The organism is Citrobacter sp. Cu231 (assembly GCF_030332265.1).
GTDB classification, from domain to species: Bacteria; Pseudomonadota; Gammaproteobacteria; order Enterobacterales; family Enterobacteriaceae; genus Citrobacter; species Citrobacter meridianamericanus.
On record NZ_JAOWIE010000053.1, the window covers coordinates 153596 to 268938 of the forward strand.

The 115343-nt window shown below is 51.7% G+C and carries 109 protein-coding genes and 1 pseudogene (1 of these 110 cut by a window edge); 53 read left to right on the forward strand and 57 right to left on the reverse strand.

Annotation, left to right across the window (positions count from 1 at the left end; all coding sequences use genetic code 11):
- Positions 1-148: 148 nt before the first annotated feature.
- Together mobB and mobA are read right to left on the reverse strand one after the other, a co-directional pair.
- Complete coding sequence (gene mobB / locus OGY15_RS23565; protein ID WP_187260245.1) at positions 149-652, reverse strand: molybdopterin-guanine dinucleotide biosynthesis protein MobB; 504 nt, start codon at positions 650-652, stop codon at positions 149-151.
- Positions 649-1233 carry a molybdenum cofactor guanylyltransferase MobA gene (gene mobA, locus OGY15_RS23570; protein ID WP_151218401.1) on the reverse strand — a complete coding sequence of 195 codons (585 nt, stop codon included), beginning with the start codon at positions 1231-1233 and terminating at the stop codon, positions 649-651. Before mobA ends, mobB begins: the two co-directional genes overlap by 4 nt.
- Positions 1234-1302: 69 nt before the next feature.
- On the opposite strand from mobA, the gene OGY15_RS23575 reads away from it, so the two are divergent.
- The 3 genes from OGY15_RS23575 to dsbA all read left to right on the forward strand — a co-directional run bounded on the left by OGY15_RS23575 (position 1303) and on the right by dsbA (position 3274).
- Positions 1303-1572, forward strand: a complete 270-nt coding sequence (locus OGY15_RS23575) for a YihD family protein (RefSeq protein WP_003028616.1) — start codon at positions 1303-1305, stop codon at positions 1570-1572.
- 75 nt (positions 1573-1647) lie between these two features.
- Complete coding sequence (locus OGY15_RS23580; RefSeq protein WP_151218402.1) at positions 1648-2634, forward strand: serine/threonine protein kinase; 987 nt, start codon at positions 1648-1650, stop codon at positions 2632-2634.
- 16 nt (positions 2635-2650) lie between these two features.
- On the forward strand, positions 2651-3274 hold the full coding sequence (gene dsbA / locus OGY15_RS23585) for a thiol:disulfide interchange protein DsbA (protein ID WP_003028621.1): 624 nt from the start codon (positions 2651-2653) through the stop codon (positions 3272-3274).
- Between the two features lie 12 nt (positions 3275-3286).
- Here the strand turns inward: dsbA and yihG are convergent, their stop codons facing one another.
- A complete protein-coding gene (gene yihG, locus OGY15_RS23590) occupies positions 3287-4150 on the reverse strand; it encodes a 1-acylglycerol-3-phosphate O-acyltransferase, YihG family (protein ID WP_410743684.1) in 864 nt (287 codons plus the stop codon).
- On the opposite strand from yihG, the gene OGY15_RS24895 reads away from it, so the two are divergent.
- The 3 genes from OGY15_RS24895 to spfP all read left to right on the forward strand — a co-directional run bounded on the left by OGY15_RS24895 (position 4035) and on the right by spfP (position 7586).
- Positions 4035-4370, forward strand: a complete 336-nt coding sequence (locus OGY15_RS24895) for a hypothetical protein (RefSeq protein ID WP_502872346.1) — start codon at positions 4035-4037, stop codon at positions 4368-4370. The two genes, yihG and OGY15_RS24895, sit on opposite strands and share 116 nt — an antisense overlap.
- A gap of 215 nt (positions 4371-4585) precedes the next feature.
- Positions 4586-7372, forward strand: a complete 2787-nt coding sequence (polA, locus tag OGY15_RS23595) for a DNA polymerase I (RefSeq protein WP_210905519.1) — start codon at positions 4586-4588, stop codon at positions 7370-7372.
- A gap of 166 nt (positions 7373-7538) precedes the next feature.
- Positions 7539-7586, forward strand: coding sequence for a small protein SpfP (gene spfP / locus OGY15_RS24900; RefSeq protein WP_071892919.1), 48 nt, complete (start codon positions 7539-7541; stop codon positions 7584-7586).
- A gap of 118 nt (positions 7587-7704) precedes the next feature.
- On the opposite strand, the gene yihA is transcribed toward spfP, so the two are convergent.
- Complete coding sequence (gene yihA, locus OGY15_RS23600; protein WP_003840416.1) at positions 7705-8337, reverse strand: ribosome biogenesis GTP-binding protein YihA/YsxC; 633 nt, start codon at positions 8335-8337, stop codon at positions 7705-7707.
- A 260-nt stretch (positions 8338-8597) separates the two neighbouring features.
- On the opposite strand from yihA, the pseudogene OGY15_RS23605 reads away from it, so the two are divergent.
- From OGY15_RS23605 to hemN, 3 genes and pseudogenes are all read left to right on the forward strand, one after another.
- Positions 8598-8795 (forward strand): annotated as a pseudogene (locus OGY15_RS23605) (hypothetical protein).
- 106 nt (positions 8796-8901) lie between these two features.
- Positions 8902-9411 carry a Der GTPase-activating protein YihI gene (yihI, locus tag OGY15_RS23610; RefSeq protein ID WP_247605078.1) on the forward strand — a complete coding sequence of 170 codons (510 nt, stop codon included), beginning with the start codon at positions 8902-8904 and terminating at the stop codon, positions 9409-9411.
- 188 nt (positions 9412-9599) lie between these two features.
- A complete protein-coding gene (gene hemN / locus OGY15_RS23615; RefSeq protein WP_278238602.1) occupies positions 9600-10973 on the forward strand; it encodes an oxygen-independent coproporphyrinogen III oxidase in 1374 nt (457 codons plus the stop codon).
- A gap of 39 nt (positions 10974-11012) precedes the next feature.
- On the opposite strand, the gene OGY15_RS23620 is transcribed toward hemN, so the two are convergent.
- From OGY15_RS23620 to glnA, 4 genes are all read right to left on the reverse strand, one after another.
- Positions 11013-11123: a YshB family small membrane protein gene (locus OGY15_RS23620; RefSeq protein ID WP_003028631.1), complete on the reverse strand. Its 111-nt coding sequence runs from the start codon at positions 11121-11123 to the stop codon at positions 11013-11015.
- Between the two features lie 111 nt (positions 11124-11234).
- Entirely contained in the window at positions 11235-12644 is a 1410-nt protein-coding gene (gene glnG, locus OGY15_RS23625; RefSeq protein WP_151224146.1) for a nitrogen regulation protein NR(I), read from the reverse strand.
- 11 nt (positions 12645-12655) lie between these two features.
- Complete coding sequence (glnL, locus tag OGY15_RS23630; protein WP_005121842.1) at positions 12656-13705, reverse strand: nitrogen regulation protein NR(II); 1050 nt, start codon at positions 13703-13705, stop codon at positions 12656-12658.
- 194 nt (positions 13706-13899) lie between these two features.
- A complete protein-coding gene (glnA, locus tag OGY15_RS23635) occupies positions 13900-15309 on the reverse strand; it encodes a glutamate--ammonia ligase (RefSeq protein ID WP_003028638.1) in 1410 nt (469 codons plus the stop codon).
- 380 nt (positions 15310-15689) lie between these two features.
- Between glnA and typA the strand changes: the two genes are divergently transcribed.
- The gene (gene typA / locus OGY15_RS23640; RefSeq protein WP_003028641.1) at positions 15690-17513 is read left to right on the forward strand and encodes a ribosome-dependent GTPase TypA; all 1824 of its coding nucleotides are present in this window, start codon (positions 15690-15692) and stop codon (positions 17511-17513) included.
- A 70-nt stretch (positions 17514-17583) separates the two neighbouring features.
- Here typA and ompL read toward each other — a convergent pair whose 3' ends face one another.
- From ompL to yihU, 8 genes are all read right to left on the reverse strand, one after another.
- Positions 17584-18276: a porin OmpL gene (gene ompL, locus OGY15_RS23645; RefSeq protein ID WP_151218407.1), complete on the reverse strand. Its 693-nt coding sequence runs from the start codon at positions 18274-18276 to the stop codon at positions 17584-17586.
- 66 nt (positions 18277-18342) lie between these two features.
- The gene (locus tag OGY15_RS23650) at positions 18343-19764 is read right to left on the reverse strand and encodes an MFS transporter (RefSeq protein ID WP_286541349.1); all 1422 of its coding nucleotides are present in this window, start codon (positions 19762-19764) and stop codon (positions 18343-18345) included.
- Positions 19765-19810: 46 nt separating this feature from the next.
- Positions 19811-21193, reverse strand: a complete 1383-nt coding sequence (locus OGY15_RS23655) for an MFS transporter (protein ID WP_003028647.1) — start codon at positions 21191-21193, stop codon at positions 19811-19813.
- A gap of 45 nt (positions 21194-21238) precedes the next feature.
- Positions 21239-23275 (reverse strand): alpha-glucosidase, encoded by a 2037-nt coding sequence (locus tag OGY15_RS23660; RefSeq protein WP_286541352.1) that lies wholly within the window; start codon positions 23273-23275, stop codon positions 21239-21241.
- Between the two features lie 48 nt (positions 23276-23323).
- Positions 23324-24166 carry an aldose-1-epimerase gene (locus OGY15_RS23665; protein ID WP_187260238.1) on the reverse strand — a complete coding sequence of 281 codons (843 nt, stop codon included), beginning with the start codon at positions 24164-24166 and terminating at the stop codon, positions 23324-23326.
- An 18-nt stretch (positions 24167-24184) separates the two neighbouring features.
- Positions 24185-25426: a sulfoquinovose isomerase gene (yihS, locus tag OGY15_RS23670; protein WP_151224149.1), complete on the reverse strand. Its 1242-nt coding sequence runs from the start codon at positions 25424-25426 to the stop codon at positions 24185-24187.
- A gap of 14 nt (positions 25427-25440) precedes the next feature.
- Positions 25441-26316: a sulfofructosephosphate aldolase gene (gene yihT / locus OGY15_RS23675; protein WP_003028656.1), complete on the reverse strand. Its 876-nt coding sequence runs from the start codon at positions 26314-26316 to the stop codon at positions 25441-25443.
- A gap of 10 nt (positions 26317-26326) precedes the next feature.
- Positions 26327-27223, reverse strand: a complete 897-nt coding sequence (gene yihU, locus OGY15_RS23680; RefSeq protein WP_151218410.1) for a sulfolactaldehyde 3-reductase — start codon at positions 27221-27223, stop codon at positions 26327-26329.
- A gap of 166 nt (positions 27224-27389) precedes the next feature.
- Between yihU and OGY15_RS23685 the strand changes: the two genes are divergently transcribed.
- The 6 genes from OGY15_RS23685 (at position 27390) to fabY (ending at position 32111) form a co-directional block, all read left to right on the forward strand.
- A complete protein-coding gene (locus OGY15_RS23685) occupies positions 27390-28286 on the forward strand; it encodes a sugar kinase (RefSeq protein WP_151218411.1) in 897 nt (298 codons plus the stop codon).
- Between the two features lie 33 nt (positions 28287-28319).
- Positions 28320-29123, forward strand: coding sequence for a DeoR/GlpR family DNA-binding transcription regulator (locus tag OGY15_RS23690; RefSeq protein ID WP_003847907.1), 804 nt, complete (start codon positions 28320-28322; stop codon positions 29121-29123).
- A gap of 105 nt (positions 29124-29228) precedes the next feature.
- Positions 29229-29828 carry a glucose-1-phosphatase gene (gene yihX / locus OGY15_RS23695; protein ID WP_003028663.1) on the forward strand — a complete coding sequence of 200 codons (600 nt, stop codon included), beginning with the start codon at positions 29229-29231 and terminating at the stop codon, positions 29826-29828.
- A complete protein-coding gene (locus OGY15_RS23700; protein ID WP_136397728.1) occupies positions 29822-30691 on the forward strand; it encodes a virulence factor BrkB family protein in 870 nt (289 codons plus the stop codon). Before yihX ends, OGY15_RS23700 begins: the two co-directional genes overlap by 7 nt.
- Entirely contained in the window at positions 30688-31125 is a 438-nt protein-coding gene (dtd, locus tag OGY15_RS23705) for a D-aminoacyl-tRNA deacylase (RefSeq protein ID WP_003028671.1), read from the forward strand. Before OGY15_RS23700 ends, dtd begins: the two co-directional genes overlap by 4 nt.
- A gap of 44 nt (positions 31126-31169) precedes the next feature.
- Positions 31170-32111, forward strand: coding sequence for a fatty acid biosynthesis protein FabY (fabY, locus tag OGY15_RS23710; protein WP_003825286.1), 942 nt, complete (start codon positions 31170-31172; stop codon positions 32109-32111).
- A 150-nt stretch (positions 32112-32261) separates the two neighbouring features.
- Here fabY and OGY15_RS23715 read toward each other — a convergent pair whose 3' ends face one another.
- Entirely contained in the window at positions 32262-33170 is a 909-nt protein-coding gene (locus OGY15_RS23715; RefSeq protein ID WP_210905512.1) for an alpha/beta hydrolase, read from the reverse strand.
- A 196-nt stretch (positions 33171-33366) separates the two neighbouring features.
- Between OGY15_RS23715 and OGY15_RS23720 the strand changes: the two genes are divergently transcribed.
- Both OGY15_RS23720 and OGY15_RS23725 read left to right on the forward strand, forming a co-directional pair.
- A complete protein-coding gene (locus OGY15_RS23720) occupies positions 33367-33609 on the forward strand; it encodes a ribbon-helix-helix domain-containing protein (protein WP_187254043.1) in 243 nt (80 codons plus the stop codon).
- Positions 33609-33983 carry a type II toxin-antitoxin system VapC family toxin gene (locus OGY15_RS23725; protein ID WP_187260235.1) on the forward strand — a complete coding sequence of 125 codons (375 nt, stop codon included), beginning with the start codon at positions 33609-33611 and terminating at the stop codon, positions 33981-33983. The genes OGY15_RS23720 and OGY15_RS23725 overlap by 1 nt, the downstream gene beginning before the upstream one ends.
- Before the next feature lie 36 nt (positions 33984-34019).
- Here the strand turns inward: OGY15_RS23725 and fdhE are convergent, their stop codons facing one another.
- From fdhE to fdnG, 4 genes are read right to left on the reverse strand one after another with little or no spacing between them, the layout of a single operon-like run.
- Complete coding sequence (fdhE, locus tag OGY15_RS23730; RefSeq protein ID WP_187254014.1) at positions 34020-34949, reverse strand: formate dehydrogenase accessory protein FdhE; 930 nt, start codon at positions 34947-34949, stop codon at positions 34020-34022.
- Positions 34946-35581 carry a formate dehydrogenase cytochrome b556 subunit gene (gene fdoI, locus OGY15_RS23735; RefSeq protein ID WP_003028686.1) on the reverse strand — a complete coding sequence of 212 codons (636 nt, stop codon included), beginning with the start codon at positions 35579-35581 and terminating at the stop codon, positions 34946-34948. The genes fdhE and fdoI overlap by 4 nt, the downstream gene beginning before the upstream one ends.
- A complete protein-coding gene (gene fdoH / locus OGY15_RS23740) occupies positions 35578-36480 on the reverse strand; it encodes a formate dehydrogenase O subunit beta (RefSeq protein ID WP_106107909.1) in 903 nt (300 codons plus the stop codon). The genes fdoI and fdoH overlap by 4 nt, the downstream gene beginning before the upstream one ends.
- Positions 36481-36492: 12 nt before the next feature.
- On the reverse strand, positions 36493-39543 hold the full coding sequence (gene fdnG, locus OGY15_RS23745; RefSeq protein ID WP_286541357.1) for a formate dehydrogenase-N subunit alpha: 3051 nt from the start codon (positions 39541-39543) through the stop codon (positions 36493-36495).
- A gap of 230 nt (positions 39544-39773) precedes the next feature.
- Here fdnG and fdhD point away from each other — a divergent pair, with 230 nt between their 5' ends.
- A complete protein-coding gene (gene fdhD, locus OGY15_RS23750) occupies positions 39774-40574 on the forward strand; it encodes a formate dehydrogenase accessory sulfurtransferase FdhD (RefSeq protein WP_222841103.1) in 801 nt (266 codons plus the stop codon).
- Between the two features lie 128 nt (positions 40575-40702).
- A complete protein-coding gene (locus OGY15_RS23755) occupies positions 40703-40915 on the forward strand; it encodes a YdgH/BhsA/McbA family protein (RefSeq protein WP_003825262.1) in 213 nt (70 codons plus the stop codon).
- 42 nt (positions 40916-40957) lie between these two features.
- Here OGY15_RS23755 and OGY15_RS23760 read toward each other — a convergent pair whose 3' ends face one another.
- Complete coding sequence (locus OGY15_RS23760; protein ID WP_151218477.1) at positions 40958-41281, reverse strand: AzlD domain-containing protein; 324 nt, start codon at positions 41279-41281, stop codon at positions 40958-40960.
- Positions 41281-41940 carry an AzlC family ABC transporter permease gene (locus OGY15_RS23765; protein ID WP_151218416.1) on the reverse strand — a complete coding sequence of 220 codons (660 nt, stop codon included), beginning with the start codon at positions 41938-41940 and terminating at the stop codon, positions 41281-41283. The genes OGY15_RS23760 and OGY15_RS23765 overlap by 1 nt, the downstream gene beginning before the upstream one ends.
- A 101-nt stretch (positions 41941-42041) precedes the next feature.
- Between OGY15_RS23765 and OGY15_RS23770 the strand changes: the two genes are divergently transcribed.
- Complete coding sequence (locus OGY15_RS23770) at positions 42042-42590, forward strand: helix-turn-helix domain-containing protein (RefSeq protein ID WP_151218417.1); 549 nt, start codon at positions 42042-42044, stop codon at positions 42588-42590.
- A 57-nt stretch (positions 42591-42647) separates the two neighbouring features.
- Here OGY15_RS23770 and rhaM read toward each other — a convergent pair whose 3' ends face one another.
- Genes rhaM through rhaB form a run of 5 tightly spaced genes read right to left on the reverse strand, consistent with a single transcriptional unit; the run spans position 42648 to position 47728 of the window.
- Positions 42648-42962 (reverse strand): L-rhamnose mutarotase, encoded by a 315-nt coding sequence (gene rhaM, locus OGY15_RS23775; RefSeq protein ID WP_187260233.1) that lies wholly within the window; start codon positions 42960-42962, stop codon positions 42648-42650.
- Positions 42959-44107 (reverse strand): lactaldehyde reductase, encoded by a 1149-nt coding sequence (gene fucO, locus OGY15_RS23780; RefSeq protein ID WP_286541363.1) that lies wholly within the window; start codon positions 44105-44107, stop codon positions 42959-42961. Before fucO ends, rhaM begins: the two co-directional genes overlap by 4 nt.
- An 11-nt stretch (positions 44108-44118) precedes the next feature.
- On the reverse strand, positions 44119-44943 hold the full coding sequence (gene rhaD, locus OGY15_RS23785) for a rhamnulose-1-phosphate aldolase (RefSeq protein WP_286541365.1): 825 nt from the start codon (positions 44941-44943) through the stop codon (positions 44119-44121).
- Positions 44944-45002: 59 nt separating this feature from the next.
- Positions 45003-46262 (reverse strand): L-rhamnose isomerase, encoded by a 1260-nt coding sequence (gene rhaA, locus OGY15_RS23790; protein WP_151218420.1) that lies wholly within the window; start codon positions 46260-46262, stop codon positions 45003-45005.
- Positions 46259-47728, reverse strand: a complete 1470-nt coding sequence (gene rhaB, locus OGY15_RS23795) for a rhamnulokinase (RefSeq protein WP_151218421.1) — start codon at positions 47726-47728, stop codon at positions 46259-46261. Before rhaB ends, rhaA begins: the two co-directional genes overlap by 4 nt.
- 300 nt (positions 47729-48028) lie before the next feature.
- Between rhaB and rhaS the strand changes: the two genes are divergently transcribed.
- Both rhaS and rhaR read left to right on the forward strand, forming a co-directional pair.
- Entirely contained in the window at positions 48029-48877 is an 849-nt protein-coding gene (gene rhaS, locus OGY15_RS23800) for an HTH-type transcriptional activator RhaS (protein ID WP_151218422.1), read from the forward strand.
- A gap of 92 nt (positions 48878-48969) precedes the next feature.
- The gene (gene rhaR / locus OGY15_RS23805; RefSeq protein WP_151218423.1) at positions 48970-49818 is read left to right on the forward strand and encodes an HTH-type transcriptional activator RhaR; all 849 of its coding nucleotides are present in this window, start codon (positions 48970-48972) and stop codon (positions 49816-49818) included.
- Here rhaR and rhaT read toward each other — a convergent pair.
- Together rhaT and OGY15_RS23815 are read right to left on the reverse strand one after the other, a co-directional pair.
- Entirely contained in the window at positions 49815-50849 is a 1035-nt protein-coding gene (rhaT, locus tag OGY15_RS23810) for an L-rhamnose/proton symporter RhaT (protein ID WP_151218424.1), read from the reverse strand. The genes rhaR and rhaT overlap by 4 nt on opposite strands.
- A 201-nt stretch (positions 50850-51050) precedes the next feature.
- On the reverse strand, positions 51051-52472 hold the full coding sequence (locus OGY15_RS23815) for an L-fucose/L-arabinose isomerase family protein (RefSeq protein ID WP_286541369.1): 1422 nt from the start codon (positions 52470-52472) through the stop codon (positions 51051-51053).
- Positions 52473-52726: 254 nt separating this feature from the next.
- Here OGY15_RS23815 and sodA point away from each other — a divergent pair, with 254 nt between their 5' ends.
- Both sodA and kdgT read left to right on the forward strand, forming a co-directional pair.
- Positions 52727-53347 (forward strand): superoxide dismutase [Mn], encoded by a 621-nt coding sequence (gene sodA / locus OGY15_RS23820; protein ID WP_003840480.1) that lies wholly within the window; start codon positions 52727-52729, stop codon positions 53345-53347.
- Between the two features lie 235 nt (positions 53348-53582).
- Positions 53583-54566 carry a 2-keto-3-deoxygluconate transporter gene (gene kdgT / locus OGY15_RS23825; protein ID WP_151218426.1) on the forward strand — a complete coding sequence of 328 codons (984 nt, stop codon included), beginning with the start codon at positions 53583-53585 and terminating at the stop codon, positions 54564-54566.
- Positions 54567-54608: 42 nt separating this feature from the next.
- Here the strand turns inward: kdgT and OGY15_RS23830 are convergent, their stop codons facing one another.
- On the reverse strand, positions 54609-55505 hold the full coding sequence (locus tag OGY15_RS23830) for a dihydrodipicolinate synthase family protein (RefSeq protein WP_151218427.1): 897 nt from the start codon (positions 55503-55505) through the stop codon (positions 54609-54611).
- Between the two features lie 152 nt (positions 55506-55657).
- Between OGY15_RS23830 and yiiM the strand changes: the two genes are divergently transcribed.
- The 4 genes from yiiM (at position 55658) to OGY15_RS23850 (ending at position 59599) form a co-directional block, all read left to right on the forward strand.
- Entirely contained in the window at positions 55658-56332 is a 675-nt protein-coding gene (gene yiiM / locus OGY15_RS23835; RefSeq protein WP_151218428.1) for a 6-hydroxyaminopurine reductase, read from the forward strand.
- A 228-nt stretch (positions 56333-56560) separates the two neighbouring features.
- Entirely contained in the window at positions 56561-57265 is a 705-nt protein-coding gene (locus OGY15_RS23840) for a GntR family transcriptional regulator (RefSeq protein WP_187254020.1), read from the forward strand.
- 8 nt (positions 57266-57273) lie between these two features.
- Positions 57274-58230 carry a sugar phosphate isomerase/epimerase family protein gene (locus OGY15_RS23845; protein ID WP_286541375.1) on the forward strand — a complete coding sequence of 319 codons (957 nt, stop codon included), beginning with the start codon at positions 57274-57276 and terminating at the stop codon, positions 58228-58230.
- Positions 58231-58348: 118 nt separating this feature from the next.
- Entirely contained in the window at positions 58349-59599 is a 1251-nt protein-coding gene (locus OGY15_RS23850; RefSeq protein WP_286541442.1) for an MFS transporter, read from the forward strand.
- A gap of 41 nt (positions 59600-59640) precedes the next feature.
- Here the strand turns inward: OGY15_RS23850 and cpxA are convergent, their stop codons facing one another.
- A complete protein-coding gene (gene cpxA, locus OGY15_RS23855) occupies positions 59641-61014 on the reverse strand; it encodes an envelope stress sensor histidine kinase CpxA (protein WP_003840485.1) in 1374 nt (457 codons plus the stop codon).
- Entirely contained in the window at positions 61011-61709 is a 699-nt protein-coding gene (gene cpxR / locus OGY15_RS23860; protein WP_003028763.1) for an envelope stress response regulator transcription factor CpxR, read from the reverse strand. The genes cpxA and cpxR overlap by 4 nt, the downstream gene beginning before the upstream one ends.
- Before the next feature lie 150 nt (positions 61710-61859).
- Here cpxR and cpxP point away from each other — a divergent pair, with 150 nt between their 5' ends.
- The gene (gene cpxP / locus OGY15_RS23865) at positions 61860-62360 is read left to right on the forward strand and encodes a cell-envelope stress modulator CpxP (protein ID WP_151224158.1); all 501 of its coding nucleotides are present in this window, start codon (positions 61860-61862) and stop codon (positions 62358-62360) included.
- Positions 62361-62566: 206 nt separating this feature from the next.
- Here cpxP and OGY15_RS23870 read toward each other — a convergent pair whose 3' ends face one another.
- On the reverse strand, positions 62567-62926 hold the full coding sequence (locus OGY15_RS23870) for a putative T6SS immunity periplasmic lipoprotein (RefSeq protein ID WP_151218431.1): 360 nt from the start codon (positions 62924-62926) through the stop codon (positions 62567-62569).
- Positions 62923-63486: a type IV secretion protein Rhs gene (locus tag OGY15_RS23875; protein ID WP_286541378.1), complete on the reverse strand. Its 564-nt coding sequence runs from the start codon at positions 63484-63486 to the stop codon at positions 62923-62925. The genes OGY15_RS23870 and OGY15_RS23875 overlap by 4 nt, the downstream gene beginning before the upstream one ends.
- Before the next feature lie 330 nt (positions 63487-63816).
- On the opposite strand from OGY15_RS23875, the gene fieF reads away from it, so the two are divergent.
- The 4 genes from fieF to OGY15_RS23895 all read left to right on the forward strand — a co-directional run bounded on the left by fieF (position 63817) and on the right by OGY15_RS23895 (position 67923).
- On the forward strand, positions 63817-64719 hold the full coding sequence (fieF, locus tag OGY15_RS23880; RefSeq protein ID WP_151218432.1) for a CDF family cation-efflux transporter FieF: 903 nt from the start codon (positions 63817-63819) through the stop codon (positions 64717-64719).
- A 184-nt stretch (positions 64720-64903) separates the two neighbouring features.
- Positions 64904-65866, forward strand: coding sequence for a 6-phosphofructokinase (pfkA, locus tag OGY15_RS23885; RefSeq protein ID WP_151218433.1), 963 nt, complete (start codon positions 64904-64906; stop codon positions 65864-65866).
- 201 nt (positions 65867-66067) lie between these two features.
- Complete coding sequence (sbp, locus tag OGY15_RS23890) at positions 66068-67057, forward strand: sulfate/thiosulfate ABC transporter substrate-binding protein Sbp (protein WP_151218434.1); 990 nt, start codon at positions 66068-66070, stop codon at positions 67055-67057.
- A gap of 104 nt (positions 67058-67161) precedes the next feature.
- A complete protein-coding gene (locus OGY15_RS23895; protein ID WP_286541383.1) occupies positions 67162-67923 on the forward strand; it encodes a CDP-diacylglycerol diphosphatase in 762 nt (253 codons plus the stop codon).
- A gap of 217 nt (positions 67924-68140) precedes the next feature.
- Here OGY15_RS23895 and OGY15_RS23900 read toward each other — a convergent pair whose 3' ends face one another.
- From OGY15_RS23900 to cscK, 3 genes are all read right to left on the reverse strand, one after another.
- Positions 68141-69145, reverse strand: coding sequence for a substrate-binding domain-containing protein (locus OGY15_RS23900; protein ID WP_286541444.1), 1005 nt, complete (start codon positions 69143-69145; stop codon positions 68141-68143).
- A 29-nt stretch (positions 69146-69174) separates the two neighbouring features.
- Positions 69175-70575, reverse strand: coding sequence for a sucrose-6-phosphate hydrolase (locus OGY15_RS23905; protein ID WP_151218436.1), 1401 nt, complete (start codon positions 70573-70575; stop codon positions 69175-69177).
- A 209-nt stretch (positions 70576-70784) separates the two neighbouring features.
- A complete protein-coding gene (gene cscK, locus OGY15_RS23910) occupies positions 70785-71699 on the reverse strand; it encodes a fructokinase (RefSeq protein WP_151218480.1) in 915 nt (304 codons plus the stop codon).
- Positions 71700-71917: 218 nt separating this feature from the next.
- Between cscK and OGY15_RS23915 the strand changes: the two genes are divergently transcribed.
- The 5 genes from OGY15_RS23915 to OGY15_RS23935 all read left to right on the forward strand — a co-directional run bounded on the left by OGY15_RS23915 (position 71918) and on the right by OGY15_RS23935 (position 79251).
- Positions 71918-72916 carry a LacI family DNA-binding transcriptional regulator gene (locus OGY15_RS23915; RefSeq protein WP_151218437.1) on the forward strand — a complete coding sequence of 333 codons (999 nt, stop codon included), beginning with the start codon at positions 71918-71920 and terminating at the stop codon, positions 72914-72916.
- Positions 72917-72964: 48 nt separating this feature from the next.
- On the forward strand, positions 72965-74656 hold the full coding sequence (locus tag OGY15_RS23920; RefSeq protein WP_247605075.1) for an alpha-glucosidase: 1692 nt from the start codon (positions 72965-72967) through the stop codon (positions 74654-74656).
- Positions 74643-76055: a PTS transporter subunit EIIC gene (locus OGY15_RS23925; RefSeq protein ID WP_187254025.1), complete on the forward strand. Its 1413-nt coding sequence runs from the start codon at positions 74643-74645 to the stop codon at positions 76053-76055. Before OGY15_RS23920 ends, OGY15_RS23925 begins: the two co-directional genes overlap by 14 nt.
- A gap of 161 nt (positions 76056-76216) precedes the next feature.
- Positions 76217-77800 carry a carbohydrate porin gene (locus OGY15_RS23930; RefSeq protein ID WP_151218438.1) on the forward strand — a complete coding sequence of 528 codons (1584 nt, stop codon included), beginning with the start codon at positions 76217-76219 and terminating at the stop codon, positions 77798-77800.
- A gap of 146 nt (positions 77801-77946) precedes the next feature.
- The gene (locus tag OGY15_RS23935; RefSeq protein ID WP_151218439.1) at positions 77947-79251 is read left to right on the forward strand and encodes an SLC13 family permease; all 1305 of its coding nucleotides are present in this window, start codon (positions 77947-77949) and stop codon (positions 79249-79251) included.
- Positions 79252-79337: 86 nt separating this feature from the next.
- On the opposite strand, the gene tpiA is transcribed toward OGY15_RS23935, so the two are convergent.
- Both tpiA and OGY15_RS23945 read right to left on the reverse strand, forming a co-directional pair.
- Positions 79338-80105, reverse strand: coding sequence for a triose-phosphate isomerase (gene tpiA, locus OGY15_RS23940; RefSeq protein ID WP_003028783.1), 768 nt, complete (start codon positions 80103-80105; stop codon positions 79338-79340).
- Positions 80106-80216: 111 nt separating this feature from the next.
- Complete coding sequence (locus tag OGY15_RS23945; RefSeq protein ID WP_151218440.1) at positions 80217-80813, reverse strand: DUF1454 family protein; 597 nt, start codon at positions 80811-80813, stop codon at positions 80217-80219.
- A gap of 100 nt (positions 80814-80913) precedes the next feature.
- Between OGY15_RS23945 and OGY15_RS23950 the strand changes: the two genes are divergently transcribed.
- Complete coding sequence (locus OGY15_RS23950) at positions 80914-81342, forward strand: DUF805 domain-containing protein (protein WP_151224162.1); 429 nt, start codon at positions 80914-80916, stop codon at positions 81340-81342.
- A gap of 33 nt (positions 81343-81375) precedes the next feature.
- Here the strand turns inward: OGY15_RS23950 and fpr are convergent, their stop codons facing one another.
- From fpr to OGY15_RS23970, 4 genes are all read right to left on the reverse strand, one after another.
- Positions 81376-82122 (reverse strand): ferredoxin--NADP(+) reductase, encoded by a 747-nt coding sequence (gene fpr / locus OGY15_RS23955; protein ID WP_151218442.1) that lies wholly within the window; start codon positions 82120-82122, stop codon positions 81376-81378.
- A gap of 95 nt (positions 82123-82217) precedes the next feature.
- Entirely contained in the window at positions 82218-83228 is a 1011-nt protein-coding gene (gene glpX / locus OGY15_RS23960) for a class II fructose-bisphosphatase (protein WP_286541389.1), read from the reverse strand.
- 135 nt (positions 83229-83363) lie between these two features.
- Positions 83364-84872 carry a glycerol kinase GlpK gene (gene glpK / locus OGY15_RS23965; RefSeq protein WP_151218444.1) on the reverse strand — a complete coding sequence of 503 codons (1509 nt, stop codon included), beginning with the start codon at positions 84870-84872 and terminating at the stop codon, positions 83364-83366.
- A 21-nt stretch (positions 84873-84893) separates the two neighbouring features.
- Complete coding sequence (locus OGY15_RS23970) at positions 84894-85739, reverse strand: MIP/aquaporin family protein (protein WP_151218445.1); 846 nt, start codon at positions 85737-85739, stop codon at positions 84894-84896.
- Positions 85740-86164: 425 nt separating this feature from the next.
- Here OGY15_RS23970 and zapB point away from each other — a divergent pair, with 425 nt between their 5' ends.
- From zapB to OGY15_RS23985, 3 genes are all read left to right on the forward strand, one after another.
- Positions 86165-86410 (forward strand): septal ring assembly protein ZapB, encoded by a 246-nt coding sequence (zapB, locus tag OGY15_RS23975; protein ID WP_088732415.1) that lies wholly within the window; start codon positions 86165-86167, stop codon positions 86408-86410.
- A 92-nt stretch (positions 86411-86502) separates the two neighbouring features.
- The gene (locus OGY15_RS23980) at positions 86503-87171 is read left to right on the forward strand and encodes a hypothetical protein (RefSeq protein ID WP_151218446.1); all 669 of its coding nucleotides are present in this window, start codon (positions 86503-86505) and stop codon (positions 87169-87171) included.
- On the forward strand, positions 87168-87557 hold the full coding sequence (locus tag OGY15_RS23985) for a hypothetical protein (RefSeq protein WP_151218447.1): 390 nt from the start codon (positions 87168-87170) through the stop codon (positions 87555-87557). Before OGY15_RS23980 ends, OGY15_RS23985 begins: the two co-directional genes overlap by 4 nt.
- A 37-nt stretch (positions 87558-87594) precedes the next feature.
- Here OGY15_RS23985 and rraA read toward each other — a convergent pair whose 3' ends face one another.
- The 7 genes from rraA to priA form a co-directional block, all read right to left on the reverse strand.
- Positions 87595-88080, reverse strand: coding sequence for a ribonuclease E activity regulator RraA (gene rraA, locus OGY15_RS23990; protein ID WP_003028798.1), 486 nt, complete (start codon positions 88078-88080; stop codon positions 87595-87597).
- 92 nt (positions 88081-88172) lie between these two features.
- Complete coding sequence (gene menA / locus OGY15_RS23995; protein ID WP_286541394.1) at positions 88173-89102, reverse strand: 1,4-dihydroxy-2-naphthoate polyprenyltransferase; 930 nt, start codon at positions 89100-89102, stop codon at positions 88173-88175.
- Positions 89103-89169: 67 nt separating this feature from the next.
- Positions 89170-90501, reverse strand: a complete 1332-nt coding sequence (hslU, locus tag OGY15_RS24000) for an ATP-dependent protease ATPase subunit HslU (protein ID WP_003028803.1) — start codon at positions 90499-90501, stop codon at positions 89170-89172.
- A 9-nt stretch (positions 90502-90510) separates the two neighbouring features.
- Positions 90511-91041, reverse strand: coding sequence for an ATP-dependent protease subunit HslV (gene hslV / locus OGY15_RS24005; protein WP_003028805.1), 531 nt, complete (start codon positions 91039-91041; stop codon positions 90511-90513).
- A 91-nt stretch (positions 91042-91132) separates the two neighbouring features.
- Entirely contained in the window at positions 91133-92116 is a 984-nt protein-coding gene (ftsN, locus tag OGY15_RS24010) for a cell division protein FtsN (protein WP_210905501.1), read from the reverse strand.
- Between the two features lie 93 nt (positions 92117-92209).
- Positions 92210-93235, reverse strand: a complete 1026-nt coding sequence (gene cytR / locus OGY15_RS24015) for a DNA-binding transcriptional regulator CytR (RefSeq protein ID WP_286541397.1) — start codon at positions 93233-93235, stop codon at positions 92210-92212.
- 156 nt (positions 93236-93391) lie between these two features.
- Positions 93392-95590 (reverse strand): primosomal protein N', encoded by a 2199-nt coding sequence (priA, locus tag OGY15_RS24020; RefSeq protein ID WP_151218450.1) that lies wholly within the window; start codon positions 95588-95590, stop codon positions 93392-93394.
- 204 nt (positions 95591-95794) lie between these two features.
- On the opposite strand from priA, the gene rpmE reads away from it, so the two are divergent.
- From rpmE to OGY15_RS24035, 3 genes are all read left to right on the forward strand, one after another.
- Positions 95795-96007: a 50S ribosomal protein L31 gene (gene rpmE / locus OGY15_RS24025; RefSeq protein WP_151218451.1), complete on the forward strand. Its 213-nt coding sequence runs from the start codon at positions 95795-95797 to the stop codon at positions 96005-96007.
- 339 nt (positions 96008-96346) lie between these two features.
- Positions 96347-97027: an oligogalacturonate-specific porin KdgM family protein gene (locus OGY15_RS24030; protein WP_151218452.1), complete on the forward strand. Its 681-nt coding sequence runs from the start codon at positions 96347-96349 to the stop codon at positions 97025-97027.
- Between the two features lie 89 nt (positions 97028-97116).
- Complete coding sequence (locus OGY15_RS24035; RefSeq protein WP_151218453.1) at positions 97117-98541, forward strand: MFS transporter; 1425 nt, start codon at positions 97117-97119, stop codon at positions 98539-98541.
- Between the two features lie 52 nt (positions 98542-98593).
- Here the strand turns inward: OGY15_RS24035 and metJ are convergent, their stop codons facing one another.
- The gene (metJ, locus tag OGY15_RS24040; RefSeq protein ID WP_003028816.1) at positions 98594-98911 is read right to left on the reverse strand and encodes a met regulon transcriptional regulator MetJ; all 318 of its coding nucleotides are present in this window, start codon (positions 98909-98911) and stop codon (positions 98594-98596) included.
- A gap of 270 nt (positions 98912-99181) precedes the next feature.
- On the opposite strand from metJ, the gene metB reads away from it, so the two are divergent.
- Both metB and metL read left to right on the forward strand, forming a co-directional pair.
- Positions 99182-100342 (forward strand): cystathionine gamma-synthase, encoded by a 1161-nt coding sequence (metB, locus tag OGY15_RS24045; RefSeq protein ID WP_003028818.1) that lies wholly within the window; start codon positions 99182-99184, stop codon positions 100340-100342.
- 2 nt (positions 100343-100344) lie between these two features.
- Entirely contained in the window at positions 100345-102777 is a 2433-nt protein-coding gene (gene metL, locus OGY15_RS24050; RefSeq protein WP_286541402.1) for a bifunctional aspartate kinase/homoserine dehydrogenase II, read from the forward strand.
- Positions 102778-102822: 45 nt separating this feature from the next.
- On the opposite strand, the gene OGY15_RS24055 is transcribed toward metL, so the two are convergent.
- Positions 102823-103947: a cytoplasmic protein gene (locus OGY15_RS24055; RefSeq protein WP_151224165.1), complete on the reverse strand. Its 1125-nt coding sequence runs from the start codon at positions 103945-103947 to the stop codon at positions 102823-102825.
- Between the two features lie 133 nt (positions 103948-104080).
- On the opposite strand from OGY15_RS24055, the gene OGY15_RS24060 reads away from it, so the two are divergent.
- Positions 104081-105637 (forward strand): bifunctional metallophosphatase/5'-nucleotidase, encoded by a 1557-nt coding sequence (locus OGY15_RS24060; RefSeq protein ID WP_286541405.1) that lies wholly within the window; start codon positions 104081-104083, stop codon positions 105635-105637.
- 38 nt (positions 105638-105675) lie between these two features.
- Here OGY15_RS24060 and OGY15_RS24065 read toward each other — a convergent pair whose 3' ends face one another.
- Positions 105676-106053, reverse strand: a complete 378-nt coding sequence (locus OGY15_RS24065; RefSeq protein WP_151218457.1) for a carboxymuconolactone decarboxylase family protein — start codon at positions 106051-106053, stop codon at positions 105676-105678.
- 89 nt (positions 106054-106142) lie between these two features.
- Here OGY15_RS24065 and OGY15_RS24070 point away from each other — a divergent pair, with 89 nt between their 5' ends.
- From OGY15_RS24070 to katG, 3 genes are all read left to right on the forward strand, one after another.
- A complete protein-coding gene (locus OGY15_RS24070) occupies positions 106143-107051 on the forward strand; it encodes a LysR family transcriptional regulator (RefSeq protein ID WP_286541409.1) in 909 nt (302 codons plus the stop codon).
- A 157-nt stretch (positions 107052-107208) separates the two neighbouring features.
- Positions 107209-108096, forward strand: a complete 888-nt coding sequence (metF, locus tag OGY15_RS24075) for a methylenetetrahydrofolate reductase (protein WP_003028830.1) — start codon at positions 107209-107211, stop codon at positions 108094-108096.
- A gap of 166 nt (positions 108097-108262) precedes the next feature.
- Positions 108263-110443: a catalase/peroxidase HPI gene (gene katG / locus OGY15_RS24080; RefSeq protein WP_286541413.1), complete on the forward strand. Its 2181-nt coding sequence runs from the start codon at positions 108263-108265 to the stop codon at positions 110441-110443.
- A gap of 84 nt (positions 110444-110527) precedes the next feature.
- Here the strand turns inward: katG and gldA are convergent, their stop codons facing one another.
- From gldA to ptsP, 3 genes are read right to left on the reverse strand one after another with little or no spacing between them, the layout of a single operon-like run.
- Positions 110528-111631: a bifunctional L-1,2-propanediol dehydrogenase/glycerol dehydrogenase gene (gene gldA, locus OGY15_RS24085; protein WP_286541416.1), complete on the reverse strand. Its 1104-nt coding sequence runs from the start codon at positions 111629-111631 to the stop codon at positions 110528-110530.
- A 12-nt stretch (positions 111632-111643) separates the two neighbouring features.
- Positions 111644-112306, reverse strand: a complete 663-nt coding sequence (gene fsa, locus OGY15_RS24090; protein ID WP_151218460.1) for a fructose-6-phosphate aldolase — start codon at positions 112304-112306, stop codon at positions 111644-111646.
- Between the two features lie 15 nt (positions 112307-112321).
- Entirely contained in the window at positions 112322-114823 is a 2502-nt protein-coding gene (gene ptsP / locus OGY15_RS24095) for a phosphoenolpyruvate--protein phosphotransferase (RefSeq protein WP_286541421.1), read from the reverse strand.
- A 307-nt stretch (positions 114824-115130) separates the two neighbouring features.
- Between ptsP and OGY15_RS24100 the strand changes: the two genes are divergently transcribed.
- A protein-coding gene (locus OGY15_RS24100; protein ID WP_151218462.1) for a PTS fructose transporter subunit EIIC crosses the window boundary here: on the forward strand, positions 115131-115343 show its beginning. Its footprint extends 867 nt past the window's final position; the window shows 213 of its 1080 coding nt (coding positions 1-213); it begins with the start codon at positions 115131-115133; its stop codon lies beyond the right edge, outside the window.

Sequence of the window (115343 nt, forward strand, 5' to 3'; positions counted from 1 at the left end):
CCATGCGAGAGTAGGGAACTGCCAGGCATCAAATAAAGTGAAAAAGCCCATCCTGCCGGATGGGCTTTTTTGCGTCTGTGTGCCGTGAAATCCGCCGGCTGCGGCGCAGCGCGTGCCATCGGGTGAAAAGCGAATCACGACACCGCTGCTATCGTCTTATCCACTGCATAACAAAGTCAGCAACTTGTTGTATATCATTGATATCTAACAGTGGAACATCCACAGCAAGCGGAACATCACTGGCAACTGCGATAACATATTCATCCAGTGCCAATTCTTCAGCACTATGACCGCAACCGTCGCGAAAAAGCAGGATTTTGGCGACAGGTTCATGCTTAAAGCCCTCAACCAGCACCATATCTAACGTTGAAACGTCCATCCGGCTTACCAGATACGCTAAATCCAGTTCGGGTTCTTCCGGTGTTTCTACCATTAACGCCCAACGTTGTTGGCTGGCGACTAGCGTTTGTGCTGCCCCGGCTTTACGTAGCTCATAGCTATCTTTGCCGGGCTTGTCGACATCCATATTGTGATGCGTATGTTTAATCAATCCGGGACGAATACCTCTGGCACGTAGCTCCGGAATCAATTTTTTGAGCAGAGTAGTTTTTCCCGTGCCGCTCCATGCTGCAATGGCGAGTAAAGGGATCATGATTTGTCCTGCCATTTTGCGAGTTCTTCGGGGGTGTTCACGTTCACGAACGCATCTTTGTGGTCGCTGAAGTCGACGGAGTGGCCGCCAGCCTGGCGCATAAAGACCATAACGCGTCTTTCACCGGACTGAAGATAATCCTGCAGCAAGGGCTGCATGGAGCGGTGCATCAGCGCAATGGCCGGATGATCTCTTTCTCCATCATGTACCCAGACAACCGGCGCAGCTTTACGCTGCTCCTTCAAACGTGTAACCAGATCATGAGGAATATAGGGCATATCGCACGGACAGAATAGAAACCAGTCTCCCGCTTGCTGCAGGAATACTGACAGCATCCCGGCCAGTGGGCCAGGGAAATCGGCCAATGAGTCGGGGATCACTTTCAGGCCGCTTCGCTGGTAAATCTCCCGGTGGCGATTGGCATTAACCACCACGGTTTCGACCTGCAAAGCGAGGGTATCTGCCACATGTCGCCAAAGAGGTTTACCGTCAAGCTCAAGCAGACCTTTATCGGTTCCACCCATCCGTCTGGCCTTACCACCTGCCAGCACAACCCCTGTTATTGCACTATCCAGAATCACTGATATCGCCTCTTTTAATGTGGGATTGACCCTGCTAACGTATCCGTATTGAGCCTAAGGAGCACAACCATGAAATGTAAACGTCTGAATGAAGTTATTGAACTCCTCCAGCCAGCCTGGCAGAAAGAACCCGATCTTAACCTGATGCAATTTTTACAGAAACTGGCGCAAGAGTCAGGTTTTGACGGCGAACTGGCGGATTTAACTGATGACATTCTGATCTATCATCTGAAAATGCGTGACTCAGCGAAAGACGCTGTCATCCCAGGTATTCAGAAAGATTATGAAGAAGATTTCAAAACCGCACTACTCCGCGCACGTGGCGTAATTAAAGAGTAAAAGCTTGTAATCGCCGCCACCGAAAGCCCTGCGAAATGATATCCTGAATTATTCGTAGTATTTTCGGATGATGGGATGAACGACAACGCTTTTAATTTCCAGACGCTACACCCGGATACCATCATGGATGCACTGTTTGAGCAGGGGATCCGGGTGGATTCCGGGCTTACCCCGCTTAACAGCTATGAAAACCGTGTCTATCAATTCCAGGATGAAGATCGTCGACGCTTTGTCGTTAAATTTTATCGCCCTGAACGCTGGTCTGTCGATCAGATCCAGGAAGAACACCAGTTTGCTCTGGAACTGGTGAGCGATGAAGTCCCGGTAGCTGCGCCGCTGGTACTAAACGGCCAAACGCTGCTAAGTCATCAAGGTTTTCATTATGCGATCTTCCCCAGCGTTGGTGGACGCCAGTTTGAGGCCGACAACATCGATCAGATGGAGGCTGTGGGTCGCTATCTGGGGCGTATGCATCAGACCGGCTGCAAGCGTACCTTTGCCTTTCGCCCAACGATTGGCCTTGAAGAGTATCTGACTGAGCCGCGTAACGTTTTTGAACACGCACCGCTGATTCCATCAGGGCAAAAAGCAGCCTTCCTGAAGGCAACGGATGCGCTGATCGCGCTCGTTACCGATCGCTGGCATACGCGTTTTAACACATTACGCCTGCACGGTGATTGCCATGCCGGTAATATTTTGTGGCGCGATGGCCCGATGTTTGTCGATTTAGATGATGCCCGTAATGGCCCGGCAGTTCAGGATTTATGGATGCTTCTCAATGGCGATAAAGCTGAACAACGCATGCAGCTTGAAACCATTATTGAAGCTTATGAAGAGTTTAGTGAGTTCGACACCTCTGAAATCGGACTGATAGAACCTTTACGCGCTATGCGTTTAGTTTATTATCTTGCCTGGCTAATTCGACGTTGGGCTGACCCTGCGTTTCCAAAAAACTTCCCGTGGTTAACCGGGGAAGATTACTGGCATCGTCAGACCGCGACCTTTATTGAGCAGGCAAAAATTCTGCACGAGCCCCCCTTACAATTAACGCCAATGTATTAATCGGAGAAACGTGAACATGAAAAAAATATGGCTGGCGCTGGCTGGTATGGTTTTAGCTTTTAGCGCATCTGCAGCGCAATTCCAGGATGGCAAACAATACATCACCCTGGAGAAGCCTGTTGCGGGTGAACCGCAAGTGTTGGAGTTTTTCTCCTTCTACTGCCCGCACTGCTACCAGTTTGAAGAAGTGCTTCACGTGTCTGATAACGTGAAGAAAAAGCTGCCGGAAGGCACCAAGATGACCAAATACCACGTCGAATTCCTGGGACCTTTGGGTAAAGATCTGACGCAGGCATGGGCGGTTGCTATGGCGCTGGGTGTTGAAGATCAGGTTACTGTTCCGCTGTTTGAAGGGGTTCAGAAAACTCAGACCGTTCAGTCTGTTGCTGATATCCGCAAAGTGTTTGTCGACGCAGGTATTAAAGGCGAAGACTATGATGCGGCATGGAACAGCTTCGTGGTGAAATCACTCGTGGCGCAGCAGGAAAAAGCGGCGGCTGATTTGCAGCTGCAGGGTGTTCCGGCGATGTTTGTGAATGGCAAATATCAGGTTAACCCGCAGGGTATGGATACCAGCAGCATGGATATCTTTGTACAACAGTATGCGGATACCGTGAAGTATCTGGTAGGCCAGAAGTAAAAGAAAAGCCGGTCACTGACCGGCTTTTTTATTTGAGGCTTTAATTGCGTCGAGCTGCGCGTCTTTCTCACTCCACAGCGTATTCAGCCATAGCTGAAACTGACGCTTGAAGCCCTTATCGTTCACGTAATCACCGTGCAACTCTTCATGGACTGGCTCCAGATCCACCCTCACGACGATACGCGTTAACTTACCGCTCAGCATATCGTAGAACGGTCTGCTGTTGTTTTCCGGATAGCACAACGTGACGTTTAACATTTTATCGAACTGTGACCCCAGGACGTTCAATGCCATCGCAATACCGGCCGCCTTGGGGGGAAGCAGGTTTTGATAGGGGGAACGGGTTTGCTCGCGTTTTTCTTTGGTAAACCGTGAACCCTCAACAAAATTCACAATGGTTGTCGGATGCGCACGAAATTTCTCGCAGGAACGACGCGTTGTTTCGACATCTTTACCGCGCCGTTCCGGATGGCGGAGCAGGTAGCCACGCGAATAGCGTTTCATAAACGGCATATCCAGCGCCCAGCAGGCCAGGCCAATAAAGGGTACCCAGGCCAGCTGTTGCTTGAGGAAATATTTATTCATCGGGATGTGTTTACGGAACAGAACGCAAAGCACAACGATATCGGCCCAACTGTAATGGTTACAAATGAGCAGATACCAGTTTTTCTTACTAAGACCTTCCAGCCCTTCGACATCCCACTTCAAACGTGGATTGAGGTGCAGCAGTAGCGCCAGACCCTCACACCAGCAGTACATCATGAAATTACAGAACACGGAAACCTTGCGCCAGACGACAGGAACGGGCAAAAGGAGTTTCACAACTCCGGCAAGGATGATCGGCACAGAACAAAAAATCGTGACCAATATGGTCAATACGATACTCAGTAACAGCGTTATCGCAGCGAGTATTCTCGTCATAATTAAATTATTCAAAAGGTTAGCCATAGACATTGCGCTAAAGAGGCGCAAGGGGCTGATTTTATCAGAAAACGGACCAAATGATGGTTCTTCCCTGAATAGAAAAAACAGGAATATCTATCCACATCAGGATATGAGCTGTGAAAATGGAATAAAATGCTGTGCATTTATTTAATTCATTGAAATACATATAAAAATAATATGAGGCAATAATTGCCTTGTTATATTTAAAGAGCTGAAAATTATTTATTCACAAAGTTATCCACAGTCGTGTTTGCGAGCAAAGCAGAAGATCTGCAAAAGATTTTCGACAAATGCGGCGAAAAACTCATGTTTTCATCCTGTCTGTGGCATCCTTTACCCATAATCTGATAAACAGGCACGGACATTATGGTTCAGATCCCAGAAAACCCACTTATCCTTGTAGATGGCTCATCTTACCTGTATCGCGCATACCACGCATTTCCGCCGCTGACTAACAGCGCAGGAGAACCTACTGGTGCGATGTACGGTGTCCTTAACATGCTGCGTAGCTTGATTTTGCAATATCAGCCAACTCACGCAGCGGTGGTATTCGACGCCAAGGGTAAAACCTTCCGTGATGAGTTATTCGAACACTACAAGTCGCACCGCCCCCCCATGCCGGACGATCTGCGTGCGCAGATTGAACCTCTGCATGCGATGGTGAAAGCGATGGGGCTGCCACTGCTGGCCGTTTCTGGCGTGGAGGCGGACGATGTCATCGGTACGCTGGCGCGGGAAGCGGAGAAGCTGGGTCGTCCGGTGCTGATTAGCACTGGTGATAAAGATATGGCTCAACTGGTGACACCGAATATCACCCTGATCAACACCATGACCAATACGATCCTCGGTCCGGATGAAGTGGTGAATAAATACGGCGTCCCACCAGAACTGATCATCGATTTCCTGGCGCTGATGGGGGACTCCTCAGATAACATTCCGGGTGTTCCTGGCGTGGGTGAAAAAACTGCGCAGGCGCTACTGCAGGGGCTGGGTGGGCTGGATACTCTCTATGCTGAATCAGACAAAATTGCGGGGCTGACATTCCGTGGTGCAAAAACCATGGCGGGCAAGCTTGAGCAGAATAAAGAGGTGGCGTACCTCTCATATCAATTGGCTACCATTAAAACGGATGTTGAGCTTGAGTTGACCTGCGAGCAGTTGGAAGTCCGTCAGCCGGTAGCAGAAGAACTGCTTGGTCTGTTTAAACAGTATGAATTCAAACGTTGGGTTAGCGACGTTGAAGCGGGTAAATGGCTACAGGCGAAGGGAACAAAACCGGCGGCAAAATCACAGGAAACCATCGTTGTCGATGAAAAAACTGAGCAACCTGCCACGGTGCTTTCCTACGACAACTATGTGACAATTCTGGACGAAACAACGCTGGAAGCGTGGATTGCAAAGCTGAAGAAAGCGCCCGTCTTCGCCTTTGATACTGAAACTGACAGCCTGGACAACATCTCCGCTAATCTGGTTGGCTTGTCTTTTGCCATTGAACCGGGTGTGGCTGCATATGTTCCTGTTGCCCATGATTATCTGGATGCCCCCGATCAGATCTCTCGCGACCGCGCGCTGGCGCGCCTGAAGCCGCTGCTGGAAGATGAGAACGCGCATAAAGTTGGACAAAACCTGAAGTACGATCGTGGTATCTTGGCCAATTATGGCATCGAGCTTCGCGGCATCACCTTTGACACCATGCTCGAATCCTACATTCTTAACAGCGTCGCTGGCCGACACGATATGGACAGCCTGTCGGACCGTTGGCTGAAACATAAAACCATCACCTTTGAAGAGATCGCCGGAAAGGGCAAAAACCAGCTGACCTTTAACCAGATAGCGCTGGAAGAAGCCGGTCGTTATGCTGCGGAAGATGCCGACGTTACACTACAGTTGCATCTGAAGATGTGGCCAGAATTGCAGCAGCATAAAGGGCCGCTGAACGTCTTTGAAAATATCGATATGCCGCTGGTTCCGGTTTTGTCTCGCGTTGAGCGCAACGGTGTGAAAATCGATCCGGCTGTTCTGCACAAGCATTCAGAAGAGCTGACGCTGCGTTTGAATGAGCTGGAGCAAAAAGCACATGAGATCGCTGGAGAAGTCTTTAACCTTTCCTCCACCAAGCAACTGCAAACTATCTTGTTTGAAAAGCAAGGTATTAAGCCGCTGAAGAAAACGCCGGGCGGCGCGCCATCAACGTCGGAAGAAGTACTGGAAGAGCTCGCGCTGGATTACCCGTTGCCCAAAGTGATCCTGGAATATCGTGGTTTAGCAAAACTGAAGTCGACCTATACGGACAAGCTTCCGTTGATGATAAACAAGAAAACCGGGCGTGTGCACACTTCCTATCATCAGGCGGTTACCGCAACGGGTCGCCTGTCTTCAACGGATCCGAACCTGCAAAATATCCCGGTACGTAATGAGGAAGGTCGTCGTATTCGTCAGGCGTTCATTGCGCCAGAAGACTATGTGATTGTCTCTGCGGACTACTCACAGATTGAACTGCGCATCATGGCGCATCTCTCGCGTGATAAAGGTCTGCTTACCGCGTTTGCCGAAGGGAAAGATATTCACCGTGCAACGGCGGCGGAAGTCTTTGGCTTACCGCTGGATTCTGTGACCGGTGAACAACGCCGCAGCGCGAAAGCCATCAACTTCGGTCTGATCTACGGAATGAGCGCCTTTGGTCTGGCGCGCCAGTTGAATATTCCACGTAAAGAAGCGCAGAAGTATATGGACCTCTACTTCGAGCGCTACCCTGGTGTGCTGGAATATATGGAACGTACGCGGGCGCAGGCGAAAGAACAAGGTTATGTCGAAACCCTGGAAGGGCGTCGCCTCTATTTACCGGATATTAAATCCAGTAATGGTGCTCGTCGCGCGGGTGCAGAACGCGCGGCAATTAACGCCCCGATGCAGGGTACTGCCGCAGACATTATAAAACGAGCCATGATTGCGGTAGACGGATGGCTGCAAACCGAGCAACCGCGTGTGCGTATGATCATGCAGGTACACGATGAACTGGTGTTTGAAGTGCATAAAGATGACCTTGAAAGCGTCTCTAAAAAGATCCACCAACTGATGGAAAACGAGACCCAGATTGACGTGCCGTTGCTGGTGGAAGTCGGCAGTGGCGAAAACTGGGATCAGGCGCACTAAGGGTTTACTGAATAACGGCTCTTTTTCGTAACTAAGCAACATAAGATAGAACTTTTTGTGATGTCCATTAGAATTCCCTATGTAAGGAATGAAAAAAAATTACAAAAAGTGCTTTCTGCGCTGCTCAAAAAAGAGTAAAGTTATTCACGTAGGGTACAGAGGTAAGATGTTCTATCTTTCAGACCTTTTACTTCACGTAATCGGATTTGGCTGAATATTTTAGCCGCCCCAGTCAGTAATGACTGGGGCGTTTTTTATTGTGCGAAAGAAGGTTTCGTACATACTGTAGGCCGGATAAGACGCGTAGTGGCGCCATCCGGCAATACGGTGGGTTATTCCCCGTCCTGCATCTCTTCAATCGGTGCCAGTTCACTAAACCAGCTATCCAGCTTCTGCCGCAGTTTGTCCACCCCCAGCTTTTTCAGTGATGAAAATGCTTCTACCTGCACATCACCGTTAAATGCCAGTACGGCTTCACGTACCATATTCAACTGCGCTTTGCGTGCGCCGCTGGCCAGTTTGTCTGCTTTAGTCAGCAGCACCAAAACCTGAACGTTACTCTCAACCGCCCACAGGATCATCTGCTGATCGAGATCTTTTAGCGGGTGGCGAATATCCATCAGTACCACCAGACCTTGCAGGCTCTGACGTTTTTCCAGATATTCAGCCAGCGCGCGCTGCCATTTGCGTTTCATCTCTTCCGGCACTTCGGCATAGCCGTAACCTGGCAAATCGACCAGGCGTTTGCCGTCAACAACTTCAAACAGGTTGATAAGCTGGGTACGACCCGGCGTTTTAGATGTACGCGCCAGACCTTTTTGATTCGTCAGGGTATTTAGCGCACTGGATTTGCCTGCGTTGGAACGGCCAGCAAAAGCCACTTCTATTCCGGTGTCGGAAGGTAAGTGGCGAATATCAGGCGCACTCATCACAAAATGCGTCTGTTGATAATTCAAGTTAGTCAAAGCAGTCCTCTCCATCAATCAGGGCTTTGCAGCGATTATACCTGAACCCCAGCAAAAGGCTGGTTTTTCGACGTGCGGGCTGTGTAAGTAAAAACCTCGCACTTTGTGAGACATTGCAGATAGTTTCTATACGAGATGGCACGTCGTACATTGGACTCATTCAAATAAATCATGCAATTACGAACGGGTTAAATTCTGAAAAGTTGAAATTGTTACCCAGGTTACTTGTACGATTAAGCTAAAAAGGTAAAGTAGTATCCATAGCGAGGAAGCTGACAGGATAGACGACTCAGGATGAGGGTCAGGAGCGCCAGGAGGCGAAGACACAGGATTGTCAGGAAGACAAACGTCCGGAGACGTTGATAAAAGGAAATGGAAACAACACGGAATGTTTCAGGCTAAGGGAAAAACAGGGTGTGTTGATAGCCAACAGGGATAGTAGAGCCCGTAAGGGTTGAGAGTCAGGATAAAAGGCGACAGATTACTCTGTCGCCTTTTTTCTTTATTTCTGCTAGATTCCGGCGCAATTATATACTGAATAAAAACAGCCAAAGACGAATCATGATGAAACCAACTTCTACACCACGCGGTAAAGGTCCTGCAAAAGCGCGTCGTAAAACACGCGAAGAAATTAATCAGGAAGCTCGCGACCGTAAGCGTCAGAAAAAACACCGTGGTCATGCGGCAGGTAGCCGTGCGTCCGGTAGTGAAGGCGCATCTGGTGGCGGAAACCAAAATAAGCAAAAAGATCCTCGTACTGGCAGCAAAAAACCCATTCCATTGGGCGTGACCGAAAAAGTCACCAAACAGCACAAACCGAAGAGTGAGAAACCTATGCTTTCACCACAGGCTGAGTTGGATTTACTGGAAACGGATGAGCGCCTTGATGCGCTGCTGGAGCGTCTTGAAGCAGGAGAAACCCTGAGCGCGGAAGATCAAACCTGGGTTGATGCCAAGCTGGACCGCATCGATGAGCTGATGCAAAAGCTGGGGCTTTCTTACGATGACGAGGAAGAAGAGGAAGAGGAAGAAAAGCAGGAAGACATGATGCGCCTGTTGAAAGGCGGCAACTAACGGTTTTACACCGTGGGTCTTCCCGTCCTGCTTATAACCCTTCCGGTTATATGTTATCTGGTGTGGTTATTCGTTAAACTACAGCGGTTGTCGCGGCGACAGAAGTGGCTGCGCAACCGGCTCATCACCCGCACAGGGGTTAAGCCGGTACGCCGTACCCGCCAGAGACGCCATCGGAAGGAGTGAGCATGTCAGAGCAGCTAATAGACTGGGACCTGGCCCTGATCCAGAAATATAACTATTCCGGGCCACGATATACCTCGTACCCGACCGCGCTGGAGTTTTCTGAAGACTACGGCACAGAAGCATTTCTAAAGGCCGTGGCGCGTTATCCTGAGCGTCCGCTCTCGCTGTACGTTCACATCCCGTTCTGCCACAAACTGTGCTACTTCTGTGGCTGCAACAAGATTGTGACTCGCCAGCAGCATAAAGCCGATCAATACCTCGATGCCCTGGAACAAGAAATCATTCATCGCGCTCCGCTGTTCGCCGGACGCCATGTCAGCCAGTTGCATTGGGGCGGCGGTACGCCAACGTACCTGAACAAAGCACAAATCAGCCGTTTGATGTCGTTACTGCGTGGTAACTTCAACTTTAACAATGACGCTGAAATCTCGATCGAAGTTGATCCGCGCGAAATTGAGTTGGATGTCCTTGATCATTTACGTGCTGAAGGTTTTAACCGTCTGAGCATGGGGGTACAGGATTTCAACAAAGAAGTTCAGCGCCTGGTGAACCGTGAGCAGGATGAGGAGTTTATCTTTGCGCTGCTGAATCATGCGCGGGAGATTGGCTTTACCTCAACAAATATTGATCTGATTTATGGCCTGCCAAAACAGACGCCGGAAAGCTTTGCCTTCACCCTGAAACGCGTGTCTGAGCTGAATCCAGACCGTCTGAGCGTCTTTAACTACGCGCACCTGCCAACGCTGTTTGCTGCTCAACGCAAGATTAAAGATGCTGACCTGCCCAGCGCGCAGCAGAAGCTGGATATTCTGCAGGAGACCATCTCTTCACTGACCGAAGCCGGCTATCAGTTCATTGGCATGGATCACTTTGCCCGCCCGGACGATGAACTGGCCATTGCTCAACGCAAAGGCGTGTTGCATCGTAATTTCCAGGGTTATACCACCCAGGGCGATACTGATTTACTGGGGATGGGTGTATCGGCTATCAGCATGATTGGCGACAACTACGCGCAGAACCAGAAAGAGCTGAAGCACTATTACCAGCAGGTCGACGAGCAGGGGAACGCGCTGTGGCGTGGAATTACGCTGACCCGCGACGACTGCATTCGTCGGGATGTGATTAAGCTTTTGATCTGCAACTTCCGCCTCGACTATGCCGCTGTGGAACAGCAATGGGATCTGAACTTCGCTGACTATTTTGCCGAAGACCTGAAACTGCTGGCACCACTGGCGAAAGATGGGCTGGTGGATGTGGATGAGAAGGGGATTCAGGTTACGTCGAAGGGGCGCCTGTTGATCCGTAATATTTGCATGTGCTTTGATGCTTATCTGCGTCAGAAAGCGCGGATGCAGCAGTTCTCACGGGTGATTTAACGTTTTGCCCGGTAGCGCCAGCGCCACCGGGCAAACTGCTTAGCTGAACAGCCCTACCAGCGCCGCACACAGCACTGCGGCAACCGCAGTTTGTGGCGTATGGCTTTCGACCGCACCGCTCGACAGCAGATTAATCATTGATTCCAGCATGATGACTTCCCCCGTTTGCCGGGCACGATCATACTTAACTCATCGGAACAGTAAAGCGCAAAATAGCAGCAATTTGCGCTCAATTATCAATCTTTACACAGTGACAAATCGTCACTCCATTCCGAGTTCTTTTAACTTACGTGTCAAGGTATTGCGGCCCCAGCCAAGCAGGCGTGCGGCTTCCTGTTTGTGCCCTTGGGTATGACGTAGCGCGGTGGTCAACAGCGTGCGCTCCATTTCCGGTTGAGCCTCAGAAAGCAGGTTTTGATGACCGGAACGCAAGGCCCGGTCTGCCCACTGTGCCAACAGGGTTGCCCAGCTGTCTGGCTGCATATGGGACGGTGCGTCAGGCACGGTGGTTTCAAACAGCTCGGCCGGTAAGTCCTGAATCAGCACCTCCTGTCCGGCGGCCATGACGGTTAACCAGCGGCAGGTGTTCTCAAGCTGACGCACGTTACCCGGCCAGGCCAGACGGGTCAGCGCCGCCTCGGTCTCCGGGTGTAATTGTTTGGCTTCAACGCCCAGTTCGCGCGCGGCCTCCTGCAGGAAATGACGCGCCAGACGTGGGATATCTTCCCGACGTTCACGCAGCGGCGGCAAATGTACGCGGATGACGTTCAGACGATGGAATAAGTCTTCGCGAAATTTGCCTTCCTGTACGCGCAGTTCCAGATTCTGGTGTGTGGCGGCGATAATACGTACGTCCACCTTCACGGGCGCATAGCCGCCAACGCGATAAAATTGGCCGTCGGCTAATACGCGCAGTAAACGCGTTTGCACGTCCAGCGGCATATCACCTATTTCATCGAGAAATAGCGTACCGCCGTCAGCCTGTTCAAAGCGTCCCTGGCGAATCGTATTCGCCCCGGTAAACGCCCCTTTTTCATGGCCAAACAGCTCAGACTCGATCAAATCTTTCGGAATAGCCGCCATGTTCAGCGCGATAAATGGCGCTTTGACGCGCGGGCTATGACGATGCAACGCATGGGCGACCAGCTCTTTACCGGTCCCGGACTCTCCGTTAATCAATACGCTGATTGACGACCGGGACAGTCGGCCAATTATGCGAAAGACATCCTGCATTGCCGGGGCTTCGCCGATGATGTCAGTTGTTGGGCCGTTGATCTGAACATTGCGCGGCTGCTGCTGTTCCTGATAATGGCTGATGGCACGTTCGACAAGCGCTACGGCTTCATCGATATCAAAAGGTTTGGGCAGATAATCAAACGCCCCTTGTTGGTAGGCGCTGACTGCAGCATCCAGATCGGAGTGTGCGGTCATTATGATGACCGGAAGCATCGGATGCCGCGCTTTGATCTGTTTTAACAGCGTCAGACCGTCCATGCCCGGCATGCGAATATCCGACAACAGTACGTCAGGCGTTTTGCTGGCCAGCGCGTCCAGCACCTCTTTACCGCTTTCAAATGTTGTGCAGCTTAGTCCTGCCCCTGCGAGCGCACGTTCAAGCACCCAACGGATGGAACTATCGTCATCAACTACCCAGACTATTCCTCGTTGCATAAACGTCACCTTTATTTCCTGATAGGCAGGTAAACCGAGAATTCGGTATGACCCGGCCAGCTGGTAAATTCAATTTTGCCGGAATGTTGATCAATCAAATTACGGGCAATGGATAATCCAAGGCCGGTACCGCCTTCGCGACCGCTGACCATTGGGTAGAACAGCGTGTCCTGCAAATGCGAGGGAATACCCGGACCGTTATCCTCAACATCAATCCGTGCTGCCAGGCGATAACGTACGCCGTGCAGCGTGAGCTGAAACGCGGTGCGGGTACGCAGAATGATCTCACCGCCTTCCGGTCCCAGCGCCTGCAAAGCATTGCGCACGATGTTTAACAGAACCTGCTCGATCTGATCCGGGTCGTGCAGTAATTCGGGCAGACTCGGGTCGTAATCACGAATCAGCGTGACGTTTTCCGGGAGCTCCATTGAGACCAGCGCCACTACGCGCTCCGCCACCTTGTGAATACTTTCCGTGACGTGCATACCCGGCTGTTGTGGTCCCAGCAGACGGTCGACCAGATTACGCAGGCGGTCGGCCTGCTCAATAATGACTTTGGTATATTCGGTCAGCGCCGGGTCCGGAAGCGCTTTGCTGAGCAGCTGCGCCGCGCCGCGTAATCCACCCAACGGGTTCTTGATTTCGTGCGCCAAACCGCGCACCAGATCGCGGGCGGCAATCTGCTGGGCGTGCTGGAGCTGCTCCTGGCTCAGACGACGCTGGTTATCCATTGGCGCCATCTCCAGCAGGATAAGGCCATCAGGCAGCCTCTGAGCAGTCACTGAGAGGATATGGGAGTGGCTGTCTATCACCAGCGTCACTTCGTTATCCGTAAAGCCCTGGCCCGCTTCCAGGCTCTCTCGCATCAGTCCGATGTTTAAGGAGAAATAACTCAACAGATCGGGAAGCGGGGTACCAAACAGTTTGCGGGAGCTTTGGGCGAGCAGCTGTTGTGCCGCAGGGTTGGCGTAATGTACCGCCAGCTCATCGTCGACGAGTAAAATGCTGTTGATTAAAGAATTGAGGATCTGCCCAGCATCGGGCAGCGTGCCGGTTGCCATTCAGCAGTCTCCTGAAAAGTGTTGCACCAATTTAGTGCATTATAGCTTTTTACGCATAAAAAGCGCGAGAAAGCAGGTTGTTAGTGGAGAAAAAAGCCCATCGTGTGATGGGCTAAAAGTTCCACGGCAACTCAATTCCAGGTTATCGCGCCAGCGCGTGACGCGACCTTATCTGGAAAGTACAACTCAAACGATTAAACGCTGTAGTACAGCTCAAACTCTACCGGGTGCGGAGTCATACGCACACGGTCATCTTCTTCGCGACGCAGCGTAATGTATGCATCGATCGCTTCATTGGTGAACACGCCGCCTGCAGTCAGGAACTCACGGTCCAGATCCAGTTCTTTCAGTGCTTCTTCCAGAGAACCAGCAACCTGTGGGATCTCTTTCGCTTCTTCCGGCGGCAGGTCATACAGGTTTTTGTCCATGGCTTCGCCCGGGTGGATCTTGTTCTTGATACCGTCAAGACCGGCCATCAGCAGTGCTGCGAAGCACAGGTACGGGTTAGCAGCCGGGTCCGGGAAACGCACTTCAATACGACGCGCTTTCGGAGAAGCAACAACCGGAATACGGATAGAAGCAGAACGGTTACGGGCAGAGTAAGCCAGCATTACCGGCGCTTCGTAGCCAGGGACCAGACGCTTATAGGAGTTCGTGGTCGGGTTAGCCAGGGCGTTGATCGCTTTAGCGTGTTTGATTACGCCGCCGATGTAGAACAGCGCCTGCTCAGACAGACCCGCATATTTGTCGCCAGAGAACAGGTTTACGCCGTTCTTTGACAGGGACATGTGGCAGTGCATACCGGAACCGTTATCACCGAACATCGGTTTTGGCATAAAGGTCGCGGTTTTACCGAAACGGTGCGCAACGTTGTGCACAACGTATTTGTAGATCTGAATTTCGTCCGCTTTTTTGGTCATGGTGTTAAAGCGGGTCGCGATTTCGTTCTGGCCAGCAGTCGCCACTTCGTGGTGATGTGCTTCAACAACCAGGCCCATCTCTTCCATGATCAGACACATGGTAGAACGGATGTCCTGAGAAGAATCTACCGGAGGAACCGGGAAGTAACCGCCTTTCACGCCAGGGCGGTGACCTTTGTTACCACCTTCGTATTTGGTGGAAGAGTTCCATGCGCCTTCGATGTCATCGATAGCCACGTGAGAACCGGAGATAGATGCGCCGAAGCGGATGTCGTCAAACAGGAAGAACTCTGGCTCTGGCCCGAACAGAACGGTGTCTGCGATGCCGGTAGAACGCAGATACTCTTCAGCGCGTTTTGCGATGGAGCGCGGGTCGCGGTCATAGCCCTGCAGCGTACCGGGTTCCAGGATATCGCAACGGATGATCAGAGTAGACTCTTCATAGAACGGGTCGATGAGTGCAGTAGATGCATCTGGCATCAGAACCATGTCTGATTCGTTAATGCCTTTCCAGCCACCGATTGAGGAGCCGTCAAACATTTTGCCTTCTTCAAAGAATTCGGCATTTACCTGATGAGCAGGAATAGTGACGTGCTGTTCTTTACCTTTAGTATCAGTGAAGCGCAAATCAACAAACTTCACTTCGTGTTCGTTCAGCATCGTCAAAACGTGTTCAGCGGACATACTTACTCTCCCGGATTGGTCATGGTCGTCGTGGTAACGAAGTCTTCAATTCTGCAAAAAATTGGCCGTGTCGCCGTAAAAAATATAAAGCGAAATCTGTGCCAACTTTTAAATTGCCCCTAAAAGGCGTTATCATGCGCACTATCGTGTAAAGGGGCTGCACCATGAAGGTTGTATTGCACCATTATAGTGCTTTAATGTGAACATTAAGCACCATATTGGTGCAAAGCATGTCAGATTACCCCTTTTAACGCTCCGTGAATGTGATCACAAAGAAACTCTGCAATACTTGTTTGCGGAGGATGTTTGTGATCCTGTTTTGTACTGCGATTAATCCGTGTACAATAACGCGCTATTTCTAAAATGCCTGAGGCAAAGTTGTGATCGAAAATTTGCGTAACATCGCCATCATCGCGCACGTAGACCATGGTAAAACGACCCTGGTAGACAAGCTGCTCCAACAATCCGGTACGTTCGATGCACGTGCTGAAACCCAAGAGCGCGTGATGGACTCCAACGATTTGGAGAAAGAGCGTGGGATTACCATCCTCGCTAAAAACACCGCTATCAAATGGAATGACTACCGTATCAACATCGTTGATACCCCGGGGCACGCCGACTTCGGTGGTGAAGTTGAACGTGTAATGTCCATGGTCGACTCCGTGCTGCTGGTGGTGGATGCAATGGATGGTCCGATGCCGCAGACGCGCTTCGTGACCAAAAAAGCCTTTGCCCATGGCCTGAAGCCAATTGTTGTTATCAACAAAGTTGACCGTCCTGGCGCGCGTCCTGACTGGGTTGTTGACCAGGTATTCGACCTGTTCGTTAACCTCGACGCTACCGACGAGCAGCTGGACTTCCCGATCGTTTACGCTTCCGCGCTGAACGGTATCGCAGGTCTGGATCACGAAGATATGGCTGAAGACATGACTCCGCTGTATCAGACCATCGTTGATCGTGTACCGGCTCCGAACGTAGACCTTGATGGCCCGCTGCAGATGCAAATCTCTCAGCTGGACTACAACAACTACGTTGGCGTAATCGGCATTGGCCGCATTAAACGCGGTAAAGTTAAACCGAACCAGCAGATCACTATCATTGATAGCGAAGGCAAAACCCGTAACGGTAAAGTCGGTAAAGTCCTGACTCATCTGGGTCTGGAACGTATCGAGAGTGATATTGCCGAAGCCGGTGATATCATCGCGATCACCGGTCTGGGCGAACTGAATATCTCCGACACCATCTGCGATCCGCAGAACGTCGAAGCGCTGCCGGCTCTGTCCGTTGATGAACCGACCGTAACCATGTTCTTCTGCGTAAACACCTCTCCGTTCTGTGGTAAAGAAGGTAAATATGTTACCTCTCGTCAGATCCTTGACCGCCTGAACAAAGAGCTGGTGCACAACGTTGCGCTGCGCGTTGAAGAAACCGAAGATGCGGATGCGTTCCGCGTATCCGGTCGTGGTGAGCTGCACCTGTCTGTTCTGATTGAAAACATGCGTCGTGAAGGTTTCGAAATGGCGGTTTCCCGTCCGAAAGTAATCTTCCGCGAAATCGATGGCCGTAAACAAGAGCCGTTCGAAAACGTAACGCTGGACGTCGAAGAGCAGCATCAGGGTTCTGTGATGCAGGCTCTGGGTGAGCGTAAAGGCGACCTGAAAAACATGAATCCAGATGGCAAAGGCCGCGTACGTCTTGACTACGTGATCCCAAGCCGTGGTCTGATCGGTTTCCGTTCAGAATTCATGACCATGACTTCCGGTACCGGTCTGCTGTACTCTACCTTCAGCCACTACGACGATGTTCGTGCGGGTGATGTGGGTCAGCGTCAGAACGGCGTACTGATCTCCAATGGCCAGGGTAAAGCAGTTGCGTTCGCACTGTTCAGCCTACAGGACCGCGGTAAGCTGTTCCTGGGTCACGGTGCTGAAGTTTACGAAGGCCAGATCATCGGTATTCACAGCCGCTCTAACGACCTGACTGTAAACTGCCTGACCGGTAAGAAACTGACCAACATGCGCGCGTCCGGTACTGACGAAGCAACGGTTCTGGTTCCGCCGGTTAAGATGACTCTGGAGCAGGCTCTGGAATTCATCGATGACGACGAACTGGTAGAAGTTACCCCAACCTCTATCCGTATCCGTAAGCGTCACCTGACTGAAAACGATCGTCGCCGTGCAATGCGTGGCGCGAAAGAAGAGTAATTAACGCTCTTTCTCAGGTAAGCATAAAAAAGCCGCTGATTATCAGCGGCTTTTTTTATCATCAGCAGTATCAGAAGAAATACTTTGCCCCAACACGAATCTGGTTTTGTTCGCGATGATAGGGTTCAACATTGCGATCTAACCAGCGTAATTCCAGGTAGGGCAACCAGTGTTCATTGATCCGATACTTAAAGGTATTGGTAATTTCCCAATGATGATCTTTTCCGTTGCTGCTATTGAAGTCATTGACTCGCATAAAGTAGTGAGGTTCAAAGGTATAGGAGAATTTATCGGTAATGGTAAAGTTCCAGTAGTTACCTATTTCATAGGTATCATTATTATCCAGGTCACCGTTCAGGTCGGTTGAACTGTAGTTATTATGGTTATATCGATTACGCACGGTAAGATTAAACCATGGTGTAAATTTATAGTTAACATCCAGATAAACAGCACCGCCAGAACCAATACTCTTATCGTTTATTAATCCGCCAGGTTGGATTGTCAATTTATCTGTCGGTTTAAATAACGGATACCAGCCCTCTATTTCGTTATAGCCGTGTTTTAACTCATCCTTGCGTTGCATGGTGTAGGTGTTGGTGAGCATGATACCCGCGCCCATATCGGAGTTATAGCCGACGCGCATCATGACCTCTATTTGATCGGACGCCAGGTTATATGCTTCGCGGTTTTCTACATAGGCGCCAGCAAAAGCAGAGGTTGATACCACAGAGGATAAGAGAATTATTGTCGTTAATTTTTTCATGATAAATCCATTTTTTAAGCGTAGGAAGGCCGCCATCCCTTGAGATGGAATAAGCGGCTGTTATTTTTATACGTTTACAGCAGAGGTATTTTTCTTATTGGTAACAGAGTCTGGTTGGGTATTATTTTTCTTCCGTTGGCTGATTTCCTCAATAATAAAAGCAAAACGTGTTTCATTGAGCTTATAAAAGAAGCCCATTGTAAGTGCTGCAATAATCGCAAGTCCGCAGGGCCAGAGAAAAATAAGTTGACGCAAACCGAGCAGGGTAGCATCGCTCTGGGTTATGTTGGGGATATAACCGATTTGTGTCAGCATAATCCCAGGCAGGAAGCCTGCGAGCGCCGCGGAAATCTTGCGAGAAAAGGTATAACCCGTATATACCGAGCCTTCCGCACGGATCCCCGTCTTCCATTCACCATAATCGACCGTATCCGGAACCAGCGCCCAGTTCAGGCTGTTAACAAAAGCGGTTCCGAAGAAGGCCATGCAAGAAAACATCACAAATAAAAATGACGTGCTACCCCAGAAAAAGTTCAGCACATCGCCGATTGCCCATAGCGCCAGACCGCCGAGGTAAACCTGTTTTTTACCGAAGCGTTTTACAGCAGTGGGAACCAGCAGTACCCCAACCAGAATGCATCCCATGCTGAAGAAACCCATCCACGACAGCAGATGTATATCGTTGAGCACGTACTGGGTGTAATACACCTGAATCGCCAGCTTAATATTGAATGCCGCCAGCGTGCACAAGTTGGCAACACATAGCACCAATAGTGGAGGGTTACGGAAAATGGCGCAGAACGATTTGAGAATACTGGGTTTATGGTGATCCGGCACGATTTCGATATAACGTTCCTTCACACCGCTAAAGCACCACCACATGCTGAACAACCCACAGACGGAGAAGATCAATGCGGCAATCAGATAACCCAGCGAAGGCGAACTGACAAATAGCGCCTGAATCGGCATAAAGCCAACGGTACACAGTAACAGGCCTACGGTAGCGCCGCCCTGACGCCAGGCGGCGAGCTGAGCGCGTTCATGTGGATTTTTAGTAATTGCAGGCACCATCGCACCGTAGGAACAGTTCATCAGGCTATAGAACAGGCCGAACAGCATGAACAACACCGTTGCCAGCCCTGTTTTCACCGTTAGCGTAAAGCCTGTCGCTAAAAATTGCGCGCTGGCGACGACGGCGACAGGAAATGACGCATATAAAATAAAGGGTCTGAATTTCCCTTTTGCGCCAATATTACGCCTTGAGTCCAGCAACACGCCGGTCAGAATATCGGTGAAGGCGGTGAAGAACTTCGCCACCAAAAAGATAATCCCACCGTACCAGGCCGGCATCCCTAGTTCATCGGTATAAAATTTAAGCAGATACAGCGTGCCGATACACAGCATCAAATTTGAGCCGAAGTCACCCACACCGTAGGCGAATTTTTCACGCAGGCTCAGTTTTAGCGTTAGCGGATCATGAAAAGACATAATCGCTCCTCAATAGCGCTCCGTAGAGCGCTATTCATTATTATTATCAAACGGTTTGTTTACGCGCTTCTATCTCTTCAACGATGCGGACATACATCTTCTCGTTAAGGTTGTAGAAACAGCCCATAGCTACAATGGTGATCACCGCCAACGCACAGGGATAAATAAAGATCAGCTGACGCAACCCTTCGACCGTACTGGCAGATTGCACCACGTTGGGGACGTAGCCGATTTGCGTCAGCATCCAGCCGGGGAAGAATCCTGCCAGCGCTTGTGACACTTTACGAAAGAAGGTGAAGCCGGTGTATACCGTACCTTCCGAACGTACGCCGGTACGCCATTCGCCATATTCCACCGTGTCGGAGACCAGCGCCCAGTTCAGGCTGTTGACGAATGCCGAGCCGAAGAATGCCAGACAGGAGAAGGCGACAAAGCTGACTGAGCCGCCGCCAAAGAAGTAGTTAAGCAGATCGCCCGCGACCCAGATCAGCAAACCGCCGATGTAGACCTTTTTCTTGCCGAAACGTCTGACCATTCCCGGCATCAAGAAGACACCGATGAAGATACAGCCCATGCTGAAAAAGCCCATCCACGAAAGGAGGATCGGGTCGTTCAGTACGTACTGGGTGTAATAGACCTGAATCGCCAGCTTGACGTTAAACGCGCCAAGTGTGCAAAGGTTGGCAACGCACAGAATAAACAGCGGGCGGTTACCTGCGATGGCGCGGAAGGATTGCAGCAATCCCGGTTTTTGCGCGGCATCAACGGGTTTCACTTCCACATAGCGTTCTTTTACCCCGGCATAGCACAACCACATAAACAGCAAGCCGAACAGAGAGAACAAGGTGGCGGCGAAGATATAGCCCAACTGTGAGTTGCCTTCGATCAGGTTCATTACTGGCACAAAACCGACGGTGCACAGCAGCAGGCCAAGAGTAGCTCCGCCCTGTCGCCAGGCTGCCAGCGAGGCGCGTTCGTCAGGGTTTTTGGTAATCGCGGGGACCATCGCACCGTAAGAGCAGTTCATCATACTGAAGAACAGTCCGTACAGCATAAACAGTACCGTTGCCATCACCGTTTTACCGGTGACTTCAAATGGTGTACCGACAAAGTTCGCAATCGCCAGCAGCGTCACTGGAAATGCGGCATACAGAACGAACGGGCGGAATTTGCCTTTCGGGCCGATTTTGCGGCGCGAGTCGAGCATAATCCCAGTCCCCATATCGGTAAACGCGGTAAAAAACTTGGCGATAAGGAAAATGATACCGCCATAAGTTCCAGGTAAACCAAGAACATCGGTATAAAACTTGAGTAAATAGAGCGTACCTATGTCCAGCAGGATATTGGAACCTAAATCACCCATCCCATAGGCGAGTTTTTCTTTGAACGGCAAGCGTAGGGTTGCCGGATTAGAAGAAGTCTGACTCATTATTATTCTCCATGTGCCCGTGAGTCTCCCCACGGGCGAGCCGTATTAGATGTTGCGTAAAGTGGCAAACAGTGACGTCCATTCACTCTTCGCGCGATAAAACACCGGAGGCTTGCCAATAGGCGCATCCACGGTAATTTCACCGCCCTGGTAAGTTTCCCCGGTCCAGACATTTACCCAGCTATCCTCAGGTAGATACAGAGTCCAGTCAGTCCTGCCTTGTTCGTGAACCGGTGCAACCAGCAGATCTTGTCCCAGCAGGTACTGATATTTAAGGGTATAGGTCCGCGCATCGTCTTCGTAATGCAGGAACAGCGGGCGCATCACCGGCAGACCGGTAGCGCTGTTTTGCGCGACGGCCTGTTTCAGATACGGTTTCAGGGTGGTAAAGACAGTGGTCATTCGGGCAAAGTGGGCGATAGTTTCAGCATCACCATCAAACTGCCAGTTATCGCCAGGACGGTTACCTTCGTGGGTACGCATCATCGGCGTGAAGGCGCTGAAATCACACCAGCGCAGCAGCAGTTCTTTGCTGCGCTTCATGTCAAACAGGGTGGTGTAGCCGCCGATATCGCTGTGGTGCAGACCGTGACCGGTCATCGCCAGCGACAGCGCCGCAGGCACGACGGAAGCCAGACCGTCGTCAAGGCTCCAGTCCACGTTCTGATCGCCTGCCCACATCATGGTGGAGTACTTCTGGCTGCCGGTGTAGCCCGCACGCATAAAGAACAGGATCTCGCCGAGTTTGCCGGTCTCCTGTAGCGCTTCGTAGTTACATTTCGCCCACAGTGCGGGCCAGGCGTTGTGCATGATCTCGGCGCTGACACCGTTGTGCAGATACGTATCGGTTGGCAGGTATTCGCCAAAATCTGCCATCCAGCCGCCGCAGCCCAGTTCGATCATGTTTTTCTTGATGACCTCTTTGAACCAGTCGTAGGCTTCGGGGTTGGTCAGATCGACCACGCCGCCGTAAAACTCGCCAAACTCTACGAGGTAATCGCCGCCGGATGCATCTTTCGCCAGGTAACCGTGTTTGGCCGCTTCAGCACAGAGATCTTTATCGCTGGCAACATACGGGTTGATGTAGGAGAGAAACTGCACGCCTTCTTCTTTCCACTGCTTAATACGGCTATCCAACTGCGGATAATTGTCGCTGTTCCACTTCCAGTTCCACATCACGCGCTTGCCAAAGGAGGTCATGCGGATCCCGGACCAGTCCTGCGCCCAGATGCCGTTTACTTTCACGCCTGCGTTACGCATGGTGTCCAGTTTGTTTTGGCAAACCTCAGTACCGCCCTGAATACCGAGCGTGACGCCATCGTAAATCCAGTCGGGCAGTTCCGGCTGACGACCCAGCAGCGCGGTCAGTTTTTCCAGCAGGGAGATGTAGGTATCAGCGCACTCAAAACGCAGGGTGGTTTTGTCCTCCCACAGCGCCAGTTCGTGATACTCCGGCGCGCTGAAGTCGAAATTCATATAGCAGCTGTTATCAACGTGGCAGTAGTACTTCTGCGTGCTGACGAAGGTTGGCTGCGGGAAGAAGGTCCAGTAGTAGTCTCCGCCAGCATTTTCTTTGCAGTCAGCTTGCCAGGTGACATAGCTGTTTTTGTTACGGCCCACGCCCTGTTCGCTGGTCCACAGCGGGAATGGTTTTCCGCGCAAATCGAAGTAAGAGAACTGTTCGCCGCAGCCGTAAATATGATCGTCAGGGTTGGCGACCAGATGCAGCCAGATGCGGTTATGGTTGAGATCATCGTTGTGCAGATCCAGCTTCAGGCGGCCCTGTTCATCGGTAGAGATGTGTAGCGTGGCGTTGATGGTGTCACCGCGGCTGAAATGTACCCGCCAGCCGTCTGGCGACTCGCTTACCGTGGCGCCAGTCAGGGCAATCTTCTCATTGAGCTTGTCTTTAATGCTGAAGTTGCCGCGAAACATGTCAATATCGGCAACGCCAGCGCCGATCCACAGGCAGGGGGTTTCTGTGCTGTGACGTATAATCAGGCGCTGGTGGTACGTTAAAGCAAATCCATCAGGTAATGATGTGAGTTCTAAGGCGGTTGACCGTTGTTGTAGCGAATTCATTGTCGTCTCCGTAAAAATAGGGTAATTCGGTAATTTGTCGGAAATCTGTTATTCACTGCCGATTAAAAAATGCATCTGATGTTGTTCTCCGGGCGCGAGATGAATCAGGCTTATTCCGGAGTTAAAGGCGTCGGGCGGGCAGGTCATCGGTTCAACCGCCAGGCCGCGCCTTGCCAATTTTTCGCCGGTATACACTTGCAACCAGGGCTGGTGGCTACGTAAAAAAGTTGACATGTTTTGCGATGGGCAGGTCATCCTGACTTCCCACTCAGCGTCAGGTGGCAGAGTCCGGAACGTATGATCGATAGCGGTCTGCGCAATGCGTTGCGGCGTGGTGAAATATCGTTCATCACACGTTTCTTCACTCACCGGGAGTGTTAATTCACAGTCATCAATGGGTTGCAGATTACAGGTCAAATAGGGATGTGCTCCCGCGCCGTACGGCGCGATTTCGTCACCCACATTCTGTGTGTGGATAAAAACGTGCAATCCACAGTCTGCCTCCAGTCGGTAAATCACCTCTGAAACCAGCGCAAAGGGATAACCATAAGAAGGCGGCAGAAAAATCGTCAGCGACACTTCCGATGCCGACTGCTGGTTAATCTGCCAGTCCCGCCAGGCCAGTAATCCATGAATGGCGGTATGCATAACAGGATCGTTAACGGCAAGTTGGTAATCCTTGCCGTTATAGTGATAGCTGCCGTCTACAACGCGGTTTGGCCAGGGGATTAACACCTTCCCCAAGTGTGCCAGCGGCATTTCTTCCGGTTTGTGGGGAATAACGATATGACGCCCACGGTGCGTCAATTCCGCTAGCCCAGCGCCAACCGTGACGATTTTTGCCTGGTAGTGTCCGGCCTGAAGATGAATGGTTTTTCCACCGCTATGCATGGCAGCCCACCTTGTTACTTATTTAGCGTTGATATCCAGCAGACCGGCGGCAACAGCCGGAGCAAGGCCCGGAGCCAGCGGCAGACGTGGGATCACCAGGCAGTGCAGCAGGTGATAAATATCCTGCTTGCCGTCCCAGACTTTGGTGGTCACCTTGTTATCGGTGTCCAGCTCCTGCCACCATGAACCGGTCTCGTAATCCATCAGGTAGGTGATGCAGTAATCCCACCATTTCTGGTACCAGGCTTCGTACTGGCTGTCGCCTGTGAGGGTGTACAGGGCGTAGGCGGTACCCATCGCTTCGACTATTGGCCAACGCACTCTTTCGCGAACGATCGGTATGCCGTCCCAATCCACCGAATAGACAAAACCGTCTGCGCCGTCCGGTGCCCAGGCATCGCGGATAGTGGCGTGGAAAAGTCCTTTTGCATCTTCCAGCAGCCAGGCGGGTGGTGTTTCGAAGCGAGCTTCCAGCGCGGCATGCAGATGCAGCATCAGGCGGCCCCACTCGATCCAGTGACCCGGCGTGCCACCGTAGGCGCGGAAACGGTGAGCTGGATTATCTTTGTTGTAATCGCGGATTGGATTCCACTGTGAATCGAAGTGTTCGTTGACGCGGTACTCCCCGCTACGGGCCACGTCGTGAATAATCACCGAAGCGATGCGCAGTGCGCGATCGAGCCATTTACGGTCATGAGTCACGTCATACACGATCAGGAAAGCCTCGACTGCGTGCATGTTAGCGTTGCCGCCGCGATAATCTTCCGTCTGGCTGAAGGCCTCGTCCCAGGACTCCAGGCACATTTGCTCGTCTTCGCTCCAGAAGTATTTCTCAATCACCTCGATGGCGTCATCCAGCAATTTTCTGGCCTGCGGATGACCGGTAGTAACCGCGCTTGCTGCGCCAAGTAAGACGAAGAAATGCTGATAACCCTGCTTGGAGGCGTCCATCACGCCTTCGTCATTGACGCAGGCGTACCAACCGCCGTAGCGTGTGTCACGTAGCGCGCCGTTCAGCGCCTTAATGCCGTGGTCGACGAGTTGATATGCACCTGGGCGACCCATGGAGGCGGCAACGGAATAGACGTGCAGCATGCGGGCGGTGATCCACAGATGCGTTCCCATATCCGTTCTGACCTGACCACTATTTCCCAGCCAGCCAAATCCAGTAGGGACAGCAGCATTTTTACCAAAGTTAAAGATGCGATCGGTTTCCTGTTCCAGCCAGCGGTTGTGGCTTAGGGTGTTAAACCATTTCATGCTTTGATCCTCTATTAGCGGCGGGCCATCATTTCGTCGACGATATCGCCCAGACGCTGCAACTTCGGTGCAGAAACATCACGCAGCATCAGTTCGGTATCCGGCAGGCCAACAACCGATGACCAGACCGCCCGCCCGGCCAGGAAGCCGGATGCGCCTGCGGTCATTGCTACGCTGACCGCGCGTGGAAACAGTTTTTCATCCACACCAGAGGAGAGAATGACCCACGGCATGTTGATATTTTCATTCAGGCGCTGAGAGGCGCTAAGCAATTCCTGTTGGGTTCCTTTGCCGTACAGCGGCATTTCGACCTTGTAGAGATCGGCACCGCTATCGCCCAGCTCTTTCGCGGCATCGATGATGGCCTGTTCACGGCAGAACTTATCGCCACGACGCGGTGGGCGAACAACCGGCTCGATGATGCTCAGCAGTCCATTGGAATGGCATAGCTCATTAAATTCTTTCACCATATCAAGACGCTGTTGGGCATCTTCATCGCTACGCCACAGCACCAGCAATTTGAGGGCCTTAGCACCATCTTGCTTCACAGCCTGAGGGTTGATTTTTTTATCAATCACCACGCTATCGACCGGAATTCCGTTACCCGGAATGAACTCATCAGCGGCCACAATCATGGCGCAGCTTTTGGCGACCGCGTTTTGCTCTACAACCTGGCGGTAGCAGAACTGCTGATCGACCAGAATGGCGGAGGCATAGGGGGACAGGATCTTTGCCGCATTGACTTTGAAATCGGTCAGCACGCTGTCATTGACCGGGGATTTTGCACCCGCTGCGGCAAACATTAAGCGCATGGCTTCGCGCTGATCGACTGCCAGCATGGCAAAACCGCCGGAAGCTCGGGTGATATCTTTCAGGGTGTACTTCGTCATTGTTCAGTCCTTACTTATCTGTATGTTTATTTAGCCCGGCGGATGCGCGAACCTGTTCAAGAATGGCCGTCCAGTCTTCCCGGCCACGGCCAGCGGCGCGCGCCTGGTTATAGACTTCGCGGGAGGCGGCGCCGAGCGGCATCGGTACGTGTAATTGGTTGGCAACGTCCAGAGCGATGCCAAGATCCTTATGAGCTAAATCGATCATAAAGGCCGGGGAAAGATCGCCTTTCAGCACTTTGTTCGGCCAGGAGGTAGTGAAGTGGCCTTTCCCGGCGGGAGTGCCGCTCATGACTTGCAAGGCCACATCGAAGGAGAGGCCGAGCGCTTCGCACAACACGGCGGCTTCAGCAGACAAGGCGTTTAACGCGATGCTCATGTAGTTGTTGATGAGCTTGACGCGAATGCCCATGCCGGGCCCCCCTGCATTGATCAATTCATTGCCCATCGCCATCAGGACCGGTGTGGCGCGTTCTACCTGCTGTGCCGTTCCACCTGCCAGCAGCAACAGCGTTCCCGCGATAGCGTGATCGGAGGTACGTCCAACCGGGCAATCCATCATGTCGAAGCCTTTGGCACGCATATCTGCGATCAGTTTGTCAGTTTGCAGTGGGTGAATAGTCGACATATCAATCACTAATGTCTGTGGGGAAAGGCTTTCACAGATACCCTGCTCGCCGAACAGTACGCTGCGCACCAGATCGCCGTTTGGCAGCATAGTGATAACAAATTCTGCCCCTTTTGCTGCCTGAGCCGGGCTGCTGGCAGGTTGGGCTCCTTTTTCCACCAGGCGCTGAACGGCATCCGGGTTAACGTCAAAGACGCTGAGTTGATGACCCTGCTTCAGCAAGTTGCTCGCCATGGGTGAACCCATCTGACCTAATCCGATAAATGCTATAACTGCCATAACGTTCTCCTGAGACGTGGATGTCATTTTTTGTCATTTAAGGTCGTTTGTTTTTGTCTGTTTTTGATCGTATTTGTAATTTATGGTCAAAAAATTGACAGCCGTCACTTTTTAAACATTTTGTGAAATTAAAATGATCCCATCTTGAAACGCCTAAGGAATGACCATGATTCGTATTGCTTGTGTAGGTATTGCCGTGATGGATCGCATCTATTACGTGGAAGGTTTACCGACTGAAGGAGGTAAGTATGTGGCGAAGCGTTATACGGAAGTGGGCGGCGGGCCTGCTGCAACGGCCGCAGTGGCTGCAGCGAAGCTGGGCGCACAGGTGGACTTTATTGGCCGTGTGGGCGATGACGACACCGGAAATAGCCTGCTGGCGGAGCTGGAGTCCCTGGGGGTAAACACCCGCTACACCCGGCGCTATGCGGGGGCAAAGTCTTCGCAATCGGCGATTATGGTGGATGCGCAAGGGGAGCGTATTATCGTTAACTACCCCAGCCCGGACTTACTGCATGACGCTGGCTGGCTCAACGAGATCGATTTTTCCCAGTGGGATGTGGTTCTGGCGGATGTTCGCTGGCACGAAGGCGCCAGGGAGGCGTTCACACTGGCGCGTCAGGCGGGAGTGATGACGGTACTGGATGGTGACGTCACGCCACAAGATATCAGTGAGCTGGTGGCGTTAAGCGATCATGCTGCGTTTTCTGAACCGGGTCTGGCGCGTTTAACCGGGATAACCGATCCTGTAGCTGGACTGAAAAAATCAAAAACGCTCACAAATGGACATGTTTATGTAACGCGCGGCAGTGAGGGCTGTGACTGGATAAAAAATAATGCGTTGCAGCATCAATCTGGATTTAAAGTAGACGTTGTGGATACTACGGGGGCCGGAGACGTTTTCCACGGTGCGCTCGCGTTCAGCCTGGCTGGTGGTGATGCCCCGGAAGACGCGGTCAGGTTCGCCAGTGGGGTTGCTGCGCTAAAATGCACGCGTCCGGGAGGAAGGGCTGGAATCCCTGACTGTGATCAAACCCGATCTTTTCTGTCACTTTTTGTATAAAATGCCAGGGCAATGGTTTTTCGAGGAAATTTCATGAGTCTTACCGAACTGACCGGTAATCCGCGACACGATCAGCTGTTGATGCTGATTAGCGAGCGCGGTTATATGAATATCGACGAGCTGGCCAGTCTGCTGGACGTGTCCACGCAGACCGTGCGTCGTGATATTCGTAAACTCAGCGAGCAGGGATTAATTACGCGTCATCATGGTGGGGCTGGTAGAGCCTCCAGCGTGGTGAATACGGCGTTTGAGCAGCGTGAAGTCTCCTGGACGGAAGAGAAAAAAGCCATCGCGGAGGCGGTGGCTGACTACATTCCTGACGGCTCGACAGTGTTCATTACGATTGGCACCACCGTCGAGCAGGTGGCCCGCGCGCTGTTAAACCATAATCATTTGCGTATTATCACCAATAGCTTGCGCGTGGCGCACATTCTTTATAACAATCCGCGTTTTGAGGTCATGGTGCCGGGGGGAACATTACGCCCGCACAACAGTGGCATCATTGGTCCCTCAGCCTCGGCATTTGTCGCTGATTTTCGGGCCGATTACCTGGTAACCAGCGTTGGTGCGATCGAAAGTGACGGCGCGCTGCTGGAGTTTGATGTTAACGAGGCCAGCGTAGTGAAAACGATGATGTCGCATTCAAGACACATTCTGCTGGCAGCGGATCATACGAAATATACGGCTTCTGCCGCTGTTGAAATTGGCAACGTGTCCCAGGTGACAGCGCTATTTACTGATGAATACCCTGGTCCGGCATTGCACAATTTACTCCAGTCACAGCAGGTTGAAATTGTGCAGGTGAGTCCTTCGCAAGATGATGCTCTGGCCGTGTAGTTCTTCCCAATGATGGCCCGATAAGTTCGCAGCCTTCACTCTCGCATAGTCAAACTTCTCCTTTCCCGCTACAGTTATTCATCCACGGCGAATAAGGAGAAGGGCATGCTCTATATCTTTGATTTGGGTAATGTGATTGTCGATATCGACTTCAACCGCGTGTTGGGTACATGGAGCGATCTAAGCCGTGTACCACTGGCTTCGCTAAAGCAAAGTTTCACCATGGGAGAGGCTTTTCACCAGCACGAGCGAGGCGAAATAACGGATGAAGCTTTCGCCGAGGCGCTATGTCATGAGATGGCGCTGCCGCTAAGTTACGAGCAGTTCTCTCACGGTTGGCAGGCCGTGTTTGTCGCCTTGCGTCCTGAGGTTATCGACATCATGCAAAAGCTGCGTGAGCAGGGGCATCGGGTGGTGGTCTTGTCAAATACCAACCGCCTGCACACCACGTTTTGGCCGGATGAATACCCCGAGATCCGTCAGGCTGCTGATCATATTTACCTTTCCCAGGAACTGGGCATGCGTAAACCGGAAGCGCGAATTTACCAGCACGTCCTGCAGTCTGAAGGTTTTTCTGCGCACGATGCGGTCTTTTTTGACGATAACGCCGATAATATTGAAGGGGCTAACCGGTTAGGGATCACCAGTATCCAGGTCGTCGATAAAAAGACCATTCCTGACTATTTCGCGACGTTGTTATGCTAAAAAATGTTCAGCAGCAAGCCAGGCATCATACGCGTCCTGTACGAGACTGGCTGAAGCTACTATGGCAACGGATTGATGAGGACAACATGACGACGCTGGCAGGGAATCTTGCCTACGTTTCATTGCTCTCATTAGTGCCGCTTATTGCCGTCGTATTTGCGCTTTTCGCCGCATTTCCGATGTTTTCCGACGTCAGTGTCCAGTTACGTCATTTTATTTTCGCAAACTTTATCCCGGCGACGGGAGACGTCATTCAACGTTATATCGAACAGTTTGTCGCCAACTCGAATAAAATGACGGCAGTCGGGGCATGTGGGCTGATTGTCACAGCGTTATTGTTGATGTACGCCATTGATAATGCGCTGAATACTATCTGGCGCAGTAAACGCACTCGCCCTAAAGTTTACTCTTTCGCCGTTTACTGGATGATTTTAACGCTGGGCCCACTGCTGGCGGGAGCCAGTCTGGCGATCAGTTCTTATCTGTTGTCACTGCGCTGGGCCAGCGATCTCAACACGGTGATTGATAACGTCCTGCGTATTTTCCCGCTGGTGCTTTCCTGGCTCTCATTCTGGCTGCTTTACAGCATTGTACCGACTACGCGTGTGCCCAACCGTGACGCGGTTATTGGCGCCTTTGTGGCCGCCGTGTTGTTCGAAGCCGGAAAGAAAGGATTTGCGCTCTACATCACGATGTTCCCGTCGTATCAGCTCATTTACGGTGTTCTGGCGGTGATTCCCATTTTATTTGTCTGGGTATACTGGACGTGGTGTATCGTCTTGCTAGGCGCGGAAATAACTGTCACTCTCGGGGAATACCGCAAACTTAAACAAGCCGCAAAAGAAGAAGCAGAGCAACCATGATTGCATTAATTCAGCGCGTAACCCGTGCCAGCGTCACCGTGGAGGGCGAGGTGACGGGTGAAATTGGCCCGGGACTTTTGGTCCTGTTAGGTGTCGAAAGGGATGATGACGAACAGAAAGCGAACCGTCTGTGTGAGCGCGTACTCGGCTATCGGATTTTTAGCGATGCCGAAGGCAAAATGAACCTCAACGTGCAGCAGTCAGGCGGCAGCGTGCTGGTGGTTTCACAGTTTACGCTGGCGGCAGATACCGAGCGCGGCATGCGTCCGGGGTTTTCGAAAGGCGCAGCGCCCGAGCGGGCAGAAGCGCTGTATGAATACTTTGTTGAGCGTTGCCGCCAACAGGAAATGAATACGCAAACCGGTCGATTCGCTGCGGATATGCAGGTTTCACTGGTTAATGATGGTCCCGTGACGTTCTGGTTACAAGTATGAACCAGCTACCGGTATGGCCGCGGACAACAAGAGAGAATACGACTATGTATCACCTTCGAGTACCGCAAACAGAAGAAGAATTGGAGCGCTACTACCAGTTTCGCTGGGAGATGCTGCGTAAACCATTGCACCAGCCAAAAGGCTCAGAACGGGATGCCTGGGACGCGATGGCGCATCACCAGATGGTGGTGGACGAAGAGGGGAATTTGGTTGCGGTAGGGCGTCTGTATATCAATGCGGATAACGAAGCCTCCATACGTTTTATGGCCGTAGACCCCTCCGTGCAAGAGAAAGGGCTGGGCACGCTGATGGCGATGACCCTGGAATCTGTGGCGCGTCAGGAAGGGGTAAAGCGCGTCACTTGTAGCGCCCGTGAAGATGCTGTCGAATTTTTCGCCAAGCTCGGTTTTGTGAGCCAGGGGGAAATCACCACACCGCAAACCACGCCTGTGCGCCACTTTTTGATGATTAAGCCCATTGCGACGCTGGACGATATTCTCCATCGCGGGGACTGGTGTGGACAGCTACAGCAAGCCTGGTACGAACATATACCATTGAGCGAGAAAATGGGCGTGCGCATTCAGCAGTACACCGGGCAGAAATTTATCACCACGATGCCCGAGACAGGCAATCAGAATCCCCACCACACGTTGTTTGCCGGAAGCCTGTTTTCACTGGCGACGTTAACGGGCTGGGGGCTGATCTGGCTGATGCTGCGCGAGCGTCATCTGGGTGGAACGATCATCCTCGCCGACGCGCATATCCGATACAGCAGGCCGATCACCGGAAAACCAACTGCTATTGCCGACCTGGGGTCGCTGAGCGGTGACCTCGACCGTCTGGCAAGAGGCCGCAAGGCGCGTGTGCAGATGCAGGTCGGGGTGTTTGGCGATGACACGCCGGGTGTCGTGTTTGAAGGTACCTATATTGTGCTACCCGCGAAACCGTTTGGCGCGTATGAAGAAGGCGGGAATGAGGAAGAGTAGTTTCTGTAGCTGAAATGTAATATTGGGTACATTTGCTGATGTAAAATGCGGATTATGAAAACTCCATAATCCGCATTTTGATAAAAAACGCATGCTGGCGGTGGTTGTATTGATGAGTACCCTCCTTAATTTCAGAACTCATGAATACCCTTATTGGCTAAACCGCCAGGCCACATCCCGCATAGCGCTTCTTGCCGCCGGGCTCACCCCTGCCAACTGGAAAAACCCGTGGATAACGCCGAGATAGCGTTGGCAAGTACACTCTACACCCTGCTCCTGGATACGTTGATACAGGGCCTCGCCTTCATCTCGCAGTGGGTCGAATTCAGCGGTAATGATATGCGTGGGCGGCAAACCGTTGAAGTCTTCACGCCAGAGTGGGCTGACTTCGGGATGCAACGGGTCGATTTTCGGCATATACATCTCGTAGCCCGAAAGCAGCGTGTCGCGGGTGATAATGTAATCCTGCCCATTATGTTCATAGCTCGCAAACCTGGTGGTTGCGTCCAGCATCGGGTAGATCAGCATAAGCTGCGCAGGTTGCCATTGCCTGGCCGCTTTCAGGCGTAGTGCAGTGACCAGCGCCAGGTGTCCACCCGCACTGTCGCCAGCAAGTGTGATGCGCTCGCGATCAATACCTAGTTTTTCTGCATACTTCCAGATGATATTGGCCCCGGTTTCAGCGTCATCATGTGCTGCCGGGAAGGTATGCTCTGGCGCAAGGCGGTACTGTACTGCAATGACCCGACACCCGCTGAACCAGGCGAGCTGCCTTAGCTGGTTATCATGCGTAGCAAACCCACCGCTGACAAAACATCCGCCATGATAGTAAATGACGCAGGGTAGCGTTCCCGCAGTGTTTAGAGGCGAAACAACGCGAAATGTCATGGTATCGAGTTCAATATCTTCAACCTGTACGCGGGTTTCTGTTTCTCCGGCCAATGTCGTACTGGCAATATAGCCGGCTCTCCGGTCATCAATACTCTGCTCACGGGAAGAAGGACGTCCCGCCGCGATAAATGCCTCAACTAACTGCGCAATCCCGCTTTCCAGTGTCATTTTTAAATACTCTTATCTGTATGGATATACAGTTTTATAACCTGGATTGGCATGAATGAAAATGGGGGCGGGTATGATTCTGGAAAGTGGCTCGCAAAAGTAAAAATCGTTCACGTGAAGGCTATTTTCCCGCTTTTCTCAGGTGTATGTTGTGTGGAAATTAATCGCTGATGATATACTTGAGGTATATATTAGTATAATGACTGGGATGGATATGGGTAGAATATTACTCGATTTATCAGATGAAGTGATTAAACGTCTTGATGATCTCAAGGTGCAGCGCAACTTACCTCGTGCTGAACTCTTGCGCGAGGCCGTTGAGCAGTATCTGGAAAGGCAGGATCAGGCTGCAACCACAATTTCCAGCGCTCTCGGACTTTGGAAAGGTTGTGAGGAAGATGGCGTTGAGTACCAACGCAAACTTCGTGAGGAATGGTAATGGTCAAAGGATCCGCGCTTTTTGACACTAACATCCTCATCGACCTGTTTAGTGGAATGAGTGAAGCAAAGCAAGCGATAGAAACATGGCCGCCACAGAATGCGATCAGCCTGATCACTTGGATGGAAGTGATGGTTGCGGCAAAGAAATACCATCAGGAATCCCGCACACGCGTTGCGTTGAGCGCATTTAACGTGATCGGTGTTTCACAGGATATTGCTGAACGAAGCGTGAGTATCAGGCAGGAATATGGGATGAAATTGCCGGATGCCATTATTTTGGCAACAGCACAGATTCATCGTCTTACGCTGGTTACGCGAAATACTAAGGATTTTGCAGGCATATCTGGTGTGGTTACACCGTATACACTGTAACCCGGGCGACCTACGCCGCCCGGTAGTGTAAAGACCTTACTCCCCTTCACCCGGGAACAGGAACGGGTTGATGGAACTGCGGGCAAAGCCCTCCTGCTCCATGTGCGCGTCCAGCATCAGTGAAGCGAGATCGTCGGCCACGGCCTCGACTTTCGGGTCTTTTTCCTGATACAGAATCTTCAGGTAAGTCCCGCAGTCACCGCAGCTTTCAGCTTTGATTGCCGCCTGTTCGTTATCCAGTGACCAGTAGTTTAAATCACGGCTCTGCTCGCAGTTGCTGCACTTTACGCGCACTACGTGCCACTCGGTTTCGCACAGGTTGCAGTGCAGATAACGCAGGCCCTGAGTGGTACCGATTTGCACCATGCTGGAGACCGGCATTGAACCACACACCGGGCAGAACTGACGCTGTTCACCGTATTCCGCACGGGCTTTGCCGGGGATCAGGCTCGCCATCTGCGCCCAGTAGAGCGACAGGGCAGCCCAAATGAACGGTGCTTTGTCGCTGCTGACGGAGGCAAAATCAGAGGCAAACAGCGCGCTGGCCATCAGCTCCAGTTCCTGCTCTGAGGCTTTTTCCAGATTCTCGATCACCGCTAACGCGGGACCGCTCATCTCCGGCTTCAGCTCAGCAATCAACGACTGCAGCAGCTTTTGCCAGTGTTTGTCGCGGGGCAGGACGTGGATATCCAATGGCGGTTTGCCCTGATCGTTCGCTTCTTTGATGCGCGCGGTCAGATCCATCTGCAGCGGATGGTCGTACAGCACCACCTCCTGTGCGTGGGCGATCAGCGCAGCAAAGCGCAGGTAATCGCCCAGCGGGTTGTTTTCGGCCAGCTCGCGCAGACGTTCAGCGCGGCGGTTATACAAATTTTTGAGTCTGGGGAATAATAACGGCGGAATCATATCCGCCGTGCGTTTCTCGCTCTTCTCCAGCTCATCTTGCGGGATTATGCGAATACTCATTCAGATGACTTTTCCTGTTTCTGGCGGACTTCACGGTACCAGCGCGGGTGATGTTTCTTCGCCCATGAACTGGTAACCCATCCTTCCACCATCGCGGTAATGGTGCCTTTCACCCAAAGGGCGGCGTAAATGTGCACCATGATAACCACAATTAGCGCTACTGCGGCAAATGAATGCAGCATTAACGCGAATCGGATCACCGGGATTGAGAAAGCAGGCGCAAAATATGGACGCCAGATGACCACTCCGCTCACCAGCAACAGGACCAGGAAGATAATCGCCGCCCAGAATACGCATTTCTGGCCGAAGTTATAACGTCCCGTGTCACCTACTTCCTCGTTGACGACAATCTTACGAATATTCTTCGCCCAAAAGATATCATCCCGATTGATTAGATTGTGGTGCCAGTAACGGAAAAACATGATGATGAACGAGGCAAACATAATCACGCCGACAAATGGGTGCACAATTCGCGCCAGTTGCGGCGTGCCCATGATGTGCATCAGCCAGTTAAAAGACGGGAAGAGAAAGCCCATCCCGCTCACTGCCGCCAGAATGAAACAGAAGGCGGTGATCCAGTGGTTGATGCGTTCCGGCGCCGTGTAGCGCACGATGGTGTCACGTCGTTTCATTTGCGCACCTCGTCTTTTTCTTCATGCAGATTGTCTTCTTCCTCTTCCGCACGGTTTGGACCTACGCCGACGTAGTGGAAGATACTGGCCGCAAATGTCGCTGCAAAGCCAACGGCTGCGAGTGGTTTCCAGATGCCTTTCCAGAATTTCACGGTGGCGCTGATTTCCGGGTTCTCCGGCAGGCCGTGATACAGATTCGGCTTGTCGGCATGGTGCAATACGTACATCACGTGTGTACCGCCAACGCCTGCCGGATCGTACAGACCTGCATTTTCGTAGCCACGGGTTTTCAGCTCCGCCACTCGCTCGCCCGCCAGCGTTTTCATCGATTCTTTGGTACCGAAATGAATCGCGCCGGTTGGGCAGGTTTTCACGCAGGCCGGTTCTTGCCCGACCACGACACGGTCAACGCACAGCGTACATTTATACACGCGGTTGTCTTCCGGATTGAGGCGCGGCACGTCGAACGGACAGCCTGCGATACAGTAGCCACAGCCGATACACTGCTCGGACTGGAAGTCGACGATACCGTTGGCATACTGAATGATTGCGCCTTCAGCCGGACACGCCTTCAGGCAGCCCGGATCGGCACAGTGCATACAGCCATCCTTGCGGATAAGCCACTCCAGTTTGTCGTTTTGTTCCACTTCTGAGAAGCGCATTACCGTCCAGGATTTAGCGGTCAAATCAGCCGGGTTGTCGTACACCCCAACGTTGCTGCCCACTTCATCACGGATGTCGTTCCATTCCGAACAGGCCACCTGACACGCTTTACAGCCGATACAGGTGGTGACGTCGATAAGCTTCGCCACCTCTTCCTGGTGATCCCGCGCCTGAGGCGCGGGGGTGAAACCGTTAGTGGCGGAACGACGAATGATGTCTTGCGATTGATAAGCCATAGGTCGTCTCCGTTACACCTTTTCCACGTTCACGAGGAAGGACTTAAATTCCGGCGTCTGCGTGTTCGCATCACCGACGAATGGCGTTAACGTGTTAGCGATAAAGCCTTTTTTCGCCACACCTTCGTAACCCCAGTGAATCGGAATACCGATGGTGTCGATATCCTGACCGTTGGCCTTCAGCGTGCGAATACGTTTAGTCACCACTGCTTTGGCTTTAATGTAGCCGCGGTTAGAGGAGACTTTGACGGTATCGCCATGAGAGATGCCGAGCTTATTCGCCAGCTTCTCGCCAATTTCCACAAACTGTTCTGGCTGTGCGATGGCATTGAGCAGCGCATGCTTGGTCCAGTAATGGAAGTGCTCAGTCAGACGATAGGTCGTACCGACGTACGGGAATTTATCCGCTTTACCCAGCGCTTTAGCGTCATCTTTGAAGATACGCGCGGCAGGGTTAGAGATAACGTTCGGATGCAGCGGGTTAGTCCCCAGCGGCGTTTCAAACGGCTCGTAGTGTTCCGGGAACGGACCTTCCGCCATCTTATCGATAGCAAACAGACGTCCCATCCCTTCCGGCTGCATGATGAACGGCCCAACGTTACTGCCCGGTGCGGCGGCGCTGTAGTCTGGAATATCCATCCCGCTCCATTTCGCCCCATCCCATTTCAGGATCTGACGTTTTGGATCCCACGGATTCCCCTGCGGGTCAGCAGACGCGCGGTTATACAGAATGCGGCGGTTGAGCGGCCACGCCCATGCCCAGCCCAGCGTATTGCCAAGACCTGACGGGTCGGCGTTATCGCGACGCGCCATTTGGTTGCCTTCCGGCGTCCAGCTCCCGGCAAAAATCCAGCAGCCGCTGGAAGTGGTACCGTCGTCACGCAGTTGGGCGAACGAGCTAAGCTGTTGGCCTTTCTTAACGATGACTGCACCCGTTGCCGGGTCGGTAATATCGGCCAGCGCTTTACCATTGCTCTCCATCGCCACTTCTTCCGAAGCCGGTTCGTGCGGTGTGGAGTAGTTCCAGGTCATGCTCAGCACCTGTTCCGGGTTCGCACCACCCTGCTCGGCATACATCTTACGCAGGCGCAGGAAGATACCGGCGAGGATTTCACCATCGGTAACGGCAATCCCCGGGGCGTCCGCGCCTTTCCAGTGCCACTGCAACCAGCGACCGGAGTTGACGATAGAACCGTTCTCTTCGGCGAAGCAGGTGGACGGCAGACGGAATACTTCGGTCTGGATTTTCGACGGATCCACATCGTTCGACTCACCGTGGTTCTGCCAGAAGGTCGACGTCTCGGTGTTGAGCGGGTCGATGGTGACCAGGAACTTCAGTTTGGACAGTGAAGCCACAACTTTGTTTTTATTCGGGAACGATGCTACCGGGTTAAAGCCCTGGCAGATATAGCCATTCACTTTGCCCTGGTTCATCATCTCGAAGTACTGCAGGACATCGTACCCTTTATCCCACTTCGGTAGCCAGTCGAAGCCCCAGCTGTTTTCCGCTGTCGCTTTATCGCCAAAGAAGGCCTTCATCATGGAAACGAAGAATTTCGGGTAGTTGCCCCAGTAGTTCACCTGACCTTCCAGCAACGGTTTTGGCGTGTTGGCGGCGAGGTAGGTTTGCAGGTCAGTTTGTTTCTCGCTTGGCAGGGTCATATAGCCCGGCAGGCTTTGTGACAGCAGGCCTAAGTCGGTCAGACCCTGAATGTTGGAGTGACCGCGCAGAGCGTTAACGCCACCACCAGCCATCCCCATGTTGCCAAGCAGCAACTGAATCATCGCCATGGTACGGATGTTCTGTGCACCAACGGAGTGCTGCGTCCAGCCCAGTGCGTACAGGAACGACGCGGTTTTGTCTTTTGCACTGGTTTCTGCGATGTATTCGCACACTTTCAGGAAATCAGCCTTCGGCGTACCGCAGATGTTTTCTACGACATCCGGCGTGTAGCGGGAAACGTGCTGTTTCAGCAGGTTCCACACGCAACGCGGGTGTTGCAGCGTGACATCGCGTTTGGCGAAGCCTTTTTCATCCAGTTCGTAGTTCCAGCTGGTTTTGTCATACTTGCGTTTGTCCGCGTCGTAGCCAGTGAACAGGCCATTTTCGAAACCGTAATCCTCACGTACGATCAGGCTGGCGTTGGTATAGGCTTCCGTGTATTCGCGGTTGAATTTTTCGTTATTCAGCAGGTACAGCAAGACGCCTGACAGGAATGCAATATCAGTACCAGAACGAATCGGAGCATAGAAATCAGCCACCGCTGCGGTTCGCGTAAAGCGCGGATCGACAACAATCAGCTTCGCGCCATTGTGAATTTTGGCTTCCATCGCCCAGCGGAACCCGACCGGGTGAGCTTCAGCGGCGTTACCACCCATCACCACAACGAGGTTGGCGTTTTTAATGTCGACCCAGTGGTTGGTCATCGCACCGCGACCAAATGTTGGAGCAAGACTTGCTACCGTTGGTCCGTGTCAGACGCGTGCCTGGTTGTCGACCGCGAGCATACCGAGCGCGCGGGAGAATTTTTGCGTTAAATAGCCGGTTTCGTTACTGGAAGCGGAAGCACACAGCATCCCGGTGGAAAGCCAGCGGTTAACGGTTACGCCTTCGGCGTTTTGTGCAACGTAGTTTGCGTCGCGGTCTTCTTTCATCAGCTTAGCGATGCGATCAAATGCCTCATCCCAGCTAATCTGTTGCCACTTATCAGAGCCTGGTGCGCGGTATTCCGGGAATTTCAGGCGACTTTCGGAGTGGATGAAGTCCACAAGTCCTGCCCCTTTCGGGCACAGCGCGCCACGGTTCACCGGGTGATCCGGGTCCCCTTCGATATGGAAGATGGATGCTTTGGCGTTTTTTGCTCCGTCACCGAGACTGTACATTAACAGTCCACAGCCAACGGAACAGTAAGTGCAGGTGTTACGGGTTTCGCGGGTACGCAGCAGTTTATATTGCCGTGTTTCCGCGAGCGCTACGCCGGGTGCAAAGCCCAGTGCCGCTGCCGTGGTGCCTGCCATACCGCCAGCGCAGATCTTAAAGAACTGCCTTCTGCTGACCTGCATGGTTTGCTCCTTGTTTCGACATTGTCACGTTCCCTTCACTTTTCCGTTACTCGAGCGTGAGGGAAGTGGTTGTTATTTTTCTTTGCGGACGGGACCGCAAAGGTCCAGAATTGGGTGAATTTCCCTCCCTCCAGGAGGGGTTTGTAAAGAATACCACAATGTTGGTATGCGTGTTCCAATATGGTTAAAAGAAAGTGAATAAGATTATTCAAGAAAACATCAAAAATGTGATGAGTTTGACAGGATCGCGCCAACTGACCCTCTGGAAACGCGAGGATTTGCTACATTCTCAGCTGGATGTCGTCGCTGAAGAAGTACCGGTTGCGCTGGTTTATAACGGGATTTCGCACGTGGTGATGATGGCATCACCGAAAGATCTTGAGCACTTTGCGATGGGCTTTTCACTTTCTGAAGGCATTATTGAGCGCCCACAGGATATCTACGGGATGGAAGTGGTTCCTTCTTGTAACGGATTAGAAGTGCAGGTTGAGCTGTCCAGCCGTCGTTTTATGGGGTTGAAGGAGCGACGTCGTGCGCTGGCCGGTCGTACCGGTTGTGGCGTTTGCGGCGTTGAACAACTCAATGACATTGGCAAGCCGGTCCAGCCTCTGCCGTTTACCCAGACATTCGATCTGGCACATCTCGATAACGCTTTAAGGCATCTCCCTGATTTCCAGCCTGTTGGGCAACTGACAGGTTGCACGCACGCGGCTGCCTGGGTACAGCCGTCAGGTTATCTGGCGGGCGGACATGAAGATGTTGGGCGCCATGTTGCGCTGGATAAACTGCTGGGACGACGTGCTATCGAAGGGGAAGCCTGGCGACCGGGCGCGGTATTAGTCTCCAGCCGCGCCAGCTACGAGATGGTGCAGAAGTCGGCGATGTGCGGCGTGGAGATTCTGTTTGCTGTGTCTGCCGCGACAACGCTGGCGGTAGAGGTTGCCGAACGCTGTAACCTGACGCTGGTGGGCTTTTGTAAACCGGGCAGGGCAACGATTTATACCCATCCCGAGCGTCTGGTAACAGAATAACAGGTGTTCAATTAATTTGAATAAGACTGGCAAATCCTTCCGCTTTTAGTTGTGTGATGTGAGGGCTATTATTTATCACATCAAGGCACGGTGCCTTACTCAAACAACTAAGTTAAAGGGTTTATATCATGAAAAGCATCAAAACTTTTGTCGCAGTTATCGCTCTGGCTACTTCTTTCGGTTCTTTCGCTGCTCAGACAGTTACCGCGACCGGTTCTACGCTGGAAAGCGCTGAAGCAAAAATTGCCGCTCAGGCTGAACGCGCAGGTGCCAGCGATTACAAAATCACTCAGGCATACACCGGTAACCGTGTGCATATGACCGCAGAATTGCTGAAATAAGAGACCTTTGTATTGTCGAAAGAGCGCCCTGGAGGCGCTTTTTTAGTGTATACCTGCCATTCTTAACAACGCGGTCACCACTGCGGCGGCAACGATCACTACAATCAGCGGCAGCTTACGCCAGGCGAGAAACACCGCAAAAGCCACGCCCAGCACGCGCGCCATGCCAGCAAAGTGTTCGCCTTCGTAAAAGGTGGTCGCCAGCGCAACGGAAAACAGTAATACGGTGGCAGCGTCGGAAAGCAGCGCCTGCGAGCGTTCTGAGAGTGCTAAACGGCTCCCCAGCTTAGTTCCCCCTAAACGCATTAAATAGGTTCCCAGAGATAACACGGCGATACCGACGATAAACAGCGTCATATTGCCCATCATTTTTTCCTCGTCAGTAAGCCAAACAGCGAAAGCAGTACCGGCAAACCCACCGGTGCAAAAGGGACGGCGGCGAGAGACAGCGTGGCACCGCTGCAGGCGCGGATAAGCGTCGTACGGTTTTTAAATGCCGGGACGACTAGCGCCAGCAGAATGGCAGGGAAGACGGCATCCAGACCGATAGTTTCTGGAGCGGGCAGAAGCCTGCCGACGACCGCGCCGACCAGCGTGCCAACAGGCCAGAAAACCGCGACGCCCAGACCGCACAGCCAGTAGGCGGCTTTACGCTGCTCTGGCGTTTTTTGCGACAGGCCAAACACCACGCTTTCGTCGTTCATGATATGGCAGCCGAGGTAGCTGGCGGCACGTTTCCCTACCAGATCGCGCACCGTAACGCCGAACGGCACGTGCCGGGCGTTAACCAGTAAACCGGCAGCCGCAGCCGCCAGTGGATTACCGCCGCTGGCGACGATACCGATAAACATAAACTCGGACGCGCCCGCCAGCACCGTAACAGAGAGCACAAACGGTACCCACAGCGGGAAGCCATAAGCCATCGCCAGCGAGCCGTAAGACATGCCCACAACCCCGACGGCCAGACAGACTAAAAATATCGCTTTTATCGTGTCGCCTTTGAGACTGGAAAAATAATGTTTCATACCGTTTTAGCCGTATCGAACGAGTTTCCATTATAATGAACGCAACAAGTTTGATTTACAAGTCGAACGATTTGTTCGATATAAAGAACGCGGAGTCGTGAATGACCCAACCCATCAGTATGATCGCGAAAAGTCTTGTGCGTGAACGTCAGCGCACCGGTTTATCGCTGGCGGAGATTGCCCGTCGTGCAGGAATTGCAAAATCGACACTCTCGCAATTGGAAGCGGGCAATGGAAATCCTAGCCTGGAAACGTTGTGGTCGCTGTGTGTAGCATTGGATATTCCCTTTGCGCGCCTGCTGGAACCGCAGGAGCAAAAAACGCAGGTGATTCGCCGTGGTGAAGGGACAAAAGTCGTGGCTGAGCAGGCTCATTATCAGGCCATTTTACTGGCGGCCTGCCCACCGGGCGCGCGGCGGGATATCTATCTGCTGCTGACGCAACCGGGCGCGGATCGAATTTCAGAACCACATCCACCGGGATCGGTTGAACATATCATCGTGACGCAGGGTAAGGCGATGGTGGGATTAACGGAATCGCCGGAGGAGCTAGGCGAGGGTGACTATATTTGTTACCCCGCGGACCAGGCGCATATATTTAAAGCGCTGGAGCCCGACACCCAAGCGATTCTGGTTTCTGAGCAGAACTAACTGTTATGTTGAGTTGTGCCGGATGCGGCGCGTTAGCGCCTTATCCGGCCTACAAGACTACTGTAAATAAAATACTTCTTTTAACTCTGCGCTGATCGGGCTGTTGTCTGGGTTGGCCGGCATTACGTCGCGCATATGCTGCCACCAACGCTGGCACACGTCGGTGCTGGCGACGGCATTCCAGCGCTCTTCGGACTCAATCTCAACGGTGGCGAACAGCAGATTGCGCTCTTCGTCGAGATAAATCGCGTAGTGATGGGCGCCGTGTGCTTTCAGCACCGCTTCCAGTTCTGGCCAGATGGGATTGTGCCGACGTTGATATTCAACATGTGCGTCGGCATTCACCTGCATCACAAAGGCCTTGCGGATCATAACGCCTCCAGATACAGCTCGCGAACCTCGTCGCGGCTGGCAGTGCGCGGGTTGCACGGCGCACACGGATCGGCCAACGCTTTATCCAGCCAGCCTTCAATATCTTCTTTCGTCACGCCAAGCGAACTAAAGCCTGCCGGAATGCCAACGCGTTTGCTCAGGGCACGAATCGCATTAATGGCCTCCATGCTTGCCGCTTCATCGCTGATACCGCGCGTATCAACGCCCATCGCCTGCGCCACGCGGGCAAAGCGCGGCACGGCGTTCGGGCGGTTAAAGTTTTCGATTACCGGCAGCAGGATGGCGTTGCAGACGCCGTGCGGCAGATTATGGGTCGCGCCCGGCTGATGTGCCAGTGCATGCACCAGACCCAGGCCAGCGCTATTGAATGCCATCCCCGCCAGATACTGACCAAACGCCATTTGTTCACGGGCTTCAAGGTTATGACCCTCGTCGACCGCTTTCGGTAGCCACAGGTTGATCAGGCGAATCGCTTCCAGCGCGTTGGCGTCGGTGAGCGGATGCGCACCAACGGAAACATAGGCTTCTACCGCATGGGTCAGGGCGTCCATGCCAGTTGCGGCGGTGACGGAAGCCGGGATGTCCAGCATGACGCTGGCGTCATCCACGGCGATATCCGGGATGATATTCGGGTCGATGATCACCTCTTTAACCTTGCGAGCTGAGTCGATAATAACCGCATTACTGGTCATCTCTGCTGCTGTTCCGGCGGTGGTATTGATGGCGACCAGCGGTACGCCAGCATTTTTTACCTTGCCCACGCCGGAATAGGCGGTAGACGGACCGGGGTTGGCGGTCAGGATCTTCACCGCTTTGGCGGTATCGATCGGGCTACCGCCACCGAAAGCGATGATGTAATCACACTCTGCGCCTTGGTATGCCGCAAAGCCTTTCTGCACCAGCGCTTCCGTCGGGTTTGGAAACACCTCATCAAACAGGTGATAAGACATCTGATGTTCATCCAGCGCGGCAAACAGGCTATCCAACAGGCCCAGCTTTACCAGTTGACCATCAGTGACGACCAGCGCTTTACCCCATTGCTTATTCGCCACGAGGTTCACCATATCGGCAATTGCGCCTGCGCCATGCAGGCTAATTTTTGGCAGTGCCAACATAAAGCTCATCACTATTCTCCTTACAATGCCAGTGCGCTTGCCAGCGGCGTCACGCCGAAGCGTTTGCCAAGTGCGATTAGCTCTTCACGCGTTATGGTCTGCTTCATACCGCCCATCGAATAGATTTTGACTAAAACTTCAGCGGACTTCTCTGCGGTATCGATCAAACCGAACGCTTCGTCGAGGGTGGGTCCACTGCCGAACACGCCGTGGAATGGCCACAGCACCAGCGAATGTTTCTGCATTTCTTCAGCGGTGGCCTGACCGATTTCATCTGTACCCGGCACCATCCACGGCAGAATGCCGACGCCGTCCGGGAACACCACCAGACACTCGGTGCTGCCTTCCCACAGTTTGCGGGTCATTAGCGCGGTGTTGTTTTCCAGTACGTAGGTCAGGGCGATCAGGTTGGTGGCATGGCAGTGCATGATCACGCGGTCTTTACCATTGGTAGCTTTAATACGTTCGCAATGGGAAAGGAAGTGCGCGGGCAGTTCGGAGGTCGGCACGGCTTCGTGGGTCAGACCCCACAGAATGTGGTAACCCGCGCCATCGCTGTCGATTTTCACCACGCCCAAATTGGTGGCCGGATCGAGCTGGACGTTGCGGAAAAATTTCCCCGAACCGGTGACGATAAATGGTGTGTTCGCCAGCAGCGGCATCGGCTGACTCAGTGCGATATAACGCGGTTTTTCGTGGAAATCGGCGCTAAATGGCGCAATATCTGCCTCATCCAGGCGCAGTGTCAGGTTGCCGCCGTTGCGTTCGTCCCAGCCTTTCAGCCAGGCATCGGAAGTGGCTTTAATCATCCCCTGGACGAACCAGGAAGTGGTAATGTTTTGCATATTTTATACCTGTCTTATTCAATGCCGGATAAAGCGAAGCCGCCATCCGGCAAAAAGGGTTAGCTACGTTTACTCAAAATCTCTTTTTCATAAGCGCGAACGCTGTCCAGCCACTGGCTGCCCGCTGGTGTGTCGTGACGCTGGCAATACATCTCCCAGACGGCCTGCCACGGCAGCGACTTTTGCTCTTCCAGCAGGGCCAGACGTGCGGTGTAGTCGCCGCTGGCTTCGAGCTGACGCAATTGCTCGGTCGGTTCTAACAGCGCGCGCAGCAGGGCTTTTTTCATATTGCGGGTGCCGATCACCCACGCGGCGATGCGGTTAATGGAGGCGTCGAAGAAGTCGAGGCCGATGTGTACGCGGTCAAACAGGTTGTGGCGCACGATCTCGCTGGCAATCGCCTGCGTTTCATCATCCAGCAGCACCACGTGATCGCTGTCCCAACGCACCGGACGGCTGACGTGCAGCAGCAGGCGCGGCACGTACAGCATGGCGGCGGAGATTTTGTCGGAGATCACTTCTGTCGGGTGGAAGTGACCTGCATCCAGGCACAGCGCGGTCTGGCGGCTGGTGGCGTAACCCATGTAGAACTCGTTGGAACCGACGGTATAGCTTTCTGCGCCAATACCAAACAGTTTGCTCTCGACGGCGTCGATGTGGTGCGCCGGGTCGAGTTTCTCGCTGATCACTTCGTCCAGGGCTTCCAGCAGGCGTTGGCGTGGTGCTAAACGGTCAACGGTGATGTCTTTCATGCCGTCCGGGATCCAGATGTTCATCACCGACGGCGTACCCAACTGCTCGCCAAAATACGCCGAGACGCGGCGGCTGGCTTTGCAGTGGTCAATCCAGAACTGGCGAATGGTTTCATCGGCGTGAGCCAGCGTGAAGCCGTCTGCACTCAGCGGGTGCGAGAAGCAGGACGGGTTGAAATCAAGCCCTAACTGGTTCGTTTTCGCCCACTCAACCCAGTTTTTAAAGTGTTCAGGTTTGATTTTGTCGCGGGCGACTGGCGTTTCAGACTCCAGATAGATCGCATGCAAATTCAGACGTTTTGGACCCGGGATCAGGCTCAGCGCCTGCTCCAGATCGGCCCGCAGTTCGGTGGCGTTGCGTGCTTTGCCCGGATAGTTGCCGGTAGCCTGAATACCACCAGTGAGCGAACCTTCCGGATTTTCGAAACCGGCGACATCATCGCCCTGCCAGCAGTGCATGGAGACCGGCAGACGATCGAGTTGGCGCAAGGCCGCCTCGACATCAATGCCTACCGCGGCGAAACGCAGTTTTGCCAGTTCCCAGGCTTGTTCAAGTTGAGTGGTCATGCGCAAAGCTCCTTTGTCTGTCGTAGTGATTGAAACTGCGCCTGGTAGCGGGCAATTTCACTTTCAGGATTGGGAATGAAGGTGGTCAGGTCGTAGTTGGCGCTCACCACCTGACGGAAATCATCGACGTTGTTAAGCTCGTCCAGCGTCATCAACTGGATGCCAATATTGCCGAGCGTGGAGGCCTCAATTGGCCCGGACATCACGCGTATACCGCAGGCATCCGCGCACAGCTGGTTCAGCAAGGCGTTCTGACAGCCGCCACCCACGATGTGCAGTTGGCTAAATGCTGCGCCACGCAGCGTTGCAAGTTCTTGCAGGATGTCGGCGTACAGCAATGCCAGGCTGTCGAAGATACAGCGTGCCAGTTCGGCATTTTGTTGGGGAACGGGCTGACCTGATTCACGACAGGCCGCCTGAATTTCCGCGCTCATATCGTCGGGATTGATAAAGCGATCGTCGTTTGGGTTTATCAGGAACTGACAGGCCGGCAGCGCTTGCGTTTGGGCGATAAGTGCTGGCAGGTCTGTAATCTGACGCTCTTTTAAAACGCGCTGGAGCAACCACAGTCCCATGATATTTTTCAGTACGCGGTAGCGCCCTTCCGCGCCCCCTTCGTTGGTAATGTTCGCCGCCAACGCCGCATCGTTGGTATACGGTGTTCTGCTCTCGAAGCCCATCAGCGACCAGGTACCGGATGAGAGATACGCACTATTTTCATCGGCCAGCGGCGATGCGATGACCGCGCTGGCAGTGTCGTGACTGGCGACGGCTACGACCGGAATTTGGTTTTTCTGCGGGCAAATCCAGTGGCCAATTATGTTCCCCGGGTGTGTTGGACGCCCAAACCAGGCTTTGTCTGCCCCGGTCCATGCCAGCAGCGTGTCATCCCAGTCGTCGGTGTTGATATTGACTAACTGGGTGGTGGTGGCGTTGGTGTATTCCCAGTTCATTTTGCCGGTCAGGCGGAAGCTGAAGTAGTCGGGGATTAGCAGAGCATGTGCTATCTGCGGGAGCAGTTCCGGCTGCTGTTCGACCAGCGCACGCAGTTGATACAAGGTGTTAAAGGGCAGAAACTGAATGCCGCTGCGACGGTAGATTTCGCCTTTTCCGGGCTGCGCCATCGCCTGTGACATAATGCCGGTCGTGCGACTGTCGCGATAGGAAACTGGCAGGCCGATGCGCTGACCGTTTTTATCAATCAGAACGTAATCCACGCCCCATGTATCGATGCCGATACTGTCAATGAGAATGCCTTCATCGCAGACTTTCTTCAGCCCCAGACGAATGTCGTTTTCCAGGCTGTCGATATCCCAGGTGTCAAAACCCTCTGTTTTTTGCAGGCAGTTAACGAAGCGATGGATTTCACGCAGCGTCAGAGTGCGGTGGTCACTGTCGTAACGCGCCAGCATTACGCGTCCACTGGATGCGCCCAGATCGACAGCGACACAATGGCGAAAAGTCATAGCGAGATCCTTCTGAGTTTTATTGCACTCAGTCTAAGAACCCCTGAAAAGGCGTACCTTCTTGTTAGTGACAGCCACAATAATCGGCTGGCAGCGTGGCAAAGGTGAACGTGATGCTGTTCACAGTTTCCGCTAATAGTGTGTATTTGGGTGGATGTGACGCCTTCCGCATTTCCCGATCTTTCCCGCCATTTCTTGAAGAATTAACCCTGTTTACGCACTTTGGCGTCAAAAATTTAAGGTGAGGGTAGTAACCCTTAATTACTATTCAGCCATATTCGTTAATCAGGGGGAGCTGTCATGACCGTACTGCATTGCGTGGATTTTTTTCCGACAGGTAAAGCGACAGTGGCTATTGAACCACGGCTTCCCCAACCCGCGTTTCCCGAGCATCATCATGATTTTCATGAAATTGTGGTGGTCGAACATGGTACGGGGATCCATGTGTTTAACGGACAGCCTTACACCATTAGCGGCGGAACGGTGTGTTTCGTTCGCGATCATGACAGGCATTTATACGAACATACTGACAATCTGTGTCTGACCAATGTTCTGTATCGTTCCCCGGAGGCGTTTCAATTTCTGGCTGGGCTGAATCAGCTTTTGCCTCAGGAACAAAATGGGCAGTATCCCTCCCATTGGCGCGTAAATCAGAATGTATTGCAGCAGGTTCGTCATCTGGTGGGGCAGATGGAAGCGCTTGGCGAGGGAATGGATACGCCGACGGCGGCAAATCGCGAGATTCTGTTTATGCAGTTGCTGGTACTGCTGCGTAAAACCAGTCTGATGGAAACGGCGACTGATAACGATGCACGGCTTAACCTTCTGATGGCATGGCTGGAAGATAACTTTGCCGACGAGGTGTGTTGGGAAGCGCTGGCGGAGAAGTTTTCGCTCTCTTTACGCACTTTACACCGTCAGCTTAAACAACAAACAGGGTTGACGCCGCAACGCTACCTTAACCGTTTGCGGCTGATTAAAGCCAGGCATCTGCTACGTCACAGTGATGACAGCGTGACAGATATCGCTTATCTCTGCGGTTTCGGCGACAGTAACCACTTTTCGACGCTGTTTCGCCGTGAGTTCGAGTGGTCGCCGCGCGATATTCGTCAAGGGCGTGATCTTATCGCGGGCGACAGCCTCCAGTAACGCGAAAGCTATCAACGTTTTTTACCGTCAGTTTGCTGATAATCATAGCCTTTCATGCCAGATGGCGGGTGCGTTCAGGTTGAGGTTATGTGATGGCGAATCAGCTAATCCTTTTGAAATCAGACTTTTTTGCGCATGAGCAGCAGGCTGTCGCCGTGGCCGATCGTTATCCGCAGGATGCCTTCGCTGAGCATACTCACGAGTTTTGCGAGCTGGTGCTGGTTTGGCGCGGCAATGGTCTGCATGTCCTTAACGATCGCCCGTATCGGATAACCCGTGGCGATCTTTTTTACATTCGTGCCGAGGATAAACACTCATACACTTCCGTTAACGACCTTGTGTTGCAAAATATCATCTACTGCCCGGAGCGGCTGACACTAAATGTTGACTGGCAAGCTGCGATCCCCGGATTTAACGGTACGCCGAGGCAGCCGCACTGGCGGCTAGGCAGCGTTGGTATGACACAGGCCCGGCATGTGATCAGCCAGCTTGAGCATGAAAGTAATCAGCGTGATGCGCAGGCTTTTACCATGGCGGAGTTGCTGTTCGGACAACTGGTCACGCACCTTAAACGCCATCGTTATGCCACGGATACGCTCCCGGCGACCTCGAGTGAAACGCTGCTGGATAAACTGATAACCGCGTTAGCCGGCAGCCATGAACATGCCTTTGAACTGGGTAAATTTTGCGAGCGCGAGCAGTGCAGCGAGCGGGTTTTACGCCAGCAGTTTCGTAGCCAGACTGGGATGACCATCAATCAGTATCTGCGCCAGGTACGGGTCTGCCATGCTCAGTATCTGCTCAAACATAGCCGGTTGATGATTAGCGAGATTTCCATGCGCTGCGGTTTTGAGGACAGTAACTACTTTTCGGTGGTATTCACGCGGGAAACCGGGATGACGCCGAGTCAGTGGCGTCATCTCAGCACCCAACATGATTAGCTGGCCATTCCCAGTCCAACAATATTTGCCGCGATAATAATCACCACGCAGCCAAGGCTTAGTACGCTGACTGGGCGTCTCCCGGCATTGCTCCACTCTTTCATGATCAGGCCCACTATACCACCGCACAGGACGTAGAAGCTCATGTGCAGCATCCAGCTCATATAGTCATACTGTGCCGGAATTTTGGCGTGGCCCCAGGCGTAAAAGAAGAACTGGAGGTACCACATCAGACCAGCAAGCGCCGAGAACAGGATATTGCTGATAATCAGCGGTTTTGCTAACGAGAAGTCGGCCTTTACTGACAGGTTTTTCATTTTTGCCAGGCGAATGAAGCAGTATCCCAGATTGATCACTGCACCACCGCCCATGATGACCACATAGCTTGGCAGGGCGACATACAGCGGATCGATACCGAGCGCAGCAGCGGCTTCGTGCATTGGTTTAGCCGCATCCATGGCAAAGGACATCCCGGCGGAGAAAAAGCCGCACATCACCGCCAGTATTAGACCTTTTTTCAGATTGAACTCTTCGGCTTTGATGCCCATCTTGCGCTCTTTTAACTGTCCGGCACGGGTTACAATTGCCACGCCGATCAGGGCGACCAGCACGCCGAGCAATGTCATACGTCCTCCAGGTGTGCCGATGAGTACGCCAAATTTACCGGCTATGATTGGCGTCATTAAGGTGCCAACAATGAGCGTAATGCCGATGGCGATCCCTATCCCCATCGACATACCGAGATAGCGCATAGTCAGGCCATAGTTGATATTACCAATCCCCCACATGGCACCGAACAAAAACACCGGCAGCAGTGTGGATGCGCTGAATGAACTGTAATAGGCCCAGAAGTCCGGCAGCAGGATCGCGCTGACGAGCCAGGGAAGGATCAGCCATGATACAAAACCGCCTATGGACCACATGGTTTCCCAGGACCAGTGTTGTACCTTTTTAAAGGGGGCGTAGAAACAAGCGGCACTAGCGGCACCAATAAGATGCCATATTATCCCCATCGTAATTGCATTACCCATTCTGTTTCCTTTTGAATTATCGATTTGACAGGATGAAAATCACCGTTTTGATGTTCAAAAGTTTAAAGAGTGAGCAATAAACTAACCTTCAGCATGCTGCCGCGTGATGAGTAATGCTGGCAAAATTCACGGGATGAAAGGGATATTGATCACAAATGCAGTTCCGCCCCTCTTTTTTGAGAAGGGCGGAAATATTGAGGGTTAGCAGATTCTGACTGCCTGAATACCCATTAGCCAGGCGAGTTTTTCCAGTGCCTCGCCATGGTGTCCCAGGCCAATGCTGCAATGATGAGCTGGACCGCCCATGCACCATTGCGTGGTGAACTCGCGAGCCGATAACGGGAAGCGATAGCGGCTGTTGGTGTTGCCAATATCCAGAACTTCACCTGCCACTGCTTCACCTTCGGCATACTGTAAACGTACCCCGTTTTCGACATCTTCAATTACCGAAAGAAAGGTTACCGGGCCAGGTTTCACGGTCATCTGGATAGACACGCCTTTACCGGGTTTACCATGATAAACTGGCAGCGGAACCAGACTCACCGGACCATCCGCCATCAACGGGTGTGCCGGACCATCATGTCCCCACAAAACAACATCATCTTTAAATTCAATACCGTAAGGTTCTGAGAATGAACCGCCAGCACTCAGAAGTTGCTGAATTTTCATCGCCAGCACATTTTTGATTTCATATTCTCCCGCTACAGGAATACCACGATGAGTGAGTAGCGTGTTGCCGAGAATTATTGAGGTGATGATGTTCTCGTAAGCATTGCCGTTACGACCTTCGTAGTAATAGGCTAATGCACCGAGTTTATTCTGAGTGATCAGTTTATCCATGGCGCAGGCAGTGGTGAGTGCGCGATCAAGCTCTGCAGGTTCGCATGTCGCATCCAACTGAAGGACACGGTGCATTTCCTGTTGTTTGGCGTTGAGGTCTGCCTCGCTGACCTGCTCGCGATATTCCGCCAGCTCACACATCTCCAGTGGCTTAAAGCGTACGCCCATTTTCGCGGATAAGTTCGTCATATTGCTGTAAACGTCCACCATACCGTCATAATAGTGTCCGAGTACGCCAACCTGACAATTTGCCAGCATTTGACGAGCGTTAAGGGCCTGTAGCCACTGCGCCGTTTGTTGCCAGACGTACTCATCGCCCTGTAATGCACCCACAATAAGTTGAAAACGGATATTCGCGCGGTTAAAGACGTTCGCCAGTTCGGGAGCGCTGCAGGCCTGACAGTGCGCCAGCCATTCTCCAGTACGACCGCCCCGATCGGGAATCTGACGGATTTTTGAATAGGGCAATCCTGGTTCTGGCTGTAGGGCCAGAATAATGACCGGTTTATTGATACTTTGCACCAGGGGTAGCACCGTTGAGCTGAGCGCGTAGGTGCTGATGTAAAGGCAGACCGCATCGACCGGCTGATGCTGCAACCGTCTGGTAAGGGCATCGGCTTTATCGACGTTATCAATCAGGCCGCCATTAATCACGGTGGCTTGTTGCGCCGTCAGACGCTCATCAATTGCTTGCAGATAGCCCTGAAGACGTGACTCCAGGCCTGTAAACTGGGGCCAGTATGTGTCGAGGCCGATACCAAAAAGGGCGATGTTGACAGACATAGCAATATTTCCTTGTGAGATAATTCTCAGACTATGTCGTGCTTTATCTCCCATGTCCTTCATGTCGCTGCCTGTTTTCTAGCCAATTGGCAAAATCTGCCTGATTCTCCCGGTAATGCTCACACTTTTACCTCATAATAGCCATGTAAAAAGTACGGCATTGATAATCATTTTCAATATCATTTAATTAACTATAATGACCCAACTGCTTACGCGGCGTTAACACTGGCCGCCCGACAATACTGGAGATGATTATGAGTTATACACTGCCATCCCTGCCGTACGCTTATGATGCCCTTGAACCGCACTTCGATAAGCAGACGATGGAAATCCACCATACCAAACACCACCAGGCTTATGTTAACAACGCGAACGCCGCGCTGGAAAGCCTGCCAGAATTCGCCAGCCTGTCCGCTGAAGAACTGATCACCAAACTGGATCAACTGCCAGCAGACAAGAAAACCGTACTGCGTAACAACGCGGGTGGTCACGCTAACCACAGCCTGTTCTGGAAAGGCCTGAAAACCGGTACTACGCTGCAGGGTGACCTGAAAGCGGCTATCGAACGTGATTTCGGCTCCGTGGACAACTTCAAAGCTGAATTTGAAAAAGCTGCGGCAACCCGTTTTGGCTCCGGCTGGGCGTGGCTGGTGCTGAAAGGTGACAAACTGGCTGTTGTTTCCACTGCTAACCAGGATTCCCCGCTGATGGGTGAAGCAATCTCTGGCGCTTCCGGCTTCCCGATTGTGGGCCTGGACGTTTGGGAACACGCTTACTACCTGAAATTCCAGAACCGTCGCCCGGACTACATCAAAGAGTTCTGGAACGTGGTGAACTGGGACGAAGCTGCTGCACGTTTCGCCGCGAAAAAATAAGTCCGACGCGTTAATTAAGCCCCTGCAAGCAATGCTTGTGGGGGTTTTTTTGTGATCAAAATCAATATAAAAACAACGATCCATTTAAAATGAAACAATGTTTTATTGTGCGAGTGGGATCACTTTTATAGTCTCTGCGAATGTCTATCTTCTTTTCATCAAGACGGCGCATCTCAAAAGCACTATGCAGCCGCCCATAAAGATTGCGCCATTTTTATGTCTACAGGTGATGGAAATGCAGATCAAACGTACGATAGAGAAAATCCCAGGCGGTATGATGCTGGTGCCGCTGTTTCTGGGTGCGTTATGTCACACCTTCTCCCCCGGAGCCGGGAAATACTTCGGCTCCTTTACCAACGGCATGATCACCGGTACGGTGCCGATTTTGGCGGTGTGGTTCTTTTGCATGGGTGCGTCGATTAAGTTAAGCGCCACTGGCACCGTGCTGCGTAAGTCCGGCACGTTAGTGATAACCAAGATTCTGGTGGCGTGGGTGGTTGCGGCGATTGCCTCACGCATTCTGCCGGAACATGGCGTGGAGGTTGGATTCTTCGCCGGACTTTCCACGCTGGCGCTGGTGGCGGCCATGGATATGACCAACGGTGGGCTGTATGCCTCGATTATGCAGCAGTACGGCACCAAAGAAGAGGCCGGGGCGTTTGTCCTGATGTCGCTGGAGTCTGGCCCGTTGATGACGATGGTGATTCTGGGAACTGCCGGGATCGCTTCGTTTGAACCGCACGTGTTTGTGGGTGCCGTATTACCGTTTTTGATCGGCTTTGCACTGGGGAATCTGGACCCTGAGCTGCGGGAGTTCTTCAGCAAAGCGGTGCAGACGTTGATCCCTTTCTTCGCCTTCGCATTAGGTAACACTATTGATTTGAGCGTGATTGCACAGACCGGCGTACTGGGGATTCTGCTGGGCGTGGCGGTGATTATCATCACCGGCATTCCATTGATTATCGCTGATAAACTGATCGGCGGCGGCGATGGAACGGCGGGGATTGCGGCTTCCAGCTCTGCGGGGGCAGCGGTCGCCACGCCGGTACTGATTGCGGAAATGGTCCCGGCGTTTAAACCCATGGCGCCGGCGGCAACCTCTCTGGTGGCGACGTCAGTGATTGTAACCTCCATCCTCGTGCCGATTATCACTTCTATCTGGTCAAAAAGAGCCAAAGCCAGAGCGGTGGCAATCGATATGCGCAGCGCGGTGAAGTAACGTGATTATGCCGGATGGTTTGTACCATCCGGCATAACTGTTTTAACCCTTGATTACAAACACCTCATCAATTGTTCGACACTCACTTTCATTCAGCTCCCCGCCTGCATTACGCGATACCCCGGTGCAATAGCCAAACTTACGCGATACTACGGTTTTGATGGTGGTGACGAAATCCTCACCGATGGCGTAGATAGACATGTAGGTGCCAATCTGGTCCTGAATATCGCGAAGTGCAGCCAGGTCACCCTGCTTAAACGCTTCTCGTGCGCAGACAAACAACTCCGGCATGACGTTGTTTAATCCTGAAATAATACCCGCGCCGCCTGCCAACAGGTTAGGAATATAGTATTCGTCATAGCCGGACAGCACCGCAAAATCTTCGCGTACGGCGCGGGTGGTCTGGATCATGCTACGGGTATGGGACTGGCAGTCGACGGTATCTTTGATGCCTGCGAAGTTGGGGAACTCAGAAGCAAGGGTGGCAACCAGCTCGGGCGTTAAATCGCAACCGGTACGTGCCGGAAAGTTATAGGCAAACCATTTCCCACTGAGTTTCTGCCCCAATTGACGGAAGTAGCTCAGTAGCTGTTTCGCCGTTTGCCCGTAATAGTAAGGCGGCAGGATCATCACGGCATCGTAACCGGCGCGATACGCTTCTTGTGCCATCAACAGCACATCATTCTGGCAGGTGGATGAGACGTTGGCGACCATCTTCAGCGAGCTCATAGCGCGAGCCTCGCGGATTAGCAGCAATCTTTCCTCGAGCGTAAAGGAGGCAAATTCCCCGATGCTGCCCATCAACAAAATCACGTCGATGTTGGCCTCGGTAAGGCGTTTAAGATGCTGGCTCAGACCGTTAAGATCGATCTTGCCGTCATTGTCCATTGGCGTAATGGAAGGACACCAGACGCCAGCAAATTGCGATTGACCAATCACGTTGTCGACTCCTTATTTGAAATGATGTTTCAAAACCAGCTTGTATTGATAGCATGTGTCCCTAATTTTCATGTGAACCGTGCTCTCATTTTGAGCGACTGGGATAAAATAAATGTGGTGTAATGGTGGAAATTTATCGGGAGAGGGAACAGATGCGATATCCGGTCGATGTTTTTACAGGCAAAGTTCGGGACTACACGGGAAGCCGTCCCAGTGCGATTGCTAAGGTTCAGGTTGACGGCGAGTTGATGCTGACTGAACTGGGGCTGACGGGTGATGAGCAGGCGGAAAAGAAAATTCACGGCGGGCCAGATCGCGCCTTGTGTCACTATCCGCGTGAACACTATCAGCACTGGAAACAAGCCTTTCCTGAACAGACGGAATTGTTCGTTGCGCCTGCTTTTGGTGAGAACCTCTCTACTGAGGGGCTGACGGAAGATAATGTGTATATTGGCGATATTTTCCAGTGGGGGGAAGCGTTGATTCAGGTCACGCAGCCACGCTCGCCGTGCTTCAAGCTAAATTTCCATTTTGGCATCAGCGATATGGCCAGCCAGATGCAGGATGCGGGCAAGACAGGCTGGCTGTGCAGCGTTATCGCGCCCGGGCTGGTATCGGCAGACGCGCCGTTGATCCTGGCGTCACGCGTGAGCGACGTCAGTGTGCGGGAGGCGATTGCTATTGCCTGGCATATGCCGTTTGATGACTCGCAATATCACCGTTTATTGTCGGCTGCCGGGCTATCGAAAAGCTGGACCAGAACGATGCAAAAGCGTCGTTTAAGCGGCAAAATCGAAGACAATTCCCGCCGTTTGTGGGGAAAATAGACTCACTCTGTTCATGCAATTAAATCAGGTGGTGACACCTGATTTACTTCTCTCGTAGCACTTATCTCTGCGTACTAAAGCGGGTAAAAACCCCCCCTGCCACACCATGCTTTCAGGGCATTCTTGATACCTGGCCCACAAAAAGAAACTCTGCGTTGAAAAAAAACTTGAGTATTTCCTGCACTCAAATATCTTAGCTTCAAATTGGTTTAAACCAGATTGAGAAAAATGAAAAAGAAAAACAATGTTGATGTTCTCAGAGAGCGCTTTGAAAGCTGGTTAAACGAGAATAATTTGCCAGCGGGCTCCAAGTTGCCCTCAGAGAGAGAGTTATGTGAGTTGCTGGATGCGAAGCGCATGACCTTACGTCAGGTTCTGATTGAGCTTGAGATCGATGCACGTATTTTCCGAAAGAACCGCAGTGGTTGGTTTATTTCGTCGAAGCGATTTATTTATAACCCTAAATCACTTTCCAGTTTCAATGCTGAAGCCTGTGCTCAGGGTCGTAAACCTTTTTGGGATTATTTAACCAAAGAAACGATTGAGACCGTTCCGCATCATGTTGAAGAGGTTTTTCTCTCCTCCGGCGAACGTTATTTAGTTACCGGCTGGTGTGGGCTTGATTCGCATAAAGTGTTTTACCATGAATCCTATATTGATGCCGATATTGCGCCAGAATTTATTAACAAACTGGGTACTCAGTCTTTTGCAAGCGTCTGGGAAGATGTATATGGTCATATTTTAAACATCAAAGAAATGATCTTTAAACCGGTCAATATGCCAGAAGTGGCCTGCAAAGAACTGGGCGTTGCGCCTAATACGTATGGAATTTTAGTAGAAAAACATCGGGCCACCCGAGATAAAAAAGTGGTTCAGGTTGACTTTGAGTATTGGCGACTTGAATCAGTGGAACTTGTTATTCGTGATGAATGAGAGAAATAATGGATAAATTTAACCAGGAACTTCTTGCTGAACGTGCGAGAAATATACCACTGTATCTACATGCTTATGCTTTTCATCTGAATATGCGTTATGAGAGAGTCCTTCCGGGCGATCTTCTGGATATTGCGCACCAGCAAAAATTAAAGGGCGTGAAAATACATGTTGAAGATGGTGAATCCCAATCACTACAGAAACTGAACGATCGGCAGTTACACGACTTTAAAGAGAAAGCCAAACAATATAACCTGGATGTACATATTGAAACGAGCGCATCGGACCAAGAGACGTTGACGGATGCGATCCGTATTGCGATGGCGACTGGCGCAACGTCAGTACGTTTCTACCCGCGCTATGAAGGGCATCTCAACGATGTTATGACGAAGATTGCTAAAGATATCGCGTGGTTGTCCCGGTATGACGACTGCGGGCTAAGCTTTACTATTGAACAACATGAAGACCTGCAAAGTCATGAGTTGGTGACGCTGGTTAAAAATAGTGGAATGAAGAATCTCTCTATTCTGTTTGATTTTGGCAACATGATTAATGCCAATGAGCAGCCGCTTTCTGCGTTAGAAATCATGTCTCCTTTGATCACTCAGGTGCATATCAAAGACGCTAAAATTATTAAAGAAGGTAAAGGTTGGGGGCATGAGGCTTGTCGATCAGGGTATGGTGACTTACCAATGGAAGAGATGCTTAAGGCATTATTACTTTTAGGTGAAGATAAGCCGCAAGTCTATGCTTTTGGTCTGGAAGAAGAAGTTGATTATTATGCTCCAGCATTTCGCTTCGATGATGAAGGTGATAACCCCTGGATCCCATGGCGTGATGCAAGTTATACACCGCTGCCCGAGAGTGACAAGATTGACGCGCGACTAGCGTTGGAAAAAGAACATGCTCTTGCACAAATAAAATATATTCGTACTTTATGCGATAAATTTATAACTAATCAATAAATTTCCTTAATATTATTAATATGTAAAAAGGATTATGCAAATAGTCTATCTACTTTATTAGTTAAATATTTTTAACTGAATATTTCTCTCAACAAGCAATGAGGGTTTAATCATGTTCATGAATAAATGGGCAAGACTCTGTTTTTTAATTTTAGGCGGCGGCACAATATTTAAACTTTCAAGTATGAAAGATGTTTTCTATGTGCCAATGCAAGATGACTGGGGCTTAACCAATACGCAAATTGGCTTGAGTTTTACGGTTTATACGATTGTTCAGACAACCGGGCTTTTTCTTTCGCTCTATATCGCAGATCGTTATTCTAAGAAAATATTATTACCATTAGGTCTCATTGGTGTTGGGCTTTGCGGCTTATATTTGGCGACGCTACCATCATTTACCGGTTATCTCATTTGCTTTGCTGCAATGGCGTTCTTTGCCGATGTGGTTTATTGGCCGGTATTGCTGAAAGCCGTACGTCTGCTGGGCACGAAAGAAGAACAAGGTCGTATGTTTGGCTTTTTAGAGGCCGGACGCGGTGTGGTAGACGTCATTGTCGCTTCTGGTGCCCTGTTTGTCTTCGTCCAGTTTGGTGAGGGGAAAGCAGGCATGCAGGCGGGGCTGTTGTTTTATACGCTCATCACCATTGCGGCAGGTATTGTGACGTACTTTATTGTCGATAATGACGAAGTTAAAGGTGGCGAGAAAACCAGTGCCAACATGGAAGTGTTAAAGGGTATCAAGCATGTGTTGTCCTGTCCTAACGTCTGGCTGGCTTCACTAGGGATTTTCTTCGTTTACGCTGCATACTGTGGGCTGACCTACTTCATCCCGTTCTTGAAAGATATCTATATGCTTCCGGTAGCCCTCGTTGGCGCTTACGGCATCATCAATCAGTATGCGTTGAAAATGGTGGGAGGGCCGATTGGTGGGCTACTGGCGGACAAGGTGGCTAAATCGCCGACAATATACCTGAAGTGGACATTTCTGATTTCCGCCGTGGCGATGCTTGTTTTCATGCAATTGCCGCATCAAACAATGAATGTGTATATCGGCATGGCGGCGACATTAGGGTTTGGGGCGATTATTTTCTCCCAGCGTGCCATTTTCTTCGCGCCGATGGATGAGATTGGTACCCCGCGCGAGTATGCCGGTTCGGCAATGGCGTTTGGCTGTATCATTGGCTACATGCCAGCCATGTTTGCGTATACGTTATACGGCTATCTTCTGGATACCAATAGCGGCATCACGGGATACAACTATGTATTTAGCGTAATGATTGCGTTCAGCTTAATGGGCTTTGTCTGCTCGACTATTCTGGTGAAGCGGATTAAAAAGCAAAAGTTGGCGACTGCAACGGCAGCGGCATAAGGTGAGAGCTTCCCCGGTAATATAATTACCGGGGAAGTCTGTTAAGAACGCTTATACAGCGGCAACCAAATCACCAGCCGTAAACCACCCAGCGGGCTGTCTTCGGCCTTCACCCAGCCGCGATGCTGCTGGATTGCGGTTTCAACAATCGCCAGACCCAGACCAGTTCCGCCAGACTCGCGATCGCGGGCTTCATCGGTACGATAGAACGGACGGAAAATCTGTTCTCTGTCTTCAGGGCTTACGCCCGGGCCATCATCGTCTACAGTGATGGTGATCCCGTCGATATCCACCGCGAAGCCCACTTCGATCTTCGTGTGTGAATAGCGCAGGGCATTGCGCACAATGTTTTCCAGCGCGCTTTCCAGCGCATTTGGGTTACCATACAGCGGCCACGGACCCGGCGGGAAATTCACCGTGAGCGATTTACCCATCTGCTCCGCTTCAAAGGCGGCGTTATCCAGCACTTCGCCCCACAGCTGATTGGCTTTCACCGTTTCACTGACCAGCGCGTTTTTCTGCTGATTACGCGACATCACCAGCAGGTCGTTGATCATGCTGTCCAACCGGTGCGCCTCGGTTTCAATACGCTCCAGCTCTTTACTCTCACCGCTACGACGGCGCAGCAGCGCAGTGCCCAGTTGCAGACGGGTTAACGGCGTTCTCAATTCGTGAGAGATGTCCGACAGCAGGCGTTGCTGCGTGGTCATCATTCGCTCCAGCGCCGTCACCATCTGGTTAAAGCTGGCGCCTGCCGCCAGAAACTCCTGCGGACCCGCTTCCAGTTCCGGATGTTGACGCAGGTTGCCCTGGGCCACTTCATCCGCCGCATTTTTCAATTTTCGCGCCGGTTTCGCCAGGCTCCAGGCAAGCCAGAGCAATAGCGGAGAGCTGACTAACATAGTGACAATCAGCAACAACAGCGGTCGGTCGAACAGCAGGTTGATAAAATCTGATTGTGAGCTGCTGGCAGGTCGAATGAGATACAGCTGGTAGTTATCTTCCCCGTCTCTGACGGAGAAAGGCCCGACCATCTCAACGCGACCGTATTTTTTCTTTTGCGGATGGTCGGCGTTATCGGCCTGACCAATAAAGTTACGAATGATCTGCATTTCGTTGCGTTCTGCGCCGATCACGCGTCCTTCCGTCGTAACAAGCAATAACCGCTGTCCTGGCGGCGCCCACTTGTCTATTGCCCGAAACAAGCGACGCCACCACATCAAATCGTTGGGTGGGTCGTTCGCCAGTTCAGCTTCAACGTGTTGCTCAATCATCAACCCTTGGCGCTGCTCGCTGTCCAGTAGCTCGGTCATCTGACGTGAATCGAGCTTGGGTAACATCAGCACCAACATCAACACCAGCGCCAACGTCAACCAGAAGATGGCAAAGATGCGTGCGGTTAAGCTCCCTATCATGAAGCGGAGACCATCAGGTAGCCGCGACCACGCAGAGTTTTAAACCACGGGTGTCCGTCTTTACGCTCTGGCAGCTTACGACGCAGGTTCGAGATATGCATGTCGATCGCGCGATCGAAAGGCGTCAGGCGTTTGCCCAGGACTTCCTGGCTCAAATGTTCACGCGAAACCACCTGACCAAGATGCTGTGCCAGCAAATAGAGCAGGGTGAATTCGGTGCCGGTTAACTCCAGGATTTGCCCATCAAAGCTGGCTTCCTGGCGGCCCGGGTTAAGGCTTAACGCATCCACTTCCAGCGTCGGCGAACCGTTGTCGCTGTTCTGCTGCTGCTCACTCCAGTGCGAGCGACGCAGAATAGCGCGGATGCGCGCGACCAGTTCACGGTCGTTGAACGGTTTAGGTAAATAGTCGTCCGCACCCAGTTCAAGGCCAAGTACGCGATCCAATTCGCTGCCGCGAGCGGTCAGCATGATTACGGGAGTCTGGTGTGTCTGACGAAGTGCTTTCAGCGTATCAATACCGTTTTTCTTCGGCATCATGACGTCGAGCAAAAGTAAATCGATGCTGTCATCAAGAAGCTCAAGCGCTTGTTCCCCATCATAGGCAACCAGCACATCGAAACCTTCCATTTCGAGCAGCTCCTTTAACAGGGAAGTCAGCTCTCGGTCATCATCAACTAACAGGATTTTATTCATTGTTTACGTACCTCCGAGGCAGAAATTACGTCATCAGGCGTCGCTAATCTATGACTTTACGTTGTTTTACACCCCCTGACGCATGTTTGCAGCCCGAATCGTAAACTGTCTCTCGTTGAATCGCGACAGAAAAGATTTTGGGAGCAAGTGATGGGCAAAGTTACCGCTGCCGTCATGGCCTCAACGCTGGCATTCAGTACTTTAAGCCATGCAGCTGAAGTCGTCACCGGCGATCACTGGCACCTGGGTGATGGCTCATCGCAACGCAGCGTACAGAGCCACATGTTTGACGGTATCAGTTTAACCGAACATCAACGTCAACAGATGCGAGATTTAATGCAGCAGGCAAGACACGAACAGCCTCCTGTTAATGTTAGCGAAATGGAGACAATGCATCGCCTTGTCACCGCAGAGAAATTTGATGAAAGCGCTGTGCGCGCTCAGGCAGAAAGAATGGCGCAAGAACAGGTTGCTCGCCAGGTTGAAATAGCCAGGATTCGCAATCAGATGTATCGCCTGTTAACGCCCGAGCAGCAAGCGGTTTTAAATGAGAAACATGAACAACGAATGGAGCAACTGCGCGACGTAGCGCAATGGAAACAAAGCTCATCGTTAAATTTATTGAGTAGTAGCAACTCACGTTCCCAGTAGTACCCCTGTTTTCCTTGCCATAGACACCATCCCTGTCTTCCCCCACATGATGTGGGGGTTTTTTTTGCCCAAATTACAGCGAATTACCAAAGACAAGCAGCTACTTACAGAAGATATTTGGAGCGTATAAACGCTTTTGTTATGTGTGGCTGACCTCAATGTAACTTACTGCCTCTATGTAGGGCCGTGTACTCTGATAATAATGCTTAGCTTTTTCCTAAATCCAACACAATGCCATCATTGGTAATGATAAAGGTGTAGTAGTGATTTTTTCCATTTAAGGTATAGCTTGCGCCATACACTAACCCTTTTTCTAAATTTACCGTAAAGCAGGTACTTGGGTAGGTGAGATGCTTAAAATCGCCAACTAATAATTTTTTATTTTCTATACTATTAGTTGACAGAATATAGCGGTTTAACACATCGTTTTTATCAGTGGTAAAGCAAACACGATTGTTGTCTACGTAGATCGCCCGTCTTTCGCCGGACTCTGCACCCTCTCTATCTTTCCCTGGGCACCCGGCGAGAAATAAAAGTAAAGGGAGAAAAGTGATCGATTTCTTCATATCGGAAAGTCCCCTAGTACCTTTTCATATTTCTGAATTAACTCCAGCACCGGTTCTTCTGGGTCATAATCACGGTAAACATACAGATCGCTATGCCCATCAAACCCATAATGCTTTAACAACCAGTAATCGCTGACTAAGGATGCTTGCTGCTCCAGTCCGTAATCAAGTAAGTTTTTCTCATTTAGACTGTATGTATAATCAGCTGCCCATGAGAACGCTCCGCGTGTTCGTACCCACATTCCATATTGGTGCTGCCAAACATGCATCATTTCATGTAAAAATAGATGCTGGGCATTTGGAGTTGGCTGTTTTGTAGGCATCGAGAAATCATCTTCGTATTTTATTTTTCTAAACCACATTTCGCCATTGGGCGTCATCGCCTGGCCGGGGTTTTGACTATCAAAAGGAAGATAACTTTCCAGATGAACCCAAACTTGCTGGTAAAGAATGCTGAAACCAAAGAGCGAGTTTGCAAGATTTATCTCGCCAAGCCTTAGCCTACGCAGACCTCCTTCCTTGATCGGTTGCCAGTCAATAGAATTAGGGTAATACGCCATCTTAATCCCTCAAGATATGTTGATTGAGTGTTTATCGTACATCTAAAGTAAATGAGCATTGGAAGAGTTATAGAGAGGTCTCAAAAATTCAGAATAAAACGTATTCAGGTGGTGTATGGATCATGCTGATCCGGCTGTAAGATAGGCCGTAATGTAGATTTTTTATTAGAATAAATTTCTAATTTAAGTGTGTTATGTATTGCTACAACATTCCATCCCTGTCTTCCCCCACATGATGTGGTTTTTTTTGCCCAAAATTTGTCACTCGGTTATTGCCTGACTGTTTTACTTCATCCGTTATACTAGCGGCATATTCTGGCGGGAGTGTTTATGAATCATACTTATGGACGGCTGGTTAGCCGGGCTGCAATCGCGGCTACCGTGATGGCAACGCTGTTACTTTTGATCAAAATTTTTGCGTGGTGGTACACCGGATCGGTCAGTATTCTGGCTGCATTGGTGGATTCTTTGGTGGACATCGCGGCGTCGTTAACCAACCTGTTAGTGGTGCGCTATTCGCTGCAACCGGCCGATGATGAACATACGTTCGGACACGGAAAAGCGGAATCACTGGCTGCACTGGCGCAAAGCATGTTTATTTCCGGTTCGGCGCTGTTTTTATTCCTGACCGGGATTCAGCATCTCATCCAACCCACGCCAATGAAAGATCCTGGTGTTGGGGTGGCGGTCACCATCATTGCGTTAGTGTGTACAATCATTCTGGTCTCGTTTCAGCGCTGGGTGGTGAAACGCACGCAAAGTCAGGCCGTTCGGGCGGATATGCTTCATTATCAGTCTGATGTTATGATGAACGGTGCAATTCTCTTGGCGCTTGGCCTGGCATGGTACGGCTGGCATCGTGCTGATGCCTTGTTTGCGCTTGGGATTGGCATCTATATTTTATTTAGCGCATTACGCATGGGATATGAGGCGGTGCAGTCCTTGCTGGATCGCGCTTTACCCGATGAAGAACGTCAGGAAATTATTGATATCGTGACGTCATGGCCTGGAGTCAGTGGCGCCCATGATCTTCGCACGCGGCAGTCAGGGCCGACCCGCTTTATTCAGATTCATTTGGAAATGGAAGACAATCTGCCGCTCGTTCAGGCGCATTTAGTGGCTGAAGAGGTTGAGCAGGCAATTTTACGGCGTTTCCCGGGATCAGATGTCATCATTCATCAGGATCCCTGTTCGGTCGTACCCAAGGAAGGCAAGATGTTTAAGCTTTCATGATTCGTTGTAAAAAAAGTGAACCAGGCCAGCATTTTGTGTATAAATTACCACCATTCGGCCTGACCTGAATCAATTCAGCAGAAAGTGATTGTTATACTATCTGCATATTCGTTGGATCGTTTCGATATGCGGAATCGACTTCCGGCAGCAGATTTCATTTTGCATTCCAAGTTCAGAGGTAGTCATGATTAAGAAAATCGGTGTGTTGACAAGCGGCGGTGATGCGCCGGGCATGAACGCAGCAATCCGTGGTGTTGTACGTGCAGCGTTGACGGAAGGGCTGGAAGTCATGGGGATCCATGATGGCTACCTGGGTTTGTATGAAGACCGTATGGTTCAACTTGACCGTTATAGCGTGTCCGACATGATCAACCGTGGCGGTACTTTCCTCGGTTCAGCCCGTTTCCCGGAATTCCGCGACGAAAACGTCCGTGCGGTGGCTATCGAAAACCTGAAAAAGCGTGGCATTGATGCGCTGGTTGTTATCGGTGGTGACGGTTCTTATTTGGGGGCGAAACGCCTGACTGAAATGGGCTTCCCCTGCATCGGTCTGCCGGGCACTATCGACAACGATATCAAAGGTACTGACTACACCATCGGTTACTTCACCGCGCTGGGTACCGTAGTTGAAGCGATTGACCGTCTGCGTGATACCTCTTCTTCTCACCAGCGTATTTCCATCGTTGAAGTGATGGGGCGCTACTGTGGCGATCTGACCCTGGCGGCTGCAATTGCCGGGGGTTGTGAGTTCGTGGTGGTTCCGGAAGTGGAATTCAGCCGTGACGATCTGGTTGCTGAAATCAAAGCCGGCATCGCGAAGGGCAAAAAACACGCAATCGTAGCGATCACTGAGCACATGTGTGACGTTGACGAACTGGCGCATTACATCGAGAAGGAAACGGGCCGCGAAACGCGTTCAACCGTGCTGGGCCACATTCAGCGTGGTGGTTCCCCGGTTCCTTACGACCGTATTCTGGCATCCCGCATGGGCGCCTATGCCATCGAACTTCTGCTGGAAGGTCACGGCGGTCGCTGTGTTGGTATTCAGAACGAGCAGTTGGTTCACCACGACATCATCGACGCTATCGAAAATATGAAGCGTCCGTTCAAAGGTGACTGGATGGACTGCGCGAAAAAACTGTACTGATTGCTTTTTGTTGCCCGGTGGCGCTTTGCTTACCGGGCCGACAAGAGTACACGTTGTAGGCCGGGTTAGGCGCTAGCCGCCATCCGGCAACCCCTCAGTTTTATTCCTCGAAGTTATAGCAAATCTTTTTTTATTCTTTAATGTTTGGATGCCTTTCTGGCACGCTTTGCTCATTACAACATCACATAAGAGAGCTGGGCGATGAACAAATGGGGCGTAGGGTTAACATTATTGCTGGCATCGACCAGCGTTCTGGCAAAGGATATTCAGCTACTTAACGTATCGTACGATCCAACGCGTGAGCTGTACGAGCAGTACAATAAAGCCTTCAGCACGCACTGGAAGAAAGAAACAGGTGACAACGTTGTGATCCGTCAGTCGCACGGCGGTTCGGGTAAGCAAGCAACCTCCGTCATCAACGGCATTGAAGCCGATGTTGTGACGCTCGCACTGGCTTATGATGTTGATGCCATTGCTGAACGTGGTCGAATTGATAAAAACTGGATTAAGCGCTTGCCGGATAACTCTGCGCCTTACACCTCCACCATCGTGTTCCTGGTCCGCAAAGGCAACCCCAAACAAATTCATGACTGGAACGATTTGATCAAACCCGGCGTGTCAGTGATTACACCAAACCCGAAAAGCTCAGGTGGCGCACGCTGGAATTATCTGGCGGCATGGGGCTACGCTTTACACCACAACAACAACGATCAGGCCAAGGCACAAGACTTCGTGAAGGCCCTGTATAAGAACGTTGAAGTGCTGGATTCCGGTGCGCGTGGTTCAACCAATACCTTTGTAGAACGCGGTATCGGTGATGTGCTGATCGCCTGGGAAAACGAAGCGCTGCTGGCAACGAACGAGCTGGGCAAAGACAAATTCGAGATAGTGACGCCGAGTGAATCTATCCTCGCGGAGCCGACCGTTTCCGTGGTCGATAAAGTGGTGGAAAAGAAAGACACCAAAGCGGTGGCGGAGGCTTATCTGAAGTATCTCTACTCCCCGGAAGGTCAGGACATTGCAGCGAAAAACTACTATCGTCCACGTGATGCAGACGTTGCGAAGAAATACGAAAACGCATTTCCGAAGCTGAAGCTGTTCACCATCGACGAAGAGTTTGGCGGCTGGACAAAAGCGCAGAAAGAGCACTTTTCTAACGGCGGTACGTTCGATCAGATCAGCAAACGCTAAATAATTCTGTGATTTACCGACCCGGTGGCTTAACGCAACCGGATTTTTTATTTGTCATGGTTTTGCGTTACTCTTGCCCTTCAATGGGATACAGGAAACGCGTAATGAAAAAAGCAGGCTATCTTTTTCTGGCGGTAATGGTTGTTGCCGTCGCTGCAGGTATCGGGTACTGGAAATTTACCGGCAACCCGGACGCATTACGCAAGATTGTTCTTCAGCAATGCCTGCCACACCAGTTGCAGCAGCAGGATCCTGCGCCGTGCGCAGAAGTGAAGCCAGATGCCGGATATGCGGTGTTCAAAGACCGAAATGGCCCTTTGCAATATTTGTTGATGCCCACTTACCGCATCAACGGTACAGAAAGCCCACTGCTGTTAAAATCAGGCACGCCGAACTTTTTCTGGTTGGCCTGGCAGGCGCGTAGCTTTATGAGCCAAAAATACGGCCACGAAATCCCTGACAAAGCGGTCTCTCTGACCATTAACTCGCGTAGCGGGCGTACACAAAATCATCTGCATATTCATATCTCCTGCCTGCGAACCGATGTCAGACAACAGCTTGATGACAACCTGGCGAAAATCAGTACTCGCTGGCTGCCTTTACCGGGTGGACTGCGCGGTCATGAATATCTGGCGCGTCGCGTCACGGAAAATGAACTGGCGCAACGCAGTCCATTTATGATGCTGGCAGAAGAGGTGCCGGATGCGCGTGAACATATGGGCAGCTATGCGATGGCGATGGTGCGTCAGAGCGATGAGTCTTTTGTTCTGCTGGCAACCCAGCGCAATCTGCTGGCGCTCAATCTCGCCTCCGCTGAGGAAATTCAGGATCACGACTGTAAGCTGTTGGCAAATTCTCAAAATTAGTTTGATTGTCTGGCAGGGTTCTTATTTCAGAGTAAGCCAGGAATATGAATTAAAGGGACTTCTCATGTGCGTATAACGAGTGTTGTTATTAATCAGTTACGTTTGCTGATCGTTCCTGTGTGGTAGACAGAGATGAAACACAGCAGGAAACGGTGATCCGGCTGAGTTATTTAATGGAAACCTATATAAGTATTAAGAGCTATTGCCACGGCCATACTTATCTAAAGCGAAGCTGCAAAGTAGCCGGTAAACATCGTTGCCGGGACTGCGGCGTTTCGCCATTAATCAATTGATTAAGCAGTTCGAAGCAGTGCCAGGCTAACAGCTTGTTATCCTGCTGAATAGTATCGATGCGCACAGAGAGTGAGTCGTACAGATAATGATCGTCGAAGCTGGCCAGATGAATATCGCTAGCCAGTAAATGATGTTGGCTCATATAGCGCAGCACCCCTTCCAGCAACCCACAGGCGGCGGTAAACACCGCTTTTGGCGGGCGCCCTAAGCGTGCGCAAAGGGCCGCAAACATCTCATAGCCTGAACTGGGATGGAAACTGCCGTTAATCACCCACTCCGGACGCAGCTCGACGCCAGCCTTTATCAAACCTTGAGTAAAGCCCGCCAGCCGGTCCTGGGTGGGGGATAATCTCGGTTGGCCGCCGAGGAACCAGAATTCGTCTCGATGCTTTTGGGCGATACGTGAGATAAGATCGACCGTAGGCGTAATGGAGTCGGTCATGACCAGTGGCAGATCGCTTTTTCCCGGGCAGCGGTCAAACAGCACTATTGGCAATTGCTGGCTTAGTTTCCGGTAGTCGGCATCGCTATGCAGGCAGGAGGCGATAATCAGGCCATCAACCTGACGAGCGACCATATTATTTACCGCGATGCTTTCCTGCGCCGGATTTTCATCCGTACAGGCAATCAGCAACTGCACGCCAGCCTCACGGCACAGCATTTCTAGTTCATGTGAAAAAACGGCGAAGCCGTAGTTGGTCATTTCTGGCACGACAAGACCAATAGTATGGCTACGATTATCGCGTAATGAACGGGCGTGAATACTCGGTTGATAGTGCTGTTCGAGGGCGATGGTCAGCACGCGTTGACGCGTCTCTTGCGCGACGCGCATCTCTTTGCCACGGCCACTCAACACCAGGCTGGCTGTCGCTTTTGATACCCCAGCCATTTCGGCAATATCTTTGATAGTAACGCGTCTGGTTTTCATCACGGAAAAGTCATTTAAACTCAAGGTATTTATTCTATCATGTGTGGCAGAAGCGGCCAGTAACGGAATGCAACTGGTGTGCTACCCGTGAAAGTGAGTTCTCCTGGATAATCGGGGAAAAAACGGCTGCTCATTACTCCTTCGCCGTGGTTGATGAAAATCTCTATGCTGGAGCGGTCAATTAAAATGTGCAGATGGCACACCGTCCCGCGCCAGTAACGATGATGGATTTCCGCAGTTTGTAGACTTTGGCGTGAGAGCCGTAAGCCATCACCGTTAACGCGGAGATGCAACGCGCCAGCACAGTCGATGGTCAGTTCGTCGCCGCAGGCGATATCAAAAGCCAACTCCATTGGCACTAAGCGCAATACGCCCCCTTGCCAGCCTTGCATTTCGCCGCGAAGTGCCGCAAGTTCCCGCGCCGGGGTCTGGTATAGCGTGCCATTACGCCAGGTGAGTTCACGCAGGCAGGTCATTTGGTGAATCCATCCCTGCGCGCAGGTTGGCTGCGACAGCTCCTCGCCGTCCGGAACGCCCATCCATCCTATCAGCAGACGACGGCCATCGCTCGATAGCAAGGTTTGCGGAGCATAAAATTCAAAGCCGCTGTCCAGTTCATGGAGTTCACTACACTCAAACGCGGAGCGAGCGTAATCGAGCTGCCCCTGCATCCACACGGCGGGATAGGTGTTGAGGAAGCGGTATTCTTCACGTGGTAATCCCTGTGGGCAGCAGATGAGAATATCCGTCCCGTTGAGGGGAAAAAGATCGGGGCATTCCCACATATAGCCGCCGCTGGAGAGGCCATTAAGGCCGTGGCCCGCTATTTCGCCATGGCTAAGCCACTGCTGTAGGTTTGTGGAGCTGAACAGTAACACTTTCCCCCGCAACTGCAGATCCTGAGCGCCCAGCACCATATACCAGCGATCGTGATGCCACCAGACTTTTGGGTCGCGCACATGGCCAGTGTATCCCGTCGGGAGCGGCAATACCGGACCTTGTTTACTGAACGCTCCATTTTCGCACTGTGTCGCCAGACATTGCCACGCCGTGCGCGCCCCATCGGCAAACTTGACGTTGCCGGTATAGAAAAGACGTAAGATCCCTTCATGATCTATTGCACAACCGGAGTAACAGCCATTACGGTCATACTCCTCATCTGGTATCAGGGCAATTGGTTCATGCCGCCAGTGGATTAGGTCAGCAGAGCTCCAGTGCCCCCAGCATTTAAAGGTATGATCGCAAGCGAAAGGATTCCACTGGTAAAACAGATGGTATCGGCCAGCGAATTCGATAAATCCATTAGGATCGTTCATTAATCCGGTCACCGGCGCATGGTGCCAGTGAGGATAATGGTCATCAGCCAACGCGCGGGGCTGGCCTTGCATTACCGCCTGCAAAATTTCAGGCAGTCGGGAAGGTAATGACATTAGTTCACGTCCATTTTATCGTTTAGTTACAACCTTGCGTTGTATCAGTGATTGATTTCGCTATCGGTACGGCGCCCGCAGAGAATAAAACCTGGCCAGTATTAAACGTGGCCATCTCAGGTGAGGGGGCTGACTTTAATCAACCATGCTAAACCGATTTAATGAGGAATGAGATGAGTATTGACATCATTCTTGCCTCGAAAAATGCACTACGCAAGGTCTGACAGACGAGGTAACGCCGTCATTGCACCTTTGGCGGTGGTCGCCAGCGCACCGCAGGTTTGTGCCAACGTGATGCTTTTTTCCAGAGACTGCGCATTCTGTGGAAGTCCATGTGCCGCCAGACTGAAGAGTAAACCTGCGACAAAAGCATCGCCAGCGCCAGTGGTATCAATGCTGATCGTCGGGCGAGCAGGGAAATGCAAAACCTGCCCACGAAAGGCCACTATGACCCCTTCTTTACCTCGGGTTACCATCAGGAGGTCGTGCTGGTAACGCTCCATCATCCAGCGCACGCCCTCGGACGGGTCATCACTGGCGCTGATAAACACCAACTCTTCTTCCGACAGTTTAACTACATTTGCCATGGTCAACGCGCGTTGAATGTTGTCACGCAGCAGTTGCTCATCACGCCACAGATCGGCCCTGATATTTGGGTCGAAGCTAATGTAGCCTCCCGCATATTTTATCTTTTCCATTGCGGCAAAAGCTGTGCTGCGACTCGGTTCTGCGCTGAGTGCAATTGAGCAAATATGCAACCATTGCCCGGAAGTGAATAGTGGCAAATCGCGTTGCTGTAAGAATAAATCAGCACTGGGGCGAACCATGAACGTGAAAGTTCGTTCGCCGTCTTCATTGAGTGCGACCACGACGGTGGATGTCCGATGCTCACCATCAACAGACATGTACCCGACGTCGACGTTTTCTTGTTTCAGCGTCTGGAGCATAAAATGACCAAAAGGATCATCGCCAACGCGACCGATAAATCCGCTGTCCCCGCCCAGACGGGCCACGCCAACTGCCACATTCGCTGGCGCGCCGCCGGGACACTGTCGCAGGCACCCTTCACCATCCGGCAATAAATCAACGACAGCATCCCCAAGGACCCAAACTTTTCTGCTCACCATAATTCCTCTTTTAGCTAAACAGTGCTAAACCGGTTTAGCTAAGTTAAACACAGTTCAGGATCAAGCGGAATAGGAGGCAGGCAAATTTTCCCCCGCGACGAGGAAGAGATTATTTTACTTTGTGATAGCAATCATATTTTCAAAACATTGTAGTATTTTCTCTGTCCTTCCCCCCTTATTCTGATGATTACATGATATCGATTTCATAATACGCCATGGCCACGATTAAAGATGTTGCTGAAAAAGCAGGTTTATCAATAACCACCGTCTCCCGGTTTCTTAATAACCATCCCTATATTTCTGAAGATAAAAGGGAAAAAATTCTGGCAGCGATGAAAGCGCTGGATTATGAACCCAGCACCGCGGCGCAGCAGATGCGTGGCGTGAAAAGCCAGCGTATTGGCGTACTGATTTCGCGGATCACTAACCCTTTCTTTGCCAGTCTGGTTGATGCGCTGGAAAGTACCGCGCGTAAAAATGGTTACTCGGTGCTGATTGTTCAGAACCACAACAGCCCTGGAGAAGAAAAGAACTGTCTGGATCTGTTAAAGAAAAAAATCATCGATGGGCTGATCCTTTGTGCAATGGAAAGCGAATCGCATGTTATTGAAGAATATGAAAAATATGGCCCGATTTTGTTGTGTAATACCGGTGGTGAAATGACGACTCTGCCGGTGGTTCGGGTAGACGATCGGAACGCAACCTATCATGCGATTCGCTACTTAATGGCAAAAGGTTATCGCCGTATTGCGTACGCCACTGGCGGAAAATTTCAGCAAAAGGGGCATGGTAGCCGAAGAAACAACGGTTTTTTGGCGGCGATGAACGAGATGGGGTTGACCGTCAATGAACGTTGGTTATTTCGTGAACAGCATACTTATCATGATGGTCAGGAGATTGCACTTCAGATCCTGCAAATGATGCCTGAGGAGCGCCCGGACGCCATTTTCACCGGAAGTGATGAAGTTGCCTGCGGAGTGATAGGCACTCTGACCATGAACGGTATGAAAATACCGGAAGATTTGGCGGTTATCGGGTTCGATAATTTACCCGTGGCTGAAATGCTCAATATTCCGTTAACGACCGTCAGTCAGCCCATCGTGGCTCTGGGCAGGATTTCGGCAGAGTATATGCTGGCGTTAATCAATGGGCAGCAATACAAGTATGATCCGGCCGAGTTGAGACCAGAGTTAGTGATTCGACAGTCGGCATAAATTTTTTTTAATTCGATATGGTATCGATTTCATATATCAGGGGATGTTATGCCAAAGATGGAAAAAAACCGCCACGCGTGGTGGAAGGAGGCGGTGATCTACCAGGTCTACCCAAAGAGTTTTTACGATAGTAACAATGACGGTATTGGTGATATCCAGGGAATCATCGCTAAATTGCCTTATCTGCAAGAACTGGGAATCACCATGATTTGGGTTTCGCCATTTTATCAGTCACCGATGGCGGATAATGGGTATGATATTGCGGATTACTATGCCGTAAATCCGGATTTTGGCGATATGCAGGATGTGGAAAATCTCATTGCGTGCGCCAAAGAACATGGTATTCAGGTCATGATTGATCTGGTTATAAACCATACCAGCGATGAGCATCCCTGGTTTACGCAGGCGCTGGCGCAGCCCCAGTCGAAATATCGCGATTACTATATTTTCAAACCCGCCATCAACGATGCGCCGCCAAATAACTGGCGCTCTATTTTCGGCGGCAGCGCGTGGGAAAAAGTAGCGGGTGAAGCGTGTTACTATCTGCACACCTTTCACCGCAAACAGCCCGATCTTAACTGGGAAAACCCGGCGTTACGGGAAGAGATTTACGCCATGATCACCTGGTGGCTAGAGAAAGGCATTGCGGGTTTTCGGGTTGACGCCATCACCTTCATTAAGAAAGACCAGGATTATGGTTCCTTGCCTGCCGATGGGATTGACGGCCTGGTATCGATAAAATGGAAATCACGCAACCGCCCCGGGATTGAGGTTTTTCTTAACGAGCTAAAAGAACGCACTTTTCAGCGTTTTGGCTGCGTTACCGTTGGGGAAGCGCCGGGCGTACCGCTAGCGGATTACGGTCAGTTTATCGGGCCGCAGGGCTATTTCGACATGATCTTCGATTTTCATGCTGCCGATATCGATGTGGAAAATGGTTCTGAATGGTTCCGTCGACGTGACTGGACCGTGAAAGAGTTTAAACAGGCGCTCTTTGCCAGCCAGCAAGCGTTTATCGCATCCGGCTGGGGAACGACATTTATCGAAAACCACGACCAGCCCCGCGCACTTTCAAAATTGATCCGCGATCCGGTATTTCAAAATGAAACAGGTGCTAAAGCCCTGGCGGCCATGTATTTCTTCATGCACGGAACGCCTTTTATTTATCAGGGCCAGGAGCTGGGAATGAAAAATTTCAATCGGACTCGCATTGAGCAGTTCGACGATATTTCCAGTATTGATAACTATCATCGCGCACTCACGGAGGGTTTTACTTCTGCCCAGGCACTGGAGTTTATTAATCAACGTTCCCGGGATAACTCACGAACGCCGTTCCCGTGGGCTAAAACGATTAATGGAGGCTTCAATTCGGGAGCACAGCCGTGGCTGGAATTCACCCACCGTGATTTTGAGATTAACGCTGAAGAGCAGCGACATCGTTCAGATTCCGTGTTCCATTTTTATCAACGTCTGATTCAGCTACGTAATCTTGAATATCCAGAAGTGTTGATTTATGGCAATTTTAGCCCGTTAGAAACCCACAGTGATGACATCGTCGCGTATGCACGGCATACCGATAATCAGCGTCTTATTTCCATAACCAATATGAGTAATACTCCATTATCTTATGTGATTCCGGTTGGGGAAGTTCTGCTTAATAACTATGACAGCATTGATTCTAACCTGAAACCCTACCAGACAATTATCATTAAAGAGTGTGTAACAAATGAGCAAGTTTAAAAAAATTGCCGTTGAGATTGTCGATACAATTGGCATTGATAATATTATTTCGGCCACCCATTGCGCCACCCGATTACGCTTGCAAGTAAAAGACCGTGAGCGTATTAATGACGAAAAAATCCGCAGTATTAGTGATGTAAAGGGCGTATTTTTTAATTCTGGGCAATACCAGATTATCCTTGGTACTGGAATCGTTAATAAAGTCTATAGTGAGTTTGCCGCCGCTTTTAATGTTACTGAGGTCAGCAAAGAGGAGATGATCCAGCAGAGCGGAAATCGCTTACAACGTGGTATACGCAATTTATCGGACGTGTTTGTGCCCATTGTCCCCATTCTCGGGGCAACCGGCCTGTTCCTTGGTCTGAAAGGGGTACTATTCAACGATACCGTACTGGCCTGGTTTGGGAGTAATGCTGACAATATTCCTCTGTACCTGAAAACCCTGACCACGGTGCTGTGCGATACGGCATTTGCCTTTTTGGCAGCGTTTATCTGCTGGTCGGCATTTAAAAAATTTGGCGGGACGCCGATCGTTGGATTTTTGATTGGCCTGATGCTGGTTTCACCGGCATTGCCTAACGCTTATGACGTCGCCTACGGTAATGCGAACCCAATTTATGTCTTTGGCTTTATTCCACTGGTGGGCTATCAGGGCTCAATTTTAACGGCGCTCATCACTGGCATTATCGGTGCGAAACTGGAGATTGTATTGCGGAAGGTTATGCCAGATTCGATGGACCTTATCTTTACGCCGTTTGTGGTCATTTTGCTGTCGGTGTCCATTGCTTTACTTGTATTAGGGCCATTAGTTCATGGTTTTGAACATTACGCGATCTTAGCTATACAGCAATTCCTTTCTTTACCTGCAGGAATTGGTGGATTGCTAATTGGATTCCTCTACCCGATAGCCGTCATGACCGGGATGCATCATATGTTCATTATGATTGAAACCTCCCTGATAGCGGGCACAGGGTTTAACCCTTTAATCACCGTCTGCGCGATGTATGGCTTCGCCAATGCTGCCGTGTGTCTTGCTATTTCATTGAAATCACGCAGTCCATCATTTAAAACGGCTGGTATTTCCGCAACCGCGACGCAACTTCTTGGTGTCTCAGAACCTGCGCTATTTGGTATTGTGATGCGAACAGGAATTCGTGCTATCGCTATAATGCTTATCTGCTCCGCGCTTGGCGGAATGGTATTATCATTATTGTCTATAAAAGCCAATTCTTATGGGCTGGCAGTATTGTTATCACCATTAATGTATATTTACGATCATTATCAGGTTGTGAGTTATATCTGTGTAGGCGTTGCCGTATTTATCCTCGCCTTTATCATGACCACGCTGCTCGTAAAAATTAATGATGCGCCTGGAGATAAAACAGAAAATCATAAATAAGGAATAGAAACATCATATTTCAGGTTGTACGTGTGTTCACTACGCCTCGAATGATGTAGAGCTATTATTGATATAAATTATTGTTAATAAATTATGTTATGCGCAACGGTGCGTAAGGTCTGCTTTTGCCCGAATATCCGTTGCCCATCTTTGGGATTATTATGAAACTCAATAACGTTGCTTTTATGGGGCTGTTATTGCCTTTAACAGCGCAAAGTGCGGACATAACCCTCAGCGATATTAACGCCCGGTTAGAAGTGCTGGAGCGGGAGTTGCAGCAGTCGCGAGCGCAGTTGGTTCAGGCGGAACGAAAAATCGACAGTGCAGAAAAACGTGCAGCAGCGGCAGAACGAAATACGGCGCAGGTACAGGAAAAATTGCGGGCGATACAACAATCACAATCGTCATCGCAACCGAATATTGCGTTGACTATGGCACCGTCCTTCGGCAAAGAGACCCCGGCGGGAGAGCGGACGGAGATTAAGTTCGGCGGTTATGCGCGTACGGGGATCCTGACGGGTAAAACCGGTTCCTCTACGACCGTCGGGCCTTCCATGACGCCAGCGGGCAGCACCGGGGGCAGCGTAGGACGTTTAGGGAATGAAGCGGACACGTATGTGACTGCTGATATGAACTTTTTGCACCAATATGCCAATAATTCGAAATTACGTTATTACATGAAAATAGCGGAATGGGACAAAACATATAATACCGATAGTGCCTTCAATGGTGAAATGAACTTACGGCAGGCATTTGCGGAAATGAGCGATATGCCCTCCTTTAGTGGCGCTTTTCAAAATGCAACGCTGTGGGCTGGTAAGCGTGAGGATCGTGATAACTTTGATATCCACTGGCTCGATTCTGACATGATGAGTCTGGTGGGGACCGGGGCGGGTATTTATGATGTGAGTTTTGTTGATGGCGTAAAAACAAACTTTTCGGTTTATGGCCGCAACTTCAATGATATTGAGGATATGGGGAATGTTGAATACAACAATATGACCGGTGCGGCGAACACCTTCGTGCAGAATTACACCTTTTCTCTGAATAATCGTCTGGGCCCATGGCAATGGATGGTTAATGGTCTGTATTCAAAGGATAATGACAAACGAATCAACGACGGGTTAGCGACGAACAAAGCGGCATCACAGGGTATCAATACGATGCTGGCGTACCATGGCGACAGCTTTTACGGCATAGGCGAGGGAATGTCGAAAACGATCCTGCAGTATGGTAAAGCGCTGGGGGCCGAGGTGCGGGCTCCGGGGTCAGATGGATACCTGATTGATGACGCCTGGACGATTAAATTTGCCTCTTATGGTATCACCCCGTTAACGGATAAATTCAGTTGGGCTCCGGTATTTATGGCGCAAACGAGCAATAATCGCTATATCACTGACGATCGCTATAACTGGATAACGCTGAACTCGCGTTTTATTCAGGAAATTAATCAAAACTTTGCGCTGCAATATGAAACCAGTTATCAGTATATGGATATCGATCCACAAGGTTTTAACAATAACAAAGCAACCAGCGGTAGCTACGTCAAACTGACCTTCGCGCCAACATTCAAAATGCAAAATGTCACCGATTTCTTTGAACGGCCTGAGATACGCTTTTTTGTGACGTATATGAACTGGAATAAATCGCTGGATGATTATTCAAGTACGGATACGCCTGGGAGTACGGGTTATCACAGCGGTGGTTCGTTGTTGTTTGGCGCCCAGTTAGAAACATGGTTCTGATAGTCAAAAAACTAAGGGACGTTCATTCCGATTTAAGTTATCCGATCTATTATGGAATAAATGGTTTCAGTCGACCCACCTAATCTGGCGTTTACTCCGCATGCCTGTCCCCGTATTCTTGTTGAAAAAAACAACAGGAGACAGGCATGTCGATCTGGCTTACACACCCTCTGTTTATCCCCTCTCTGGTGGTTGGTATCACCATCCTGCTCTGGGCTACGTCGCTGCTGCCGGAATTTATCACCGCGCTGTTGTTCTTTGCCGTGGCAATGGTGGCCAAAATCGCGCCAGCGGATGTGATTTTTGGCGGCTTTGCATCGTCGGCGTTCTGGCTGGTCTTTAGTGGCTTTGTGCTGGGGATCGCGATTCGCAAAACGGGGCTGGCGGACAGGGCGGCGAGGGCGCTGTCATCGCGGTTGACCGATTCCTGGCCGTTGATGGTGGCGAGTGTGGTGCTGCTCAGTTACGCGCTGGCGTTTGTGATGCCGTCCAACATGGGGCGTATTGCATTACTGATGCCGATTGTCGCGGCGATGGCGAAACGAGCCGGAATTAATGATGGTACGCGCGCCTGGTATGGTCTGGCGCTGGCCGTCGGGTTTGGGACATTCCAGCTTTCCGCGACGATTTTACCCGCCAACGTCCCGAATCTGGTGATGAGCGGCGCGGCGGAAGGCTCTTACGGTATCCATCTCAATTATCTTCCCTATTTGCTGTTGCATACACCGGTGCTGGGCTGGCTCAAAGGTGCGGTTCTCATCGCGCTTATCTGCTGGCTGTTCCCTGGCAAGCCTCATGCGCCGCGCGATCTCACGCCATCGGAACCGATGAGCGGAGATGAAAAACGTCTGGCCTGGATGTTAGCGGTGGTGTTGCTTCTTTGGGTAAGCGAAAGCTGGCACGGCATTGGCCCCGCGTGGACCGGATTGGCGGCGGCGGTTATCACGCTGCTACCACGGGTTGGTTTTATCAATGGCGAGGAGTTTTCCTCTGGGGTAAATATCCGGACCTGTATTTACGTGGCGGGCATTCTGGGGCTGGCGATTACCGTTACCCAGACCGGCATTGGCAGTGCGGTGGGCGAAGCGTTGCTGCAGGTGATGCCACTGGATGCAGAAAAACCGTTTACCAGCTTTCTCGCGCTGACTGGCATTACCACCGCGCTCAACTTTATTATGACAGCGAACGGCGTCCCGGCGCTGTATACCACGCTGGCGCAAAGTTTTGCTGATGCAACAGGGTTCCCGCTGCTGTCGGTGATTATGATTCAGGTATTGGGTTATTCCACACCGTTGTTGCCGTATCAGGCTTCGCCGATTGTGGTAGCGATGGCGCTTGGGAAAGTGCCTGCGAGGGCGGGGATGCTGCTGTGTATCGCGCTGGCGGCGGCAACGTATCTGCTTCTTCTGCCGTTGGATTACGCCTGGTTTAATGTGTTGGGGAAATTGTAATAAATGCCGGATGGCGACGTTGTCTTATCAGGCCTACATGATTCCGTAGGTCTGATAAGCATAGCGCCATCAGGCATTAACGCGCATTACGCCTGTTTAGCGGCTTCTGCTGCTTTAACGATCACGGCGAAGGCGTCAGCTTTCAGAGAAGCACCGCCAACCAGCGCGCCGTCGATGTCCGGCTGAGCAAACAGTTCAGCAGCGTTTGCTGCGTTTACGGAGCCGCCGTACTGGATGATAACTTGTTCAGCGATTTTCGCGTCAGCTTTAGCAATGTGGTCACGGATGAATTTGTGAACAGCCTGAGCCTGCGCTGGAGTTGCTGATTTACCGGTACCGATAGCCCATACTGGTTCGTAAGCGATAACCACGCCTTCGAATGCTGCCGCGCCCTGAGTTTTCAGAACGGCGTCGATCTGACGTGCACAAACTTCTTCAGTTTTGCCCGCTTCGTTTTCTGCTTCGGTTTCACCGATGCACAGAACCGGAGTCAGACCCTGTTCTTTCAGCACAGCGAATTTTTTAGCGATCAGCTCGTCAGACTCTTTGTGGTAAGTACGACGCTCAGAGTGACCGATAATGATGTACTGCGCGCCGATATCTTTCAGCATTTCAGCAGAAGTTTCACCGGTGAATGCGCCAGACAGGTTCAGGTCAACGTTCTGCGCGCCCAGAATGATGTGGCTACCGGCAGCGGCGTGTTTTGCCAGGTCGATATACATTTCCGGCGGAGCGATCGCTACTGCACAGCCAGCAACGCCAGCCAGTTCTTTACGCAGATTAGCAACCAGTTCGTTTACCATATGGCGGCTGCCGTTCAGTTTCCAGTTACCCATCACTAAAGGATGTCGCATTTCATTTCTCCACGCTTGTCAGCGAATTAAGGAATATGGCCGCCCGTGAGGGCAGCATGGTCTGTGAAACAGTATAGAGATTCATCCCCTGAAAGGCTTTGCTTTTTGTCATCAATTCGCCTTCTCAAGACTTTCTGATAGTACCAGCTTAATCGGTTCAACAGCGAAGGTCAGTCCTTTTTCACCGTTGTCTGCAACAACATAGCGAATTGCGCCTTCTGTTTCTGCGTAATAGCGCTTGCCTTTGCCGGCAGCGAGCAGTTTTTGTAGCTTTTTCTGGCTCTGTTCTTTCGTCTGCAGCGGCGCGACGGTGCGAATAACGGCGATCATGTATTCCAGCGCTTTCGCTTTGGCCGCTTTTTGTTCTGGCCCCTGAATGGGCAACCAGGTTATCTGCATACTTTTGATTTTTAAGGTGCCGCGCTCAAGGGCGGAGGACGCATACAGGTTTTCATTAATTTTACTGGCTGCGCGGGTGAGATTTGCTCGATCGCGACTGCTGTCGATGGCGCGGAACTCATTCAGGATAAGCTTCGGATTCTGCGTATTAAAGTTTTCGCGAAACTGGCTGATCGACAGGTCAAAGGTTGGCGCACCCGCCAGTAAATAGGGGGCCGTGGTTGCCGTCGATGGCTCTTCCGCCCGTGCCGCAGCACTGGCTGTTAAGGCTGAAAACAATAATAAAAACAGTATAAATCCTTGCTTCATCAATAGTACCTTTCATTCTCACTGCTCACGATTAAAACGGTAACCGTCGGGCTTGTCAAAAGGGTAAACTGTTCTGGAAGGTAATAATAAAGGAACTTACATGACCATACAGCAGTGGTTATTCTCATTTAAAGGGCGCATCGGGCGCCGTGATTTCTGGATTTGGATAGGCCTGTGGATCGTTGGAATGCTGGTTTTGTTTTCGCTGGCGAGTAAACAATTACTCGATATTCAGACGGCGGCATTTTGTCTGGTATGTCTGCTGTGGCCAACGGCTGCGGTGACGGTAAAACGCCTGCACGATAGGGGGCGTTCAGGAGCATGGGCGCTGTTGATGATTCTGGCGTGGATGCTGCTGGCCGGGAACTGGGCGATGTTACCAGGCGTCTGGCAATGGGCGGTTGGTCGCTTTGTGCCGACGTTGATTCTGGTCGGTATGCTAATCGATCTGGGCGCGTTCATTGGCACCCAGGATGAAAATAAATATGGGAAGGATACGCAGGACGTGAAGTACAGAGCTGACTCGTAGGCCGGATAAGCATTAACGCCATCCGGCAAGCCCTCACCAGTAGTGCTCAGCGGTCATATGGCCCGGTCGACGACGCAGGTGTTTGGTCATTTGCCGGGTTTCTTTCAGCAGTTGCTGTGTATCGCGTACCATTTGCGGGTTTCCGCACAGCATCACGTGGCTGGTTTCTTTATCCATTGACAGCCCTACCGCTTTTTCCAGTTCACCGCTTTCAATCAGCGCCGGTACGCGCCCGGTCAGCGAGTCTGCAGCTGTCTCCCGGCTGACAACCGTCTGGATGCGTAATTTACCTTCGTAGCACTTTTCAAGCGCCTGCATCAACGGCAGGTAACTCAAATCGGCGGCATAACGTGCGGCATGCACCAGCACCAGATTTTTAAAGCGATCCAGGTCTTTGCCTAACTGCAGAATCGACAAATACGGACCGATAGCGGTGCCGGTTGCCAGCATCCATAGCGTTTCGCAATCAGGGACTTCATCCAGTACGAAGAATCCAGCGGCCTCACTCACCACCTGGACTTCATCACCTGGCTTTAGCGCTGCCAGTTGAGGGCTGAGTTTGCCGTCGGGAACCGTCACCAGATAAAATTCTAAGTCAGGATTGTCAGGCGCATTAACATATGAATAGGCGCGCTGGACGCGCTCGCCGTCAATCTCAAGGCCAAGTTTGGTGAACTGACCTGCGGTAAAAGGAAGAACCGGAGCTCGCACGGTCAAACTAAACAGGGCATCGGTCCAGTTCTGCACCTTTGTGACTTTGCCTGTTACCCAATCTGCCATGGTTTTCTCCTGTCTGCTTTGATTGCCTTATCTTCGTTCGTTGGGCGAAAGATTTCCAGCCCGGATGGGCTGGAAGGCTCTATTGATCAAATCAATTACAGAATGTGCGCCTGCACATCAGGATCTTTGCGATCGAGGTAGTGAATCGACTGAATGCGGCGGATCGTCCGCGATTTGCCGCGGATCAGTAGCGTTTCGGTGGTTGCGATATTACCTTTACGGCTAATTCCTTCCAGCAGATCGCCTTTGGTGATGCCGGTTGCGGAGAAAATGACGTTGTCGCTGCGCGCCATTTCATCCAGACGTAACGCTTTGCCCGCTTCAATGCCCATGGCAGCACAGCGCGCCAGTTCTTGTTCGCCAATGCGACGGTTCTCTTCGCTGTCGCCTTTGACGTCATGGCGTGCCAGCAGACGACCCTGCATGTCGCCATCCAGCGCGCGGATAACAGCCGCGGAAACCACCCCTTCCGGCGCCCCGCCAATGCCATACAGCACGTCAACCTCGCTGCCGGGCATGCAGGTCAGGATCGAGGCCGCAACGTCGCCGTCAGGAATGGCGAAGACGCGTACGCCCAGTTTTGTCATCTCGGCAATAACCTCGTCATGGCGTGGTTTTGCCAGGATGGTGACGGTCAGTTCGCCGAGCGGTTTGTTGAGCGCGGTAGCAATGTTACGCAGGTTGGCTTCCAGCGACAGGTTCAGGTCGATGGACCCTTTTGCGCCTGGGCCGACAATCAGCTTTTCCATGTACATATCCGGCGCGTTGAGGAAGCAGCCTTTATCGCCAACCGCCAGTACGGCCAACGCGTTGGCCTGGCCCATGGCCGTCATGCGCGTGCCTTCGATAGGATCGACGGCGATGTCGACCGCATCACCGCGACCGGTTCCGACTTTCTCGCCGATAAACAGCATCGGCGCTTCATCAATCTCACCCTCGCCAATCACGATGGTGCCGTCGATGTTGACCTGGTTGAGCATAATACGCATGGCGTTCACCGCCGCGCCGTCAGCGGTATTTTTATCGCCGCGGCCCAGCCATTTATAGCCAGCCAGCGCGGCCGCTTCGGTCACGCGTGAAAATTCAATGGCAAGTTCTCGTCTCATTGCAAACTCGTAGCTGAAAGGAATGGCGCGAAGTGTAGCACAGGGGAGGGGGCGAGATTATTGATGTGTGTGCGGGGTTGCCCCCGCAAGAAGAGATTGCCGGATTAGGCACAGTCGCCATCCGGCAATGACGTATTACTCGTCGTGGTCTTCCCACGCCATTGCGCGTTTGACCGCTTTTTTCCAGCCGCTGTAACGGAAGTTACGCTCGGTGGTTTCGATGCCTGGACGGAATTCACGCTCGATGACCGCTTTCTCTTGCAACTCATCCAGATTCTGCCAGAAGCCTACTGCCAGACCAGCCAGGTACGCTGCACCCAATGCGGTGACTTCGCGGACTTCCGGGCGCTCAACGCGGGTGCCCAGAATGTCAGACTGGAACTGCATCAGGAAGTTGTTGGCAACTGCACCGCCGTCAACGCGCAGGGCGTGAAGACGAATTCCGGAGTCAGCCTGCATTGCTTCCAGTACGTCGCGGGTCTGGTAAGCGATAGACTCAAGCGTTGCGCGGATGATGTGGTTGGAGTTTACGCCACGGGTCAGGCCGAAGATGGCGCCACGTGCATACGGGTCCCAGTACGGTGCGCCCAGGCCAGTAAATGCCGGAACGACGTACACGCCGTTGGTGTCTTTCACTTTGGTGGCGAAATACTCAGAGTCGAATGCATCGCTGATGAGCTTCATTTCATCGCGCAACCACTGAATGGATGCGCCAGCCATAAATACCGCACCTTCCAGCGCGTAGTTCACTTCCCCGGTCGGTCCGCAGGCGATAGTAGTCAGCAACCCGTTTTCGGACTTAACGGCTTTCTCGCCGGTGTTCATCAGCATGAAGCAGCCGGTACCGTACGTGTTTTTCGCCATCCCTTCCTTCACGCACAGCTGACCAAAGAGAGCCGCCTGCTGGTCACCGGCAATACCGGAGATAGGAATACGAATGCCGCCTTTACCACCGATGTTGGTCTGGCCGTACACTTCAGAAGAACGACGCACTTCTGGCAGCATGGCGCGCGGAATATCCAGCGCATCCAGCATCGTGTCATCCCAGTCCAGGGTATGGATGTTAAACAGCATGGTACGTGAAGCGTTAGTGTAATCCGTGACGTGTACGCGTCCCTGCGTCATTTTCCAGATAAGCCAGGTGTCCACGGTACCAAACAGCAGTTCGCCGCGACGAGCGCGCTCACGTGAGCCTTCAACGTGGTCGAGGATCCACTTCACCTTGGTACCGGAGAAGTACGGGTCAATCACCAAGCCGGTGTTGTTACGGATATACTCTTCCATGCCATCGCGCTTGAGCTTTTCGCAGATATCCGCGGTGCGACGACACTGCCACACAATGGCGTTATAGATTGGTTTACCGGTTTCACGCTCCCAGACGATGGTGGTTTCACGCTGGTTAGTAATACCGATTGCTGCAATTTCATCGGAACTGATATCGGCTTTCGCCAGAACTTCAACCAGCGTAGAGCTTTGGGTTGCCCAAATTTCCATTGGGTCGTGTTCTACCCAACCTGCTTTCGGGTAGATTTGCTCGAATTCGCGCTGTGAAACGGCAACGATATTCGCATCGTGGTCCATTACGACCGCGCGGGAGCTGGTGGTGCCCTGGTCGAGCGCAACGATATATTTTTTTTCAGTCATAATTTTTGTCCCGTAGTCACATTACAGCGAAGCTTTTTGTTGAGTGTTGGCCGCCGCGTCTTTTTCTTCAATCACGCAGACATCGCACGGTAAATGGCGACCAATCAGTTTGCGATATGCCCATGCGCCCAAAATCGCGCCGGTAATTGGGCCAAACACCGGTACCAGGAAGTAAGGGATATCACGACCACCCGTGAAGGCAATCTCACCCCATCCGGCCATCCAGGCGAAGAGTTTCGGTCCGAAGTCACGTGCCGGGTTCATCGCAAAACCTGTCAGCGGACCCATGGAAGCACCAATAACGGCAATCAACAAGCCGATCAGCAGTGGTGCCAGCGGACCACGAGGTACACCGTTACCATCGTCGGTCAGAGCCAGAATCAGCCCCATTAGAATAGCGGTAATGACCATTTCAACCGCGAAGGCCTGCACAAAATTGATATGCGGGTTCGGATAGGTGGAGAAAGTACCTGCCAGACCCAGGCTCTCGGTACTGCCGCGCACGATATGGTTAGTTTGTTCGAAATCGAGGAATAGATTGTAATAAAGCCCGTAAACCAGTGCCGCTGCGCAAAAGGCGCCGGCAATTTGCGAAATAATAAAAGGGATAACTTTGCGTTTATCAAAACAGGCGAACAGCCAGAGTGCGATGGTTACCGCGGGATTCAGGTGTGCACCAGAAACGCCTGCGGTCAGATAGATAGCCATCGCTACCCCCAGGCCCCAGATGACACTGATTTCCCACTGACCAAAAGTAGCCCCGGCCACTTTGAGTGCAGCGACACAGCCCACACCGAAGAAAATCAACAACCCGGTACCGAGGAATTCAGCAATGCACTGGCCTTTTAAGGTTGAGGTTTGACTCATAATCGGATCCTGAAGAGAGATTAATGTTTATGTGCGAGAAGGTCACTGACATCCCCGGAGCCGGTAGGCACACTGTTAATTTATCGTTAACGCTCAAAAACGAGAAATATCGAAATTAAAATGTGTGTACTGCATCAACAAAATGAGCGTTATCGCGCCATCTGGCGGTATTTGTTATACAAAAATAGTGTGAGCTGAATCATTTCAACGATCAATTCGTTAACACTTAAGAGTTATGACAGTAATGTCACCAGGAGAAAGACGAAAAGTGTTGCAAACCGCAATCTGCGCGGGATGCCGCTGGACAGCGATGGCGCGGCTTCATACAATCGGAGCTAAGTAGAGTGCGCTCGTTTTTATTAAGGCGTCGCCGGTTATCGGGACGAGGATTTTTATCCATCAACGCCTTGCAATTCAGGAGAGGTATGACGATGTCATTAGAAGTGTTTGAGAAACTGGAAGCAAAAGTACAGCAGGCGATTGATACCATCACGCTGTTACAGATGGAAATCGAAGAGCTGAAAGAAAAAAACAACTCACTGTCGCAGGAAGTTCAGACTGCACAGCAGCAGCGTGAAGAGCTGGAGCGTGAGAACAACAACCTGAAAGAACAGCAGAATGGCTGGCAGGATCGTCTGCATGCCCTCCTGGGTCGTATGGAAGAAGTCTAATTCTGATTTCTTTAAAAAGGCATCCATAATGGATGCCTTTTTACTATGTAGATATTAGGATATCGTAACTTTTAAATTTCAAAGAATACGATATGACAAAAAGAAACGATATTATTGATAATTCGGATCGATTTATCACCAGTGATATTAAATATGGCCTTATCTATACAGAGAATCTAGGATGGATTGATTTAGGCCATGCTAATCCAGCAGGGGCTGAAAGATTATGGTTTGAAATGATAAGCGCTCGTGGTGGTGATAGCGAATTTTATGAAGTAAATTATCATCAAAGTATGTCCAAAAACATTCATGGCCTAAATATTAATACTGGTATATATCGTAGATTTATGGTGCGACGAGGATTACCGGAACGAACCTTACAAGGTATTGCTTTATCGATATTCTTAGGTACGTCACATCGCTTCGAATCCTTGCAGGATTTTTGGCCTTACGTATATTTAACGGATAGTGGCTATAGTGCTGAAGATTTGGTATCGAACTTATTTGGTTTTTACCAAGCTGTAAATTATGCAGATTACACCTCTCGTCTTCGGATCTGTTCGAAAGAAAAGGCTTATCGTATCTGGGACTTCTATGGTCCTGTTGGTGAGTATAAAAACAAAAGCGTTATTCCGTTACTATTTCCTGACCCAATAGATAAGAATAAGAAACATGAACCCTACTCAGGGGAATTACCTTTATTTATGGATATAATAAAACCTGTTGCGAATCCAAATTATGTTCGGGAACTCCGCATATGAAGTTCAGGAAATCAGGTTTTATTATTGTATTTATGATTTTAATTTCGCTACTTTATTGCTGTTTCATGTTGAGCATCTTTACAGAAAAAATCTATACACAGCAGAATTTATTATTCTATCATCTGCTAACACCGACACCTCTTAAACAGGTTCCAAGGGTATCCAGCGACTGGTTTTTTGTAAGCTATTCAGATGAAGGTAGCCATCTTCAACTCAGTGAAATAATTTTTACCGGAATACAAAAGAGTGACCTTCAGATAGCTGAGGATAAATTAAATGCTTATATCGAAACTTATCCTGCCAGTCGTGAGATGATGAGCGTCGTTGCCGAAGAAAAAAATGAAAAGTATGATATTAAAGTCATTCATTACGAATCAAATGAATGAAAAAAAGGCCATCAAATTTGCTGATGGCCTTTTTTACTTACTCGATATCGAGCGGGTCTTCGGAGAGAATTATCCCGGTGTTGTCAGCGTACAGGTGATCGCCGGAGAAGAACGTTACACCGCCAAAGTTGACGCGTACATCGCTTTCTCCAATACCTTCCCCTGCGGCACCGACCGGAATTGCGGCAATCGCCTGAATGCCGATATCCAGTTCTTCCAGATCGTCTACCTGACGGACTGAGCCGTAGATGACCAGACCTTCCCATTCATTCTGTACGGCCAGTCGAGCCAGTTCGGCATCGACCAGCGCACGACGGACAGAACCGCCGCCATCGACCAGCAGAATGCGACCACGGCCGTTTTGTTCGAGCAGATCGTACAGCAACCCGTTGTCCTCGAAACATTTTACCGTGATGATTTGTCCGCCAAACGACGACCGCCCTCCAAAGTTAGAGAACAGTGGTTCCACGACGTTGACATCTTCCTGATAGATGTCACAAAGCTCGGATGTATCGTATTTCATAGGCTCAACGTTCAGTTGCTGCGAGAATTTTTAGTATATCGCGCTATGTGTACTGTTGGCAAAATCATCAATTGTTAATTGATATTTGTCAGTTAAAGAGACCACTGACTCAAGAAAATTCCAACGACAAACAGCAGGTTAGTTAACAGTGCCGCTTTTACGGTGCGTTCCAGCATCGGGCGCATTGCCTCAGGGTTCATCTCACGCATCACGTATCGCGCCTGTTTAATCAGCAACGGAGCGGCGAGGATAAACAGCCATCCCCACAGGCTTTGCAGTGAGAACAGGTTAAACAGCGCCAGACAGACCAGCGTGCCCATCAGCAGACAGGCGTGGTAGCGGCGGGCGTTGACAGCGCCTAAACGCACCACCAGCGTGTTCTTGCCGTTCTCTCTGTCGCTGTTGATATCGCGCAGGTTGTTGACGTTAAGCACGGCAGTTGCCAGCAGGCCGCAGGCGGTGGCAGGCAGAATGAGCGCCGGAATCAGCGTATGCGCCTGCAGATACCAGCTTCCCATAACGCTCAGCCAGCCGAAGAACACCAGCACGGAAATATCGCCCAGACCGATATATCCGTAAGGGCGATTGCCCACGGTGTAAGTGATTGCGGCAATGATCGACAGGCCGCCGAGCACCAGGAAGCCGACAAAATCTGCCAGCGTGTGACAGGCCACAGCAACCAGGGCCAGACCGGACAAGCAGATCAGCACCACGGTGACGATCAGCGCCCGCTTCATCTGCTGTTGGGTGATAACCCCTTTTTGCATACCGCGCAGCGGTCCTATGCGGTCGGGCTTGTCGCTGCCTTTGACGGCATCGCCATAGTCGTTCGCGAGATTCGACAGGATTTGCAGCAGTCCCGCGGTAATGAGTGCCAGCAGAGCGACCAGTGGATCAAAGAACCCTTGCCACCATGCTAATGTCGTACCGACGATGATCGCCGCGAAGGCGAGCGGTAAGGTCTTAGGTCGTAAACTTTCCAGCCAGGCTTGTGAGCGGCTAATTTGTTGTTGTTCAGTCATATTTAGCGCCAATAAAAATGGGGCTTTATCAGCCCCATCAACAGTGATGAAAATGCATTGAACGCGATTATAGGATAAAACGGCTCAGATCTTCATCTGCGACCAGCGCATCCAGATGTTTGCTCACATATTCGGCATCAATTGTGATGCTTTGGCCGTTCAAATCGCTCGCATCATAGGAAATATCTTCCATCAGACGCTCAAGAACGGTATGCAGACGACGCGCACCGATGTTTTCGGTGGTTTCGTTGACCTGCCAGGCCGCTTCGGCAATGCGTTTAATGCCCGACTCGGTGAAGTTAATGTCCACACCTTCGGTCGCCATCAGCGCTTTGTACTGCACAGTGATGGAGGCATTCGGTTCGGTAAGGATACGTTCAAAATCGCTGGTGGTCAGCGCCTGAAGCTCCACACGAATCGGCAGACGACCCTGCAGTTCCGGGATCAGATCAGACGGTTTCGCCACCTGGAATGCGCCAGAGGCGATAAACAGAATGTGATCTGTTTTCACCATACCGTGCTTGGTGGAGACCGTGCAGCCTTCAACCAGCGGCAGCAGGTCGCGCTGAACGCCTTCACGGGATACGTCCGGGCCGGAGGATTCGCCGCGCTTACAGATTTTGTCAATTTCGTCGATAAACACGATCCCGTGCTGTTCAACGGCGTCGATAGCTTCCTGTTTTAGCTCTTCCGGATTCACCAGTTTGGCCGCTTCTTCTTCAATTAGCAGCTTCATCGCGTCTTTGATTTTCAGCTTACGCGGTTTTTGTTTCTGTCCGCCCAGATTCTGGAACATAGACTGCAACTGGCTGGTCATCTCTTCCATTCCCGGAGGTGCCATGATTTCAACGCCCATCGGTGCGGCCGCGAGATCGATTTCGATCTCTTTATCATCCAGTTGGCCTTCACGCAGTTTTTTACGGAATGCCTGACGCGCTGCTGAAGGTTCCTGCGGCTGCTCTGACTGTCCCCAGTTATTTTTAGCCGGTGGGATCAGTACGTCGAGAATACGTTCTTCCGCCATCTCTTCAGCACGGAAGCGGTTTTTCTCGATCGCCTGAACGCGAACCATTTTGATGGCTGCATCGGTCAGATCGCGGATGATCGAGTCAACTTCTTTACCTACATAGCCGACTTCGGTGAATTTCGTTGCTTCAACTTTGATGAACGGCGCGTTGGCCAGCTTTGCCAGACGACGGGCGATTTCGGTTTTACCGACGCCGGTCGGGCCAATCATCAGAATGTTTTTCGGCGTGACTTCATGGCGCAACTCTTCGTTGAGCTGCATACGACGCCAGCGGTTACGCAGGGCAATCGCCACGGAACGCTTAGCGTTATCCTGGCCGATGATGTGTTTGTTCAGCTCGCTGACAATTTCGCGTGGGGTCATTTCAGACATGGGGGATCCTTACGCTTTGGAGTTCAATTCTTCGATGGTATGGAAGTGGTTGGTATAAATGCAGATATCCCCTGCAATATCCAACGCTTTCTCAGCGATCTCGCGCGCGCCAAGCTCGGTGTTTTCCAGCAGAGCGCGTGCAGCAGCCTGGGCGTAGGGACCGCCGGAGCCGATGGCAATCAGATCGTTTTCTGGCTGGATGACGTCGCCGTTACCGGTGATGATGAGTGATGCCGTTTCATCTGCGACGGCCAGCAGCGCTTCGAGTTTGCGTAGCATACGGTCGGTACGCCAGTCTTTTGCCAGTTCAACGGCCGCTTTCACCAGGTGACCCTGATGCATTTCCAGCTTGCGTTCAAACAGTTCAAACAGCGTGAATGCATCCGCAGTACCACCCGCAAAGCCCGCGATGACTTTGTCGTTGTACAGACGGCGGACTTTCTTCACGTTGCCTTTCATGACGGTATTGCCCAGTGTGGCCTGGCCATCACCGGCGATTACGACGTGGCCGTTACGGCGAACACTTACTATTGTTGTCACGAGCAGACCCCTTCTTACAAATACGGACGTAGGGGCCCCGTACCACGTACGGGGCAGAATGTAAGTATAGATGGGGGGGATTTTAGGGGTTTCAACCCCCAGTGGCGAGTCGAATGCAGTTTGTGTGACCAGCAACCTTCAGGCGGCTGATGGTGTTGTCGGCATTCTCTTTGCCTTTAACCGGACCAATGACCACGCGATTCCAGCCGTTATTAGTGGTAATACGTGAATTGAAGCCTTCAAAGGCCAGCTGCGCCCGTACGGTTTCTGCTTGCTCTGCGCCTTTAAATGACCCGCACTGCACCATCCAGCGGCGTTCATCTTTTTTCTCCGCTGTCTGTTTTGGCGGTTGCGTTTCATTCGTTATTGGCGCGGCCGGCTGCGTTTTCGGCTGAGCGGCGGTAGTATGCGCAGGCGTTTGCAGCAGGTCCTGGTACGGCTGTTGGGCCGCCGGTTTTGGCTGTGCTTTCGGCTGTTGTTGTACTGGAGCTGCTTGCGCCGTACGCGTTTGCTGCTGCTGGTACGGTTGTTCCGTTACCCGTGGTTGCGTGCGCGGCTGCTGAGCCTGTTGCTGCGTGTTGGCCCATTGCTGTTGCTGCACCTGACGCTGGCGCTGCAACGTTTGCTGACGCTGTTCAGGCGTTTGCTCGTTCCACGGCACTTCGTTGAGCTGCGTTGGCTGTTGACGCATATCAGCCTGCATTTGCGCTAATAGCTGTCGCTGCTCATTGGTTAGCTGATCGGCGTTCAGCACCTCGCCGCCAGCGGACGGTTCGGTAGGCGCACGTACGCCAGGCTGGCGGCTTTCCAGCTCTTTGATGTATCGCCAGCGTTCTTCCGGTTTTGGTGGGATGCCATTGCCGGTGACTTTCTGGTTTTGCAGCGTTTCGGACTCTTCTTTCTTGTGATGCGTAATGAAGTACAGACCACCGATAAAGGTCACGAGTACGGCTGCAGCAATAGCAACCATAGCGGGCGATACCGCAGGCGTATTGCGTTGTTTTTTCCGTGATGTGCTCTTCTTGCGCCGCGAAGGTGCCGGTTGGCCGCGACGTACATAATCTCGTTGTGCCACTATCGTTTCGCTGTATTTATTCGTTCGTCAGCCCGCCATGTTACTTAAGCGGCGGGCCTTTGACCAGACAGGGGAGTCCGAAAGCACTTTACTTTACGTCAGTGCCCGGGTAGTACCCCGAATAATTAGCTCGCAGTCCAGTAAACGTGAGCCACTGCTGACGTTCTGCCCTTGTAATTGATCGAGCAGTAACAGCATAGCTTCACGTCCGATATCAAAACGCGGCTGTGCAACGGTTGTCAGGGGTGGATCACAGAATTCCGTGAGCGAAATGTTATCAAAGCCAATGATGGATAAATCGTCAGGCACCTTCAGGCCCTGACGTTTGGCATATGAGAGCGCGCCTAGTGCCATGACGTCGCTGTGGCAAAAGACCGCGGTAGGCGGCTGCGGAAGTTCAAGAAGCTGCTTCAGTGCATCGGCTCCCGCTGCATAGGTAAAGTCACCACGCGCGATGAAATGCGGATCGACCGTAATTCCGCTACGGCGTAGTGCCTGAACGTAGCCTTGCAGACGGTAATGGCACAGCGGCATATCCTCTGGTCCAGCGATACAGCCAATGCGTTTGTGCCCCAGCTCCAGCAGATAGTTCATCGCGTTGAAGGCGGCGGTGAGATTATCAATGTGCACGGTGGGCAATTCCAGCTCTGGCGCGAACTCGTTGGACATGACCATCGGCGGCAAGTTGCGTTGCTCTTCCACGCTGGCATCAAACGGCAGGCGCGAGCTGAGCAGCACCATGCCATCGATCTGCTTGGTGATTATGAGGTTGAGGAAGGTCTTTTCCTGCTGGTTCTGGTGCGCACAATCGCCGATAAGCACCAGATATCCTTGCTCTGCGGCGGTCACTTCTATGCCGCGAATCACTTCGCTAAAAAACGGATCGCAGATATCCGGCACAATCACCAGAATGGTACGTGATTCATTACGCTTAACATTGCGTCCCATCGATTGAGGTAAATATCTCACTTCCAGGGCTGCCTGCTCAACCTTGTTACGGGTTGACTGTGAGACTTTGTCCGGGTTCATTAATGCGCGGGATACGGTTGCCGTTGAGACTTTCGCCTTCAGAGCAACATCTTTCATCGTAGCGGCGGCAACCTGCTTATTCGGTTTCACTCTTTCTCCTCGCCAGAGAGCTGCTGGCACAGACTCGTCCTTGAATAGCCTTCATCTGAAACATTTTTATCAGATAGTTAATGGAAGCGGTTACAGAATTTTCATAAAAAGTGTGATGGATCTTTAATTTTACGATCCGCCTCGCATCGTGAGGGATTATCCCTCGATGGGATCGACATCCAGCACCCATTTAACCTTACGTGCATCGGGTAACGTATTGATCAGCGCCAATGTGCCACTGACGATATGCTGCAGGCGAATTCGCGACGGATGCTGTAACAAAATTTGCCAGCGATACCGACCGCCGCGCTTTGGTGCCAGAGCGGGAACCGGGCCGAGCACCCACAGTTTGTCATCGGCCAGTGGACTGGCCTGAATCAGGTTTCGTAACTGCTGTAAGAACATTGGCGCATGCTGGTTATTATGATCTTCAGCCCGCACGATCACATGGCTGGTCCACGGTGGAAGCTGGAGCGTTTGTCGCTCGGCCAGCGCCTGTTCGGCAAACGCGTCATAACCTTTATACAGCAAGGTTTGCAGCAACGGATGTTCAGGGTGGTGCGTTTGCAGCACCACTTCGCCCTGTTTCCCGGCGCGTCCTGCTCGTCCGGAGACCTGTGTGTAGAGCTGGGCGAAGCGTTCTGCCGACCGGAAATCCGCAGAGAACAGTGCACCGTCAACGTCCAGAAGCGCCACCAGGGTGACGTCCGGGAAGTGGTGGCCTTTAGCCAGCATTTGCGTGCCGATCAGAATTCGCGCGCCGCCGCGATGTACTTCCGCCAGATGCTGCTCCAGCGAGCCTTTACGGCTGGTGGTATCGCGATCGATGCGTGAAATTGGCACACCGGGGAAAAAAGGTGCCAAAGCCTGCTCAAGCTGTTCGGTGCCGAGGCCAACCGGAACCATATGCGTCGAACCGCAGGAAGGGCACTGACGCGGTATTGGGCGCTGGCTGTCGCAGTGGTGGCAGCGTAAATGGTGCTGCGCCTGATGCAGGGTGTAGTAGTGATCGCAGCGCGGACATTCGGCAATCCAGCCGCAGTCGTGGCACAGCAGCGCAGGGGCAAAACCCCGGCGGTTCAAAAACAGAATTACCTGGTTATCTGCCTGCAAATGTTGACGCATGCGGGTGATAAGCGCAGGGGCGAGTCCTGCCTGCACTTGCTGACCTTTGAGATCCAGCACGTGCTGAGTGGCTGGGCGCGCATTTCCGGCGCGTCGCGTCAGGCGCAGCATGCGATATTTTTTCTGCCGCACGTTGCACAGCGTTTCCAGCGCCGGGGTTGCAGAGCCGAGAATAATCGGAATCTGCTCGCTGTGGGCGCGATAAACTGCGAGGTCGCGCGCATGATAGCGCCAGCCTTCCTGCTGTTTATAAGAGCTGTCGTGCTCTTCGTCGATGACGATCACGCCGAGGTTTTTAAACGGCGTAAACAGCGAGGAGCGCGTACCGATAACTATCGCCGCTTCGCCATTCTTTGCTTTCAGCCAGGCTGAAAGACGTTCGCTGTCGTTCAATCCGGAGTGCAGGACTTCGACCGGCGCATTGAAGCGTTCGCGAAAACGGGCAATAGTTTGCGGCGTCAGGCCAATCTCAGGCACCATCACCAGCGCCTGCTTACCCTGGGCAAGGACATTTTCCAGTACGCTTAGATAGACCTCTGTTTTGCCCGACCCCGTCACGCCCGCTAATAGCCAGGCGCTAAAGCTGTCCGAGGCGCTATGAATCGCGCCGACGGCGGTGGCTTGCTCGGTATTCAGTCGAAGACGCTCACCGGAAACGGCGTAGTGCGTACGCCAGTCGCTAAAGCCTGGCGTTTCACTCGCCAGATCGCACAGTCCTTTTTTCCGCAGTGCCTGTAATGCGGCGTCATTAAATTCCAGTTCAGCGACCTGGTCGCGCCATATTTTTCCCTGGCGTAGCGCAGCCAGCGCCTGCTGCTGCTTGGGAGAGCGCTTCAGGCTGTTCAGATCAATGATCTGACCTTCTTCTGTGGCAAACCAGTACCACATGGGCGCGTTAGTCGCCGGGCGTCCCTGGCGCAACAGAATCGGCAGGGCATGAAACAGTACGTCGCCGATAGGATGGTGATAATAGTCTGCCGCCCACAACAGCAGACGCCAGACGGAGGTCGAATAAACCGGTTCGCTGTCCAGCACTTCAAGAATAGTTTTTAATTCGCTCCGCGGCAGTTCGCTGCTTTCGTTGACGGAAAGGACGATACCCACGCGCTCCTGTTGTTTGCCAAAAGGCACGCGTACTCGACACCCGGCTTTGGCGCTCATGCCTTCCGGCAAGAGGTAGTCAAAGGTGCGAGGTAGCGGAACGGGTAAGGCAACGTGCGCAACGGGCATTGAATCATCCTGACTTGAAATCTGGCGGGTTAGTATACACATTAGTGAAGGACAGAATGCGGATCAGTTTGCAAGAGCAGGTTAATTTCTGTATGATTCGCCGCCTTTGATATGAATTTGTATCATAGGCCTATACTATTAACATCGCGTGGTGTCTGGCGTTAGGGCTGGAAGAGCGACGCGGCCTTAAACCGAGGTTTTCCCATGAAAAAAGATATTCACCCGAAATACGAAGAAATTACTGCAAACTGCTCTTGCGGTAACGTCATGAAAATCCGCTCTACAGTCGGTCACGATCTGAACCTGGACGTGTGCAGTAAGTGCCACCCGTTCTATACTGGCAAGCAGCGTGATGTTGCTACCGGTGGCCGTGTTGATCGCTTCAACAAGCGTTTCAGCATCCCAGGCAGCAAATAAGTTTCAGCTGTCAGAAAAAAGCGCCATATGGCGCTTTTTTTGTTTCTACACCTGTAGTCTGAAGTTCGTATTGATGTATTGAATGATGTCTATTATCTAATAAATAAAACAGTGTTTTTATTTTTACGATAAATTGTTTCAACTGGTGATCTTCGTCATTTTCATCTTCTGGTTTTTGCCACTTAAGCCAATTCTTGGCAAAATACCAAAGGTTTCTCTCTTCTTTCTAAAATACACTTTTGTGGAAATATAAAATTATTCTTAATCCTTCATCGTTTTTCCATTTATCGGCGAAACGAGATGGGCAATTTCCTTGATTGAGTGTGAAGAGGGATGGCTATGAAATTTAAAACCGCATTATTACTGATTCCATTATTCTCTGCGGCCGCGCAAGCGGGTTATGTTGATTATCGGCATGAATATTATGATGATGGTCGTAATTACGATCGTGTTTATATGTCGCATCGTTTTGCCACAGGTTTCGGCGTGGCAGTAGAAGCTATTTCACGTTCCGAAGACACGCAATCTAATGATGCGTGGAATAACATGGAGAGTAATGGTAACGAGTATACGGCAAGCTACCAGTTCACCTGGCAAGGTCTTATCTGGCAACCGGGTATTGCGATTGAAACGGGTGATAACATCGCGATTTATAAACCGTATATTCGCGTGCAGTACAACATCAATGACAACTGGTGGACCGCGTTCCGCTATCGCCAGGAATACATGCGCAGAAACACCGACGGCAAGGATGACCGTATGGTCTATCGTCCGGAAGCCTGGCTCGGTTATAACATCAATGACTGGATGTTTGAGCTAAACGGCATTTATAAAATTGCCGACAGCGAAGATTTATATAATAACCGAAAAGATGATTACGAATATAACTTCCGCGTGGCTTATAAAATTGGTTCCTGGGTTCCATTTGTTGAAGTTGGTAACGTTTCCTCGGGGTATAACACCACAACCACAGACGATCGTCAGACTCGTTATCGCGTTGGTCTTGGTTATAACTTCTGACCATTAATACATTTCATATCAGTTTATTACGCTGAGTATCGGTATATACGCATAGTTTGCGTGAATAATGTGTCTAAGGAGTTAACATCATGTCTAATGATGGAACTATGATCGAAAATCATCAAAGTATTGCTGTCAGACCTTTCGGATTAAGAGATAAATTTGGTTATTTGTGTGGCGACCTTGGAACCTGTTTTATTCTTGGTCTGGTAAATAGTTTTTTAATGATTTATTACACCAACGTACTCGGTATTTCCGGTGTTATTGTTGGTTCACTCTATTTTGTGACCAAACTCTTTGACGCGTTTGTCGACGTTGGCGTAGGGCGCTTATGTGATACCTCTAAACTGACGATACATGGACGGTTTAATCCGTGGGTACGCCGTATGAAGTACCCGTTCTGTATCATTGCGGTCGTCCTGTTCCTGCCGTTTGTGAATGATTTTTCTTATACGGCGAAAATTATCTACATTTGCTGTTCTTATTTTATCTACGGTTCACTGTTATCGACCGTGAGCATTCCGTATGGGGCCATGTCTGCAGCCATTAGCTCGAACCCGGAAGATCGTGTCTCGCTGTCAACCTGGCGCAGCGTTGGGTCAGCTATCGGCGGCGGCGCAACCGGCTTTTTTATTCCAATCCTGATGTACACTACGCTGGTGGACGGAAGTCAGGTGATCTCCGGGCAGCATTTCTTCTGGATCGCCATCGGTTGTGCGGTGTTGGGGTTTATCTTTTTAACATTGACCTGCCAGTTAACGACGGAGCGTGTGCGCGTAGAGAAAAAAGAGAGCATGCCTGTTTCAGTGCTGTTGAAAGGGCTATTACGCAATAAAGCGCTGATTGTTTTAGTGGTTGTGGATCTGCTGATCGTAATTAATCAGGGGTTGTCTGGTACCAACATGACTTACCTGTTTAATGACTATTTCCATAACAAAGAGGCCATGTCCGTTGCCTTGCTCTTCACCTTTGGCTCTCTGGTTCTGCTGGCGCCATCGGCATCCTGGCTCACGAAGCGGTTTGGTAAAAAAGAGGCCAGCGTCGGCGCACTACTCTTTGCAGTAGCGATGTATTTGATTATGTACTTCATCCATATTACCGACGCGAAAGTCTATTTGGTTTTCCTGTTCCTGGCGACGTTGGGGGCTGGACTATTCAACCTGATGATTTGGGCGTTTATGACCGATGTTTGTGATTATCACCAGTATGTCACCGGCGATCGTGAGGATGGCACCGTCTATGGCGTGAACTTCTTTGCCCGCAAGGTTGGTCAGGCGTGCGCAGGAGCCATTGGCGGCTTTATGCTGGCCATCATTGGTTATCAATCTTCGTCAACGGGCGGCGCTGTGCAAACCAGCATCGTACAGGAAAACATCTATACAATGGCGAATCTTTTACCAGCGTTATGCCTGTTTTTGGCCGCGGTTATTCTGATTTATTTCTATCCATTGAACCGTAAAGAGACGCTAAAAATGGAAGAGACATTGAATAAACTTAATGGTATCAGTAAGTAAAATAGCGAGAAGCGGCGGGAGTAATCCCGCCTTTTCTCATTTGTTCTAACAATCAGTATTCCCACGTTTCCGGGTTGATACCCAGTTCACGCATGATTACCTTTGCTTCTTCCGGGATTTCATCACTGCGCTCTTTACGCAGGTCTTCATCGTTGGGTAATGGTTGCCCGGTAAAAGCATGCAGAAACGCTTCACACAGCAGTTCGCTGTTGGTGGCGTGGCGCAGGTTGTTGACCTGACGACGCGTGCGTTCATCGGTAAGGATTTTTAACACCTTCAGAGGAATGGAAACCGTAATTTTTTTGACTTGCTCACTCTTCTTACCGTGCTCAGCGTATGGGCTGATATATTCGCCGCTCCATTCAGCCATGAGATACCTAATCCTCTTTGTCAGTAATAATGAGGCCGGAACCTGAGCCCGAGCCATAATTGCATTGCGCGTAGTTTACCGTAGTGGCGCGGTTGTGACACGATGTTAGCCGTCGCATGTGTGCGCTAATGCATATAATTTTAACGGCTATTTCCAGTTTGCTCAATCTATACGCAAAGAAGTTTAGATGTCCAGATGTATTGACGTCTATTGTGACAATGTTTACTCTGGTGCCTGACTTTTCACCGACTCAGCCAGGATCTCCTCAATATGACGCGTAAACAGGCCACCATCGCAGTGCGTAGCGGATTAAATGACGACGAACAGTACGGTTGCGTTGTCCCGCCAATTCACCTCTCCAGTACCTATAATTTTACCGGTTTTAATGAGCCTCGCGCCCATGACTATTCACGCCGCGGTAACCCGACGCGTGATGTCGTTCAGCGTGCGCTCGCGGAACTGGAAGGGGGGGCCGGAGCGGTACTGACCAATACCGGTATGTCGGCGATTCATCTGGTGACCACGGTATTCCTCAAGCCTGGCGATCTGCTGGTTGCACCGCACGACTGCTACGGCGGGAGCTATCGTCTGTTTGACAGTCTGGCAAAACGTGGCTGTTATCGCGTACTGTTTGTCGATCAAGGAGATGAGCAGGCATTGCAGGCGGCGCTGGCAGAAAAACCGAAGCTGGTGCTGGTAGAAAGCCCAAGCAACCCACTACTGCGCGTGGTGGATATTGCGAAAATCTGCCAACTGGCGCGTGAGGCTGGCGCGGTCAGCGTGGTAGACAACACTTTTTTAAGCCCGGCACTGCAAAATCCACTGGCATTAGGCGCCGATCTGGTGTTGCATTCATGCACGAAATATTTAAACGGTCACTCAGACGTGGTGGCTGGTGTGGTGATAGCGAAAGATCCGGAAACGGTCACTGAACTGGCATGGTGGGCGAATAATATTGGTGTGACCGGCGGCGCGTTTGATAGTTATCTGCTGTTGCGCGGCCTGCGTACTCTGTCACCGCGTATGGAGGTGGCGCAACGTAATGCTCAGGCGATTGTGGATTATCTGCAAACTCAGCCGCTGGTGAAAAAATTGTATCACCCGTCATTGCCGGATAACCAGGGCCATGAGATTGCCGCGCGCCAGCAAAAAGGGTTTGGCGCGATGTTGAGTTTTGAACTGGATGGCGATGAGCAAACGCTGCGTCGCTTCCTGGGCGGGTTGTCATTGTTTACGCTGGCGGAATCGTTAGGGGGCGTTGAAAGTCTGATCTCCCACGCTGCAACCATGACACACGCGGGTATGGCGCCAGAAGCGCGTGCTGCTGCCGGGATTTCGGAAACGCTGTTGCGTATCTCCACCGGTATTGAAGATGGCGAAGATTTAATTGCCGACCTGGAAAATGGCTTCCGGGCTGCAAACAAGGGGTAAACATGAGTGTGATTGCGCAGGCAGGGACGAAGGGTCGTCAACTGCACAAATTTGGTGGTAGTAGTCTGGCTGATGTGAAATGTTATCTGCGTGTCGCAGGCATTATGGCGGAGTACTCGCAGCCCGATGACATGATGGTTGTTTCAGCCGCAGGCAGTACCACTAACCAGTTGATTAGCTGGCTGAAGTTAAGCCAGACCGATCGTCTCTCTGCGCATCAGGTTCAACAGGCGTTACGTCGCTATCAAAGCGAGCTTATTAGCGGTTTGTTACCCCCCGAGGTGGCGGATGGGTTGATCGGCGCGTTTATTCACGATCTGGAACGCCTGGCCGGGTTACTCGACAGCGGCGTGAACGATGCCGTCTATGCTGAAGTCGTCGGGCATGGCGAGGTGTGGTCCGCACGTTTGATGTCTGCCGTTCTTAACCAACAAGGGCTGGAGTCGGCCTGGCTGGATGCGCGCGATTTTTTACGTGCTGAACGCGGCGCTCAGCCGCAGGTGGATGAAGGTCTTTCTTACCCATTATTGCAGCAACTGCTGGCGCAGCATCCGGGTAAGCGCCTGGTAGTAACAGGCTTCATTAGCCGCAGTAATGCGGGTGAAACGGTACTGCTGGGGCGTAACGGCTCGGACTACTCGGCGACGCAGGTTGGCGCGCTGGCAGGTGTTTCCCGCGTCACTATCTGGAGCGACGTTGCCGGGGTATATAGCGCTGACCCGCGTAAAGTGAAAGATGCGTGCCTGCTGCCGCTGCTGCGTCTGGATGAAGCCAGCGAGTTGGCGCGTCTGGCGGCACCGGTTCTGCATGCCCGCACCTTACAGCCAGTTTCCGGCAGCGATATCGACCTCCAGTTGCGTTGTAGCTACACGCCGGATCAGGGATCGACGCGTATTGAACGCGTACTGGCTTCTGGTACCGGGGCGCGTATTGTGACCAGCCATGACGACGTCTGCCTGATTGAGTTTCAGGTTCCTGCCAGCAAGGACTTTAAGCTGGCGCATAAGGATATTGACCAGATCCTGAAGCGTGCCCAAGTGCGTCCGCTGGCGGTGGGCGTGCATCCTGACCGCCAACTGCTGCAATTTTGCTACACCTCCGAAGTTGCCGACGGCGCGCTGAAAATTCTTGATGAAGCAGGCCTGCCTGGTGAGCTACGCCTGCGTCAGGGGCTGGCGTTGGTGGCGATGGTTGGGGCGGGCGTGACGCGTAATCCGCTGCATTGCCACCGTTTCTGGCAACAGCTGAAAGGTCAGCCGGTTGAATTTACCTGGCAATCGGAAGAGGGCATCAGCCTGGTCGCGGTATTGCGTACCGGGCCGACGGAGAGTCTGATCCAGGGGCTACATCAGTCAATCTTCCGTGCTGAAAAACGCATCGGTCTGGTGCTGTTCGGCAAAGGCAATATTGGGTCACGCTGGCTGGAGCTGTTTGCCCGCGAGCAGAGCACGCTTTCTGCGCGCACCGGATTAGAGTTTGTGCTGGCAGGTGTGGTTGATAGTCGTCGTAGCCTGCTTAATTATGAAGGGCTGGATGCCAGCCGTGCGTTGGCCTTTTTTGATGACGAGGCGGTAGAACAGGATGAGGAATCATTATTCCTGTGGATGTGCGCCCATCCGTATGATGATTTAGTGGTGCTGGACGTCACTGCCAGCGAGCAACTGGCAGATCAATATCTGGATTTTGCCAGTCATGGCTTCCACGTCATCAGCGCCAACAAACTGGCAGGGGCGAGCAGCAGTAATAATTACCGCCAGATTCATGATGCCTTCGAAAAGACGGGTCGCCACTGGCTGTATAACGCCACCGTAGGAGCAGGCTTACCGATCAACCATACCGTGCGCGATCTGATTGATAGTGGCGATACCATTCTGTCGATCAGCGGGATCTTCTCCGGCACGTTGTCGTGGCTGTTCCTGCAATTTGATGGCACGGTCCCGTTCACCGATCTGGTTGATCAGGCATGGCAGCAGGGTCTGACTGAGCCTGACCCGCGCGTGGATCTTTCGGGTAAAGATGTGATGCGTAAGCTGGTGATCCTGGCGCGTGAGGCAGGATATGACATCGAACCGGACCAGGTACGCGTGGAGTCACTGGTGCCTGCGCACTGTGAAGAAGGCTCCATTGACCATTTCTTTGAAAATGGCGATGAGCTGAACGAACAGATGGTGCAACGCCTGGAAGCGGCCCGTGAAATGGGGCTGGTGCTGCGCTATGTAGCGCGTTTTGACGCTAACGGAAAAGCACGCGTTGGTGTTGAAGCGGTACGCCCTGAGCACCCGCTGGCGGCGCTGTTGCCGTGCGATAACGTGTTTGCCATTGAAAGCCGTTGGTATCGCGACAACCCGCTGGTGATCCGTGGGCCGGGCGCGGGCCGTGATGTTACCGCTGGGGCGATTCAGTCTGACATCAACCGTCTGGCGCAACTGCTGTAGTTTTTGTTGCCGGATAAAATGCGTCAGTATTACTATCCGGCAGCATTACCGTTTATCAATGAGGGCGTTGTATTTCCCTGTCAGCGCTCTTATCGCCTGAAAAACAGAATGGGCAGAGTAACGGGCACTGCACTGAAATTCCGTCTGTTGCCGCAACCAGTCGAGAAAATTACGGCCTGCCGCCAGAGTTATTGATATCCCTTTTTCAACGTGCCCCTCTGTTAGCAGACATACCATTTTACGATTACTGCCTTGCTCCAAAATCTGCCATTGGTTCTGCCACCATCCCTGGTCCGTTTTACCCCGGAGTTGCCAGGGTAATGTGCATTTATTGTCATTTATCTCTTCATCTATAAACCACAGCGATGCGTGACGATTACGAAACGATTCTGCCCAAGCGGTGATTGTCGCGCCGCGTAGAAAACATTCGTGAGAGATAATGTGTGTTTTTACCTCTGGCCAGAGGTGACTTAGTATGCGGAAATGCCCGTGTGCGGTAATGACCGGACGTAAAACCGCGCCGTTGGCGCTCCGTTTGAGCATGGCGCTACCGTACTGGATTTCATCAAACTGGCTACGGCGTAAAAACAGGGTTTCCCGCTGTCTTACTCGCTCAACGATATCGTCATGAATGACTTCGGGTTCAACATTGTCACGCCAGCGGTATCGTAATGAATCCCCTACGAGATGGGGCGTGAAATTACTGGAAATATGCAAAACATTGCCACGAATAGCATCAAAACTGAATAATACATAAAGTTTCTGCTCGGTGCAGGCTCCCTGAAAAGGGACGATTAAGGGAACCGTTGCTATTTGTTCTGGTGGAACAATGGTGGCGAGCGGCTGCTGCTTTGGCGTCCAGACCTTTTTGCAGCTCCGGCACTGAAGGCGTTGGCTGCCCTGGGGATTATGCCCATAGCGGATGGTTTCTCGCTGATAACAACGTGGGCAAAAATGACCGCTTTTGGCGGCAAAATCCGTTAAATATTCCGACAACCAGCTACGAAACTGTTCCTCATTAAACAACGGGGGATAACTGCCGCATACCCGGCAGTGCAGTGCAGCATAACCCAACCGATACTCTGGCCAGCTGTAATCTGGTGAGCTCGCCAGCCCCAGATTTTTGCAGCCAAAAGACTTACAGCAATTGATGGTGAACAGCGACGTCATCGTATTACCAACGATTTTTAATGGTCGTTGATTTTGACCTGCAACTATCACAGCTGGATGTGAGTTTTCTCACATAAAAAAACCTTTCAGAACGTAACGTAGCGATTCTTTATATGACTGAAAGGGATTGATTATGAAGTTAAAAATGCTTGCTGTTGGTGTTCTGGTATCACTGCCGTTATGGGCATCGGCAAAAGATGTCACGATTATCTACACCAACGATCTTCACGCCCACGTTGAGCCTTATAAGGTCCCATGGATTGCCAATGGCGCACGCGATATTGGCGGTTGGGCCAATATCGCCACGATGGTGAAGCAGGAGAAAGCGAAAAATAGCGCCACCTGGTTTTTTGATGCGGGCGACTACTTTACGGGCCCTTACATCAGCAGTCTGACTAAGGGTAAGGCGATTATCGATATCATGAACACCATGAATTTTGATGCTGTCACCATAGGTAATCATGAATTCGATCACGGTTGGGACAATACGCTGCTGCAGCTGAGTCAGGCGAAATTCCCCATTGTGCAGGGTAATATCTTTTATCAAAACAGCAGCAAAATGTTCTGGGATAAGCCTTACACCATTATTGAAAAAGATGGTGTGAAGGTTGGCGTGATTGGCCTGCACGGCGTATTTGCTTTTGATGATACGGTTTCCGCTGCGACACGTGTCGGTATTGAAGCGCGGGATGAAGTGAAGTGGTTGCAACGCTATATCGATGAGCTCAAAGGTAAAGTCGATCTCACTGTGGCGTTGATCCATGAAGGCACTCCAGCACGTCAGTCCAGTCTGGGGGGTACTGATGTGCGTCGTGCGCTGGATAAAGACATCCAGACCGCAGGCCAGGTGCAGGGGCTGGATATCCTGATTACCGGCCATGCGCATGTTGGCACGCCGGAGCCGATTAAAGTCGGTAACACCCTGATTCTTTCTACCGACAGCGGCGGTATTGATGTGGGTAAACTGGTGCTGGATTATCAGCAGAAACCGCATCGATTGACCGTGAAGAACTTCGAGCTGAAGACCATTTTTGCTGATGAATGGCAGCCAGACCTACAGACGAAACAGGTCATTGATGGCTGGAATAAAAAGCTCGATAAAGTGGTACAACAGACGGTTGCAAACTCTCCGGTTGAGCTGACGCGTGCTTACGGAGAATCTTCTTCGTTGGGCAATCTGGCGGCGGATGCACTGTTGGCGGCGGCGGGTAAAGATACCCAGTTGGCGCTCACTAACTCAGGCGGGATCCGGAATGAAATCCCAGCGGGTGCTATCACGATGGGTGCAGTCATTAGCACCTTCCCGTTCCCAAATGAGCTGGCTACGATGGAACTCACCGGTAAGCAGTTGCGTGGCTTGATGGAGCACGGTGCGGGTTTAAGCAACGGTGTATTGCAGGTGTCCAAAGGACTGGAGATGAAGTATGACAGCAGTAAACCGGTCGGCCAGCGAGTCACCGTATTAACGTTAAACGGTAAACCGATTGAGGACGCCACGGTTTATCACATAGCCACCAATAGCTTCCTGGCAGACGGTGGTGATGGTTTTACGGCATTTACCGAAGGTAAAGCGCGAAATACCTCCGGCGGTTATTATGTCTCTAATGCTGTCGTTGATTACTTCAAAGCGGGAAATACGCTGACGGATGAGCAGATTAAAGGCATGCGTGTGGCAGATGTGAAACCATAGTGAGCTCAGGCCAGCAGATAATCCGCTGGCCTGTTGTTTTAGCCTCTGTGAGAGGCAAACACCTCTTTCGCGGCGAATAAACCATTGAGAGCTGCAGGGAAGCCGGCATATACGGCCATCTGCATAATCACTTCAACGATCTCATCCTGCGTTAAACCAACGTGTAATGCCGCGCCAATATGCACTTTCAATTGTGGGGCGGCATTGCCCATGGCCGTTAACGCTGCGATGGTGGCAATTTCCCGGCTGCGCAGATCCAGACCTGGCCGTGCGTAGATGTCGCCAAACGGAAATTCCAGCAGGTAGCGGGCAAAATCCGGCGCGATTTCCTTCAGGCTCTCAACGACGGCCTCTCCCCCTTTACCATCTACCTGTTGCAGCATTTTCTGGCCAGTAACAAAACGTTCTGATTCCATGATTTTCCCCTCGTAGGTGTGGCGTATGGCGAGAGAATAGGGGGCGTAGAATGATTTGGATAATACCGTTTCCGTGATACCTTTTCGGTATGACAACATCGACATTACACTCTCTGGATATTCGTCTGCTGCGTTACTTTGCCGTTGTGGCACAAGAGAACAATATGAGCCGCGCGGCGCAGCGTTTGTTCATGTCGCAGCCGCCGTTGAGCCGCCACATTCGCCAGCTTGAAGATCGCCTGGGGGTCACGCTTTTTGTCCGTCATACCCGTGGATTAACGCTGACGGAGGATGGCCAGCGCGTACTTGAAATGGTGCGCCCGCTGCTTGATCTCCAGGACAAAACCTACGTTGCGTTGAGTCAGTTAACGCAAGCCGGGGAGCCATCTCTGCGCTTAGGGCTAAGTACGGCGTTTGAACAGGGCGTTTTTGCTGCGCTTGAGTCACAGCTGACTACGCATGTGCAGAAGCGACATATTGTCCGTCATGGTTCGCCTGAACTGGCGCGCCAGGTGCGTCGTGGAAAACTGGATGCCGCGCTGGTGGCGCTACCGCTTGAGACCTCGGGGCTTAGCGTCACGCCACTTGGCTGGCAAGAATCGTTGATCGTCGCCTTACCCGCGTTCTGGCCAGAAGCGGCGCTGCCTTCGCTCTCGTTAACGTCGCTAAGCCACCGACCCCTGTTCTGGTTCAAACGTGAACGTAACCCTGCCTATTTTGATTACACCCGACACATTTTTAGTCGTGCCGGTTACTCTCCTGCCTGTATTGAAGAACCGCTGGAACATGACGTGTTGTTGGCGCGGATCGCGCAGGGTGACGGTCTGAGCCTGCTTCCTGCCTCCTTTTCCGCAATCCAACGTCGGGGGGTGATATTCCTGCCGCTTACCGATAGCGAATTGCGTATCAGTACGGGGTTGGTGATGTTGCCTGAAAACGTAAAAAAATTAGAGTGGCTGCAGACGGTCATGACGCAATCCCTCATCAATTCAGACTGATGTGAATTTTTTTCACGTTGGCTGAGTATTCCTCACCTTTGGCGATGATTTTTGTGTTGACGCCAGCATGCTTTTCCGTCATTTTTACATCTAGACGTCTAAACGTATAGCAGTTCACAACACAACATATAACGACAAAAGATTGATGAGGTAAGGTATGAGCTTTTTTCACGCCAACCAGCGGGAAGCCCTGAATCAGAGCCTGGCAGAAGTTGCCGGTCAGATTAACGTTTCATTTGAGTTTTTCCCGCCGCGCACCAGTGAAATGGAGCAAACCCTGTGGAACTCCATCGATCGCCTGAGCAGCCTGAAGCCGAAGTTTGTTTCAGTCACTTACGGTGCAAACTCTGGTGAGCGCGACCGTACGCACAGCATTATTAAAGGTATTAAGGATCGCACGGGTCTTGAAGCAGCGCCGCACCTGACCTGCATTGATGCGACCCGTGATGAGCTGCGTACTATTGCTCAGGACTACTGGAATAACGGTATTCGTCATATTGTTGCCCTGCGTGGTGACCTGCCGCCGGGAAGCGGTAAACCGGATATGTATGCTTCTGACCTGGTGACACTGCTGAAAGACGTTGCAGACTTTGATATCTCCGTTGCGGCTTACCCGGAAGTGCACCCGGAAGCGAAGAGTGCTCAGGCTGATTTGCTGAATCTGAAGCGCAAGGTTGATGCCGGTGCGAACCGTGCGATCACTCAGTTTTTCTTCGATGTAGAAAGCTATCTGCGTTTTCGAGATCGCTGCGTGTCTGCGGGAATCGATGTGGAAATTATTCCTGGCATCTTGCCGGTATCTAACTTCAAGCAGGCGAAAAAATTTGCCGACATGACCAACGTCCGCATTCCGGCGTGGATGTCGACCATGTTTGATGGTCTTGACGATGATGCGGAAACCCGCAAGTTGGTGGGTGCCAATATCGCCATGGACATGGTGAAGATTCTCAGCCGCGAAGGGGTGAAAGATTTTCACTTCTATACTCTCAACCGTGCCGAGATGAGCTACGCTATTTGTCATACACTGGGTGTAAGACCGAACTAAACAGATACTCAGCCCTCTACGGAGGGCTTTTTTTGATCATTTTGATCTACATCTCTGTAACGCAAAATATAAAAGGAATTAGCTATCGAATCTGTGGGTTATTTCGACTATATCTTATCTCTGGTGGTGTATATCGTAGTCAGAACACTGTAAAGGGAGCATATAGATGAGCATGTCCGACGATAGCCAAAACGCATCAACTGCCGGTAAGTGTCCTTTTCATCAGGGCGGTCACGACCAGAGCGCGGGAGCTGGAACGAACAACCGCGACTGGTGGCCAAATCAACTGCGCGTTGATCTTTTAAACCAACATTCCAACCGTTCTAACCCGCTGGGTGAGGACTTCGACTACCGCAAAGAATTTAGCAAACTCGACTACTCTGCCCTGAAAGGGGATCTCAGAGCCCTTCTGTCCGAATCTCAACCGTGGTGGCCAGCTGACTGGGGAACCTATGCCGGATTGTTTATCCGCATGGCATGGCACGGTGCAGGGACCTATCGCTCCATTGATGGACGCGGTGGCGCGGGTCGCGGACAGCAGCGTTTTGCACCACTAAATTCCTGGCCGGATAACGTTAGCCTTGATAAAGCGCGTCGTCTGCTGTGGCCAATTAAGCAAAAATATGGTCAGAAGATTTCCTGGGCTGACCTGTTTATCCTCGCGGGTAACGTGGCGCTGGAAAACTCAGGCTTTCGTACCTTTGGCTTTGGTGCCGGTCGTGAAGATGTCTGGGAACCGGATCTCGACGTAAACTGGGGTGATGAAAAAGCCTGGCTGACCCACCGTCACCCGGAAGAGCTGGCCAAGGCGCCGCTGGGCGCAACCGAAATGGGTCTTATCTATGTGAACCCGGAAGGGCCGGACCATAGCGGCGAACCGCTTTCAGCGGCAGCGGCTATTCGCGCGACCTTCGGTAACATGGGAATGAACGACGAAGAAACCGTAGCGCTGATTGGTGGCGGTCATACGTTGGGTAAAACCCACGGGGCTGCACCGGCATCGCATGTTGGTGCCGATCCAGAATCCGCACCGATTGAAGCGCAGGGCCTGGGCTGGGCCAGCAGCTACGGCAGCGGCGCGGGTGCGGATGCCATTACATCCGGTCTGGAAGTGGTCTGGACGCAGACGCCAACCCAATGGAGCAACTATTTCTTCGAGAACCTGTTCAAATATGAGTGGGCACAAACTCGCAGTCCGGCAGGCGCTATTCAGTTTGAAGCGGTTGATGCGCCAGAAATTATTCCCGATCCGTTTGATCCGTCGAAAAAACGTAAGCCGACGATGCTGGTTACCGACCTGACGCTGCGTTTCGATCCTGAGTTCGAGAAAATCTCCCGCCGTTTCCTGAACGATCCGCAGGCGTTCAACGAAGCGTTTGCTCGTGCGTGGTTTAAACTGACGCACCGTGATATGGGGCCAAAAGCGCGTTACATCGGACCGGAAGTGCCAAAAGAAGATCTGATTTGGCAAGATCCGCTGCCGCATGCGTTCTTCAACCCAAGCGAAGAAGATATCCTGAAACTGAAGGCGACCATCGCTGCTTCCGGGCTGTCCGTGGGCGAACTGGTATCGGTAGCATGGGCTTCGGCATCGACTTTCCGCGGTGGAGATAAGCGTGGCGGCGCTAACGGTGCGCGTCTGGCACTGGACCCACAGCGCGGCTGGGATGTGAATGCCACCGCGGCACGCGTTCTGCCTGTGCTGGAAGGGATTTATAAGTCTGCCCATACCGCCTCGTTGGCCGATATTATCGTGCTGGCCGGTGTGGTTGGTATCGAGCAGGCGGCTAGCGCTGCGGGAGTCAGCATTAAGGTACCTTTTGCGCCGGGTCGTGTGGATGCGCGTCAGGATCAAACAGATATTGAGATGTTTGAGCTGCTTGAGCCGATTGCTGACGGTTTCCGTAACTATCGCGCCCGTCCTGACGTATCGACCACCGAGTCGCTGCTGATCGATAAAGCGCAACAGCTGACGCTGACCGCACCGGAAATGACCGTGCTGGTGGGTGGTATGCGCGTACTGGGCACCAATTTTGATGGTAGCCAGCACGGCGTCTTTACCGATCGTCCTGGCGTACTCAGCACTGACTTCTTCGTCAATCTGCTGGATATGCGTCATGAGTGGAAGGCGGTTGATGAGTCAAAAGAGCTGTTTGAAGGTCGTGACCGTCTGAGCGGCGAAGTAAAATACACCGCAACTCGCGCCGATCTGGTGTTTGGTTCTAACTCTGTGCTGCGCGCAGTGGCTGAAGTCTATGCCTGTAGCGATGCCCACGAGAAGTTCGTGAGAGATTTCGTTGCCGCATGGGTGAAAGTGATGAACCTGGATCGTTTCGATCTGCTGTAACAGACGATGCCGGATGCCGCTTGCGCGGGTCTGGCATGTTAGGAATAAAAAATCCCCGCATTTGCGGGGATTTTTATTGGCAGGTTATTCCCACTCTTGCAGGTAACGTTGGCCGTACTGGTCGGCCACCAACAGGGCGGCATACACCTGATCTGGGGTTGCGCCGCCAGGCATGTTGTGGATGGTTTCGCCTTCTGCACAAGCGGCTTCTGCCACAATGCGCATTTTCGTCGGGATATCCTGTTTGATATCCAGCTGCGCCAGCGTAATTGGCAAACCAACTGAATGGCACAGCGCCGCAACGGTTTCAATTTCATCGACCGGCGCGTTTTCCAGCACCAGTTGCGTCAGCGTACCGAAAGCCACTTTTTCGCCGTGGTAGTAGTGGTGCGCATCCGGGATTGCCGTCAGTCCATTATGAATGGCGTGTGCCGCAGCCAGACCGCCGCTTTCAAAACCGACGCCACTCAGATAGGTGTTGGCTTCAATCACACGCTCCAGCGCAGGCGTGACCACATGCTGCTCGGCGGCCAGCATCGCTTTTTCACCTTCTTCTATCAGCGTATTAAAGCACAGCTCAGCCAGTGCCAACGCCGCCTGAGTACATTGACCGCCTGCCATGGTGGTGGCACCGCTGCGCGAACAGGCGCGTGCTTCGAACCAGGTCGCCAGCGCATCGCCAATACCCGCGGCTAACAGACGCGCCGGTGCGCCCGCGACAATTTTAGTATCAACAATGACCCTGTCCGGGTTGTTCGGCAGCAACAAATAGCGGTCGAATTCACCCGCGTCGGTGTAAATAACGGACAGCGCGCTACACGGTGCATCGGTGGAAGCGATGGTTGGCGCAATGGCGACAGGCACGCTCATAAAGTGCGCCAGCGCTTTGGCGGTATCCAGCGTTTTACCGCCGCCAATACCGAGTACTGCGCCACATTGCGCTTTTTCCGCTACGCCGCGCAGACGGTCGATTTCGTTTTGTGAACACTCGCCGCCAAATGGTGCAATCTCCAGCGTCAGTCCGGCATCCTGGAAGCTTTTTTCCAGTGCTGGTTGGGCGAAGCCTAAGACAAACTTGTCCCCAACGACCAGCCAGCGCTTTGCCAGTGGTTTGAGGTAGCTGCCAAGACGGGTAATAACATCGGCACCCTGGATGTACTTACCAGGCGATTGAATAATGCGATCCATACTTTATTTACCTCACAGGTTGATGTGACCAAATGCGTTGTTCCAGTCCTGCTCAAACTTCTCTATTGCTGACTCTACCGCAGGGGTATTGAGCATTTGTTGCGCTACGTCTAATGGCAGAGTGATTGCTTCACATCCTGCCAGCAAGCAATCCAGCGCCTGACGCGGAGTTTTAAAGCTGGCCGCCAGTACCATGCTGTTTGGCGCATGCAGTTCCAGCAATGTTTGCAGTTCTTGTACCGTGCGAATTCCATCGCCGCCCTGGGCATCAATACGGTTAACGTAAGGCGCGACGTATTTAGCTCCCGCCAGCGCTGCCAGCAGCCCTTGAGAGGCGCTGTACACAGCGGTTCCCAGCGTGGTGATACCTTCCTTTTTCAGCATCTTGATTGCGGCCAGACCTTCAGACGTTACGGGGATTTTCACTACCAGGCCGGGTATAGCGTGACTCAACCGTTTGGCTTCCTCCACCATGCCCTGCGCGTCGCGGCTCATAGTTTGGGCAAACAGAATGCTCTCTTTGCCAATGGCGTTTTGCAGGCGCGGCAGCACATCCCAGATGGATTCTTTGCTTGCTGCCACAATGCTTGGGTTGGTGGTGACACCCGCGATAGGAAAGATGCGTGCCAGACGTTCAACTTCCGCGACGTTGGCGGTATCAAGGTAAAGTTCCATACAAAAACACCCTCTTTAAAGTTCAAGTTCATGTTGCAGCAGGCTGGCGATAGCCTCGGCAGAGGCGGCGTTAACCAGCGCGTTGCGGAATTCTTCGTGCATAATGCGGCGTGCCAGGCGCGAGAAGATACGCATATGCTGGTCGCCTGCGGCGTGCTTGTTGAGCGTCAGCATAATGATGAACTGCGCATCGTCATCGCCCCAGCGTACCGGTGCTTTAAGGCGCGCCACGCTGATGGTCGACTGCTCAATATGTTCAGATTTGCTGTGTGGAATGGCAAAGCTAAAGCCCAGACCCGTGGAGAACACCGCTTCGCGAGCCCACAGATCGGTCTCCAGCTTGCGCGGGTAACGGCAGCGATTGGCCAGCAGCAGATTGTCGGTCATGCCTTTAATGACCTCTTCTTTGCTGCGCCAGTCGCTATCCAGTGTGATGCACTCGGCGGTAACCAGAGGCGTATCCTGTTGGGTCATGCGGAACTGGGCCAGCAGATGTTCCACTTCGAGTGAGGTGCGACAGGCCATCGCCTGATTCAGCAACTGACGGCAGGCGCGGCTGTCGAGTTGCGCCATGCGTGCTTTAGCGGCGGGAATTGACGGGGCGCTCATGCTGATCTCGTCCAGCCCCAATCCGATCAGCAGGGGTAGCACTGAACCTTTGGCGCCCAATTCGCCGCACAGGCCAATCCATTTTCCTTGACGATGTACCGCCTGCACGGCGAAATCCAGTGCGCGCAGGAAGGCCGGATTCAGGCTGTTGTAGTGGCGGGTGACTTTGGCGTTGTCGCGGTCGACCGCCAGCAGATATTGCGTCAGGTCATTGCTGCCAATACTAAAGAAATCAATCTCTTCACAGCATTGATCAATGATGAACATTACTGAAGGAACCTCCAGCATAATGCCAAGCTGGATCTTCTCATCAAACGGGATGTGTTCATTACGCAGCTGCTGTTTGGCTTCAGCTAGTTTCTCTTTGACCCACAGGATCTCTTCCATCGAGGAGATCATTGGGATCATGATTTTCAGGCTACCGTGGGCCGATGCGCGGAGGATTGAGCGCAACTGGGTGGTGAACAGCGCGGCATATTCTTCATAGATACGCACCGCACGATAGCCGAGAAACGGGTTGGCTTCGGCAGGAATATTCAGGTAATCAACGGGTTTATCACCACCGATATCCATGGTGCGTACAATAATGCTGCGCCCCTGTGCAGGCTCCAGCGCCTGGCAGAAAATGTTGTATAGCTCATTTTCATTCGGGGCGCAGGAACGGTCCATATAAAGCATTTCTGTACGGAATAACCCAACCGCTTCGGCACCGTTACCAAAGGCGGATTGCGCCTCCACGGAGTGGGCGATGTTAGCGGCGACTTCCATGCGGATGCCATCCGTCGTACGCGCCTCCTGGGTCAGCCAGATACGTTGCTGTTCACGCAGAGCATTTTGTACACGCATTTCCTGCTGATAGTAACGTACGACGGGTTCATCTGGTGCAACGATAATCGCGCCTGCGTTCCCATCGATATAAACCGTTTTCTGCAGCCATGGCGTCAAGACTTCAATATCTACGCCAACCAGCGTAGGAATGTTGAATGAGCGGGCGAGAATCACCGTGTGCGAGGTGGTACCGCCGCTTTTCAACAACAAGCCTTTCAGCAGTGTTTTGTCCAGTTCGAGGAACTGGCTGGGTGTGAGTTCATCAGCCATACAGACAGTCGGCTGGGTCAGCTTCCCCGGTGCGGGGAAACGTTGTTCGCCATAAATTTGCTGCAGGAGCTGGAAACAGACGTCGCGTACGTCCAGCACACGTTCCTGTAAATAACTGCTGCTGGAGCGGGTGAATTCATCACAGAAATGCCCGGCGCTTTCGACAACCGACTGAGCGCAGCTTAACCCGCGTGATACTCCGGCAAGCAGGTGCTGACGCAATGATGTATCGCCCGCCAGCGAGCGATGTGCTTCCAGAATCGCACTGGTCGCGCCGTCGCTGTCGAGCAAGCGGAATTCAAGGTTTTTCATCAGTAGCGTTAAACCGTTATCCAGCGCTGCTTGCTCGGTTTCAATGTCTTTCGCGGATGGGAGGGAATCCAGCGCGTTGAGATCCAGTGAGGAAAGCCGGTTCAGAACACCGCCTGCACTGCCGCTGCAAACGGCGCGAGCACGAAACAGCTGAGGATTCAGGTTGGTCAACGATGCGGGAAGCGGCTCCAGTTCGCTGTTTTTGATCTCCGCCAGCGGCGCATCACAGTGTGGAAACTCATCACGCAGCCACTGGCTCAGGCGCTGATGGGCAGCCAGCTCATCAGCGCCTGAAATCAACAGCTTGCAGCTATCGCCAGCCAGCGTGTCGGTGCCAATCAACGCGAGCGCGCTTTTGGCATTGCCCTTACGGTCGGTGCGCAGGTTATGCCACTCAATGTGTGAGGTAAACGTATTGCACAGTGTCTCAACGTGGCTTGCCGGACGGGCATGTACGCCATTGGGCAGCTCACAGGTAAATTCCACAATCAGGGCCATCGCCTCTCTCCCATAACGAGTTCTCGCTACAGGATAAAAGGGCAACGCCTGAGCTTGCCATGTGATAAATCTGCCAAAAACTGGATAAATGTAATGTAACCATCAAAGTGAGATATCCCTCACAAGTCAGTGTGTTCCTTATAAATTCCGAGAAGCCGCAAGTTATGAGGCGGATCGCATTTTTGTACTGATATTACAAAAATCCAGCAAATGGCCTTTTTATCCACTGTTTGCGTCGCTACGGATTGCCTATTGTTTTCCCCAACAACCTTATGGATATGGGCTGTAGGCAGCCCGGGAGCGACTTATGAAAGAGTTGGTGCAGATCCTGAAAAATACCCGTCAGCACCTGATGACCGGTGTTTCGCATATGATCCCTTTTGTCGTGGCGGGTGGTATTTTACTGGCGGTCTCCGTCATGCTGTATGGCAAGGGCGCGGTACCGGACGCCGCAACGGATCCTAATCTCAAGAAGCTGTTTGATATTGGCGTTGCAGGGCTGACGCTGATGGTGCCATTC

Coding starts and splice junctions, on each gene's coding strand:
- mobB (WP_187260245.1), bottom strand. CDS start 652: ATGATCCCTTTACTCGCCATTGCAGCATGGAGCGGCACGGGAAAAACT.
- OGY15_RS23575 (WP_003028616.1), top strand. CDS start 1,303: ATGAAATGTAAACGTCTGAATGAAGTTATTGAACTCCTCCAGCCAGCC.
- OGY15_RS23580 (WP_151218402.1), top strand. CDS start 1,648: ATGAACGACAACGCTTTTAATTTCCAGACGCTACACCCGGATACCATC.
- dsbA (WP_003028621.1), top strand. CDS start 2,651: ATGAAAAAAATATGGCTGGCGCTGGCTGGTATGGTTTTAGCTTTTAGC.
- OGY15_RS24895 (WP_502872346.1), top strand. CDS start 4,035: ATGAAATTACAGAACACGGAAACCTTGCGCCAGACGACAGGAACGGGC.
- polA (WP_210905519.1), top strand. CDS start 4,586: ATGGTTCAGATCCCAGAAAACCCACTTATCCTTGTAGATGGCTCATCT.
- yihI (WP_247605078.1), top strand. CDS start 8,902: ATGAAACCAACTTCTACACCACGCGGTAAAGGTCCTGCAAAAGCGCGT.
- hemN (WP_278238602.1), top strand. CDS start 9,600: ATGTCAGAGCAGCTAATAGACTGGGACCTGGCCCTGATCCAGAAATAT.
- OGY15_RS23620 (WP_003028631.1), bottom strand. CDS start 11,123: ATGCTGGAATCAATGATTAATCTGCTGTCGAGCGGTGCGGTCGAAAGC.
- glnG (WP_151224146.1), bottom strand. CDS start 12,644: ATGCAACGAGGAATAGTCTGGGTAGTTGATGACGATAGTTCCATCCGT.
- glnL (WP_005121842.1), bottom strand. CDS start 13,705: ATGGCAACCGGCACGCTGCCCGATGCTGGGCAGATCCTCAATTCTTTA.
- glnA (WP_003028638.1), bottom strand. CDS start 15,309: ATGTCCGCTGAACACGTTTTGACGATGCTGAACGAACACGAAGTGAAG.
- ompL (WP_151218407.1), bottom strand. CDS start 18,276: ATGAAAAAATTAACGACAATAATTCTCTTATCCTCTGTGGTATCAACC.
- OGY15_RS23650 (WP_286541349.1), bottom strand. CDS start 19,764: ATGTCTTTTCATGATCCGCTAACGCTAAAACTGAGCCTGCGTGAAAAA.
- OGY15_RS23655 (WP_003028647.1), bottom strand. CDS start 21,193: ATGAGTCAGACTTCTTCTAATCCGGCAACCCTACGCTTGCCGTTCAAA.
- OGY15_RS23660 (WP_286541352.1), bottom strand. CDS start 23,275: ATGAATTCGCTACAACAACGGTCAACCGCCTTAGAACTCACATCATTA.
- OGY15_RS23665 (WP_187260238.1), bottom strand. CDS start 24,166: ATGCATAGCGGTGGAAAAACCATTCATCTTCAGGCCGGACACTACCAG.
- yihS (WP_151224149.1), bottom strand. CDS start 25,426: ATGAAATGGTTTAACACCCTAAGCCACAACCGCTGGCTGGAACAGGAA.
- yihT (WP_003028656.1), bottom strand. CDS start 26,316: ATGACGAAGTACACCCTGAAAGATATCACCCGAGCTTCCGGCGGTTTT.
- yihU (WP_151218410.1), bottom strand. CDS start 27,223: ATGGCAGTTATAGCATTTATCGGATTAGGTCAGATGGGTTCACCCATG.
- OGY15_RS23685 (WP_151218411.1), top strand. CDS start 27,390: ATGATTCGTATTGCTTGTGTAGGTATTGCCGTGATGGATCGCATCTAT.
- OGY15_RS23690 (WP_003847907.1), top strand. CDS start 28,320: ATGAGTCTTACCGAACTGACCGGTAATCCGCGACACGATCAGCTGTTG.
- yihX (WP_003028663.1), top strand. CDS start 29,229: ATGCTCTATATCTTTGATTTGGGTAATGTGATTGTCGATATCGACTTC.
- OGY15_RS23700 (WP_136397728.1), top strand. CDS start 29,822: ATGCTAAAAAATGTTCAGCAGCAAGCCAGGCATCATACGCGTCCTGTA.
- dtd (WP_003028671.1), top strand. CDS start 30,688: ATGATTGCATTAATTCAGCGCGTAACCCGTGCCAGCGTCACCGTGGAG.
- fabY (WP_003825286.1), top strand. CDS start 31,170: ATGTATCACCTTCGAGTACCGCAAACAGAAGAAGAATTGGAGCGCTAC.
- OGY15_RS23715 (WP_210905512.1), bottom strand. CDS start 33,170: ATGACACTGGAAAGCGGGATTGCGCAGTTAGTTGAGGCATTTATCGCG.
- OGY15_RS23725 (WP_187260235.1), top strand. CDS start 33,609: ATGGTCAAAGGATCCGCGCTTTTTGACACTAACATCCTCATCGACCTG.
- fdhE (WP_187254014.1), bottom strand. CDS start 34,949: ATGAGTATTCGCATAATCCCGCAAGATGAGCTGGAGAAGAGCGAGAAA.
- fdoI (WP_003028686.1), bottom strand. CDS start 35,581: ATGAAACGACGTGACACCATCGTGCGCTACACGGCGCCGGAACGCATC.
- fdoH (WP_106107909.1), bottom strand. CDS start 36,480: ATGGCTTATCAATCGCAAGACATCATTCGTCGTTCCGCCACTAACGGT.
- fdhD (WP_222841103.1), top strand. CDS start 39,774: ATGAGTTTGACAGGATCGCGCCAACTGACCCTCTGGAAACGCGAGGAT.
- OGY15_RS23755 (WP_003825262.1), top strand. CDS start 40,703: ATGAAAAGCATCAAAACTTTTGTCGCAGTTATCGCTCTGGCTACTTCT.
- OGY15_RS23760 (WP_151218477.1), bottom strand. CDS start 41,281: ATGGGCAATATGACGCTGTTTATCGTCGGTATCGCCGTGTTATCTCTG.
- OGY15_RS23765 (WP_151218416.1), bottom strand. CDS start 41,940: ATGAAACATTATTTTTCCAGTCTCAAAGGCGACACGATAAAAGCGATA.
- OGY15_RS23770 (WP_151218417.1), top strand. CDS start 42,042: ATGACCCAACCCATCAGTATGATCGCGAAAAGTCTTGTGCGTGAACGT.
- rhaM (WP_187260233.1), bottom strand. CDS start 42,962: ATGATCCGCAAGGCCTTTGTGATGCAGGTGAATGCCGACGCACATGTT.
- fucO (WP_286541363.1), bottom strand. CDS start 44,107: ATGAGCTTTATGTTGGCACTGCCAAAAATTAGCCTGCATGGCGCAGGC.
- rhaD (WP_286541365.1), bottom strand. CDS start 44,943: ATGCAAAACATTACCACTTCCTGGTTCGTCCAGGGGATGATTAAAGCC.
- rhaA (WP_151218420.1), bottom strand. CDS start 46,262: ATGACCACTCAACTTGAACAAGCCTGGGAACTGGCAAAACTGCGTTTC.
- rhaB (WP_151218421.1), bottom strand. CDS start 47,728: ATGACTTTTCGCCATTGTGTCGCTGTCGATCTGGGCGCATCCAGTGGA.
- rhaS (WP_151218422.1), top strand. CDS start 48,029: ATGACCGTACTGCATTGCGTGGATTTTTTTCCGACAGGTAAAGCGACA.
- rhaR (WP_151218423.1), top strand. CDS start 48,970: ATGGCGAATCAGCTAATCCTTTTGAAATCAGACTTTTTTGCGCATGAG.
- rhaT (WP_151218424.1), bottom strand. CDS start 50,849: ATGGGTAATGCAATTACGATGGGGATAATATGGCATCTTATTGGTGCC.
- OGY15_RS23815 (WP_286541369.1), bottom strand. CDS start 52,472: ATGTCTGTCAACATCGCCCTTTTTGGTATCGGCCTCGACACATACTGG.
- sodA (WP_003840480.1), top strand. CDS start 52,727: ATGAGTTATACACTGCCATCCCTGCCGTACGCTTATGATGCCCTTGAA.
- kdgT (WP_151218426.1), top strand. CDS start 53,583: ATGCAGATCAAACGTACGATAGAGAAAATCCCAGGCGGTATGATGCTG.
- yiiM (WP_151218428.1), top strand. CDS start 55,658: ATGCGATATCCGGTCGATGTTTTTACAGGCAAAGTTCGGGACTACACG.
- OGY15_RS23840 (WP_187254020.1), top strand. CDS start 56,561: ATGAAAAAGAAAAACAATGTTGATGTTCTCAGAGAGCGCTTTGAAAGC.
- OGY15_RS23845 (WP_286541375.1), top strand. CDS start 57,274: ATGGATAAATTTAACCAGGAACTTCTTGCTGAACGTGCGAGAAATATA.
- OGY15_RS23850 (WP_286541442.1), top strand. CDS start 58,349: ATGAATAAATGGGCAAGACTCTGTTTTTTAATTTTAGGCGGCGGCACA.
- cpxA (WP_003840485.1), bottom strand. CDS start 61,014: ATGATAGGGAGCTTAACCGCACGCATCTTTGCCATCTTCTGGTTGACG.
- cpxR (WP_003028763.1), bottom strand. CDS start 61,709: ATGAATAAAATCCTGTTAGTTGATGATGACCGAGAGCTGACTTCCCTG.
- cpxP (WP_151224158.1), top strand. CDS start 61,860: ATGGGCAAAGTTACCGCTGCCGTCATGGCCTCAACGCTGGCATTCAGT.
- OGY15_RS23870 (WP_151218431.1), bottom strand. CDS start 62,926: ATGAAGAAATCGATCACTTTTCTCCCTTTACTTTTATTTCTCGCCGGG.
- OGY15_RS23875 (WP_286541378.1), bottom strand. CDS start 63,486: ATGGCGTATTACCCTAATTCTATTGACTGGCAACCGATCAAGGAAGGA.
- fieF (WP_151218432.1), top strand. CDS start 63,817: ATGAATCATACTTATGGACGGCTGGTTAGCCGGGCTGCAATCGCGGCT.
- pfkA (WP_151218433.1), top strand. CDS start 64,904: ATGATTAAGAAAATCGGTGTGTTGACAAGCGGCGGTGATGCGCCGGGC.
- sbp (WP_151218434.1), top strand. CDS start 66,068: ATGAACAAATGGGGCGTAGGGTTAACATTATTGCTGGCATCGACCAGC.
- OGY15_RS23895 (WP_286541383.1), top strand. CDS start 67,162: ATGAAAAAAGCAGGCTATCTTTTTCTGGCGGTAATGGTTGTTGCCGTC.
- OGY15_RS23900 (WP_286541444.1), bottom strand. CDS start 69,145: ATGAAAACCAGACGCGTTACTATCAAAGATATTGCCGAAATGGCTGGG.
- OGY15_RS23905 (WP_151218436.1), bottom strand. CDS start 70,575: ATGTCATTACCTTCCCGACTGCCTGAAATTTTGCAGGCGGTAATGCAA.
- OGY15_RS23915 (WP_151218437.1), top strand. CDS start 71,918: ATGGCCACGATTAAAGATGTTGCTGAAAAAGCAGGTTTATCAATAACC.
- OGY15_RS23920 (WP_247605075.1), top strand. CDS start 72,965: ATGCCAAAGATGGAAAAAAACCGCCACGCGTGGTGGAAGGAGGCGGTG.
- OGY15_RS23925 (WP_187254025.1), top strand. CDS start 74,643: ATGAGCAAGTTTAAAAAAATTGCCGTTGAGATTGTCGATACAATTGGC.
- OGY15_RS23930 (WP_151218438.1), top strand. CDS start 76,217: ATGAAACTCAATAACGTTGCTTTTATGGGGCTGTTATTGCCTTTAACA.
- OGY15_RS23935 (WP_151218439.1), top strand. CDS start 77,947: ATGTCGATCTGGCTTACACACCCTCTGTTTATCCCCTCTCTGGTGGTT.
- tpiA (WP_003028783.1), bottom strand. CDS start 80,105: ATGCGACATCCTTTAGTGATGGGTAACTGGAAACTGAACGGCAGCCGC.
- OGY15_RS23945 (WP_151218440.1), bottom strand. CDS start 80,813: ATGAAGCAAGGATTTATACTGTTTTTATTATTGTTTTCAGCCTTAACA.
- OGY15_RS23950 (WP_151224162.1), top strand. CDS start 80,914: ATGACCATACAGCAGTGGTTATTCTCATTTAAAGGGCGCATCGGGCGC.
- fpr (WP_151218442.1), bottom strand. CDS start 82,122: ATGGCAGATTGGGTAACAGGCAAAGTCACAAAGGTGCAGAACTGGACC.
- glpX (WP_286541389.1), bottom strand. CDS start 83,228: ATGAGACGAGAACTTGCCATTGAATTTTCACGCGTGACCGAAGCGGCC.
- glpK (WP_151218444.1), bottom strand. CDS start 84,872: ATGACTGAAAAAAAATATATCGTTGCGCTCGACCAGGGCACCACCAGC.
- OGY15_RS23970 (WP_151218445.1), bottom strand. CDS start 85,739: ATGAGTCAAACCTCAACCTTAAAAGGCCAGTGCATTGCTGAATTCCTC.
- zapB (WP_088732415.1), top strand. CDS start 86,165: ATGACGATGTCATTAGAAGTGTTTGAGAAACTGGAAGCAAAAGTACAG.
- OGY15_RS23980 (WP_151218446.1), top strand. CDS start 86,503: ATGACAAAAAGAAACGATATTATTGATAATTCGGATCGATTTATCACC.
- OGY15_RS23985 (WP_151218447.1), top strand. CDS start 87,168: ATGAAGTTCAGGAAATCAGGTTTTATTATTGTATTTATGATTTTAATT.
- rraA (WP_003028798.1), bottom strand. CDS start 88,080: ATGAAATACGATACATCCGAGCTTTGTGACATCTATCAGGAAGATGTC.
- menA (WP_286541394.1), bottom strand. CDS start 89,102: ATGACTGAACAACAACAAATTAGCCGCTCACAAGCCTGGCTGGAAAGT.
- hslU (WP_003028803.1), bottom strand. CDS start 90,501: ATGTCTGAAATGACCCCACGCGAAATTGTCAGCGAGCTGAACAAACAC.
- priA (WP_151218450.1), bottom strand. CDS start 95,590: ATGCCCGTTGCGCACGTTGCCTTACCCGTTCCGCTACCTCGCACCTTT.
- rpmE (WP_151218451.1), top strand. CDS start 95,795: ATGAAAAAAGATATTCACCCGAAATACGAAGAAATTACTGCAAACTGC.
- OGY15_RS24030 (WP_151218452.1), top strand. CDS start 96,347: ATGAAATTTAAAACCGCATTATTACTGATTCCATTATTCTCTGCGGCC.
- OGY15_RS24035 (WP_151218453.1), top strand. CDS start 97,117: ATGTCTAATGATGGAACTATGATCGAAAATCATCAAAGTATTGCTGTC.
- metJ (WP_003028816.1), bottom strand. CDS start 98,911: ATGGCTGAATGGAGCGGCGAATATATCAGCCCATACGCTGAGCACGGT.
- metB (WP_003028818.1), top strand. CDS start 99,182: ATGACGCGTAAACAGGCCACCATCGCAGTGCGTAGCGGATTAAATGAC.
- metL (WP_286541402.1), top strand. CDS start 100,345: ATGAGTGTGATTGCGCAGGCAGGGACGAAGGGTCGTCAACTGCACAAA.
- OGY15_RS24055 (WP_151224165.1), bottom strand. CDS start 103,947: ATGACGTCGCTGTTCACCATCAATTGCTGTAAGTCTTTTGGCTGCAAA.
- OGY15_RS24060 (WP_286541405.1), top strand. CDS start 104,081: ATGAAGTTAAAAATGCTTGCTGTTGGTGTTCTGGTATCACTGCCGTTA.
- OGY15_RS24065 (WP_151218457.1), bottom strand. CDS start 106,053: ATGGAATCAGAACGTTTTGTTACTGGCCAGAAAATGCTGCAACAGGTA.
- OGY15_RS24070 (WP_286541409.1), top strand. CDS start 106,143: ATGACAACATCGACATTACACTCTCTGGATATTCGTCTGCTGCGTTAC.
- metF (WP_003028830.1), top strand. CDS start 107,209: ATGAGCTTTTTTCACGCCAACCAGCGGGAAGCCCTGAATCAGAGCCTG.
- katG (WP_286541413.1), top strand. CDS start 108,263: ATGAGCATGTCCGACGATAGCCAAAACGCATCAACTGCCGGTAAGTGT.
- gldA (WP_286541416.1), bottom strand. CDS start 111,631: ATGGATCGCATTATTCAATCGCCTGGTAAGTACATCCAGGGTGCCGAT.
- fsa (WP_151218460.1), bottom strand. CDS start 112,306: ATGGAACTTTACCTTGATACCGCCAACGTCGCGGAAGTTGAACGTCTG.
- ptsP (WP_286541421.1), bottom strand. CDS start 114,823: ATGGCCCTGATTGTGGAATTTACCTGTGAGCTGCCCAATGGCGTACAT.